This is a genomic window from Priestia sp. VA7 (assembly GCF_055710015.1).
The window spans coordinates 848604-963549 of sequence record NZ_JBVQPN010000003.1; the positions used below are offsets into that span (position 1 = coordinate 848604).

Here is a 114946-nt window from a genome sequence, read left to right on the forward strand (position 1 = left end):
TTTATATGACCGCTTAGCCAACGAACAGTTGTTAAACTATGCTAAAAAAGACGCGGAGCTTATTTTTTGCGGAAAATTACCGGGCAAGCACGGAGTCATCCAAGATCGTATTCACGAACTGCTTGTTGAAAAAGCGCTTCAAGGAAAAGTAGTGACGCGCTTAAAAGGAGGCGATCCTTTTGTGTTTGGCCGCGGAGCAGAGGAAGCTGAAGTACTTGCTACTCAAGGAATTCCTTACGAAGTCGTGCCTGGTATCACGTCAGGAATTGCAGCTCCAGCTTATGCGGGAATTCCAGTTACCCATAGAGATCATGCCACTTCTTTTGCGATTGTAACGGGTCATGGAAGAGAAGAAAAAGGAAAAGATTATTTAAACTGGTCAGCGCTTGCTCAAGGAATAGATACAATTGCGTTTTACATGGGCGTTGGAAATTTATCTCATATATGCAAGCAATTGATGGACCATGGACGAGATAAACATACGCCAGTAGCGCTTGTTCAATGGGGAACAACGAAGTATCAGCGCACCGTAACCGGAACGCTTTCCACAATCGAAGAAATAGCAAAAAAAGCAGAAATTGCTCATCCTGCTATCGTGCTTGTAGGTGAAGTAGTGACAATTAGAGAAAAAATAAAATGGTTCGAAGAAAGAGCGGAAAATATTCTGCTTTAATGTTAAAAGGAGGAGACAATATGACGATTATCTCACAGCTAAAAGAACGAAGAGCGGTACGAGATCATGAAGCACGTGAAGTAGAGCAAGAGAAAATCGAACAGCTGCTTGAAGCAGCGACATGGGCTCCAAATGACCGAATGAGAGAGCCTTGGAGCTTTTATGTGATTCAAGGAGAAGCAAAAAAGAAGTATGAAGAACTGGCTGAAGCTTATTTAAAGGAGCGCTTTCCTACAAAGCCCCATTTAGTAGAAAGTTCGTTAAAAGCAGTAAAAAATACGCCTGTCCATATCGTCGTAACTGCTGACACAGTTGAAGGAGACGACGAAGCCACTGAAGACAACAAATATGCGGTTTCATGCGCGATTCATTCCATGTGGCTAGCAGCTAAAGAACTAGGTCTTGGATTCGTTTGGAGAACAAGAGGCGTTGGTCTTGTTCGAGACGAGAGGCTGTATGAGTTTATCGGCAAGCCTTCAGGTAAAGTCGTAGTAGGAAACGTATTTCTAGGCTATCCAAATGAAGAGTCTCTTATAAAAATGAAAGAGCCTGCTAGAACACCGTTTACAGAAAAAACAACATGGCTGTAAACTGAAATTCGAAGAAAAAGAGGTTTTTAGATTGAAAGACAAACGGGGTCTTACGTTAATTTATACCGGAGACGGTAAAGGAAAAACAACCGCTGCTTTAGGTCTTGCGTTGCGCGCTACGGGACGCGGACAAAAAGTATTAATGATTCAATTTATTAAATCTCCTCAGCGTACATATGGCGAAAAGCTGATGTTTGACAGAATAGGAATTGAAATGATTCAAACAGGAGTCGGCTTCACGTGGACAAAAACACCGCCTGAACATCGTGAAGCTTTGCAAAAAGCTTGGGCGCTAACGAAGGAAAAAGTCTTCTCGAACGAATATGATGTAGTTATTTTAGACGAGTTAAATAATGCACTGGCTATCGAGAAATTTCCTATTGATGATGTGCTACCGCTACACGAAGTAATTGACCTTATTCAAAAGCGCCCTGAGCATATGCATTTGGTCATTACCGGGCGTTCTGCCAAAAAAGAAGTGATGGATGCAGCAGATCTTGTGACGGAAATGAAGCCTCATAAACATTATTATGATGAAGGAATTCCTGCTGTAAAAGGAATTGAATTTTAAAAAGCCCTCAGTGAAGAGGGCTTTTTTTATTGAGCAGGGGCATCTACTTTTTCAGCTTGCCAGTAAAATTGGCTAATGACATCAGACAGTGCTTTTGTTGTATTGGTTAGTTCATCAAAGTTATTATCAACTCCGCCCACTTCAATTAAAATCGCATTTTTAGAAACATCTTGGTTATATACACCGTTACCGCTGGATTTGTTTTTGCCAATAACTCCACGGCTTAACCCAGGATATTTCTTTTCAAGACCTTCATGAAGCGCTTTTGCCATTTTTAAGTTTTGTTCAAAGTTTTGATTCGCTTTCCCTAAAACAAACACAACTTTTGCATACGATTTATTGTTAATCTTAATGGTTGTATTATCTTTTCGAAGCGAATCTCGGTGCAAATCGATAAAGTAAGTTAAATCTCTATTCTCAGTCATCGCCGTTTCAATTACTGTGCGAGACATGGCGTACGATTGGTTGGTGTTCCAGCCTTTTTCTTTTAATTTCTGTCCAATATTGGTTTGATCTACTTCTGCCCCAATTCCCTGAGACTCTAAATCTTTTCCTAGCATATTTGCGACTATATTAATATTGGTTTTACTATCTACAGCTTTATTAGCATCTGGATCACCTTCAAGTCCTAATAGAGGCAAGTAAGATTCCCAGCTGTGCGTATGATAAATATAAAATACCTTTTTTCCGCCAGTTGTATTATTATTTGGAGCATTCGTACCATTGTTTTCTTTAGGTTGCTGAACTTTTGTAGTAGAATTTCTTTCTTTTAGTGTTTCATCTAACGGCGGTGCAGATTCTCTAGGGAAGTTTGTGAAATTTGTGCCTTCACCGGCGATGATAATATTGGAGTCGTAAATACTGAATCCAGGAAGTTCTGAACCAAACAAGCTTCTCGCGTCTTCTGCTCGAATACTTGTTGATAACTCTAGCAGTGTAGAAGAAAGACCTGGAGGCGAGTAGTTTTTATCGAAAGCCGTTGAAAAGTGGTGGTTTTCTTGGCTCATCAAATAATAAAGGCTCTCCGCTTTATGCTTCGATAACGTTTGATAGACAATAGAAGAATTGAACTGTTCTTTAAATGCTGAGTAACTCACTAGAACAATGATAGATGATGTCATTAAAACAATGGATAAAATAACAAGAACCATCTTATATGTTAACACTACAAAATTGGCGCGATTACTAGATTTCAATGGCGAAATCTCCTCTCTATGTCAGCATCAGGCTAATAGGTATGAAGGACTTTGCTAATCTAGTAATGATTATATGAATGGAGATTTCTAATTATGATAAGCATTTAATAGAGAAAGTAGTCTTCAAAATCAAAAAAAAGAATCACGCGAGATATAATCTCATATTCTCCGTGATTCTTCTTCAAATAGACGTCGGATGGCTTCGCCTTTTGGAGTGAGGCTGAATCCTTTTTTCTCTTTTTTAAGCAGCTGATAGTGTTGTAATTCTTGTAAATACGTAACGATACGCTTGCGCTTCACGGAATTTAATAATCCAAATGCGGGTATTTTATCGAGCTCTTTTTGACGAATACTGTTAGTAGAAACACCTTCTAAAATTTGTACGTAACTCTGCTGAGTTTCCATGTTCTTTAAGGTATCTATAAGTGTTAGTAACCGTAGCATTTGGTTTGAATCAAAAGTTATTTGACCGATTTTTAGCGGAGTCGAAAGCAGATCCTGACGCTGCTTATGAAGTTCATTTTCTATCTTAGCGCTTATTTCTGTCAGTTTCTTTTCTATTTCGTTTGGATCCATACAACATGTAAATTTGTTTGTTTCCTGCAGCAGGGTGACATCTGGAAAATCCCATTGCGAAAACCATTGAATGGAACCAACTTCGTGATTTGCATTCGGTGTTTTTACTTGTAATACCTTTTGAATGAAGGAAAGAAAGGGATCGTTTTCCTGTAAAACTTGTCTTTGATTAAGTTGATAAGTGGTTAGGCTGCACAATTTGTCTTGGATTTCTTTGATGTGCACTTCATGATGCTTTAAAAGACTTTTCCATTTAAAAAAGACCAGTAGTTTTTGAATCACTTCTTCATTTTCATCTATAATCTCTTCGAACTGGCGCTGAGTTGTAGCTAAGCGTTTCGCTGCTAGCACTACATTATACTCATCATCGAGTGAAATGGCATCATTTGTGACATCATATGTTACGGCGAGACCTCTGTTTTCTGAAGTTAAGCGAATGATCTCATTTTCTCCGTGAACAGTTAATACCGTATCTTCCGTATCTGAAAATCCTCTCTCAAAGGCGGCGTAAGAAAGAGATCGAAAAGGTCTCATAATGATTTCAATCCGATTGCGCCAAAAAGCAATTTGCTCAGGGTTTTTCATAATAAAAAGCAAAGGTGATTTTTTTGATTGTTCAATTGCTTCAATCACATCTGCATTTCGATGATAAAGGGAAATGAGCGGATGTTTGAAGAAACACTTATTAATATGTTGAATCCATTCTTCTTTGAAAGAATCATGTATCCTAGCGCAAAACATGTAATCTTTCATAATACTTCCGAGGTAGTTTTCCAACTCATTTTTAGTTAAAACCGTAAAATCTTGAGAATAAAACTCATCATGATGGATAGGAAGGCAGCGATTCTTATTATATTCTTTCCATAGAAATGAAGTTGGTTTCCAAAAGTGAGGATAAACGTCTTCATTTTTATCAATTGCCACAGGAAAACCGCCCCTATGACTTCCAAATAAGAACGTTTGAAAAAGGACTATATCTTCTTGAGATAACTCATTCATTGCTCGCTCAAAGTAGTCATTCAAACGTCCAAGTAGCCCTTTAGTATGTTTACTTCCTACGGACCGAATCGATTTATTTTTGCGTCCGAGCGGAAGGAATGTTAAGTGGCTGTAAGCTGTAAAATCAACAGGCAAATTTTCCGGTAAAGTCATTTGTCTAACTCCTTTCATCTCTTGAGTATTTTACCTATTAAAGAAGAGAAGAAAAAGTTTTAGTGTGTCTTGAATATAAGAGTTATTTTTAAAAATTTTCTGTTAATTGATCTCTAGAAATCAAGAAAAGGGATTCAAAGTAATTTTGAATGGGTATAGTAATAAAAATTTTGACGTATATTATCGAATATATATGAATGTTGTCAAAAAAAACAACACAAGTGATGATTCATCCAAAGGAGGAAGCTTATGGAGAATAAAGGTCCGTTTAAAAAGACGATATCCCTGTTAGATTTAACATTGATTGGATTAGGGGCTATTTTTGGCTCCGCTTGGCTGTTTGCCGTTAGTAATGTCGCTACGCAAGCCGGTCCTGCAGGAAGTTTTTCTTGGGTTATTGGTGGAGTTATTATTTTATTAATAGGCCTTGTATACGCTGAGCTAGGGGCTGCCTTGCCTCGTACAGGAGGAATTATTCGATATCCTGTTTATTCACACGGTCATCTTGTAGGCTATATGATTTCATTTATTACTATTGTAGCGTACACTAGCTTAATCGCTATCGAAGTAACAGCTGTGAGACAGTATGTGGCCTACTGGTTTCCAGGTTTAACAAAATCTGGATCTGATTCACCGACGATATCTGGATGGATTCTACAATTTGTGTTGCTTTGCTTATTCTTTTTACTCAATTACTGGAGTGTAAAAGCATTTGCAAAATCGAATATTATCATTTCTATTTTTAAATATTTTGTACCGCTTACAGTAATCGTAACGCTGGCATTTTATTTTAAGTCAGGAAACTTTACGATGGGAGAGTTTGCTCCCGGGGGGTTTGATGGTATCCAGGCCGCCATTGCCACAGGCGGGGTTATGTTTGCCTACTTAGGCCTTCATCCAATTGTATCTGTAGCTGGAGAGGTGAAAAATCCTCAGCGTAATATTCCAATTGCTCTTGTGATTTGTATCATTCTAGCAGCTCTCATTTATACTGCCCTACAAGTATTATTTATCGGAGCTATTCCATCTGACATGATTAAAGGCGGTTGGTCCGGCATTCAAGATAAATTCTCACTGCCATTTAAAGACATCGCTGTTGTTCTTGGCCTTGGCTGGCTAGCAACACTTGTTATTTTAGACGCTATTTTATCACCGGGTGGTAACGGTAATATTTTTATGAATACAACATCTAGACTTATCTATGCTTGGTCTCGTAACGGTACGCTATTTAAAACGTTTGCTCATGTGGATAAAAAAACAGGGATTCCTCGATCATCTCTATGGCTTTCATTAGGACTTTCGATTTTTTGGACACTGCCATTTCCTTCATGGAATGCACTCGTAAACGTATGCTCTGTTGCGCTTATTCTTTCTTACGCGATTGCACCAATTTCATCAGCGGCCTTTATGGTGAACGCAAAAGGTTTGGAAAAGCCTTTTAAATTAAGAGGAATGAGTATAATTGGTCCATTATCCTTTATTTTTGCTTCCTTTATTGTCTACTGGTCAGGATGGAAGACTATTTCATGGCTGTTAACTTCTCAATTGGTTATGTTTGTTATATATTTGATTTTTGCTAAATATGTGCCTAAAAACGAAGTAAGTCTTCGTCAGCAGATTAAATCAACTTGGTGGTTAGTTGCTTATTATATCATCATGCTCTTTATTTCTTATATTGGTTCGTTCGGCGGAGGAAAGGGTTTGATCGATACGCCTGTAGACTTAATTATCATAGCGGTCGTATCTCTTGGGATTTATTATTGGGCTAAATATACGGGCCTTCCAAAAGCGCTTATTGATTACGATCACCATCCTGAACAGGAAGAAAAAGCACCTGTATAACCTGTAAAGCAGCGATATTCGCTGCTTTTTTCTATGTTATTTGAACATGAAATTCTAAAGTTTGTCGTATAATTTAGTAGGAAAGAAGGAATTAGCACATTATTGTTTAATTAATGTAATGTAACCGTTTTAAATCCAACGCTTGGAGGAAGAGTATGATTGAAAAAATAATAAATTCACTTCGAAAGCGGCTGTGGGAAAACAATAATGTTATAGAAGTGTGTAAAAATGAAGGAGAAGTATACAGAACCACGTGTACTTTTTTTGATGGAGTAAGCAAGAATCAACTGAATGTTTTTGAAGAAGAAATGCATGTATCACTTCCTGAAGACTACAAGCAGTTTTTGCAGCTAACAAATGGGTGTAATTTGTTCATTGATGCTGACAAAAAAATAGCAGGGAATCTTTATAGCTTAGAAGATGTAAAAGAAACAGCTTATAAAAGTCAGAGTCTCTATATGACAATTGGGTCTGTTGGAGAAGAAGAGATTATCATTGACTCCAAAAAATCAGCGCACTCTGCATATATAATAGTAAAAAAGCGGAACGCATCGGTTCAAGATGCACATGTATTACATATGAATTTTCAGAAATGGCTGGATTGTTTTATAGTGAGTCAAGGGAATTGTTTTTGGCACTGGAATGAGCTTTGTAATAAAGTTCATTCAACGGACAAAAAGACGACGGCTCAATAATATTATCTTCTAATAAATAAACGAGCACACTAGTGTGCTCGTTTATTTATTAGAAGGAAGACGTTCCCAACCGTATGCTTCGTCTTCAACTTTAGTTTCTCCAAACTGACTTGTGCGATTCAAGATTTTTTTGCCGCCTAATTTTTTATAAAACTGAACGGCTTTCTTATTTTTCTTCATAGCCCAAATAATCATAGACGTATATTGCTGATCAGCAAATTCTTTTACTGAATGAGAAAATAGAAGATGACCAATTCCTTGGTTTTGCACTTCCTTGCAAACGTATAGCGCGTATATTTCAGCACGGGACAAATGAGGCTTACCTGCTGAAAAGCCGACAATCTTTCCTTGTTCATCGATAGCGAGCAAAATAAAATGAGAAGGCTCGGTAAGAAAAAGGGACCATTTTTCTGTACTTTGTTCATAAGACAAGCTTTTTAAATAAGCATCAGGTACTAACCCTTTGTATGTAATGCGCCAGCTGTCTACGTATAGACGGGCAACAGAAGGGATGTTAGAGGAAGTAGCTTTAATAATTTTCATTAAAAAGTCTCCTTTTTTTAAATATTAAGGCATATATTATAACTTTAAGCCTAAGAATATTATGAAAAATAGATCATAATTTTCCAGTAATTCATAAAATGGTAAAAAAGGTGGTGTTCATTCTCACTCTATCACGGTAAAGTGAGAATATACATTTGTTTTGTTGTTTTAATTTTTGCTATATGTATAATGTCTAACGATCTATTTGTTATTCACCTTTACTAGTCTATCAAATAGTTTTGTTAAAGCCAAAGGGGCATAGGGTAAGTAATGTCAATTCAGCTGCGTTTTATTTTAACGTATATCAGTATTGTGTTTGTCTTTATTATTTTGCTTTTTTTATCGGGCTTTCTCATTTTCTTCTCCATTACTGGAGACGCCGATTTTGTAAGAAAACTGTACAGTCACTCCTATGAGTACAAATTGTTAACGCCAGAAGAAGAAAATGCATTCTTGGATTTAAAGTTATTGAGTGAAGAAAAACCGGAGCAGCTGCTGCGGCCGGAGACGGTTAAAAAATATGAATTTGAAAATATTGATATTGTGATTCAAAAAAACAAGGAGGTTGTATATGCTTCAGAATCCATTAAAGGAGAAAACCTTCGTAAATACTTGCCAAAACATCAAAAAAGTAAAGGAAATCATTCGTATCAGCAGGACATGCTGCGCATAGGCAAGCAGTACTTTACATATATCAACCTTGATTTTCATTTCTCGAATCAAGAAAAAGGAAGCATTTACGTTTTGCGAAAAATCAGCCCTTATGTAGGCATTATTAATCGAATTTTCCCTTTTTTAATCTTTCTACTATTAATTTTAGTCATTGTGATTATTGGATTTTTAAACTATCTTGTTTCAAGAAGCATTATTAAACCCATTCGTGAATTAAAAGAAGCGGCTGAAAAAATAAAACAAGGTGATCTTCACTTTGAGATCTCTGCTAATTCAAAGGATGAAATAGGCGAATTAACGCAAGCTTTTGAAGAAATGAGGCAAAAACTAAAATCTTCTGTTGAACTGCAAATTCAATATGAAGATAATCGAAAGCAGCTGCTTTCAAGTATTTCACACGATTTACGAACTCCTATTACTTCCATTGTAGGATATGTAGAAGGAATTCAAGATGGAGTAGCTAATACGCCAGATAAGCTTTCTAAATATTTGTTAACGATTTCAACAAAAGCAAAAGACATGAATGCGTTAATCGATGAGCTGTTTTTATTTTCTAAATTGGATTTGCACGAAATTCCATTTGTGTTTAAAAAACTTAATATTTCAGCATTTATGGAAAGTTATGTGCAAGAGCTTCAGTTTGAAATGAGTGAACATGATATTGATGTTTTATTTTCTAATGATTCTCTAACGACACTGTATGCAAAGGCAGATGCTGAGCAGCTACGGAGAGTTTTAATAAATTTAACAACCAACAGCATTAAATTTATGGATAAAGAAAAAAGAAGAATCAATATCGTTCTTTCTGCTACCGAAAGTGAACTCATTATTGAAGTAAAAGACAACGGCTCTGGAATTTCACCTGAAGCATTAGCGCATATTTTTGACCGGTTTTATCGAGCAGAACAGTCCCGCAACAGCAATACTGGAGGAAGTGGACTTGGACTAGCCATTGCAAAACAAATTGTTGAACGCCACGGGGGAGACATTTGGGCACTAAGTAAGCTTGGCGAAGGAACAAGTATTTTCTTTTCTTTGCAAAAAATGAATGAAAATGGTGATACACATGAAGAAGATATTATTAATTGAAGATGAAGTAAGTATTGCTGAATTGCAAAGAGATTATTTAGAAATTAACGATTTTGAAATAGACGTTCAATATAGCGGGGATAAGGGATTAGAAAAAGCGTTAAATGAACATTTTGATCTGGTTATTTTGGATATTATGCTCCCTAAAGTGAGCGGATTTGAAGTGTGCAAGCAAATTCGAGCTGCAAAAGATATTCCAATCATTTTAGTTTCAGCTAAAAAAGAAGAAATTGATAAAATTAGAGGGCTCGGGCTAGGTGCAGATGACTATATTACCAAGCCATTCAGCCCTGGGGAGCTGGTCGCAAGAGTCAAAGCGCATTTAGCGAGATATGAAAGACTCTCTGATAAGCAGGAAAAGCGTATGATTCGCATTCATGGCTTAGCGATTGACACGCTCGCTAGAAGAGTATTTGTGAATGACAAAGAAGTGTTTTTTACAGCGAAGGAATTCGATTTGCTGAAGTTTATCGTTTCTCATCCAAATCAAGTATTAAGTAAAGAACATCTATTTGAAAAAATTTGGGGATTTGATTCTTCAGGAGATATTTCAACCGTAACAGTTCACATTCGAAAACTAAGAGAAAAGTTAGAAGAAAATCCAGCAGATCCTCAGTACCTAGAAACGGTTTGGGGAGCAGGGTACCGGTTTAATATTTAAAAAAAAGAGATCCGAACGATTAATCGTTCGGATCTCTTTTTTATTACGTAGTAACGATTCTATGACGAGCTTTAATCTTACTCACGGGAGGTTCTGAGGAAAATATATTTTTTTCACCGATTTTATCATATAGACCGGTTGACTTTAACATTTCTTTCGGCTGGTGCTGTAAGCCAGAAATAACGACTTGGCTATGCGAATCTTTCAAACGTTCGACCACCTTCGATAGTAAAGCTTCTCCAGATGTATCAATAAAGGAGACTTGGCTCATTCGAAGCAATAAAACTTTCGGTTTCGCTTCAGCGATCTTATCAAAGGAATCTTCTAATACTTCAGCTGATCCAAAGAAAAGAGATCCTTGCATGGTATATTCCATCAAATCAGATTTGTGAGCGTTTTCAGATGTTTCCGCTAAAACCTTTGAAATCTTCAGTGATCCGCTCATTCGTTTCACAAACATAACAATAGCTAAAAGTAGACCCACGCCTACACCTGTTGTTAAATCGATTGAAACTGTTAATAAAAACGTAGCTACCAGTACAAATGAATCAGCTGACTTGGTTTTTAAAATATGCGCAAATTCTTTACGCTCACTCATATTCCAAGCCACAAACATTAAAATAGGTGCCATACTTGCCAGCGGAATGTTTGATGCATAAGGAGCTAGCATCACAAGGACCAATAAAACAACTAAGCCGTGTATGACTCCTGATAACGGAGAAGCTGCGCCGTTTTTGATATTGGTAGCTGTTCTGGCAATGGCACCAGTTGCTGGAATTCCGCCAAATAGAGAGGTAGCAATATTAGCAATTCCTTGGCCCACAAGCTCTTTATTGCTATTATGCTTGGTTTTGGCCATATTATCAGCAACAACAGCTGATAGTAACGATTCAATACCGCCAAGCATTGCAATTACGCAGGCAGCCGGAAATAGCATCACGATGTTATCCCATGTTAAATCTGGGAAGCTAAAAGATGGTAGTTTACTCGGAATGGCACCGTAAGTAGAGCCAATCGTTGCCACTTTTCCTGGGAACAGCGTAATGGCTACAAGTGTGGAGACAAGAAGACCTAGAAGGGCACCCGGAATTTTAGGTAAAAACTTTGGCGTTGTAATCACGATAGCTAAACAAATAGCGGCTATGATGACGCTGTAAATGTTAATCGTTGCAATTTTTCGTAGGATTTCAATCATATTTAAATGAAATTCCTCATGCTTTGCAATTCCTTTTAATCCTAAAAAGTTAGCGATCTGACCTGAGAAAATAATAATCGCAATTCCTGCTGTAAATCCAATCGTCACAGGGCGCGGAATAAACTTTATAAATTTCCCTAGCTTAAATACTCCGAGAAGCGTAATCATAATTCCAGCCATAAAGCCGGCAATAATGAGGTTCTCATAACCATACTGCATGACAACTCCAAGCAGCACCGGAACAAATGCACCCGTTGGACCTGCAATTTGAAATTTCGATCCGCCTAATATTGAAACCATAATCCCTGCGATAATGGTTGTATAAATCCCGTATTCAGGTCTTACACCAGAAGCGATAGCAAAGGCCATTGCTAAAGGAATAGCAACGACCCCAACCACCAAACCGGCGATAATGTCTTTTTGTAAATGCCCTGCTGAATAGCCTTGAAATCGGTTATCTTTTAGCATTCGATAAAATCCTCCTTCATGAGCTTACGGTTTCAGCTCGGTCTTGGGAATAGCCGTTTACAACGACGTCAAGTTTTCCTGTTGAAGGATGAATGACCATTCCAGAAACAAGAACGTCTTTTGGTAATAAAGGGTGATTTCGAATCATATCCACACTGTTTTCGACACTATCTTCTACACATTCAAACCCAGTCAGCCATGATTCTAAATCAATACCGGCATATTTTAGATTGCGAATTTGTTCCGTGCTAATCCCTCTTTGTTCAGCAGAGGCTAAAATAGCTTCAGCTTTCATGCCTGTCATTCCACATTCATGATGACCGATGACACATACTTCATCAGCTTGCAAAGCGTAGACGGCAACTAATATACTTCTCATGACGCTGCCAAAGGGATGGGAGATAACAGCTCCGGCATTTTTCACTATTTTTGCATCTCCATTTTTTAGCCCCATGGCTTTAGGAAGTAATTCTAACAAACGTGTATCCATACAAGTTAAGATGACTATTTTTTTGTTAGGAAATTTGGATGTTTGAAAAGCCTCAAATTGATTATTTGTTACAAATTTTTCATTAAACTTTAAAACTTCAGATAGACAAGTCATTGTTTTCCTCCTGCGTTATTTATTTTTAACTTATTTTTTAGTCTAAAGATAAAGTTTAAAAACGAACTAAATAAAATATTAAAATTTTCTTAAAATATTCAGAAAAAACTTATAAATAAATCACATTTATATGCGTGAAATTATGTAAGCGCATTCTTTCTTTGTTTTCACGAAAAATAGGAATTATATGTTAAAATGGTACAAAGTTGGAATTGTCTAAAAGAATGGTAGAGAGGAGGAAGACAAAAGTGAAGGCTCTTATAGCAATAGGCCTTATTTTTTGTTGTTTAGTAGGGTGCAGTTCTAATGCCCAAGTCACCAACGACAAAGAAATGGGGGAGAATATTCAGCAATCATTTGAAAAAAAAGGTGTAAGCTCAGTGGATGTATCGAAGTTAAGTGATTTTAAATGGGAAAAAGGATATTTGTTAACAAACAAAAGCAAGAAAGCCGACGTAGAAAAACTTGTAAACGCACCGATCAGTGAAGAGATGATGAAAAAAATATCTGCTGCTAATCAAATGCTTGTGTTTGTACACGAAGGAGAAGTTGTCTGCTATGTAGAACTACCCCAAGATTTCATAGCGCATGATAAAAACCAACTTGAATTTTCATTTTCTCATTCTGAACTAAAATTTAATAAAAAAAGGGAGGGCAAGCCTATAAAAGCAGGAGATAAAATGTTAAGTTCAGAAGATGCTTTAGCTGTAGAATCAATTATGAAACAAATTCAATGGAAAAAAGCTGATTACAGCACCGCTCTTGATCCAGATGTACAGCTTACTTATGAAGGAGTCGTATACAATGTACGATTCACCGCCGAGAGTGCGGAACTTACTTCTAAAAGAAGAGGGATATACGGTAAAGTAACAGGAGAAACAGCACAGCAGCTATATGACATATTGATGTAACCTATTGATTTATCAATAGGTTTTTTGTGCACATATTTTTTAAATTTACATAAAATGTATTGCTGTTATTGACATTAACGTTAACGTTAATCTATAATAGTAATATAAAGTTGACGTTAACGTTAATGTTGAAGGGGGTGAAGGGGAAAGCATGTATTTAATCGATGACGTGACGAAAATGACCGGTTTGACCAAGCGTGCTCTTCGGTATTATGAAGAGATTGGACTCATTTTGCCCCCGCAGCGCACAAAAGGAAATGCACGGATTTATTCCGAAGAAGAGGTAAAAGAACTAAGGAAAGTAGCAGAAGCAAAAGAAGTTCTCGGTTTTTCTTTACGGGAGCTGCAGCAGTTTATGTCGCTCAAAAGAATGATTGAAGAAAGAAGTGAGCAGCAAGGATTATCAGCGAAAGAGATAATTAAAATAGAAAATTTACTGGAAAATCAAATCAAGATGATTGAATTTAAAGTGGTTAAAATGCAGGCATTTAAAACAGAATTAAAAGAAATGCGAGAATCTGCTATGGAAATACATGAAAAAACAAAAACAAAAGGAGAGATGAAAGAGTGGAAGGACAGCATTCAAATAACCGATTAGGTCAAATTATTACGGTAGTAGCTACTTTTTTAGCATTTATGGGAATCGGGGTAGTAGATCCGATTTTACCGGAGATTGCTAAGCAAATTGGAGCTTCTCATTGGCAAGTAGAAATGTTATTTACTTCCTATTTGTTAATGATGGCTATTATGATGATTCCAGCAGGTATCTTAGCATCACGTGTAGGAGACAAGCGTTTGATGGTAACAGGACTTATCATTGTGACGATTTTTGCAGCACTATGCGGGTTGTCTAACAATATTCCTCAGCTTTCCATTTTCCGAGCAGGATGGGGACTTGGTAATTCGTTTTTCTTTGCAACAGCTATGACGCTGCTTATTGCATTATCAGGTGAAGTGAAAAAAGCAGTAGGGTTATATGAAGCTGCGATCGGTTTGGGAATGGCCGGAGGACCGCTTGTAGGAGGCGTGTTAGGAAATGCTTCTTGGAGATTGCCTTTTTTCGGTACAAGTGCTTTAATTTTTATCGCCTTTATTTTAGTATTAACGATTGTTAAACAGCCTGCAAGCACTAAGCCTCGTAAAGCAGCGGGTTTTAAAGACATGGTTAAACTTTATAAATTAAAAACATTTACTCAAGGCGCTGTATCAGGCATGCTTTATTACTATGGATTTTTTACAGTGTTAGCTTATACGCCGCTTATTCTATCGATCGGAGCTCTTCAAATTGGCTTTGTTTTCTTTGGATGGGGGTTATGTTTAGCTTATGGCTCAGCGGTTTTAGCACATCAGTTAGAAAAAAGATATCAGCCAAAACAAGTGTTGCATGTTAGCTTAATTGTTTTTTCACTTATTTTAATTTGTTTATTTGCCTTTGATGCAACATGGTTGCGCATTGTTTTAATCATGGCAGCAGGTCTTGTATCAGGACTTAATAATGCATTATTTACGAGTCATGTAATGGAAGTATCTCCTTATGAACGAGGAATTACATCTGGAGGATATAATTTCTTAAGATGGTTAGGCGCAGCGTTTGCTCCTTTATTATCAGGAGTTATCGGCAATGCCGTAGCGCCTCAAGCTCCTTTTCTCGTAGCAGCGATTCTTGGATTGCTAGCTTTTGTTATTATGGTTATAAAAGTAAAAACAGCTTCTCAAACGAATGAAGCTGTATCTAAATAAAAGTTGAAATAAAAGGCTTTTTCTTGTAAAAAGCCTTTTATTTTGTTTTATGTTATAATAGTAAAAACGTTTTTAATCATAAAAATGAAACTCTTTGTCAACTTGTACGTATACTTTATATGCACATAAATTCTTTTTAGGAGCGTGATGCCCATGGCCACCTGTCAAAATTGTAATCATAAATGGAACTGGAGGACAACCTTTAAACAACTGTTAACATTTAGAAACGTTTTAGAATGCCCACACTGTGACAAACAACAGTATATCTCTGCAAAATCCCAAAAGCGATTATCAATCTACTCATTTGCACCCCTTATTATTTGGCTTATTCTCTCACTATTTGACTTTTCCTTTCCATCCATTGTTGTCGCGGAGCTTATTTTCTTCATAGCAGCGGTTGTTATGATGCCACTTTCTTATGAAGTAAGCAGCGAAGAAGAACCCTTGTGGTAATAAAAAAACCTTCCGTTAAAACGGAAGGTTTTTTTATGCGGCTTTACCGTCTAGCTGTTGTCCGTGATGGCGTTGATAATACACCCACCCAGCATTCAATAGTAGAAGAACACTAGTTGTTAAGAATACGTAAGGAATTCCTTTAGCTCCGGCAATTTGTCCGCCAATGACTGGACCGGCTAAATTCCCAAAATATTGCGCTGTTTGATTATAGCCAAACATTTTACCTGTAATAGAGTCCGGTACAATTTTCTTTAAATAAGAATTAATAGAAGGTAATAATCCTCCCATTGCAAAACCGAGTAAAAAACGAAGTAAGAATAGCTGCCAAGTACTATGCACAAAGGCCTGTAAGCCGCAAATAACCGCTACGATGAGCAGGCATATTTGAAGCACATTTTGAGGACCCACGCGATCGCTGACTTTGCCAAGTTTTGATGCAGCTAAAATATTTGAAATTCCTGTTGCCGCTACGACAAAACCTGAAATAAGGGCAAGGTGATCGGTATGAGTAGACAGTTGTTTTACATACAGTGTAACGATTGGCTGAATAGCCATAACCGCAAGCTGCAGTAAAAAAGTTGTAACAAATACACCAATCACGGCCTTTGAATTTTTAAGAGACAGTAACCCAATGTTAGATTCTTTCGTCGTTTTCGCCGTCTCTTTTTTGTCTTCTTGAATTAAATTTACAATTAAAAAAGACAAAAACATAAATGCACCCGTCACGAAAAAGACGTGGCGTAGCCCGATTGTATCTCCTAAGTAGCCGCCTACTAGCGGTCCTAATAAAGATCCTGATACAGCCCCTGTAGACAACGTACCTAATGCTTTACCGCTGTGCTCTTTAGGTGTTTGAGTCGCTACTAATGTAATGGCTGCAGAGATGAAGCCGGAAACGGCACCCATTAAAAAGCGCAGTCCGACAAGCTGATAGACATTTTGCACAAAACCAATGGAAGTCATAACAACTGCCATACCCAAGCTTGCGCGAAGGAGCATAAGCTTTCGCCCATATTTATCGGCCAAACTCCCCCATAAAGGAGAAACAATAGCCGCCATTAAAAAGGTAGATCCAAAGGCAATACCAGCCCATCTGCTGATGGAGCTTGTATCGTGAACTCCCAGCTTTTCAATATAAAGCGGTAAAAACGGAATAACTAAACTCATCCCGGCTGTGGTGCAAAAAGAACCGAACCAGCAAATGTACAAGTTTCGTTTCCATAATTCCATTCTATTTCCTTCTTTCGTTGTGCCGCATGGCGTGAAAACAACAAAAGAGCGAAACCATACGGCCTGCTCTTTTAGCATACATGCAGCATCTTTTTGTCAGTTTAAATTATACCATATATCAGAAATATTTAAAAATAAAATGATTCACTTAGTGAACTATTAACGTGAAATGAAAACAGAAAGATGTGCTGTGTGTACGCTCGGCTTAGAACGTAAAGTGACCCTTGGTTCACTTATTACCTTATGCTGTGACAGTGGGGATTATGTAAAGAACTTACGCATCACTGAAAAATGCGTAAGATAATCTGTCCAAAATATACGTTATATCCGCAAATGTTGTCTATTTATCAAATAATGTGTAAAACAACCTTAAAAAAAGAGTGGATTTTCTGTTTTTTAACTCTATATTAAAACTATGTTCTCATTATTCATAATGTGCAAAGTGTTTTAAGGGGGAATTCATATTGGAGCAGATGATTAGTACAATAAGTGAAATGATTTGGAGTACGCCGATGCTTTACCTATGTATAGGAGTGGAACTTTTATTTACTATTCTCACTAGATTTGTACAAGTTCGATATTTGAAAGATATGGTTACTTTATTGTTTAATGGAAAAAGTTCTGAATCGGGCGTTTCGTCTTTCCAATCGTTAACACTTGCTTTATCAGGGCGCGTAGGAGTTGGAAATATTGCGGGAGTTGCAACAGCAATTGCATTCGGTGGTCCAAGAGCAGTTTTTTAGATGTAGTTTATTGCTTTTATAGGTTCAGCTAGTGCATTTATTGAATCAACACTTGCTCAAATTTATAAAGTAAAAGATAAAGGAGAATACCGAGGTGGGCTTGCTTATTATATTGAAAAAGGCATGGGGAAGAAGTGGTACGCACTGATTTTCACTTTTGCCGCACTGCTAGCTATGAGTGTACTTGGACCAGGAGTGCAAGCCAATTCAATTACAGCAGGGATAAATAATGCATTTTCAATTCCGCCTTTAACCTCTGGAATTGTACTTGTTGTTATTTTAAGATTAATTATTTTTGGAGGCGTTAAGCGTATTGCTGCCGTGGCACAATATGTTGTTCCGTTTATGGCCATGGGATATGTCCTTGTTTCGTTAGTGATTATCGGATTGAACATTCAAGCTTTACCAGGAGTTATTGCTTTAATCTTTAAAAGTACATTTGCACTTGATTCTACGTTCGGCGGAATTATTGGCATGGCTATAGCGTGGGGAGTCAAGCGAGGTGTATATTCAAATGAAGAGGGTCAAGGTACCGGAGCTCACCCCGCAGGAGCAGCGGAAGTCTCACATCCTGCCAAGCAAGGTTTAGTGCAAGCTTTTTCAGTTTATATTGATACGCTGCTTGTATGCTCTGCTACAGCCTTGATGATTTTAATTACAGGTTCTTACAGCACCCAAGCGCCAGATGGTTCGTTCAATGTGGATCATTTAAAAGGAGTTGAAGCCGGGCCTCAATATACGCAGCAAGCAGTTGAGACGGTGCTTCCTGGATTCGGATCAGGGTTTGTAGCTGTTTCTCTCTTGTTTTTCGCCTTTACTACGATTATGTCACAGTATTATATTGCGGAAACGAACTTAGCTTACGTAATAAAAGGCAAACAAAATAAAATAGTATCCATGTTCCTTAAGGCAGTTCTTTTAGCCACTACTTTATACGGATCTATCCGAACGGCTGAAACTGCATGGGCATTAGCAGACATCGAAGTTGGAATAATGGTTTGGCTCAATTTAATTGCAATTTTGATTTTAGCTAAACCTGCTTTAATAACTTTAAAAGATTATCGCCAGCAGAGAAAACTAGGGATAGACCCTATCTTTTCTCCAAGAAAATTAGGAATTCAAAACGCTGATTATTGGGACGAGGAATATCAGCATGATCAAGATAAGGAAAATGTTTCATAAATCAAAAAAGCCAGCTGAGGTTATCCCGTTGGCTTTTTTGATTTATGAAGAAGCTCTTTTGACCGCTTGAAGATGGTAATGATTCGTTATTTTCGGGTATAATGTGGCGTGAAGCGTCCTCAATTTATTTTCGTTTGAGCATTTATTTATAATAGAAGACATATAAAAGGACGGTGGTATGTAAATGACTAAAAAAGAAAATGAATCCATTTATATTCAGCAGCATTTAGCAAATGAACGAACGTATTTAGCGTGGATTCGAACGTCTATTGCCACACTCGGCATTGGCTTTGTTGCAGGCGGCTTACATTTCAATTCCGGAAAAAAATTAAGTGAAGCAGCCGATACTCTTATTATTGCTGTTATTATCTTTTCTTTAGCTGCAAGTGCAGGTTTGCTTCTCTTCTCAACCTATCATTATTTTTCAACCCGCAAAAAAATTAACAGCCAAACGTATCAATCTTCTCACGCTTTGGTTATTTTTGTTTCAATGATTATGCTGATGCTGATCGGCGCTCTTATGTTTTACTTTTTTAACATAGCGTAAAAAAGTTTAAGAAGTAAGAAAAAAGGGAGATCAGCCCCAAAGAATTTATGGTTTTATGAAAGAAAAAGAAGATCTATTGATATGGTGGTAATGGCAGATGTAATTATAATAATTATCTTCTTTATGAACCGGCTGTATAATTTTACAGGTTAAATTCTTTATTAACCGCGGATAATGGAAAAGGAAAGCTTTATAAGCCGAAACTTATCCAATATATGTTAAACATAAAAATTGAATATGAATTTCACTACAAAGTGAAGCGAAAGTAAAGGAGAACGCTGTTATGATTCAAACATCTAAGACCGTTGCCGCTCGTTTTTTTACGGAGCGTTTCTTTGATCAGGCTGCTCAAACAGCCTACTATTTTTTGTTATCTTTTGTACCGTTTATTATCTTTCTTTTTTCTCTGCTGAGTTTCTTTCCAATTGATACAAACAATTTGCTGATATTTATTGAACCATTTACTCCTAAAAGCGCCTATGCCGTAATTGAACGGTCAATTGAAACAGTTAACAATAGCGGTAAAAAAGTTTTATCTTTTAGTTTATTGGCGACTTTTTGGCTCGCATCTATGGCTATACAATCTTTGGTTCGCTCGTTAAATGACGCGTATCATATTCAAAGAAAACAAACGTTTTTGCGCGGTTTAATCAATGATTTAATTTTAACTTTTGGTTTTATGGTTGTGGTAGCTATTTCATTATTTGTACCAATTATTGAAGAGGTCATTCGACATCTGGTCCTAACAAAAGTCCAAGTTCCTGACATATGGTTTCAAAGCTGGACGACAATTAGATGGGGAATTGGGACATTATTTTTATTAGGCTTTTTTATTCTTTTTTACAAACTGATGCCAAGCGCAAGAGTAACGTGGAAAGATGTACTTCCAGGAGCTGTTTTCTCCACGCTAGGATGGCAAGTTGTATCTACCGGATTTGGATACTATGTCCAGTTTGGAAGCTACTCGCAAATCTATGGTCAGCTTGGAAGTATTATTATTTTAATGGTCTGGTTTTATTTAACGGCCGCTATTTTATTAATTGGCGGTTTAATAAACGGTAATAAGTTCATCAAAGCTCACAAGACAACGTATAGAGACGCGAAAAATGACTAGGGAAACCTGGTCGTTTTTTTTATATTCAGTTTTACAGTTAGAAAGTTTATCAAAAAAATATTGCGGCTAACTATTGAATATCTCGTTGCCTTCCCTTTACACACAACAAAAAAGCAGTAGGAGTTCACGTTGAAATGAGGTGGAAAATTGAATAATTTTAATCTGTTTTTAATCGCAATTATTGGAATTGCAGGACTGATTTGTTCCGGTATGTTAGCACTGATGGTTTATAGGGTTCCTCACCTTTCAAACTGGTTAGAAAAGTGGCGGCATCAGGAGTGGTTTTACTACACAATTTTATCAATAAGCGCATTTTTAGCAGTTATTTTTATTATTTTTCTTTTAACAGGCATATTTAGCAGACCGCCTAAAAAGAATTTAGCAATTGTAACTGGTGAAGGCAAAATAACAATTTCTAAAGCAACAATCGAATCTACAGCTTTACGAGCAATTAGAAGCTTTCAGGGAATACGCTCTCCTGAAGTCCAGGCATCTATTCATTCTCGCAAAGAAAAAGTTAGTCTGTATATCAACTGTTCGTTGTTTGGACGAGATGGACTACCAACACTAGGAAAAGAAATGCAGCTTGAAACAAAACGCGCCGTGGAGGCCTTACTCGAGCTTCCCGTTCACTCGGTCCGTATTGACTTAACAGATACACAAACACGAAAGAAAGAGCGTGTTGTGTGATGAAGGAGGGACATAATGAGTACTCCTGATAAATTGATTCCGTACCGTGGCCGAGTACTTGGTATTCTGGCAGGTTTAGTGTTGGCAATTTTGTTATTAACAATTAGTTTTGGTCCCACGCTGCTAATTGTAGCTTTTATGGGAATTGGTTATGTAATCGGGAAGTGGCGAGACGGTCATTTAGACATAAATGCTTGGGTAGGATTCTTTACTAAAGGAAGATAGAAAATCACTTTAAGGGAGATGTTAGTTATGGCAGTTAATGAAACAAATACACCAGTAAAATCTCAGGAAAATACACATCAAAATACGTTAACATTTGAAGATCAAGTCATTAAAAAAATTGCTGGAATTGCAGCTAATGAAATTAAAGGAATTTTATCAATGAGCGGGTTAACAGATCGCTTCCGCGGCACTGAAGATATCACAAAAGGGATTAACGCTGAAGTAGGAGAAAAGCAAGTTGCCCTTGATTTAAAAGTAATTGTCGAATACGGAAAAATGTTCCAGCTATTTTCTCTGAAATCGTTAATAACGTAAAAAAATCAGTTCACGAGATGACGGGCTTAGAAGTAGTAGAAGTAGTAGAAGTAGTAGAAGTAGTAGAAGTAGTAGAAGTAAATATGCATGTAGAGGACATAATGACTCGCTCTGAATTTGAAGCGAAAACGGATCGAGACAAAGAGCAGGAGTCAAAGCGTGATCTTGAATAAAATATAAAAGGTAAACACTTCCATTCATCATATATTCTTTGTATGATGAATGAGAAGTGTTTTTTTATGGGAGGGAGAATTCTGTGATTTTGGTTAGTTCCTGCTTAGCAGGTCAAGCTTGCAGATATAATGGAAGCAGTGCCTTAGCTAAGGAAATTGAAGCGCTCGTTGAAAATAAAGAGGCGGTGATGATGTGTCCGGAACTGTTAGGTGGATTTCACACGCCTAGAGAACCGGCAGAAATTATAAAAGGAACGGGAATAGACGTAATAAATGGAAATGCGCGAGTTATTGAACGATCGGGAAAAGACGTGACAGATATATACATAGACGGGGCCTATAAGGCACTAAGCATCGCAAAAGAAATAAAAGCTACTGTTATTGTACTAAAAGAAAACAGCCCTTCATGTGGAAGTGAACATATATATAACGGAGCATTTTCAAATGTTAAATTAGCCGGTGAAGGGGTAACGACTGCGTTGCTAAGAAAGCATGGTTTTATCGTCATGTCCGAATCTCAATTTGCAGCTGAAATGCATGGAGACCCATCATAATCAAAAAAAGCGTACACCATGTGTGTACGCTTTTTTATAAAAGCTTATTTACTGTGAAGCGTATCTGCTGTGCTTTCTGTTCGCGTTACCGCATAAAGAGAGCAGAAAAGACCAAGCAAAACAAAAATAGATCCGACCCAGCCGTTATAAATAACAGAGTATTGATTAACGACAATTCCTCCAACATAGGAGCCGATCGCAATTCCTACGTGTGAAATCGCTGCATTGGTGCTGATTAAAATGTCCGACGTGTCGCGTGCACTATGAATAATTAAATTGCTTTGAGCCGGTGAGACCGCCCAGCTGAGCGCACTCCAAATGATCATAAGAAGCAAGAACACAACGAATGGCAAATGAACGCCAAAAGGCATAGCAATCATGCTAACAAAAAAGAGAGCAATCATGGTGATAACAGATGAAGAAGGGTTCCATTTATCAGAAACAGCTCCTCCAAGTCCTCCTCCTGCCACGGCAGCAAGACCGAAAATACCATAAATAATGGTCACCATCCTTGTATTTAATCCTAGTGTTTCTTGTAAAAATGGTGTGAAGTACGCATAAAGCGTTAAATGGCCCGCAAGTACAAATAATGTTGCTAGGTGAATAGCGAGCATTTTTTTATTGCGTAAAGCTTTTACCTGAGTTTTTAACGGTACAATTGGAGCAGGAGCTAGACGCTCCATTGTAAACCAAACGGTAATCATAATAATGGCAGTCAAAATTGCAATCATAACAAATACTTGACGCCAGCCAAGCGCATTTCCAATCAGAATACCAAGAGGAATGCCTAAAACAAGTGAGCCGCTGATTCCCATAAATACGATGCCAATTGCTCTGCCTTGGTATTTAGGTTTTACCATTCTAGAAGCCATTGTGGTAGATAGTACAATGATAAAAGAACCGCTCGCAGCAGCAAGGATACGTCCAATCAGTAGCATATAATAGCCTGAACTGTAGGCTGAAAATACATTGCTCAATAAGAAAATAAATAATGTCCACATATAAACTTTTTTACGCTCTATCTTAGCCGTCACATTTAGTAAAATCGGCGCAGACAAGGCATAAACAAACGAATAAATAGAGATTAAATAACCTGCTTTTGCTAATGATACATGAAATGCATCGGCAATTAAGTCTAAGATGCCTCCTAGAATTAATTCGACCGTTCCAACAACAAAGGAAGCAATCGCAAGTATGTAAACTTTTTTATTCATCAAAAAACCCCCTCTTTAAAAAGTTACAACTAGAATAGTAACCTTTTTTAGAAAGGATTTCAATAGGTAATATTAAAAAGGTTACTAATGAATTAGTAACCTTTTTAATATCGCAGTCGAGTAAGCAGCTCCATGATCTCAGAATCTTGAAGAAGCTGCTCTTGATATTTCTTTGTAATATGGGTAAGTGCAACGTCATGATAAAAGAAATCAGCAAAAACTTTTACAAGCGGCTGCGACATGGTTTTTATTGCTTTCCATGTCTCATGTTCAATGCCGGCAAATAAAAGGTAAGCATCGTCAACAATAATCAACTGCGACGGCTCAAGGTTTTTATGATCATCTATTGGATTTAATGTATGTAAATGTTTGAGGGCAGTCTGCAAGTTTCCTATGGTTAAGACCTCGACGTTTACGCCTTGTTTCTCTTTTTCTTCTAGCAATGAGCGGTAATGTTCTAACTCATCATTCCAGGCGGATAAAATAATAGAAGATTCCGCTTCATGAATCAATTGTTCAATATGGGCAGAAATAGAGGATTTATCTTTTAAACTCCAAACATGGTCATCTGTAAACGTTTTTTTTATTTTATATGTTTTTAATTCATTAATGTCATTTTCAAAATCAGCAGTAAGTTTTTGAATGACGGTTTGAAGGGCTACCGCTGAGTAAAGTTTCTTTTTCCCGGACAATGTATTTACTACAATACCTTTATCAATTAAACGATTAAGCACTTCATAAATTTTTGCTTTTGGAACATGCGAATACGTAACAATCGAACTAGCATCCAGCGGACCATCATTCGCAAGCAGCGCTTCATATACTTGACTTTCATACTGAGAAAAACCAAATTTTTGCAGCATAATTTTCTATTCATCATCCTTTCTTTTTTTAAGTATATCACGGTTTGTAAAAGTATTACTAATTGTATCAGATGCAATAATCTTATTAAACTATCTTCTAAATGACCATTAAAAATAAAATAAGCTATTAAAGAATCTTTATTACAGTAGAAATATTTTTAACCATATACTTTCTATACTAAAACACTCAACATTGGGTAAAGAAAAGAAAGAGGTGAAAAAAATGAAGAAAAATGAAAAACTACTGTTGAAAAAAATGAACATAAAACAGCAAAGAGAAGTGGCTGCTCAGCTTGAAGACGTACTGGATTCCTTACTGTCCCTTGAAGAAAAATTATGCTCAGCACCTGATAATAGCGAGTGGCTCTCTTTACAAGCTCAGCTTGAAAAAAGAGAACATGAGCTGAAATTCAAGCATAAAATGCTGTTCGAAGAATGGACAGCACTATAAAAGACAGGCATTTTGTCTGTCTTTTATTGCATCTAAATTTTCATCACTCGAATAGGGCTAACCATCAAAATAGCTAAAATAATCATAAGGTAAGGGTTTACGTAATAAAACATGCCAAGCAGTGCGATAATTAGAGCGGGAAAAGGAATAGGAAGCCCTATAAAATAACCTATGGTTGGATTTGCACTAAATTTAGCTAATCTTAATGCGCCCATGCTTGGATAAATCATAAAACCGAGTACGGTTAGCCAAGAGAGGGGAGAAAGAGTATGAAATAGCATTGCAGGCGCTACGCCAAAGCTTATAATATCAGCCAAAGAATCTAGCTCTACACCAAACGCACTGTTAACTTTCAGCTTTCTCGCAATTTTGCCGTCAAATAAATCGAAAAAAGCGGCTAGAAAAATAAAAAGAGCAGCTAAGCGTTCGTAGCTATTCATATTAAAAGCTATGGAAAATACGCCGCTTAGCAAATTTCCAATCGTAAAGAGATTCGGAACCCATTTTAACAGTCGAAGAATCAATGTCATACAACCGCCTTTCACAGTGTGTACGATTAGTGTAACTGTTAAATCGTATTATTATGTGAGATGTCAGATAAAAAGAAGGTAGTATTGAAACCTGGCTGTTGTTCCTGTAATATATATGTATCGTATAATACGATAATAACTAAAAATACGATATAAAGGAGCAGGATCATGAAAGTAGAAGAGTTAAACAGTTATTGGACGTCTATTTATTATCATTTGCACTATACGCATCAAGAGAAAATTACACACCAAACAATACGTCTTTTACAGCATATAGATAAATCATCTTCGGTTGGAATAAAAGAAATTGCGGATTATTTACACGTTTCACATAATACGGCATCTGAACACGTAAAGAGAAGTATTGATAAGGGGTATGTATATAAAAATAGAGATATACATGATGAAAGAAAAGTAATTCTGCATTTAACAGAAGCAGGAAAAGACCTGTTAAAACGGAATTCAAGCTTGGATGAAGAAAAAGTATCAGCTATTTTACGCGAAATGACAGCATCTGAAAAACAGCTGATTCAACAGGCTTTTCAGTTATTGAGCGAGCGTGCAAAACATGTATAGTATCATCAAAATTTTAATGTCTGCTCTTATTATTACAGGGGTAACAGAAATGGCCAAAAGATTTCCGACATACGGTGGAATTGTGGCTGCCCTTCCAATTGTGAGCTTACTAAGTATTATATGGTTATCAGTGCAAGGAGAAAAAAAGGAAGTGGTCAGTCAGTTTACACTCGGCGTTCTTTATGGACTGCCAGGCACTATTTTACTACTTGCTGTCGTCTATATTTGCTAAAAAAACTCTCTTCATTTGTTTATGAGTTTATCAATAGGAGTTATGTGTTGGAGCCTGTTTTTAGGCCTTCAAAAGATAGTGGTTAAACTAATTACTACATAAACTATTGGAATTTAACCCAATTTTCTGTAAAATGAAAGTCTAAGTAAAAGATAGGAGCTGAGTAGAGTTGAGTTTAGCAGAGAAAAAGTTAGGAATTGACCGAGTTGTTTTTATCGGCAGAACGTTTGAAGAGTATAGAGCTATGTTTAATTTGAATGAAAAGCATTTAAAAGGAAAAAAAGTGTTAGACTGTGCTAGCGGGGCCTGTTCTTTTACTGCTCATGCCTTGCAGCAAGGTACGGAGGCTACTAGCTGTGATATTGCCTATAAATTTACGGCAGAAGAGCTTGAAAAGAAAGGAAGCCTGGATTTAATTCATACGATGAATCAAATGCAGCACGTACAGGAACAGTATATGTGGAAGTATTTTTCGTCTATTGATGATTTAACTGAACATCGAAAAAGAGCATTAAAAGATTGTATTGCTCATATGAAAAAGAATCCTGAAGCCTATCAGTACGGAGCACTTCCTAATTTGCCGTTTCAAAAGAACGAGTTTGATTTAACGCTTTGTGCAAACTTTTTATTTATGTACAGTGACCGTTTAGATTATACGTTTCATTTAGAGGCTTTAAAAGAACTGATACGCGTTACAAAAGAGGAAGTACGTTTATTTCCTTTAACGAATTTGAGCGGCAAGATTTCTACCTATTTGCCGCAGCTGTTAGAAGAGATTGCGCCTCTAGTAAAGGGAACAGAAATAGCAGACGTCCCGTATGAATTTCAAAAAGGTGCCAATCAAATGCTGAAAATATATGTATAACAAATATAACGAAAGCCGCTTTTAGTTAAAGCGGCTTTTTAACATTCAAACGTTTTTTGGCAGTTTGAGTATGTTTCGTTATGGTTTCAGATCCAAGCGCTTTAGCTAAACCGAACAAAGGCATATTCACGTATACTGATTCATAATTTCCTGCAGGAATGACGTACGTTTCATGATAAATGCCCACTGCATTCGTTTTTGAAACCTGTTTATAAAAAGAATTCCAAGCTTCTAAGTGTTGAGGACCTTTGGCATAGGAGGTCAATTGATCAACTGACTCCCAATATTGAATCAGCGTGAGGGTTCTTAAATTAAAAGATCCTTGCAAAGATAAAAAGCCAAGTTTTTTGTTTGTATACAATTCGCGAATCATAGGAGGCATTGCTTTAAATACAGGGAACCATTTGTGTACGGCTGTCTATTTATTAATGCGCATTCCTATAACAAAGACAACCAACTCCTGAACAGGCTTAGCCATCACACGATTGGAATGAATCATAAATTATGCGCCTCCTCATCATATAATTTATTAATCGTATCTTTGCACCATTCTATCGAAGCACACGTTGTTCGTTTACCGTAGTCTAGGGTAATAAGCCAATACGTTCTGTCGGGAGAAGGGCTGTTAGAAATGCTGTCTTCGATTCCGCAATACATGTGATAACGTTCAGTTAGTTTCTGCTGAGCGTTTTTTAACTGGGAAATTGTGAGTTGCTTTTCTTGCTGACTACTAAAAAAGAGTTTTAACAAAATTTCATTTCTTTCGGAAGGGAGCTGCTTAATAGGTTCACGCAGCCAATCTTGCAGAACTTCTTTTCCTTTAGTTGTTATTACATACTCTTTTTTATCTGGTTTATCAGTTTGAGCAACGGAATTGACCGTTGCTAGTTCATTATTCACAAGCTTTTGTAAAGTGGGATAAATTTGGCCATAACTGATTTTCCAAAAATGATTTAAACTTCGATCCATTAACTGCTTAATTTCATAACCAGTTCTGCATTCCGTGGTAAGAAGTCCTAAAATTGCATATGTTGTTTGATTCTCCTTCATTTATTTTCCTCTCCTATATCTTTTTGATATATATATTACCATAAACAGGATAATATTCAATAAAAAAACGCGAGAGTTATGCACTCTCGCGTCTAAAAAAAGGTTTGTATTGCTGAACCATCATTTGCGAAGCAGCAATAAATAAAAAGATAAAGCCTCCACACATTAGCAACATGACAGCACCTATTCTCCATAAAAGCTTTGGCATCAGCATATCTCCTTTTTTGAAGTTATTACCTATAGTGTAAAGAATAGCTTGCAAAAATTCTAGTCATAACTACATATAATTTTATGACTTTTTTAGACTGACTCTTCCTTTGGATCATCTTCATCAAAAATAGGAACTTCCGTATACGTGTCTTCTTTTTCGAAAGAGGAAGAAGAATTCTATTTTTCCTCTTGTGCAGGCTTCGTTTTACCAGAAGAAATATCTGATTTAGCGTTTTTTAACTCTTCCATGTCTTTTTGGATTTGGTCCGTGAAATCCTTTGGTATAGCTCCGCTTCCGTATGTAGCTCCGATATTTAAAGTACCGCCGAGTTCTTTAATGCCAACTTGGCCAATATTGTTGTTTTGTTCGTATTTATCAAGAAAAAATTTATCAATATGAATAGGCGGGGGAGCATTTTCTAAAAGTGTGCCTTTTTGGTGAATCAATTTTACTTCTTCTTGAAGGGAAGACGTTCGTTTTAGCATGTCCACCTGTACTTCAGTTAAAAGCGACATGCTGCGTTCTAATGCTGAAACTCTGTTATCTAGTTCGGTCATTTTTTCGATATAAGGAGCCATTTGTTTTTCTACAGATTGTTCTACTAACCGAGTTATATCCATATAAGGTACAGCGTCTATCTTTTTATCGCGAGGGGGTTGCATGGAGATCACTTGTTCCAATTGCGCTACTTTTTCCTTTAAAAATTGAAGCTGGTTAGCAATCTCTTTCTTATCTTTTGCATATGCGTGTTCAGCATTTTTATGAGTGCTTCTTTGTGAAGGTGAAGAATCATTGGAGTGCGAGGGCTGAGCCTCCAGCTTTTTTTTGAGTATTATGAGAGAACCAATTTGCGGTTCGAGTTTTAGAAAACGGTTCATGTGAACTTCAAGCGTGTTAATACGCTTGATTTGATGTTTGAAGTCCGCTAGCTCAGTATGAAGCTGTTGGTTAGTCTGTTTGGAGTTGAAAAATCCTTTCATAGACATTTCGCTTCTCCTCATCTTGGGCTTATTTCCGATGTAATAACAATTAGATAAATATAAATGGGTCCAGTTTGGAAATTCACGTTAAATTCTTTGCGTTTATAAATGCTTATGTGAATTATTAAATTTCATTCATAAAACTACTAAGCCTTATTCAATGTGAATACGTTCTTCTTGGAAAAACTGCCTGTGATAAGAAAGAATAAGCAGTCCATTTTCAAATTTCGCACGCAGATGATGCGCATCCGTAGGCTCTGGCAATTCAATAATTCGGTTAAAGTCTCCAGAAGGTCGTTCTTGTACAACCGGCTGTCCTGTGATGAGAGGGTGCGGTGAGCCTTTTAACAAAAGCCGGCTGCCTGAAACAGACACGTGCAAATTTTCTTTTAGATAGCCGGGCAAGTCAGCGATAATAATGATTTCATGTGGGGTAACGTAAATGTCAACAGGTGGAAAAGTACTTTTAGAAGCCTGAGGTGCCTGATATGAATCAGGAGCATTCATATCCATATTTTCTTTCATAAATTCGTTAAAAGCAGTTTGATCAAAAACACCGTTCCAAAAGTCATTTGTTTGATATTTTTTAGCAAATTCCATCCACTGCATAAGTTTATCAAAGTCCATATGGTTTCCTCCTTACCACACATCATAAAAAGATGGAATTTGAATATAGTTTGAAAAGGGGGTGGTTTAAATGGCAGGTGCATCTATAAATATTAATATTTTAATGCTAAAGATAAATTCCTTTGAAAATGCGTCTGCAGTAAATATCGGACAGAATTTACTAGCAGACTGGAATAATTCAGATAAAAAAACACAGGGATTTGGGCAAAATTTTGGTGATGATAGCGGCTTTATAGGAACGAGAAGCTGTGTCGATGATCGAGATCAAATTGACAGCCCATCATCTTTTCAAAAAGTGCCCATTTCATAGAAAAAGCCTAATAAATATAGCCAGTTCAGATGCAGGTTATATTTATTAGGCTTCCGATTGAATGCTAATAGATGAATAGATGAAGATATGCTGCTAGTTGTGCGCAGTAGAGGTAGAGGAGATGAAAAAATTAAATTACGCTATTTTTAACTGAATTTGAATCATTTACATCTGAGTCTATAATCCATGAGAACGGAGTTACGTTCGGAGAAAAATCTCCGTTTGATTCTCCCAGACCTTGATTACGTTTATAAGATACGAACACATCAAGCTGCTGATTAGGTCCTATGCTTAAAACAGATGAATTATCCAAAACGTTCACTTTGAAGGCTTGTAAGTTAATGACCATAGGCGAAAAAATCATATAGTTTCCTCCTTATTTATCATTTTTTGTTGCAAATGCATCTACATAATCATTATCTACAGTTTTGTAAGCAGATCCCGTTGTAAAACATTGATCAGCGTGCTGCTGTCCGAAGGCCTGATTTTTCTTTGATGTGACATATCTTGTAACTTTTGACGTATTTCCAATAGAAATACTGCTTGCTTGATCAGCACTGCGAACGTTCAATTTTCCTAGGTTGATTTTTGTTGAGTCGAATAGCATATTATTCTCCTTTCAAACGACAGTTCTTCTAAGTCTTTAAAAGCTTATTGTAGCTTCTTTGAAAATATGAATAATACATGGATTCATTCAGAGAGCAGAAGTGGTCTACTGTAGCGTATTGTAGTTCTGTGTAAAACGTGAAAAGATTTTAAAACCTCGACAGGAAAAGAAGGGAATAATAAAAATGCACGATATTTTACATGCTGTAAACACATCAACAGTAAAAAGTGTGTTGGCAACGATTGTTCATGTAGAAGGATCCTCATATTTAAAAGAAGGAGCGTCCATGCTGTTCCAAGAAAATGGGGAGAACATTGGGATGTTAAGCGCTGGTTGTGTAGAAGCAGATATTGCTGAGCGCGTAAAAGAGTTGTTCGACACTGAGCACGTATTAACCGTTACGTACAATTTAAAAGAAGAAGGTGATGCAGGATGGGGACAAGGAGCAGGCTGCAATGGAATTCTCTATATTCTTCTAGAACCTGTAACTGTGAGGATGAAGCAAAATCTTTTGCGGGTGAAACGTCATTTAGATAACCGAAATCCTGTTTTGCATATTAAAAAATTAGAAAAAAACTTTATTCAAACAACCTCTTTTTATGTAGAAAAGACGGGCGAAATATTTGGTGGAAATAGCGACGCATCATTTTTTGCAACAGATGATTGGAATGGGAGAAAGAGCGGTATTCAACTTTCAAATTGCTCCTTGCTCACATATGCTCATCTATATAAACCAAAGCCTCGTCTAATTATCTGGGGAGCAGGCGCCGATGCAAAATATTTAGTATCACTTGCTGCCAATACGGGGTTTTCTGTTACCTTATGCGACTGGAGACCGGCTTTATGTAATAAGGAACATTTTCCGCTAGCAGAGGAAATACATATTGGATTTCCAGAGGAAGTAGACAGACAGCTGTCCATACAAAGCGATGATTTTGTTGTGATCATGACGCATAATTTTTATCGCGATCAAGAAATTCTCTCGCTATTAAAATCAAGCCCTGTGAAGTATATAGGAGTTTTAGGATCTAAAAAGCGCACGCTTCGATTATTGAATACTGATATTTCTTCACGCATTCATTCCCCGGTAGGACTTTCTATAGGAGCGGTAGGACCGCAGGAAATTGCCGTTAGTATTCTTGCTGAATTAATTCAAAACCTCCGAATGTATGATGAAAAAAAGGGGTGAAAATGTCCGGATTAAATATTGTTGCTGTTTATCTTGCTGCGGGAGCTAGTAAAAGGATGGGCAGAAATAAGTTGCTGCTGCCTTTAGGTAATGGGTGTTTGGGAAGTAAGGCTTTACGAAAAGTGGTTTCTTCAAAAGTAAATCATACGATAGTAGTAACAAAGAAAGGAGATCAACTTGAGTGGGTTGACCCTATTCTTTTTTCAGAAGCATATCAGAAGAAGTGGAGTCATACTTCTTGTAGTAGCGCTTTAAAAGGTCAGTCTGCGTCTTTAAAATGCGGATTAAAAAAAGCAAAAGAACTAAACGCTGATGCTATTATTGTGCTGTTGGCGGATCAGCCTCTTATAAGTATCGTGCTGATAGATACATTTGTTTCTTTGTTTGAGAATCACTCTTCCGTTCCGTTTATTTCATCTTTTTATCAAGGAATTGCCAGAGCACCGGTTTTATTTTCAAAACAAATGTTTTCAAGCTTGGATAAGCTGCAAGGAGATCAAGGGGCAAGAAAAATCATAAGACAAAGCGGACCTGAAAATGGAATATTGTATGAATGGACCGACGCTTGCCTTTTTATGGATGTTGATACAAAACAAGCGTATGAGCGCATTAAAAAGATATACAAAGAGAAAAGTCGACTGTTTTGATTGATGGAGGTGAAAAGAGTGGAGGTCATTGGAAAAAGCGTTATTCGAAAAGATGCATTGGAAAAAGTAACGGGTACGGCTCGATATACAAATGATTACATATTTAAAGGCTCCCTGCATGCCAAAATAGTAGTCAGCCCTTACGCTCATGCAAGGATTCAAGCAATAGACGTCCAAGCGGCGATTGCTATTCCCGGTGTTCACGCGGTTGTGACGGGTGAGCATTTGCCGTTAACCGGGGAAGGAGTTCGTGACCGGCGACCGCTTGCATTTGAAAAAGTGCGGTATCACGGAGAAGCCGTAGTCCTAGTAGTAGCAGAAACTCCTGCGCTCGCTGAGCGTGCGGCGAGTTCTGTTCATATTCAATATGAGCCGTTGCCTGTCGTACATTCTCCTAGCGCCGCTATTAAGCCTGATTCTCCTTTAGTGCATGAACATATGCACATCTACAAGCATGATGAAACGGTGTATCCAGAGCCCGGCACCAACGTAGCAAACAGAGTTAAAATTCGAAAAGGCAATATAGAAGAAGGTTGGCAAAAAAGTGAGTTAATAGTTGAAGAAACATTTTCTCTATCTCCTTCAGATCACGCGGCAATGGAAACAAGAAGCGCCGCTGCTGAAATCCTTCCAAATGGATTAGTTAAAATTATCACTTCTTCTCAAGCTCCTTTTATGGTGAAAAAATTAATCAGTGAGTACTTTGAAATTGAAGCGGGAAAAGTGATCGTTGAAACACCGCTAGTAGGAGGAGGGTATGGAGGAAAAGCAGCTGTTCAGCTGGAGCTGCTTGCTTATCTAGCTTCAAAAGCTGTGGGTGGAAGGCTGGTTAAAATATTGAACACAAGAGAAGAAGATATGCTTACTTCGCCTGCTCACGTAGGTCTAGATGCCAAAATCAAGCTAGGTTGTTCTAAAGAGGGACTCTTGCAGGCTGCTGACATTCTTTATTTGTTCGACAGCGGTGCTTACGCAGATAAAGGAACGGACTTGAGTAAAGCAGCAGCAGCTGACTGTACGGGACCTTATCGTCTTGAACATATTTTTTGTGATTCATTATGTGTATATACAAATCACCCTTACGCTTCTCCATTTCGAGGATTTAGCCATTCGGAACTATTATTTGCGTTTGAACGCACGATGGACATCCTTGCTAAAAAAGTAGGTATAGATCCTTTGGAGTTTAGAGAAAAAAACGCTATTCTGCCGGGTGATACTACGCCTACGCAAGTACGTTTAACTTCTAGCAGCGTTGGTAACTTACCGGAATGTATTCGTCGCTTGAAGCAGCTAATGAAATGGGAGGAAGGGCAGAGAATAGTTCATGAAAACGGCCTTATTACTGCCAAAGGGATTAGCTGCGTCTGGAAAACCTCCACTATTGAAACAAACGCAGGTTCAGGTGTTATTCTCACATTCAATCCTGATGGAAGCGTGAATTTAATGTCTGGCGTTATTGAATTAGGCACGGGGACCAAAACAGTGCTCGCGCAAATACTGGCTGAAAAATTGCAGATGCCCGTGGAACGTATTCATGTGCGAATGGAAGTAGATACTCAAACGACTCCTGAACATTGGAAAACGGTGGCTAGCAGAGGCACTTTTATGGCAGGAAGAGCGGTTTTAGAAGCGGCTGAAGATGTGATTAACCAATTAAAAAAGATAGCTTCTTGTATATTTCGAGCTTCTGAGGAAGATATCGAAATAAAAAATGAAAAAGTTTTTTTACGGGATGAGCCTGAAACCTCCTTGGCCTTTAAAGAAATTGTATATGGTTATAAATATCCGAACGGAAATGCAATTGGAGGGCAAATCATAGGGAGGGGCAATTATATTTTAAGAGGGATGACCTACTTGGATAAAGAAACGGGAGCTGGGCGTCCCGGTCCTGAATGGACGGTAGCAGCTGAAGGAGTTGAAGTGGAATATAACCCTAGAACGTATAGATATCGTATTGTAAAAGCAGTCTCTGTTATTGACATAGGAACCGTGTTAAACGAGAAAATGGCAAGAGGGCAAGTCATGGGTGCGATGAGTATGGGCCTATCGTTTGCCGGAAGAGAAACATTTTGGTTTGATTCAAATGGTCGTATTTTAAACCCTCAGCTTCGGAAATATCGTCCTCTTCGCTACGGAGAGCATCCGGAGTACGTAGTAGAATTTGTTCATACGCCTCAATTAGATGCGGCCTACGGAGCTAGAGGAGTCGGAGAACACGGGCTGCTTGGTATGCCGGCTTCTTTAGGAAACAGCTTAACGGTGGCAGCAGAAACAGAATTAAACCACCTTCCGCTTATTCCAGAATTAATTTGGAGAATGAAAGAAGGGAATGCTGATGATTTCATTTGACTTTGAATATCATAAACCTGCTACCGTTTCAGAAGCAGTTGCCTTATTTCAAGAGTTAGAGAATCAAGGCAAACAGCCGCGTTATTATGCTGGAGGCACTGAAATTCTGACATTGGGCAGGTTGGGTTTGTTTGCTACCCATGCTGTCATTGATATAAAAAATATACCCGAGTTTCAAAAAGCAGAAGTCGGTAAAGACTGGATGATTTTTGGTGCAGGTGTAACGTTGACTGAACTGGAAGAGAAAAACTTATTTCCTTTATTAAGTAAGTCTGCTAGCGAAGTGGCTGATCACACGGCTCGAAATAAAATAACGCTGGGAGGAAATATTTGTGGGCATATCTTTTATCGAGAAGCCGTATTGCCGCTCCTTTTAGCGGATAGTCAACTCGCAGTGGCAGATCTCAGTGGAATACAGCTCCATTCGATTCACGATCTTTTTCAGCGGCGTTTGCAGCTAAAAAAAGGAGAGCTGCTTGTTCAGGTGTTTGTTGAAACAAGGTATGCTGACCTCCCGTATATGAGTATAAAGGAGCGCCAGCAGTGGGATACAGGATATCCACTAGTTACAGTAGCAGCTTTAAAAACAGAAGAAAACATTCGAGTAGCTTTCAGCGGAGTATGTTCGTTTCCTTTTCGATCAGCTGAAGTAGAAGAAGTGCTAAACCAGAAAGACATTCCATTAGAAGATCGAATTCAAACTGCTCTTAATTATATACCGGCTCCAATTTTAAATGATGGAGAAGGATCGGATCGATATCGCAAATTTGTGATTAAAAATTTATTGATTGATATTTTCAAAGAGCTGGGAGGAACGTAATGTGCTAAGAGATGAAGGGTATAGAATAACAGTTAAGCTAAAGGTTAATGGGGAAGAAAAAATGGTTGATATCCGAACAGCAGATACGCTGCTTTACGTATTAAGAGAAAAGCTGGGCCTTACCGGAGCAAAACCAGGCTGTTTAAATGGAGACTGCGGAGCTTGTACAGTAGGGATAAATCATCGGCCAATGAAATCCTGCCTCATGTTAGCGGCAGAAGCAGAAGAGAAAGATATAATGACTATAGAAGGACTGAAGAGTTCACCTATGCAAAAAGCTTTTATTGAACACTTTGCTTTTCAGTGCGGTTATTGTACATCGGGTTTTATTATGAATGCTCATTTGCTTTCCAAACGCCATCCTTCAGGCAGTGACGATATTATAAAGGAGTGGTTGGCTTCCAATATATGCAGATGTACAGGATATAAAGAAATTGAAGACGCAGTAAAATCTGTTTTACACTTTTCGGAGCGCGAGTGAGAAAAGAAAAAGCAGAATTAGAATAACACTTACACGTGTTTAGAATAGTATGTGCTAAGGGTGTGGAGAATGTGGAATGGAAAAGCGGCTTTGACAAAGAAAGGGAACTTATCTTTGCCATTCAACGAGATCTGGATGTAGTAACAGCCATATTATTATTAACTGGCCAAATAACAATTATAGGAGTATTTGTGACACCCGGAGCTTTTCGTGTTTCAGTAGGCGGCCCTATTACAGGAACCAGTCGCATCGAAGGAAAAGACGGAAATGTGGGAATTAATATTATTATTGATATGATTGATGTGTTTCTTGCGGCTTTGCTGCTTAATAACCAGATCAATGTGTCGGGCGCCTTTATTTCTTCTGGAAGGTTTACCATTAACGTAAGCGGACCTATATATCATTGCCCCTTCATTCATTAAGCCCCTAACGCTTTTCTTTTCTGTCATGTTTCATTAAAATGAACATAAACATGTATGTAGAGAAAAGAATAATGTAGTGTTTCCTAACGTTATAAAATAGCTTACTATACGAAGAAAGCGTCTATAATAAAAGAAATGAACCTTTTGCGTGGTCAGCTGACGATGCTTTTTATTTTTACAAACTGCAGTGAAGGCAGAAAGGAGAGAATTCGATGAGTTTGCGCGAGCGGCTGCTGTATGTAGCGGAACATTATAAACAAATGGGTGGAGATGTACTTGTAAAACATGAAATAGAAAATATGCTTACACGCAGGCTTCCGATTTCTCTTTATCGATTGGAGCATATAAATCGAGAAGAAATGCGTATATCGGGACACCACGCTGAAACATTTCCTTACGTGACCCTTGCGAATAAGAATATAGAGAGTGACGTGATGGTCGCGTATTTATTCAGTGAAGACGGTCAGCGTATTTACTTAGTCATGTTGAGAGGAGACTCAGAAGAAGGAACAGATCTGAAAGACATTCGATTTTTTACTCCTGAACATGCCCGCGTATTGAAAGATAATCATATTGTCATTGGTACAAGCATGGAAGCGAAAAGCTTTGAGGATAGAGTAGCTCTTTACCTTCCTTACAATATAGCAGACTTACCTAGCAATGATCAGCTGCAAGAGGACTTGCATTTACTGTTAAGTATGCATGAACAGTATATAAAAACATACGGAATGAGCAAAGAGATGATGGGGGACAAAGACGCCATCGTCCATATTCATGAGTATATTAGGAAATCTGGATTTACATATGAACGACATGATATAGCCAACGCCTACTTTGCTTTAAAGACCAAACCGTTTATTGTTTTATCAGGAATGAGCGGGACAGGAAAAACAAAGCTTGCTCAGCTCTTAGCAGATAGTATCGGTGCCACGATTGAAAATGGAAGACAAGTGCTCATTCCTGTTCGACCCGATTGGCACGATAGTTCAGATTTATTAGGATATATTGATTTAAGAGGAGATTTTCGCAGAGGATCGTTTCTGTCGATTATGCAGCAAGCCATTCAGCATCCAGCTTACACATATGTTGCCATATTGGATGAAATGAACTTAGCTCGAGTTGAGCATTATTTTAGCGACATTTTAAGCGTGATGGAAAGCAGGAGCTGGTCAAAAGAGAAAATCAAAACGGCTCCGTTATTCCCGGGACATAAGATGTTTCGAGATATTTATTTGCCATCCAATCTTCTCATTATCGGTACAATTAATATGGATGAAACAACTCATGGGTTTAGTCAAAAGTTGTTAGATCGTACCAACACAATTGAGTTAAATAAGATTCAACTAGATTCTTTTGATTTTTTAGATGATAGAGATCCGTCTCAGCACGGCATTCAAAATGTACAAATTCAAAGTCAATATGTTCACTTAAAAGATGCGTATGTTGAACATGCTGAGCTCATTCACGAAGTAACAAATGAATTGCTAACTGTCAACGAGATGCTTATAGAAGTCGATTTGCAAATAGGTTACCGCGTACGCGACGAAATATGCTTTTATTTAATTTACGCGGTGAAAAGCGGAATGTTTACATTTGATCAGGCGTTCGATTTTCAGGTTTTGCAAAAAGTTTTGCCTCGTATTTCAGGAAGCGATGGGTACACATTTGATTTATTAAAAAACCTTTATTATTACTGTACAAATACGCTGTTAGATGATGAATTTGAGACAGCTGTCGTAAATGCAGATGGAATGAGATTTCCTAAAAGCGCACGCAAAATAATGGAGATGATGAGACGTTTTGAAGTATACGGATACACGTCATTTTGGATTAATACCGTACGTTGAAATTGAAACTGACACGTGTACGGTGGTTATAAAAGGGAAAAATAAGAAAAAAATAAAATCTGCAGAAGAAGTGATGTTTTTTTCTTGTACAGGAAAAGGAATTACACATGTAAAAGTATTAAATCAAACAAAAGGCATGATGACCTCAAAACCGCCGCTTGAGCCTTTATTTTTTGAAAATGAAACCTATCAAATTACAGTTGTTTCTAAAAATGAAACAAGCCTGTTTGTTAACCACGATTCAAAAGCAGTTGAACAAAGCTTTCAAAGCGTAGGATTTCCCTACATTTTGACGGGAAATATAAGCTTTCAAAATGAAGTAGGGTATTCTACATTTCATGTTTACAGCGAAAGAGAAAAAGAGCTCTCCTTTACTCTTGAAATTTTCCCCTCAAAGATGAGCTACAAGACAGATTATGTACACATGGTTGATGAAGTGAACGGATATATTCATGATTTGGCATACGATATGCTTCGTAAAACATATATTGAAGCAAAATCTGTTTGGTCTAAGCAAGCAACATGGACGGAATTTTATCATGTTCTCTCTCACTATATGAAACCCTTTCTTCATTCTGTGCGTCAGATTGAAAAGCAGCCATTTCAATCGGTAAAAGTTGAACATGAGCTCATGAGAGGCGATCAAATAAAAAAACAAGATAGCCGTGCTATATCATTTGTCCGAACTCACCCTACCTATCTTGCATCTTCAAGCAGGGGGATTAAAATTAATCGAAATATAAAAGTAGTACCCACAAAAGCGATTGGCACCACGCACGTGTCTACCTATGATAATCTGGAAAATCAAAGTGTAAAATGGATGATGACGCAGCTGTATCATAAGCTAACTGCACTAATTGACAAATTGATAGAAGATAGATATGTAAAAAAAGAAGCCGTATCGGCTCTAGAAACTAATCATGCCGAATTAAAAAGACTGTTAAATAATGCGTTTTGGCAACGGGTGAAGACCCTACAAGCTTCAATTCTTCCTTCTACACTGCGTACGGCACCCCGCTACCGGGAAGCAAGCAGATACTTTATGTTCTTAACGCGAGGATTGGCTCTTAACGGAGAGTTTTACCACCTTTCATTAAAAGATATCGCAACTCTCTATGAATACTGGACGTATGTTAGTCTTTTAAAGAAGTTGCAAACTTACGGCAAGCGGATAGAACAAAACATCATGACAACGACAGAACAAGGGTTGAACGTTAGGATGCAGCCGTCTTATCATCGTTTTCGAGTGGGGAAAGCAGAAGTCACGCTATGGTATCAGAAAGCATACCACCATACTCATACCGTTATTCAAAAGCCTGACTTACTGCTTGAAGTAAAGCAAGGGGAGAAAAAAAGTGTATATCTTTTTGACGCTAAGTATCGTATCAAACCAAATCACGATACGCCTTCACCTAGAGAAGAAGATATTAATACCATGCATCGTTACCGAGATGCTATTGTAGAGGAAAATGGAATAAAACCGGTACAAACAGCGATTGTGCTGTTTCCAGGGAAAGCGGAGGGCTATAAGCAGCATCATTTTTATAAAAGTATTGAATGTGTTGGAGTTGGTGCGCTGCCTTTTTTGCCGGGAGAAGAAGGGTTAGTAGAAGAATTTATTGAAGCTATTTGTACGGTAGAACCACATTTTTTCAGCGCTGAGTAGGTGAATAGATAGAAAGTGAACAAGTCTTTTTTTATGCGTTGACATAGTGTTAAGTTTTTTATGTTTTGATGACATTTCGAGATTTTAGTTGTATTTTCCTGTTGAATTTTCTAGAATAGTAGAGAATAAAACCGTATCGAAAAGAAGTCGTATCATGTGCAGAGAACGTTTCAGGAGGACAACGAAGTGAAAAAGATTCTACTATTCACGTTAGTAGCGCTATTGGCAACTTTTTTTATTGACAGGGTATACAGCGAACGCAACCAAGCGCAACTTCAGCAAACTGTAATTAATGAAATTAAAAAAACAAATCAAAGTAAAGAAGAAGCTTCCATCCTTGATTTTAATGAATTATGTGATTTTAGATGGGACAAAGTATATGTTTTTGGACCGGAAACGACTCGCAGTGAGGTAAATGAAAAGCTGGGCTTCACGTGGTCTGAAGCAAAAGCAAAAGGTATTGGAAAAGATAAAAAAGATAACTTTATTGTCTTTGTAGAAAATAATCAAGTAACGCAATATTTAAAAATACCGGCGTCATATGGAACTATTGTTCCTAAGACTTCTGTTGCAAATGAAAGCTAACGAAGAAATTCGTTAGCTTTTTTATGCTTTCTTTTTTAAGGATGAAGTTTTTTTCTCTGCTGTTGATTTTGTCGGGTGTAAAGTAGAAGGATCTATGCTCACTTTTAACATTTCCATTAAATGTCGAATATCTCGTTCTTCGCTTCCGCTGCCTTTTGTAACTTCGCCTTGATTTATTTTTTGTTGAATGACGTTTTGTAAGGCATCTCGGTAGTTGTTTTTGTAAATAGACGGATTAAAAGAAGTAGATAGCTTATCAATTAATTCCACCGTCACTTGTGTATCGCTTTCATTAATGGAAGAAGTACTGGATAAGTTAGGCACATCTGTGACTGAACGAAGCTCTTCTTCAAAATGCATCGTGTGAAGAACAAGAGATCCGCCCAAGGAACGAATAATTGCCATTTGCTGTTTGGAATATAAAAATACATTCGCAATACCGACTTTATTCGTTATTTCAAGTGCATTTAATAAAGTATAATAAGCTTTTAGGCTTGTTTCCCCAGGAGAAATATAGTAGGGCTTATCAAAAAACAGGGGATCAATGTCATCTAACGATACAAAGTGTAACAATTCAACAGCTTTGTTTGCTGCAAAGGGTTCTTTGACACTGTCAATTTCCTGTTGTGAAAGTACAACAAACTGACCGGTCGCGGTTTCGTATCCTTTAACCAGTTCATCAGATTCTACTTCTCGTCCACACGTTTGGCAATGTTTTTCTTGATGAATAGGTGTATGGCAAACGGAGTGTAGCGTGCGCAGCTTTACATCTTTTTCTTCAATTGCTCCGTGCAGTTTAATAGGGATATCAATTAATCCAAAGCTGATTTTACCTTTCCAAGCAGTATGAAGCATAAACGTTCTCCTTTTACTCTTTTTTAGTAGTGTGCCGTAAAATAAATTAGATATCCCATTGTTTTGAAAAGAAAAATATTCTTAAAAAACTATGTGCTAAATAAACAATTAAATAGTTCCAATAAAACTGCAGAGACAACATCTGCAGCTTTATTGGAACTCGATAGGGACTATTTGCTGATTAGATTTATTTGTCTCATGTTTAGAAATCGTAATTTCAAGGATTTCGTTACTAAATGTAGCGGTAATTTTTTTATTCATCAATGGAAATGGAAAGTCGATTGTACGTTCAACGCTTTCTTCCATTTGTTCTCTTGCAAGCGTTCCTTGCTTTTCATCATGAAATTCTCTAATGCAGTATTTTTTGGCTGTCAGCTGTAAGTGGTCAGCTTGTATCTGAACGATAATATCCTTAGGGTGATACCCTAATAATTCAGCTTCGACAATAAATGATTGTTCTGTTTCAAATAAATCTATACGAACGGAATCATAATCTAAATAACTCATAAAGGGATTTGAAAGCATGACTTCTAATAACTCTTGAAAGCCTTTTACAAACATTTGGTCTGCTGGCAGACGCTTGTTTTTCATTTCTGCGTTCCTCCATTATTTAAAGTGTTTCACTTTACTATCATATGCGCGTTTATGTACTTAGTGAACTCCTGCGCAAAGAATAAGCTTGAAGTACTAGCTGTCTTGTCTACGCATAAAAAAGCAAGCTCTGTAGAGAGCTTGCTGCTGTTTTACATATCATGTCCGCTATTGTGTTTTTGGCGAGAATGCTTACGGTTTTTCACTTTATGAGATCCACTTAGCGGTTCTGGCTGTCCAGAATTGCTTTTTGGCGCATTTCTTCTGATGTCTTTGCTGCTGTTTTTGTTCATAGTTAAAGCCTCCCTTTCATTTATTAGGGTAGGATAGTGACAGGGAATTTATCCGATGAAAAATTCCCCTTTCTAAAAATAGGTTTAACAAAAACAGGAAATGGGAACAGGAAAAAAGCGTCACATATAATGACGCCTTCTCGTTAGATTTCATGGAGTTAAACGATTTTGCTTTTCTAACTAGTGATTAGTATATCCAATAAGAGATTGTTTTATTGATTTTTTTTGCGTTTTTTATTATTTTGTTTCTGTTGTTCCGTTAATGGTTCATTTGAAAACTCTTCATTATAACCCGCTCCTTTTCCTTGAGCGCTAGCCGCGTTAGCTCCAGGAATGACGTGGTTTGACTTGCGTTTAGCCATGTTAAATCACCTCCGTTTCTAGCATGCGTAAAAATCAATGAAATATGAATTATTAGAAAAATAAAAGGAAGATGGAAAAAGGTTATAAGTGAAACTTATGTTAATTAATAACATTCTTTTTATTTACTTATGTATAATATTATATTAAGATAGATGGTGAAGGGAATAGAGGATGGGGTAAGTAAATCCTTTATACATAGAATTTTAAGGGGGTAAAAGCAATGACTAAAAAAGACGTTTTCAACGCTCGTTCGTCATTCGATCTTAATGGCAGCACATATAATTATTACCGCTTACAAGCTTTAGAGGAAGCAGGTTTAGGTAATGTATCTAAGCTGCCGTATTCAATTAAAGTATTATTAGAATCTGTTCTTCGTCAGGTAGATGGCCGTGTTATTACAAAAGAACACGTCGAAAACCTTGCAAAATGGGGAACAAAAGATATTAAAGATATCGATGTTCCTTTCAAACCATCTCGTGTTATTCTTCAAGATTTCACTGGAGTTCCAGCGGTTGTAGACTTAGCGTCACTTCGTAAAGCAATGGCTGATTTAGGAGGAGATCCTGACAAAATCAATCCAGAAATTCCAGTAGACCTCGTTGTCGACCACTCCGTACAAGTTGATAAAGCAGGTACAGCTGACTCATTACGAATTAATATGGACCTCGAGTTTCAACGTAATACAGAGCGCTATAATTTCTTAAGCTGGGCTCAAAAATCATTTAATAACTATCGCGCAGTTCCACCAGCTACAGGTATCGTGCACCAAGTAAATTTAGAATATTTAGCAAACGTTGTTCATGCTGTTGAAGAAGATGGTGAATTTGTAGCTTTCCCTGATTCTCTAGTAGGTACTGACTCTCATACAACGATGATTAATGGTATCGGTGTTTTAGGATGGGGTGTTGGCGGTATTGAAGCGGAAGCAGGTATGCTTGGTCAACCTTCTTATTTCCCAGTTCCTGAAGTAATCGGCGTTAAACTTGTTGGTGAATTACCAAACGGCACTACAGCTACAGACTTAGCGTTAAAAGTTACGCAAGTGCTTCGTCAAAAAGGAGTAGTCGGAAAATTCGTGGAATTCTTCGGTCCTGGCGTAGCAGAACTTCCATTAGCTGACCGTGCAACAATCGCTAATATGGCTCCTGAATACGGTGCAACATGTGGATTCTTCCCAGTTGACGCAGAAGCATTAGCATACATGCGTTTAACAGGAAGAGATGAAAAAGACATTCAGGTTGTCGAACAATATACAAAAGCAAATGGTTTATTCTTCACACCAGAAAATGAAGATCCAATTTTCACTGACGTTGTTGAGATTAACCTTGCTGAGATTGAAGCAAATCTTTCTGGTCCAAAGCGTCCGCAAGATTTAATTCCACTTTCTCAAATGCAAACAGAATTCAAGAAGGCTTTAACAGCTCCTGTTAGCAACCAAAGCTTCGGACTTGATGCTAAAGACGTGGATAAAGAAATTACGTTTAAGCTTGCAGACGGTTCAGAAACAACAATGAAAACAGGTGCCATTGCCATTGCGGCTATCACAAGCTGTACGAACACATCAAATCCTTACGTATTAGTAGCAGCCGGTTTAGTTGCGAAAAAAGCGGTAGAAAAAGGATTGGATGTTCCAGCTTACGTGAAAACTTCTTTAGCACCAGGTTCAAAAGTAGTAACGGCTTACCTGCAAAATTCAGGGCTGCTTCCATACTTAGATAAAATCGGCTTTAACATCGTAGGTTATGGCTGTACGACTTGTATCGGTAACTCTGGTCCATTAGAAGCTGAAATTGAAGCAGCGATTGCAGATAGCGACTTGCTTGTAACGTCTGTTCTTTCAGGAAACCGTAACTTTGAAGGACGTATTCATCCATTAGTAAAAGGTAACTACCTTGCTTCTCCGCCGCTTGTTGTAGCATATGCACTGGCTGGAACAGTAGATGTAGATTTACAAAAAGATCCAATCGGCATTGATACAGACGGCAATGAAGTATTCTTTAGCGACATCTGGCCTTCTCAAGATGAAATTAAAGAAGTTGTTAGCCGTACCGTAACGCCTGAATTATTCCGTAACGAGTATGAGCGTGTATTCGATGATAACGAACGCTGGAATGAAATTAAAACAAGCGAAGATGCGCTTTATACGTGGGAGAATGATTCAACATACATTCAAAACCCACCTTTCTTTGAAGGCTTATCAGAAGAACCAGGTGAAGTAGAGCCGTTAAATGATCTTCGCGTAGTAGCGAAATTTGGTGACTCAGTGACAACGGATCACATTTCACCAGCGGGTTCAATTGCAAAAACATCACCTGCAGGTCTTTACCTTCAAGAAAACGGTGTAGAGCCAAAAGACTTTAACTCATATGGTTCTCGTCGTGGTAACCATGAAGTAATGATGCGCGGTACGTTTGCAAACATCCGCATTAAAAACCAAGTAGCTCCTGGTACAGAAGGCGGCTGGACAACGTACTGGCCAACAAATGACGTAATGAGCATTTATGATGCTTGTATGAAATACAAAGAGCAAGATACAGGTCTTGTTGTACTTGCAGGCAAAGATTACGGCATGGGAAGTTCTCGTGACTGGGCAGCAAAAGGAACAAATCTTTTAGGTATTAAAACAGTAATCGCTGAAAGCTTCGAGCGTATTCACCGTTCAAACCTAGTATTAATGGGTGTTTTACCTCTTCAATTTAAAGATGGTGAAAGCGCGGATACATTAGGTTTAACTGGAAAAGAAACAATTGCAGTAGCAGTTGATGAAACAGTAAAACCACGTGATTTTATAAAAGTAACAGCAACTGATGAAGCTGGAAACAAAAAAGAATTTGAAGTACTGGTTCGTTTCGATAGTGAAGTTGAAATTGATTACTATCGCCACGGTGGTATCCTTCAAATGGTGCTTCGTGATAAATTACAGTCTAAAACACATGCGTAAGTTATAAAGAAAAAGAGCGGTTCTCGTGAGCCGCTCTTTTTTTATGCAAACGCACTGTTTTCGACAAAAAGTGAGAGGGAAATATGCTATATTATAAAAGAAAATGCCCTATAAAAGGATTATTTTAGTAGATATTGCACATATCTATTAGTACATAGATTATCACTTTTTAGAAGAAATAAAGGAGCCGATCATATGGTTAAAAAAATAATTGCGGTCTTGCTTCTAGTAGGCTTTCTTAGCTACGCCCTTTGGCAAGGGCTTTCTCCAAATGAAGCATCCGATAATTCTAACTTAAGCGAATACAAGGATTTAAATATCAAAAAAGGCGATAGTGCTCGTCAGGCTTCGGGTCAAGCTTATGGGTTGGAACCAAAAGATACAGCGCCTCCGTTTACACTGTCAGATACGAGCGGGAAATCCGTTCAATTATCGGATTTTAAAGGAAAAAAAGTCATTTTAAACTTTTGGGCAACATGGTGTCCGCCGTGTCAAAAAGAAATGCCCGATATGCAAGCGTTTTATGAGAAATATGGAAACGATGTACAGCTGCTTGCGGTTAATTTAACTTCGTCGGAAGGCAGTAAACAGGCAGTATCTAAATTTCTTAAAGAAAAACAGTTTACGTTTCGTGTATTATTGGACGACCAAGATAGTGTAGGAAGTAAAAAATATCGAGTCTCCACCATTCCGACATCTTACTTTATAGATGAAGAAGGGAAAATTGTTCAACGAGTGAATGGTCCAATGACGCTTAAACAAATGGAAAACTTTGCTCAACAAGCAGCGAATTAACTTCGCTGCTTGTTTTATTAAACATGAAACTTATTTACTTTGTCATCGTATATATAGATAGGTCAGTAAACATGTCAAACTTTCTTACAACTTTTCAAAAAAGTATGTTTACTTATCTGACAAATTGGTTACAATATAGATAGTTATACAATATCAGTTTCTTTAGATTTTTCAGATTTTTCATAAAAATTACATAAAGTAGGTGTTGTGATCATGAGAAAATTGCGCAAACGTTCATTTGAAGAGTTAGTGCAAGAAAATAAAACGCAGCTGTTAAAAGATCAGTCAGAAATTGAACGCATTGAAATGGAAATTGAAAAGCGGTTAGAAGATCGTATGCTTGAAAGAGCTGAATAACTTTAAAGTAAGTTGGTTAGAGTAACGGTGAGGAGGGGATAAGCATGGGAAATCCTAAAAAACAAAGCAAACCTTTTGTTCCGAATCACATCGGCACTCAACCGAGAGAAGCTGGTGGAAATAACGGAAAACAAATGCAAGATACATCCGGCAAGCATCCTCAAGTTATTCAAACCAAAGGTGAATGAATAAAAAGTCGCTGAATTCAGCGACTTTTTATTATTTGAATTCTACCGTGAATAAATAAACGTAAGGATTGCTCGAAATAAGCTCTTTAACGACTTCTCCATCGTCGGTTGAAAGCGGAGCAACTCGTATGCCACTGCCATCGTCACCAAATAAAGCAGCAACTGGATATGTTTTATTCATTTTTACCGTTTGTTTTTTCTCTAATCCAGTAAAGGAATATCCGTTCATTTTTTTTGGCTTTTCCGCTTCTATTCCTAGGTTTGTATCGTTGCTTCCTACATTAAACATAACTTTATGCGCATCATCATCGATTTTATATGTAATAGCAAACATGTCAAATTCTTTTGAAACAGTCAACCCTCCTGAAAATAAAGGTTCTTTTGCTTTTCCCTTTTCGTAATAAGTAGCTTTTACATAAGCTTCTTTTGCGTCACTAGGAGCTTTCACATCGTATGCAATGATATTGCTTTTGTAGTCCAGGTTTGTCACAGCTAACATTTTTTCTTCATGTTTTGAGTAATGATGAGGCTTCATAAAGGCACTTGCTGTCAATTTTGATGCCAATGAGGTTTGTGACATAAAAAATACGGCAAGCACTGCAATAAAGATGACGCTTAGTAATGTTATCATTCGTTTGGTCATAGCGATTCCCCCTTTGTATGTACGTATTACCATATTATGTATGATTTATATACATATTTTAACTTAATTATAATTATATTATGTAAACTAAAATCATTTTTTTCCACTTATAGAGATGAACAAATCCGGCATACTACAATTGTAACAAAGTTATTTTGAGGAGGAAGATACAATGGCATGGAATAAACCGAATCCAGACGATCGCAGTGATAACGTTGAAAAATTACAAACAATGGTGCAAAATACAATGAAGAACATTGAAGAAGCAGAAGAAGCTGCTGCATGCAGCAATGAAGAAGAACGTCAGCGCATTCAGCAAAAAAATCACAATCGCGAAGTAAGTATCGAAGCAATGCGCAGCGAAATAAAAGATGAGTCAGAAGCTCGTCAAAATGGTTACGAAGGTACGATTTAATAAATAAAGCAACGACAATAAGCAGCTAAAAATAAACGGTTTTAGCTGCTTTCTTTCTATATTTTTTTAGTAAGGTCAATACTAATACAAACTAGCAAAGAGGTTTATGTAGGTGAAAAAGCACGTGAAAAGGAAAGTAGTAAGGATTTTGGTCAGTTTACTTGTCGTCTTGATTATTGTGGGCTCTTATCAAACGCATAAGCCTTTGCCTAAAGGAGTTTCATACGAAAGTAAGCCGCACAAAGTAGAAGATGTATTTCTCTTATCAGACCTAACGTATCAAGACCAGCAGACATCTGTTTCTGAACAACACATTTTTCAAGCAGTTACGAATGCGATTGATGACGCAAAAGCTTTTATTATTATGGATATGTTTCTATTTAACGGCTACTATAACCAAGGCGAAACGTTTCCTCACCTTAGTGATACGCTTGCAAGTAAGCTGATTGAAAAGAAACGAAAACATCCTACTATCGAAATCGTCTTTATTACAGATGAAATCAATACAACCTACGGCTCACATGATTCAAAGTGGTTAGATTCACTGCGGCTAAACGGAACCAAAGTGGTGCAAACCAATTTATCTAAGCTCAGAGACTCCATTCCACTGTATTCTTCAGTATGGAGAACTTTTGTTCAGTGGTTTGGTGAAAAAGGAAACGGATGGATAACAAATCCGTTTGGTACCAATGCGCCTAAAGCGACGGTCCGTGCTTATTTAAAGTTGTTAAATGTAAAAGCTAATCACAGAAAAGTAGTAGCAACAGATCAAAGCGTTATTATCTCCTCTGCCAATCCTCATGATGCAAGTTTTTATAATTCTAACATGGCCTTTGAAGTAAAAGGGAATATTATTGGAGATGTGGTGAAAAGTGAACAAGCGGTGTCAGATTTTTCTTATGGAGGAAAGTTACCTCGGTATAAGAAAAAAGAAAAAGAAAAGGGAGACCTCTATGTTCAGCTGTTAACAGAAGGCAAAATCTATAAGCACGTATTGCATGATTTACGTCATGCTAAAAAAGGCGACGATGTATGGCTTGGCATGTTTTATCTTGGAGATCGAGACGTAATAAAGGCGCTTTTGAAAGCTTCCAAACAAGGCGCAAACGTACGATTAATTTTAGATCCTAATGAGAATGCGTTTGGAAGAAAAAAGTTCGGACTGCCTAACCGTCCAGTAGCAGCAGAACTTGTGAAAAAATCTAAAGGCGATATTAAAGTTCGCTGGTATCATACGGGAAAAGAGCAGTATCATCCCAAAACTTTATTTATTCGAAATAAAAAAAATGCAACTATTATTGCAGGAGCAGCAAATTTCACAAAACGAAATTTGGCTGACTTGAACTTAGAAACGGATATTAAAGTATCAGGACCTTTTAACAAAAAGGTTATGACCGAACTAAACGCTTATTTTGACCGTTTATGGACAAATAAAGACTACACATATACACTTCCTTATAAAAAGTATGAAAATAAAATGACGCGGCTGGAAACACTGATATATCGCATTCAAAATGCGCTTAGTCTTACAACATATTGAGTTACAACCAAACTAGTAGGAGTATATTCTCCTTATATGGTAAGATAAAACAGGAACAGGGCAAGAGGAGGTAAAATCATGTTAGTATCAACGAAAGAAATCGAAGTGCGCTATGCAGAAACCGATCAGATGGGCGTTGTGTATCATGCTAACTATTTAGTATGGATGGAAATAGGTCGAACGCAGTTTATTAGTGATTTAGGTTTTAGCTATGCACAAATGGAAAGAGACGGTGTGCTGTCGCCAGTTATTGATATACAGGCTTCATATAAAAAGCCGCTTCATTATGGCGAGACAGCTGTAGTACATACTTGGGTTGAGAACTATGACGGTCTACGCGTTGTGTACGGCTACGAAATTTTTAATTCAAATGAAGAACTTGCGTTAACAGGAACATCGTCACATGTATGTGTGAAAAAAGAAAACTTTAAGCCCATTTCGATTCGCCGTAATTATCCGGAATGGCATAAAGCCTATGAAGAGGCCAAAAAGCAGGGTTAAGCGCAAGAATAAAAAGCATCGATAAATCGATGCTTTTTTTCTTACGCTTCGTAATGAAAGTCAGGTTCTTTTGTTTCTTCATTATAATTTACGGTCAAATCATGACCATCAAAGTACCAAAGGTCTTCATCTTCTACGAAGAATGTTAAACCGTCAACTTTTGTTTCAACGCCAACGTTTTTAGGAGAATCTGTGTTTACACCTAAAGAAAAACCTTTTTGAACGTTGCTGCATCCGCCGTAGCGAACAAAAAAGCGAATTGTTTCGTTTCCTTCTAGCATCATTTCATCTTTGTACCACGTAGCTGCTGCTTCTGTTACTGTTAATTTCATTAATTATGCTCCTTCCAATACTGCGGATACACTTATTATAGTAGAAAGGTAGATAAATTACCAATATATACGAATCCAGCTAGGAAGGAATGAGATAAAATAAAATAAAACGATTTAATATAGAGGTGAAGGCTTCATTTCTATATTAAATCGTTTCATTCTTTCATTTGAAATCATATTGTTTTCCAATGGTTTCCCAGCAGTGAACGCAGTAGCGGCTTCCTTCTAGCTGTGAATCCATTTTCTTATTTCGTTTGCAAATAGGGCATTTTTTCTTCACATCATTCACCTCCTTATTTTAGTATCAGTATAACTAATAAACAAGAAATGTATTCGCTTACAAATCGGTTATAAAAAAAGAAATAAGAGGAAGCTCCTCTTATTTCTTTTTACCTGACAAAAATGTGACTTTCGGTTCTGTTTTATTAAGAATTCGGGTAATGTTTGCACGGTGTCTGTAAATGACAAAGGCTACAATTAAACCAATAATCATAATAAGCATGTAGTCTTGCTTAAATAGCGTGTAGATAAAGGTTAATACCCCGGTAACCATTGATGACAATGATACATACTTCGTTATGTATAAGCAGATAAAAAAACATAATAGTACGAAAGCAAATAAAAGAGGTTCATAACATAAAATCACTCCGGCGGACGTGGCAACAGCTTTCCCGCCTTTGAATTTCGCGAAAACAGGAAAAATATGACCAATGACAGCAAATAAACCAATGAAGAGAATGTTTTGATTCGTATTAAATAAAAGCGGTAAAGAAGCTGCTAGGGTTCCTTTTAGAATGTCTCCAAGCGTAACGATAATTCCAGCTTTTACGCCCAATGTACGAAAGGAGTTGGTGCCGCCTAAATTGCCGCTTCCATGCTCTCGTATATCGATGCCGTATCCTAGTTTTCCAACAACTAGTCCAAAAGGAATAGAGCCCAAGATATAGGCAAGAATAGGTAATAAATAATTCATGTTTGAAAGCTCCTTTATTTCTATATCGTTTCTATTTTACCATGAGATACTTAAAAAAACATAGCTAGTTTTAGGTGAGAGACAATTATTTTAAAAAAAGAAGACGTTTACAAAAATAGAGAAAACGGGTACTATATGCAGGAAATCAACTGTAAATCGCGAATGTTGTTCAGTACATATTATATAGCTAAGAGAGGTAATAGACATGTCCATTAAAATTCCTTCCCGCCAAGAGCTTGGTAAAATATTAAAAAAAAGCAAGCGCATTGCTGTAGTAGGTTTATCAGATAACCCTCATCGAACGTCTTATATGGTTTCAGAAGCCATGCAGCAGCAAGGTTACGAGATTATTCCGGTGAACCCGACAATAAACTCAGCGCTCGGCGTAAAAGCTGTATCTTCATTAAAAGAAATTGAAGGACATATTGATATCGTTAATGTATTTCGTCGCTCTGAGCATTTGCTTGAAGTTGCAGAAGAGTTTTTAGAAGTAGACGCAGACGTATTTTGGGCACAATCTGGTTTAATTAATGAAGAAGCATATGACCTGCTCGCTAAAAAAGGGTATACTGTAGTTATGGATCGTTGTATAAAAGTTGAGCATGCTTTAACAAAGTAAGATCTATAAGCAGAACAACCAACCCATGCACACTGCTTGCATGGGTTTCACCATGCGTTGAAATAGTAAGAGCGTTTCCGCTACAATAGACGTTAGACAGCTAGCTTTATAATGCTTATAATCCATGAATACACAAGATATTGCTTTTATAATACGGAAATTTGTGCTAAAATCTTGTAAGTACGCAAAAATAGAAACATACGTTCTGTTGATGCGAACACTATAAAATTAAAAGATAGGATACATGATCATTTATTCTTAGACACGAAGCGCAAACGTTTGTGTTTCATACATAATGTAGTAATGTTCGTTGTGATGAAAGGGGTAGTATGAATGGCTCGGAAACAACAATTTAATTATAATGAAGATGCAATTCAAGTACTAGAAGGATTAGATGCCGTTCGTAAACGTCCTGGTATGTATATTGGAAGTACGGATACACGAGGTCTGCATCATTTAGTATATGAAATCGTCGACAACTCTGTCGATGAAGCTCTAGCAGGCTACGGAGAAGAAATTATTGTAACCATTCACAAAGATAATTCAATTTCTGTACAAGATAAAGGTCGAGGTATGCCAACGGGCATGCATAAACTAGGAAAACCAACGCCTGAAGTTATTTTAACCATCTTGCATGCAGGAGGTAAATTCGGACAGGGTGGATATAAAACAAGCGGAGGCTTACACGGAGTAGGTGCATCTGTTGTAAATGCGCTGTCTGAATGGTTGACCGTAACCATTCATCGAGATGGATTTATTTATGAACAGCGTTTTGAAAATGGAGGAAAGCCAGTTACGACGCTAGAAAAAATAGGGAAAACGAAAAAAACGGGAACAACGATTCATTTCAAACCGGATGCCACGATCTTTTCAACAACTGTGTATAATTATGATACGCTGTGTGAACGGCTCCGCGAATCGGCTTTCCTGTTAAAAGGATTCAAAATAGAGTTAATCGATAAAAGACATGATCGTCACGATATCTTTTATTATGAAACAGGTATTCAAGCCTTCGTTTCATATTTAAATGAAGAAAAAGATTCACTTCATCCAGTCGTCTTTTTTGAAGGGATTCATCATAATATTGAAGTTGAATTTGCCTTTCAATTTAATGATGGTTATTCTGAAACCATTTTATCATTTGTTAATAATGTTCGTACCAAAGATGGTGGAACGCATGAGTCCGGTGCAAAAAGCGCTATGACGCGTGCATTTAATGAATATGCTCGTAAAGTAAGCCTGCTAAAAGAAAAAGACAAAAACTTAGAAGGAACGGATATACGAGAAGGCTTAGGAGCCATCGTTTCCGTTAGAATACCTGAAGAGTTGCTTCAGTTTGAAGGTCAAACAAAAGGAAAGTTAGGTACAAGTGAAGCTCGTTCGTCTGTAGATGCAGTTATTTCTGAAAAACTTGCCTATTTCTTAGAAGAAAACCCGGACGTAAGCTCTCTTCTTGTAAAAAAAGCAATCAAAGCTGCTCAAGCGCGTGAAGCAGCACGAAAGGCGAGAGAAGACGCAAGAAACGGGAAGAAACGAAAGCGTCAAGAAACCGTTCTAAGCGGAAAGTTAACGCCTGCGCAATCAAGAAATCCTCAGCGAAACGAACTGTACTTAGTCGAAGGGGATTCCGCTGGAGGTTCAGCAAAACAAGGAAGGGATCGCCGCTTTCAAGCCGTGCTGCCACTGCGAGGGAAGGTTATCAATACCGAAAAAGCTAAGCTTCAAGATATTTTTAAAAACGAAGAAATTAGTACGATCATCCACGCGATAGGCGGAGGAGTAGGAGCAGATTTCACCATCGATGATATTAACTACGATAAAATAGTTATCATGACCGATGCGGATACGGATGGCGCTCATATTCAAGTGCTTCTGCTAACGTTTTTCTACCGCTATATGAAACCGCTTGTGGAAGCAGGAAAAGTATTTATTGCTCTTCCACCGCTCTACAAAGTAAGTAAAGGGTCAGGTAAAAAAGAAGTGGTTGAATATTCATGGAGTGATGAAGAATTGCAGGGTGCTATCGATAAGGTAGGAAGAGGGTATATGATTCAACGCTATAAAGGTCTCGGTGAAATGAACGCAGATCAGCTTTGGGAAACAACAATGAACCCAGAGACGCGTACGCTGATTCGTGTTCGTATTGATGATGCTGCTCGCGCTGATCGTCGTGTAACCACTTTGATGGGCGATAAAGTAGAACCTCGCAGAAAATGGATTGAAAGCAACGTAGCGTTTGGATTAGAAGAAGATCCAAATATTTTAGATAATGAAAATGTATTAACGGTCGCAGAGGAGGACGTACAATGACACAAACAGAACGCTTTTTAGATTTACCTCTTGAGGATGTGCTAGGCGACCGTTTTGGTCGATACAGTAAATATATTATTCAAGAGCGTGCACTTCCGGATGCAAGAGACGGGTTAAAACCCGTTCAGCGCCGTATTTTATATGCAATGCACGTAGATGGAAATACAGCAGAAAAAGGCTTTCGCAAGTCAGCCAAAACTGTAGGGAACGTAATTGGTAACTATCACCCTCATGGTGATTCATCTGTATATGAGGCCATGGTTCGAATGAGTCAAGAATGGAAAGTTAGAAATGTATTAATCGAAATGCATGGAAACAACGGAAGTATTGATGGAGATCCCCCAGCAGCAATGCGTTATACAGAAGCTCGCCTTTCATCGATTGCTGCAGAACTTCTACGAGATATTGACAAACAAACGGTTGAGTTTGTATCTAACTTCGATGATACAAGCAGCGAACCAACTGTGTTACCGGCTATGTTTCCTAATTTGCTAGTGAATGGATCCACGGGTATTTCAGCTGGTTATGCTACAGAACTTCCTCCTCATCATTTAGGTGAAGTAATTGACGCAACGATCATGCGAATTGATAAACCAACGTGTACAATTGAAGAGTTGATGACGGCTATTCAAGGTCCTGATTTTCCTACGGGAGGAATCATTCAAGGGGTAGACGGAATTAAGAAAGCCTACGAGACAGGTAAAGGGAAAATTATTATTCGCGGAAAAACGGAAGTGGAGTCCATTCGCGGCGGAAAACAGCAAATTGTCATTACGGAAATTCCGTTTGAAGTAAACAAAGCCAACCTTGTTAAGAAAATGGATGAGCTTCGTTTAGATAAAAAAGTGGAAGGCATTGCTGAAGTTCGCGATGAAACGGATCGTACCGGTCTGCGCATCGTAGTAGAATTAAAAAAAGATGCAAATGCTCAAGGAGTACTTCACTATCTTTATAAAAATACGGATCTGCAAGTACCTTATAATTTTAACATGGTTGCTATTGCTAAAAAGCGACCAAAGCTTATGAGCTTGGCCAACATTCTTGATGCTTATATTGATCATCAAAGAGAAGTGGTAACAAATCGTTCTAAATACGAACTGCAAAAAGCACGTGAACGTGAACATATTGTAGCGGGATTGATTAAGGCACTGTCGATTTTAGATGAAGTTATTGCGACGATTAGAGCTTCTAAAGATAAGCGCGACGCTAAAAATAATTTAATTGCCAAATATGAATTTACAGAACCTCAAGCAGAGGCGATTGTATCGCTTCAATTATACCGTTTGACAAACACGGACATCACAGCTCTACAAGCGGAAGCTGAAGAGCTAGGTGCTAAAATTAACGAGTTAGAAGAAATCTTACATAGCGAGAAAAAACTTTTTAATGTAATCAAAAAAGAATTACGCCGTGTAAAGAAGCAATACAGTACAGAACGCCGCTCAAAAATTGAAGCGGAAATCGAAGAAATTAAGATTAATCTAGAAGTGATGGTTCCATCTGAAGAAGTGATGGTGACAGTCACAAAAGACGGATACGTAAAACGAACAAGCCTTCGTTCTTACGCCGCGTCTAACGGGCAAGACTTCGGTATGAAAGATACGGACCGAATTTTAGCGAAGTATGAAATTAATACAACTGAAACGCTACTCATCTTCACAAACAAAGGGAATTATTTATATATGCCAGTGCACGAACTTCCTGATATCAGGTGGAAAGACATGGGGCAGCATATCATGAACATTATTCCAATTGATAAAGAAGAGCAAATTGTACGGGCGATACCGGTGAAAGAATTTAAAGAAAACCAGTATCTGCTTTTCTTTACAAAAAATGGCATGGTCAAAAAATCAGAATTACTTCAATATAAAGCACAGCGCTACTCTAAAGCTCTTGTCGCCGTTAATTTAAAAGGCGATGATGAAGTAATCGATGTATATCAAACCGATGGTAAAAAACAAGTGTTTATTGCCACTCGCTCTGGCTACGGACTGCGTTTCCGGGAAGAAGAAATTAATATTGTAGGGACTCGCGCTTCTGGTGTGAAAGGAATTAACTTAAAAGACGATGATTATGTTGTAAGCGGCGTTATCTTCGATGAAGATGAAGCTCTATCAACTGAATTATTTATCGCCACGCAACGAGGAGCTGTGAAAAAGACAAAAATTACTGAGTTTGAAGAATCAGCACGAGCAAAACGAGGGCTAGTGATGGTCCGAGAACTAAAATCTAATCCGCATCAAATTGCAAAAGTAAAAGCAATCTCTAAAGAACATTACATGATAGTAGAATCATCTAAAGGTCAAATCGAGCAGGTTGATCCATCTACAATGCGAGCTAGCGACCGATACAGCAACGGTTCATTCGTATTAGACCAAAGCGAAGCCGGCAATTTAGTTGATGTGTGGCTGGAAGAAAAATAACAAAAAAAGTAGTAAAGTTTTTAACGCTTTACTACTTTTTTTGTTCGATATTTTTAAATTAAACTATGTTCTAAATAAACAATAAGAAACATTTCCCTACTCTTTATTCCAAATAAACATCATGCACCTCCTACACAAGCTTATAAGAAACTTTTGAATGTTCCAGTTATCCTAAACATATATATATAAGAACATCTAGGAGGTGTTATAGATGAACTATTTTATTCATGTAACTCCTAAGACTAAACTTTTTGTACGGGATATTGGAAAAGGGGAACCCGTTCTTTTCCTTCACGGGTGGCCTGTTAACGCTAAAATGTACGAATACCAATTTACAACGTTGCCGGCCTGCGGTATTCGATGTATCGCTCCTGATCTTCGCGGATTCGGAAAGTCAGATGCGCCTTTCACCGGCTATTCTTATAATCAATTAGCAGATGATATTCGCATGTTAGTAGAAAGACTGGAGCTGAAAAATTATACGCTCGTAGGCTTTTCTATGGGGGGAGCCATTGCCATTCGATATATGAGCAGACATTTAGGATATGGCGTGAAGAAGTTAATTTTATTAGGAGCAGCGGCTCCAAGCTTTATTCAAAAAACTGATTTTCCATATGGACTTCCTTCTGAAGAAGTAAATACAATTATTCAAAATACGTATAGAGATCGCCCTAACATGCTTGAAGAGTTTGGCAAAAAGTTTTTTAATCAGCCTACCAGCTCAGCTTTTAAAGGGTGGTTTCAAGATTTAGGTTTAGAGGCATCCGGTCATGGAACAATTAAAACTGCGGTGTCTTTACGAGACGAAGACTTACGGGAAGATTTGAGCCAAATTTTTGCTGAGACATATATATTACACGGAAAAAAAGATCAAATTTGTCCATTTGATCTTGCAAAAGTTATGAATCGTCATATTTCATTTTCTACACTTCTTCCATTTGAAAATAGTGGACACGGTCTTTTTTATGATGAACGTGAGAAAGTAAATGACACTCTTATTGAACTCATCGCTCAAAGCTCAGCCTATAAGTAAGGATATACATTTAAAACCGAATTGGCAGCCAAATAAAAAAAGTAAAAAACCTGCACCTAACGTAATGAAGCGAAGAAGTTTAGGCGTGATAAATTTTCTTGTGAAATGAATGCTGCTGGCAATATTTAAATTCCAAAGAAGGATTCCAAAGATAATAAAGAAACTGTGAAAAAAGACTGATAGCCACGTTTGACTTTGGAGGCTTTCGCTTAAGCTTGACCCAAATACACCAAACCAAAATACAATATTTAAAGGGTTCATAAGAGCAATGAAGAAACCTGTAAAAAACGACTTATCTCTTTTAATAGAGGGTTTATTTACATCTATTGAAAAGGAACGAGAAACAGCTTGTTTCATACTTTGAAAGCCAACAAACGTAAGCATGACAAAACCAGTTGCATAAAGGAAAACAGTAACAGCATGCATCTGAACAAAAGGCGTTAACCCTATTAAAATGAGGAGCATAAATAAAATATCGGCCGTCATGCCTCCCAAACCAACTAGCCAAGAAGCCCAAAATCCTTTTGTCAGCCCTTTTTTAATCATCTCTATATTAATTGGACCTACCGGTGCTGCGAGACTAATACCTAGAATTATTTGTTTTATAGCAATCAAAAACCACTCCACAAACACAGCCTCCTTTCTAACTTGTCCAATAGTAGCTTATATATATATAGATTAGAGTTTTATAATTTAGAATCGGCATTTAGTTAAAAATGCTCATAAACTTTCTTTTCTTTAATACACATGTAACGTTGAGTTCCATAAGGAGGATTTTAATGGCATCAAAAATGCTTTTTCGAGCCAATGAGATTTTAGAGTCAACGCATGTCCCATTTTGGGGAAAAGATGCTTTTCAATATTTCCGAAGCGATATATTGTCAGAAGAAAATCCATTTCCTTGTATATTAGGGGTAGAAGGCTTTAAAAAAGATTTACTGCGGTTTTCATTTGTGACTACTCCTTATAACTACCAAGATATTAGAAATGTAGCGTTGGCACTTAGAGAATACATAGATACGTTCAAGACCATAGGTCGCTATACATCCTTTGTGTTATTCTTTAAGCCTGAACATAAAGAACGATCAATGGAAGAGTACGAAACGATGTTTTGGGATACGCTGACGTTTCTTCATCAAATTGATCAGAAGAAATGGCCGCAGGACATTCCAAAAGATCCAAAAGATCCATTATGGGAATTTTGCTTTCACGGAGAACCTATTTTTGTCGTCTGTAATACGCCTGCTCATTCTTTACGTAAAAGCCGTAAGAGCAGGGGATTTATGATTACATTTCAACCTCGGTGGGTGTTTGAAGGTATGACAGGAGATTCAAAAATAGGGCGGCATATCCAAAAGGTGGTCCGCGATCGGTTAAAAACATATGATGACGTATCTGCTCACCCTGAGTTAGGATGGTATGGACAGCAGGAAAACCGAGAGTGGAAGCAATATTTTTTACATGATGATAACAACTATACTACCGGACAGTGTCCGTTTAAATTAAAAAGGAGTGAACAGCATGGACGTAAAAAAAGCCTCTATTAAAAAAGGAGTTGGCGGAAAGTTTGAAGAAGTAATTAAAGAGCTGCTTCCGGCGTATACCGGATACGTTGAAGTACAGCACGATATTGCTTTTCAAACGCACCCATCTCATACCCATCCAACTGATGAAATTCTTCATATACTTGAAGGATCTATTTACTTTACAGTTGAACATGATACGGTTCTATGTCAGGCAGGAGATCGAATACATTTACCGAAACAAACGGTTCATTCCTCAAAAGCCGGTCCTGATGGGTGCACATACGTTATTTCCATTTTAAAATAAAGACGAAAGAAGATGATGCTTATGCTACGTTCCCGGCCAGTTCTGCTGCTTATCGATGTACAAGAAGGGTTTTATTCACCACAGTGGGGGGAAAGAAACAACCTAGATGCAGAAAAACATATGCTGACGCTACTGCAAGCATGGAGACGCCAAAATTATCCTATCATTCACGTACAGCATGCATCGGAAAATCCAGATTCTCCTTTACACCCAAGTTCGAAGGGATTTCAGTTCAAAGAAGGGTTTGGTCCACAAGAAGACGAATACTTAATTCGCAAACACGTGAACAGCTGCTTCATTGGAACAGAGCTAGACAGTTATTTAAAAGCAAATGGCTATGATACGCTTATCTTAATAGGACTAACTACTAATCACTGCGTCTCTACGACTGCCCGCATGGCTGGAAATCTAGGGTACAGGACGTACATTGTAAACGATGCAACAGCTTGCTTTGATGGTATGTCCTACGATGGAAAAACAAGGCTTCCTGCAGAAGATGTACATACATTCGCATTGTCTTCTTTACATGGGGAGTTTGCAACGGTCGTTTCTACAAAAGAGACACTTCAAGTTCTTCAAACCTTTCAATATGCTCAAAATCATAACTGATGTGCATGCGCACATCGGTTTTTTATGTAGATTATGTTTCTTAAAAGAAGTAAAATAAAGATAATTCTATACTATAAGGAGTTTGTACATATGATCATTCGTTATGCTAAAGAAGAAGATTTACCTATGCTTGTTGAAATTTATAACCAGTCTGTTCAAGCAAGTGCCGCTACTTTTGATTTAACGCCTGTAACAGTAGAGCAAAGAAGGAGCTGGTTTGATAATCATATTAGCAATGAACTCTTTCCGCTTATTGTTGCGGAAAGAGACGGGGTAGTAGCGGGCTATGCTTCGCTTTCTTCTTATCGAGATAAAGAAGCGTATATTCAAACGGTAGAGCTATCGATTTATATTGATAAAAATCAACAGGGGCATGGCATTGGAAAACAGCTTATGAAGCGGATTTTGGAATTGGCTAAAGAACTCAACCATCACGTTGTCATTTCAGGAATTACAAAAGGGAATGATATCAGTGTCAAAATGCATAAGCAATTTAATTTTACATTTTGCGGAGAATTTAAAGAAGTAGGCTGGAAATTCGATCAGTGGCAAGATGTGCTTTTTTATCAGCTTATTTTATAAGATGTATGACACCTTTACACATTGTAACGTTTTAGTTTAATGTGTAAAGGTTATTAAAATAATAAGTCATTTTATTATTTTAATACGAAAGGTGTTAGCTATCATGAATACACATTTTCAATATCAGCATATAAGAGCTATTCCAAAAAGATGGTCCAAAAAAGAACTGCATATCCAGCTGAATAGGATCAAACACAATTCTGAACTATCTACTATAGCAGCAGATCCGCTTTTTCATCTGTTAGAATGTACCCATTCGGGCCTTCAAACTAAGCAAGAAATCATAGACTACATCCAAAGCATTCCTACTCATCAACTTCCATCTTTTGTAACCCATTTAAGCAGGTTAGTTCAGCGTATTTATTATATAGAAGCTGCTGATTACTGTAATCGTCCCCTCAAAGGTTATATGCTTGTTATGAAAAATCAGCCCGCCTATATATCTCTTCATTTTGCTGATCAGATCATATAAAAAAAGCTCTCTATTCAAAAGAATAGAGAGCTTTTTTTATTCGTATTTTTTCACTGTTACTTGGCATTCTTTTAACGGAATAAGTTTTGACTTTTTCGTCCATTTGTATCCTAACCAAACAATTAAGAATAAAGGAAGTCCGATATAAGAAACAAGTACACCGTACCAGTCAATCGAATCACCCATAAACGCCGAATAGTTTTGACCTAAAATAACAACAGCACATAAAATAAAGGCAAAGATAGGACCAAAAGGGAAAAGTTTTGCATGATATGGAAGTTCACTCAAATCATGACCTTGGGCAACAAATGCTCTTCTAAAACGATAGTGGCTGATGGCAATTCCTAACCAAGCAATAAAACCAGACATACCAGAAGCGTTAAGTAACCACGTGTATACCGCACCGTCTCCAAAAAATGAAGCACCAAATGCAAGTGTACCGACAAGTGCCGTTGCAATTAAAGCATTCACCGGAACGCCTCGTTTATTTACTTTTGCTAAGAACCTTGGTGCTTTTCCATCTTTCGCTAAGTTCCACAGCATACGCGTAGAAGCATACATACCTGAGTTACCAGCAGATAAAACGGCTGTTAAAATAACGGCATTGATAGCTGATGCTGCAAACGCCAGACCTGCTCGTTCGAATATTAAAGTAAATGGACTTACTCGCACATCATCACTTGCTAATGAATCGGCTGTGTATGGAATAAGCATCCCAATAACAAAAATAGCTAAAATATAAAATAACAAGATGCGCCAGAAGACTTGTTTAACTGCGCGAGGAACCGTTTTTTCCGGATCTTCACTTTCTCCAGCTGCGACTCCAAGCAACTCTGTTCCTTGAAATGAAAAACCAGCAGCCATAAAAATACCTAAGACAGTAAAGAATCCACCGTGAATGGGTCCATCACCAAGCGTGAAGTTTTTAAACCCTGGTGCTTCATTGTTAAAGATACCAAAAATCATCATAATGCCAATAACTAAAAAGATGATAACCGTTACTACTTTAATTAACGAAAACCAAAATTCAGATTCACCAAATCCTTTTACAGAAAGGTAGTTAAGCCCAAACATAATTAATAAAAACAGGGCACTCCATAAAATAGAAGAAGAGTTTGGGAACCAAAATTTCATAATAAGGGCTCCAGCGGATAATTCAGCTGCAATTGTAATAGCCCAGTTGTACCAATAGTTCCATCCGAGAGCGAAACCAAAGGATGGATCTACAAAACGAGACGCATACGTACTAAACGAACCAGCTTCAGGCATATAAGCTGCGAGCTCCGCTAGGCTGGTCATCAAAAAGTAAACCATGACGCCAATGATAGCGTAAGCTAAAAGCGCTCCCCCAGGTCCTGCTGTGTGAATTGCTCCACCACTTGCTAGGAATAAGCCGGTTCCGATGGCTCCTCCTAATGAAATCATCGTTAAGTGGCGAGATTTCAACCCACGTTTTAATTCTTGTTGCTCTTGCATAGATAAATACTCCTTTCGAATGTACGGAAAGAGACGGGATAACATAAAAAAAGCCCGCAGTATATGTGCGGGCTTTTAAATCTGAAAACCGCGTCAACCTTCCGTGAAGATAGCTCTTCACATCACTCGCATGATGTGACAGTTCTGTTCCTGTTCGGAGACAGCCCCAGCTTAAATCAACCGAGAAGTGATCTAAACTTCGGCAATTTTTCCTTTCAAGCAACATCCTCAATGTTCTCTGCATTTCCGTTACTTTACTATTAAAAACTGCGACCTCTACCTCATCGATTAGGATGAGGGTTTTTTATATTCAATTGACATAAAAGAAGTATAACAAATACTAAAACGATTGTCATTATAAAAAATAGATTCAGAAAATAGAAACATCTTTGAAATCTCTCGAATCTATTTTGTTACATATGGTATAATGAATGTTGTCTTTATACTACATAAATATCCAAACGTACCACAGGGGGAGCCGCCGTGCTGAGAGTGAACAAATTGTTCAGACCCTTAGAACCTGTTAGTTAACGCTAGCGTAGGAATGTGGGAATAGTAGCTTATATTTGCTTACTCCTGTGTAAACCGTTTGATATGAATGATTCAAAAACAGGAGTGAGAAACGTGAATAAAGCATTACCTTTACAGGCTAAAATTGAAATAGCTATTTTTGCAGCATTGGCACTTCTACTTGATCTTTTGCCTTCAATTAAAATTGCAACGGCTGTAAGTATTTCGTTCTCCATGGTGCCTATTTTTATTATGTGCTTTCGCTGGGGAGTAAAAGGCGGAGCTTTATCTGGTCTATTATGGGGGCTTTTGCAATTGGCAACAGGAACGGCTTATATTTTAACAGCGCTGCAAACGTTTATTGAATATATTGTGGCTTTTGCTTTTATAGGTTTTGGAGGTATTTTTTCGCAATCTATTAAAACAAATTTAGCTAACAATAACAGATCAAAAGCTTTTGTTTTGATTGTTTTATCCCTTATTATCGGCAGCTTCGCACGGTATTTCTGGCACTTTATTGCGGGTATTATTTTCTGGGGATCATATGCGCCAAAGGGCATGTCCGCTCTATGGTATTCTTTTTCAATGAACGGGATTTCAATGGTAGGATCACTAATAGCCTGCTTAGTCATTCTTTCACTATTAATTCCATCCGCATCAAGAATGATTGTAACTAAATCACACTCATCATAAGCTAAAAGACTAAATCTACCAAGATTTAGTCTTTTTTGTCATTTGTCACCTTTGTTTACACAAAAGTGTGTCAGGTTTGATAACATAGTTAGTGAAATATTCAAAAAACTGTTTTATGATAATCACCATATTCAAACGAGATAAGGGATTGATAGCATGCTACAGAAATGGATCACGAGCATAGGTTTAGATATCGGAACAAGCACAACAAAGCTGATTGTAAGCAAGCTGTTAATAGCAAATCAACAAAATCAGTTTACGCTGCCAGGCTGTCAAATTATTGATCGTCGCGTAACGTATGCAAGTTCTATCTATACCACCCCTATGCTAAACGATGTTGAAATCGATGTTCAGAGATTAACGGTACTACTAGAACAAGAGTATAAGAACGCAGGAATCTCATTAGATCAAGTGGAGGCAGGTGCTGTGATCATCACAGGAGAAACGGCCAGAAAGCAAAATGCAGAAAGTATCGTTCACTATCTAGCCGAACATGCTGGGGATTTTGTTGTTGCAACAGCCGGCGCTGACTTAGAGGGAATATTAGCAGCAAAAGGATCAGGAGCAATAGACCGTTCTGCTGAAACAAATGCAGTAATTGCCAATATTGATGTAGGAGGAGGCACTGCTAACATCGCTTTATGTCAAAATGGAAAAGTGATAGAAACATTTACACTGCATGTAGGCGGGAGATTAATTCGACTAAATGAAGACGGTCTTGTTACCTACGTTTCGTCTCATTTAACTGAATTTTTGAAAAATAATTCTTTAATACTGCGAGAAGGTGAAAAAGCAACATTTGAAAAGCTCTCGTCTATCTGTCAATTACTAGCTGAAGAAACCGTGAATTATGTAAAAGCGCTGAATCAAAATTCCACGCTTCTCGTTTCTCCTCATACAAGATCTTCTATACACCCCGAAACGATCATGGTTTCAGGAGGAGTAGGAGCAATGATGGAGAAGCAAAAGCCAAAAACAGTGAAAGAAGTGGCCATACACGGAGACGTTGGTCCGCTTCTAGCATATCATTTTCAATCCATCCAAGTATCTCAAGCCGCTGAGACAACGCGCGCTACTGTAATTGGTGCTGGTATGCAAAATACAGAGGTTAGCGGATCAACCGTATATATTGGGTCGAAGCGGCTGCCGCTGAAAAATATTCCGATTATAGAGATACCCGTTCAGCAAGAAGAGACGTGGAATCAGCAGCTGTTTCAAGAAAGAGCTCGAGCGTCATGTATGCAGGCTTCAACTATTTTCAGTGCAGAAGATCCTCCCGCTGCTATTGCTTTATCTCATTTTCCTTACTGCAGCTATAAGATGCTTCAAGAATTAGCAAAAGTAATAAGCACTGAATTTATTGCTTGTTTTAAGGGAGCTAAGTGCCTCGTTGTGCTATGCGAACAAGATATTGCAAAAGCTTTAGGACAAGCACTAGCTAAACAGAGGAAAGAATTAGAAATTATTTGTTTAGATCAAATTGATTTTACGCACGGAGATTACATCGATCTAGGGTTACCAGTAGCTGGAGAAGCGATCTCCGTTTCCGTTAAAACGCTCGCTTTTTCATCGTAATCTACTAAATATACAAGGAGGAAACGATGTTTAAAACTACACGATTATTAGGAGAAACATTTTCATTTTATAGCTTAAAAGAAATCATGGCCAAAGCAAACGAAGAGCGTTCTGGAGATCAGTTAGCAGGAGTTAGCGCTGAGTCAATGAAAGAACGAATGGCAGCAAAGCAAGTCCTAGCTGATATCACACTTGCTGATATCAGAAACTACCCGCTGCTCAGCGCAGATGAAGACAACGTCTCGGCATTAATTGAAAGTCAGATTGATTCATCTGTTTACGATATGATCAAAAATTGGACAGTAGGGGATTTAAGAGAATACATTTTATCCGATCAGCATAGCGGAGAAGACCTTCTTGGACTTAGCAAAGGATTAAGCAGCGAAATGATTGCGGCAGCTACTAAAATTATGTCCAATTTAGATTTAATTCAAGGAGCTGCCAAGATAGAAGTGCAAACTACTTGTCAAACGACTATCGGCCAAAAAGGAGTATTGGCTTCTAGAGCTCAGCCTAATCATCCTTCAGATAACTTAAAGGGAATGAGAGCATCTTTATACGAAGCGTTAAGCTATGGAATTGGAGATGCGGTTATCGGAATTAACCCTGTTATTGATACAACAGATAATATTTACGCACTTTTAAATGAAACAAAAAATATAATCAATGAATGGGCAATCCCTACTCAAAACTGTGTGTTATCACATGTGACGAGTCAGATGAGAGCAATTGAAAAAGGAGCATCTGCTGACTTGATTTTTCAAAGTTTAGCAGGCACAGAAGCCGGTAATGATTCATTTGGCATTTCACTGTCTATGCTTGATGAAGCGACAGCGCTAATTCATGAAAAAGGAACGGCAAACGGTCCAAACCGCTGGTATTTTGAAACAGGACAAGGTTCTGAACTGTCAGCGGAAGCTCACTATAATATTGATCAAGTAACGCTTGAAGCTAGATGCTACGGCTTAGCCCGTCACTATAAACCTTTCTTAGTTAATACGGTTGTTGGATTTATTGGACCTGAATATTTATATAACAGCAAACAAGTTCTACGAGCTGGGTTAGAAGATCATTTCATGGGTAAAATGCACGGCCTGCCTATGGGAGTAGACGTATGTTACACCAACCATATGGATGCTGATCAAAATGATATGGATAATTTAAGTATGCTTCTGGGAACAGCTGGAGTGAACTTTGTCATAGGAGTGCCCATGGCTGATGACTGCATGCTAAACTACCAGTCTCTTAGTTATCATGACATTGCAACGGTACGTAATGTGTTAGGGCGTACCCCAACGCCGTTATTTCAAAAGTGGCTTGAAGATCAGCGTATTATGGACAACGGGCGCTTTACATCTAGAGCCGGAGACCCAACTATTTTTATGAATTTGATTTAAGGAAGGTGCTTACTATGATACCAAAGTCAAATCGCGATCCGCTTGAAACACTTAAACAATTTACCCCTGCCCGCATAGGTGTCGGCCGTACAGGAACAAGGCCGCTAACAAAAGACGTTTTATCTTTTCGCACGGATCATGCTGCAGCCGTAGACTCTGTATATGGAGTAGTTGCAGAAGATATTTTATCCGAGTTTAACCTTTTCTCTGTGAATACACGCGTGGAGTCAAAAGAACATTATTTAAAACGGCCGGATCAAGGAAGGTTATTAGCAGATAACGCTAAGAAAGAAATTTTTAAAAACTGCGTGCGGCAGCCTGATGTACAAGTAGTAGTCTCAGATGGACTGAGTGCCAAGGCAATCGAAGAAAACATAAGCGACGTGTATCCAGCTTTAATTGACTCCCTGCAATCATATGGACTTCATATCGGGACTTCATTTTTTGTAAAAGGGGGACGGGTTGCGTGTATGGATGAAATTGGCGAGATCATAAAGCCAAAAGCACTTGTGCTATTGATTGGAGAGCGACCTGGACTGGTCAGTGCTGAATCAATGAGTGCTTACATGTGCTATGAACCTAGTAAAGGCAAAAAAGAGTCTGATCGTATGGTCATTTCTAATATTCATAAAAGAGGGACGCCTCCTATTGAGGCAGCCGCACATATCGGTACCATGATTGACAAAATGATTAAGCAGCAAACAAGCGGTGTACATCTTATTGTCTAAACATCAAAAGGAGGAGAACGTATGGCGTTACAAAAACAATTAAAACCTATTCATTTATGGGCTATTTCAGTGGGCATGGTTATTTCAGGACAATACTTTGGGTGGAATTACGGGTTTGAACAAGGCGGGATTATTGGGCTTGCAATTGCAACCTTAATTGTAACTTTGTTTTACACAACGTTTATGTTCAGTTATGCAGAGCTTTCAACATCTATCCCGCAAGCTGGTGGACCTTCAGCTTATGCAAGAAGAGCACTTGGACCTTTTGGGGGATATATCGCAGGAATTGCCTGCTTGCTTGAATTTATTTTTGCTCCTCCTGCTATTGCAGTGTCAACAGGAGCATACCTGCATTTTCTTATCCCAGCAGTTAACCCTGTATATGCAACGGTAGGTGCCTTTATTTTCTTTGTTTTATTAAATTTAATCGGGGTAAAAGAAGTAGCGGTGATTGAGCTTACAGCTACCATTGTTGCACTAATTGGTTTATCTATTTTTTATGTAGCTGGTTTGCCTCATGTACAAACATCGAACATTTTTAATGATTATTCATTTATTAACGGGCCAACAGGGGTACTAGCAGCTATTCCATTCGCTGTTTGGTTTTATCTGGCAATAGAAGGAGGAGCAATGGCAGCGGAAGAAGTGGAAAATCCTAAGAAAAACATTCCTAAAGGATTTATTGGAGCGATTATTACTCTAGCAACCGCAACGTTGTTTACACTATTTGTAACAGCAGGACTTGGCGGAGGAAGCGGGAAGCTAGCTGATTATCCACTTCCACAGGCGCTGTCTTCTGTATACGGAAACGGCATTTCAACGGTTGTTGCTATTATTGGATTATTCGGATTAATTGCTAGTTTAAATGGAATCATCATGGGGTTTTCAAGACAAACCTACGCGCTTGCACGAGATGGTTACTTTCCTAAATTTCTTGCCAAAACGAATAAAAAAGGAGTTCCTGTCGGCGGTTTGTTGATTCCAGGAGCAATCGGTGTGATTTGTGCTGGATCTGCCACGTTTGCCAATGCTCTTATTATCTTGTCTGTATTCGGAGCAATGATGATGTACTGCATCAGTTTAGTTTCTCTTTTTATTTTACGCAAAAAAGAACCTAACCTGTCTCGTCCTTTTAAAGTAAATTACCCGGTAGTGCCAAGCGTTGCCTTAGTATTAGGGATTCTGTGCTTATACAGCATTATAAAATACAGTGTTCTTACAACAAATTTAATGCTGTTTGGTGTTTCTCTACCTTTAATGTACGTGATTCTTGGAATTTTCCTTCTTTCAATTATTTACTATGTCTTTTATGGCTCTAGACAGCTCAAAAAAGAAGCAGCCAATTTATGTCAAGAAGCATCCATTAAATAGGAAGAAAAACGGCTCGCTGTAAAGGCAAGCCGTTTTTCTTGTGAAATTAAAGGGTTGAGCGTTTTTTTGTAGAATGATATACTAGGTCTGTTTGTTGGAAGAATATACATACATTTATATTAGATAAAGAAGGGGCAATTATGATGAACAAACGTAATACAATCATTATCACGGTTGTTTCATCTATTCTGTTATCAGCCTGTCAGCAAGAAGAAACATTAAAAGACGGAAATACAATGATAGTAGAAAAAGATGCAAAAAAAGTACTAAACGAACCAAAAACACAGGTAGAAAGCATTCAATCGATTGATTTAAATAAAGAAGCAATGAGCGGGAAATTTATTACAGCCTGGATGACTGATTACTTTTCAGCGTTTGGAAAAGCAGTGGATCAAAACTCTTTTGATGATTTAAAAGCTTTTTTGAAAGCGGACAGTTCTTTTTATAAAGAGCAAAACCTTCTTGTTGAAAATTTCACACGCCAAGGCATCGAGCAGAAGAAGCAAACGTTTCATATTGTCAATTGGTATGAAGAACCTAACCATGTGTTCAAAATACAAACCCACGAGGAAAGCTTATTAAAACAGCCGGGTAAAGATCCTTATACTAAAATTTGTGACCGCCTTTATACAGCCGTTTATCAAAACGATACGTTAAAGTTATCGAGTGTAGAACCATTTGACTTTTCATCTAAACCAAATGCAAGCACTGAAACTCCCACTACACAAACAACAGATTTACACGACTACGATGGAAAATGGACCACTGGCAATGATAACGGATCTCCTATCATTCAATTTCTTGCTACATCAAACTCGGAAGCAACGATTAAAATAAATTCGTACCAGCCACCTAGCAAAATCCGCGTGTCAACCGTTGAACCAAAAAATATTCGCTTCGAAAATAACCAAGCAGCCATTGAATATGAAAATGATGGACAAGGAAACAAAGGAACCATTGTCATTACGCTCAAAGAAAATTCCATTTCATTACTTGCTAAAACAGATCAAAATAAAAAGGCAAAGTGGGGAATTCCAAGCGGTGATTACGTGCTCGATACGTTTGAGAATTAAAGATCATTTTAAAAACAGACTAAATTCGGCATTGAGGAGGACACCTTATGCATAAAAAAAAATGGACGATTGCATTCGTTCTACTGCTGCTAATGGTTTTGACGGCCTGTGAAGAAAAAGAAACAGTTAAGTTATCCAAACCAACCGAACCTTCCTCAGATGAAGTGATCCCAAAAGATCAAGCTAAGTCATCTCTTCCGCCTGATCTTTTATCAGAAAAAAAAGCAGAAAAAACTGCGGTTGAGACGATGAACAAAATTTCAAGTACCTATAAAGAATTAGGCGAAGAGTACGAATGGGAAAATGAATCTAACCCTGCTGATTATGAAACGCTAAAAAAAGCGTTAACGCCATACGCAACTTCATCTTTAATTGCAACAAAGCTAAAAAGTATTTCTACTAATTATTACTGCAAAGAATGCAATATGAGCTTTTTTCCTGATGTAACTCATCTTATTCGATTTGAACTTATTAACAATCACGCTGGACAATTTTCGGTCTCGGCTATTGAGCCAATTAGTAAAGAAGGAAGCGGCGGACTGACCATTTACATGAATTTTAAATACGTTAATAAGCACTGGAAATTAAACGAATGGGATGAAGTTACCTATCATCAAAAATACCTCAACATTACGGCCGATGAATATATCAAATACGTAAAGTCAATTAATCCTTCTAGTGATATTTCGTATCAAGGTGAATCTACCCGCACAAATGAAAAAGGCGAAAAGGAAGAAATCTTCGTTTTCAAAGAGAATAATAAAACGTATGCCATCAGCAAAAATAGTTCTCAGCGAATCGACGATTTTAAAGAAGGTGAAAAAGAAAAAGAAGAGGCGGAAGAAAAAGATTTTAATTTAAAAAACATCCAAAAAGTTGACCAAGAAACAGCGGATATTTTCATTGAACATTATTTACGAGATTTAACAAAGTCCATTAACACGAATAAATTTGAACACGTACAGCCTTATATCCAGCGGGATAGTGTTTTGTGGAATGATCAAAAGCAGCTTGTGAAAATGCTGTACGAAAGAGACATTCGAGAAGAACTCGTTGATTATTCGGTATTAGACGTGGAATCTGTGAGTGAAGAAGAGAACGAAGCGGTCTATACAATTCAAACGAAAGAAGTCATTTCAATTACAACGAACGGTCAAAGTCAGGAAAAAGAGTATTATCGAACCTATACCGTTTCCTACAGCAATAAACAGCTGCACCTGACTAAAATTGAATCACTTTAAAAAACATCACGCAGAGCGTGATGTTTTTTATTTATAGATAAGTTCGCAGGATATCAAGATAATTCTTTCCGATCATCTGCTCTTGGCAGTTTTTCGATCCATCCCTTTTTGATCATTATTCGCCCAAAGGAAGAGATGGTTTTTAAATCCCTTAAAATAGAAGCATCACAATGTCCGGCTACGTCTATTCTCATACTAGTTATCATAGCTGCAGCATAATATGTAGTAGCTAAATGAAACAAAAATCCTGCATGAAATACCATTAGTTTATCAGAAAAAGGGGCTACGTCAGAATTTATAATTTCAGCATCCATCAAGCGTGGAGACTGCAGGTTTTCTTGTTGAAGTAAGGAAGAAAAAATGTTTATATTCTTACTGGCTGTGCGCAAACATTCCTCCATAAAGCTATGGATATCTTTATCTTTCGTTACTTGTTTGAAGCCATTCACAAGCGCTTTAGCTGCGATACTCTTTTTTAAGTTAAAATAAATATTTCCAGCTTCCATATAAGAATTTCAATAGATTTATTATAATGGTCCATCGCATCAATATTGCATTGATAATAATGGTCACGTATATCTTTGTGTGCTGAAACACTCAAAGATATACTATATCCAGCTAATCCATGCATGGTCATTTCGTGTATATATACTAACCAAAAGGTGTCCGTAAACAAAGGAGGAGCATCTAGATTTACACCTTTATCAGTAAAGCCAATCGGTAAATCTAATTTTTCAGCTTTAAAAATATCTCTAAGCACGTGCAAATGTTTTTCAGCCAGTTCTAAAGTAAATTCAAAAAGAGAATAAACCTCAGAATCTTTAACCTTTGCTAACACATATTTACTAATACAAACAGACATGGTGTCTTGGATGTATTGTGCCCATAAACTTGTAATTTCTGATGACGTCAATCTATTTTTCTGATTATCCACATTCGGCACCTCCAATTATTACTTAAACTCCTACTAGTGTTCCTAAAACATTCAAAATCCTTTAATTAACTAACGCAAGATAACTCTTCCTTATCAAGCGTTCATATGATAAAGTAGAGAAATAAGCAGAAAATAGAATTTAGTTTACATATAATGGATTTTTTTATTAAAGTCTTTAAAAACAGGCTTTTTAAATTGAGTTTTGAGAGGTTTTTAAAAACTTTTAATGGCATTTGTTGCGAATTGATAAAAAATCTTTATATTCCATTCTGGATCATTTGAAAGGGATACCTTTGTTTTTAATCATTAGGAGGGGTAAAATGGAAGAATTTGAATTGTCGCCTGTGAAAAATTCGTTTCGCCAGCTAAAAGAGCAGTGGGAAGAGGCAGAGCTATTAGATGAAGATAACAATTTGAATTTGAAGCACGTTTCAGATGAAGAGTTTATTCAGCTCTTTTTTTCAATGCGGATTATCAAAAAATCACTTTCTCCTCATACGATCAGATCTTACAATCAAGACATGAAAACGATTCTGTCTTTTTTCTACGAACGAGAGATTACATTAAAATCGATTGGATTTATGGAAGTCAAATTATTTAATGAAGAAATGATGAATCAATATGCCAATCGCACCGCTGCAAGAAAGCTAGAATTTTTTAGAAGAATGCTAGAGTTTGGACACGTTACTCATTTTTATCCTTCGCTGTATACGACGTGGATTGAAAAACCATCTATTGCAAAAGGACATTACAGCGACAAGGAAAAACAAAATCGCACCGAGTACCGAGAGCTAACCGACCGGGAAGCCCAGGTGATTGTAAATGCGTTAGAATCAGTCGTGCGCATTCGTCAGCATGAAAAGGAATTCAAAGCGCGCAATCGCTTAATGGGAATGCTTTTGTATATGAGTGGAATGCGTTCAAGTGAACTGCTGAGTTTAAATTGGGGAAGCTTCCGCGAAGACTGCCGCGGAAATTTGGTTGTAGATGTGATTGGTAAAGGAAAAAAAGAACGAACGATTCCTGTGTTTGATGATGTGAAAGAAACGCTTTTCACTTACCGGCAAGCGTTAAATGAAAGTACTGAACTAAGTCCTTTTGACACCGACCCGCTTTTTTACTCCATTAAAGAGTACTATCGTACCGGCGAAAGGAAGCGATTATCCTATACAACGTTGTATCGAACGATTAAATCAGCTGTTTATAAAGTAAAAGGAAACGCGTCTATTTCTCCTCATTGGTTTCGTCATACCTTTATTACAAACAGTTTAGCTAATGACGTTCCGCTTGCGGTTGTGAAGCAAGTAGTAGGGCATTCTTCTATTGCTACAACGAACGTTTATCTTGAAAAACTTCAAGAAGATACGGTATACGACGCGTTTCGAAAATCGGGTTATCGCTAATTACTTATAATATTTTTATGTAAACTAAAAAACATATATTTTCATTTTTACTGCTTATGCGTATGAAATAAGTTGTATAAATGAATAAGTTACTTTTCCTACAATATAATGGTAGAAAGTCGATAAAGGAGGGAGCTACCTATGACGGCTAAACATCCGCTTCACTACCATTTCGGAGAAGTAACGGAGCTTTTTCATTACATATACGAAGTTTGTGAAACAGCAGGAATTTATATTGACTGGAGCGGAACAGCCCAAACCGTTCAGCTATATCGAAGCAAAGAATCTTTTTTATCCGGAGAACGCTACATCGGAGCGATTCAGTATGAGGGAAGCAATCAGTTTCAAAAAAGATGGCCTTCTACCGTCAGTTTGAGATTTCGACGTGCGAACTTGTCGTTTATTTTAAAATATTGTTTAGAACAAATTGAAGACTACCGCAAAGACACGAACAAAGAACCCTTCATTAATCCAAATGCAGAATCCATCGCGTTTAAATTTACCTCTTTAACAGATGAAACCAAACAAGTGATTTCAAAAATCAAAGAAGTGCTATGCATCGCCAACTACGTTTAAAACCCCGCAGAATGTTAGCTGTGGGGTTTTGGGTATTTAACGCAGGTCTTCTGCGTCTTGAAGCAATTGTTCGGCGCGGTATTCAAGTTTTTGTAAAGTGTCGGTATAAATCTTTACCTGCTGCTCGTTTAGCTGAGATGTTAATTCGGAAAATACCTGTTCTACAGCAGGCGTCACTTCTGTTTTTAAACGCAGGCCGTCTTCTGTTATTTGAATAAAAAACGAGCGGCGATCTTCTAGGTTTCTAACACGCTGAATCCAATTTTGTTTTTCTAGTAAATCTAAAATTTTAGTCAGCGTCGCTTGATCTTTATCTGCTCGCTCAGCTAATTGCTTCTGTGTACTATATTCAGCTTCTGATACGCGTTTTAAAACGGTCCACTGTTCTGGTGTAATCCCAAAAGGGCGCAAGCGTGCGGCAACTACTCTGCTTAAGCGCTTACTTGTACGAACGGTGGGAATGCCGAACATTTCTTCTAACGATTCCATATAAAACCTCCTGCATATATACAGTGATTATATCAGCTGTTTTTATTTCTGTAAATTTGTTTGTAAAGAGGACGCTTTATAAAAATAAATTTACAGAATAAATTGCAAATACACTAGACTTATTGTGTGTATCCTTGTAATCTAGTGTAAGAATAGTTAAACTTTTTCAAAAACAGTAGGGGGTACACACATCCATGATTAAAGCGGTATTTTTCGACTTAGATGACACGCTACTTTGGGATCAAAAAAGCGTAAAAGAAGCATTCGTTGCAACATGTACATATGCAAGTGAGAAATATAATTTAAAACCTGAAGAACTAGAAGAAGCGGTGCGTAAGGAAGCAAGAGAATTATATGCTTCGTATGAAACCTATGAGTTTACGCAAATGATTGGCATTAATCCATTTGAAGGATTATGGGGAAATTTTTTCGACGATCATGATGAATTCCGCAAAATGAAAGATATTGTTCCTACTTATCGCAAAGAAGCTTGGACTCGAGGTCTTCGTGCCCTAGGAATTCACGATGATGCTTTTGGAGCAGAGCTAGCTGAGCGTTTTCCATTAGAGCGCCGCAAAACACCTTTTGTATACGAAGAAACGTTTGAAGTGCTTGATCAATTAAAAGGAAAGTACAAGCTGCTGCTGTTAACAAACGGTTCACCTGACTTACAAAATACCAAATTGGATATTACATCAGAACTAGTTCCATATTTTGATGAGATTGTGATTTCAGGTGCATTTGGCCGCGGTAAACCTGATCCGTCTATTTTCGACCATGCTTTATCACTTATGGATTTAAAGAAAGATGAAGTGATTATGGTTGGAGATAATTTAATGACAGATATACTGGGTTCTTCTCGCGTTGGAATGAAATCTGTATGGATTAATCGTCACGATAAAGAGCGAAATGAAGTTATTCCTACTTATGAAATTACCCATTTAAGTGAACTGCATTCAATTTTAGATGAACTAAATTCATAATACGAACAAACAAAAAAGAGGCGGAAATCGTCTCTTTTTGTTATAGAGCGGATGTGTTTAAGTTTGAAGAAGCCAAACAAGTTTATTAATTACATACAAAAAAAACGCCTGTCTTTTGTTTTATAGAAAAAGAAGACGTTTCTTATAAAACCATCTTGTTTCTCATAGAAAGAGCAAACGATACTTACTACAACCCCTGAATAAAAAGAAGGAATTTACAAGGGAAGTGGAGCAAACGATAGACACAAAAAGAAAAAGAGAATAGACATAAAGCGCGTTAGTGTAGTCAAGTTCAAAAAGAACGTGTATCATTGTAACTGCTGGTAACAAAAGATAGACATAAAATATAAATAAAAAAGTTATGAGAAAGGAAAAGGTGCGTACATCACGTTAAAGACATATGAATCATAATAATACAAAAACAACTACTGAATTTAGTAATAAAAAAATAAACATGCATTTAAATAGAAAGCTATCAGCGGCTATTATAGCTATGGTTCTTTTCGCTTTGCTTTTTTGTTTTATACCAGGTATAAAAGAGTCAATTCCCAATTTTTCTATTAAAAAAACCAGTCCGCATTTCGTTGATTTATTTCCTTTATACCTGGTATTTTTTACACCCTTCTTTTTAATAATGGGGACTTTAGGCACGGTGATCGTTGATTTATTAGTCAGTGCGTTTGTAAAAGACCGTAGTAAAAAAATTGATTTTATCATGTCATTCATATTCCACGCCATTTTTGGGTTGTTAATGTTTGAATTCGGAATGATAGGCGTCATTCTTATTTTTATTGTTGATCGTATTCTTTTAATCCGTAAAAAAACTACTCTTATTTATATCCACTGGGTTGCTTAGTACTGTCGGCCATTATTGGAACTCTCGTCTACTTCATTTTTACTATCGTTTAATAAAAAAATAACAAAAAAGAGACCCGATTGTTAGACTATACCTAACTTTTTAGGGTCTCTTTTTTGTTTTTTCTTGAAAGTTTGATTTATTTACTATGCTATCGTTTGATAAATCAAAAAGATATTTAAACAAATGACTAATGCAGCTATCACCCAAGCTACAGTAGTTGTTGCTTTATGATTAACCAACCCGCCCATGATTTTTTTGTTGCTTGTAAACATGATAAGAGGAACAAGCGCAAATGCAATTCCGAACGATAAAATAACTTGACTGACAACTAGTGCACTTGTTGGATTTACGCCAAACCCGATAATCAAAAGCGGCGGAATAATTGTAATGAACCGGCGAAGATATAAAGGAATTCTGCGTTTAATAAATCCTTGCATGATGACATCTCCAGACATTGTTCCGACCGAAGAACTTGAAAGTCCTGAAGATAATAATCCGACTCCAAACGCAATAGCTGCAAAGGGACCAATTAAATGTTCAAATTGTGTAAAAGCCACGTCCAAATCTTGCACGTTTAGTCCGTTTTTAAAGAATAGAGCGGCTGCGACAATCAGCATGCTTGCATTAATTGCACCAGCGATAATCATAGCAATCACAATATCAATAAATTCAAAGCGGAAAATCGCTTTTTTCTCCGATTCTGTAGTTCCTACCACGCGGCGCTGCGTAAGAGCTGAGTGCAAATAAATCGCGTGTGGCATAACTGTAGCACCTAAAATCCCAGAAGCTAGCAGCACGCTGTCTGTTCCGTGAAACTGAGGGACAAATAAGCCGTGGACAACACTTGCGCCGTCTGGATGCGCAAGAAACATTTGAGTCCCAAAAGCTAATACCACAATAAAAACCATCGCCGCAATCGCTGCTTCTAGCAGTCGAACACCTCGTCTTTGTAACTCTAAAATAGCAAAAGAACCTACCGCTGCGATAAGTGCAGCTGGGAACAAAGGAATATGAAATAATAAATAAATTCCAAGAGCAGCCCCAATAAATTCTGCTAAATCCGTCGCCATAATGACCAATTCTCCTTGGATCCAAAGTCCAAAAGAAACGAAGGACGGGAAGTGTTCCTGTGCTATCTCGGGTAAATTCAAGCCCGTTGCAATCCCTAATTTAGCTGATAACGATTGAATTAAGACAGCCATTAAGTTAGAAATTAATACAACCCAAAGCAGCATGTATCCGTATTGAGAGCCTGCTGCAATGTTAGTAGCAAAATTACCTGGGTCGATATAAGCAACCGCTGCGATAAAAGCAGGCCCTAAGAAAGGCAATAATCGCTTAATTCCTTTTGTTTTACCCGACAATACGTCTTGAGCACTTAGCTGCATAGCCGATAATGCTTTACTGCCGTTTTGATCTTTCATGTCTAGTGCTCCTTTCTTTGATGAACAATAAATAGCCCAAGCTAATTTTTTTATATGAAGTATAAAATGTTTCCTTAATGCAAATTATATGCTAGCAAAGGTTCCTTTGACAATAAAAAAGTTTAGCAAAAAATATAGATCATCTTCAGCTGTTTTTTATCCCGTTTGGCACAATTCTTTAAATGCACAGCCGTGACAGGAGGCAGGCGTATCTGTTTGAGGGAAATGCTCAAGCGGAAGAGGCTGATTTACCTCTAAGTCTTCCAAAAAATTTTTCATATAATCAATACTTGTATCAACTTGCTGAAGAACAGCTTCAATTTCATGAAGAGTAAGCTGATACGTACGCGCACTGCCTGAAAGCAAGTATTCGTTTCGGACTTTTATCTGATCAACGGAAATATTATATTCGGCTAGCACGTAGAGGGCGTATATCGCCAGTTGAAACAAATCATCTTTTGTTTGTTTACTTGTTTTCCAATCAACAATCGTAAATTCGTCTGTGACTGGATTTTTAAAAAGAGAATGAAAAGGCGCATATACTTTATGATCATACACATTTATAGAACGAAACGACTGATGAGGCTCCACTTCTAAAAAAGGTGAAGATACGATGTCGCCAAACGATCTACTTTGTAAAAAGTGATGTATACAAATGTGTACCCGTTTTTGCATGTCTTTAAGATCTTTTTTAGAAATATAGCCGTTTTCGTAGAATTCTAAAAGCATCTTATACTGAGCAGGCTTATGATACCAAAGCTCTCCATAGTCAGTAGAATCACGCAGTGCGTTATTTAGTAGCTGCTGCGCTTTCTCCGTTAAGTTCTGTTCATCCGGGACAATCTGTGTAGAGGTATAGTCAGAAATGGCCTCTGTAATCACTTGACGAACGGCTTGTCCGGCGTACATAGATAAAGTGGAAACCTTTTTTAGACGATAAGCGCTCTGAGACTGAGCAGAAGCGCTGTCAAGCCATCCGTTATGTGAGACATAATAATGATATGCATACTTTCGTTTGCATTGTGTGACCATTTTATGCCTGGAGTATGACCATGAAAATTCAGGGAAATCAGTGATTTGAAACAAGCTATTCACATCCTTTTTCAAAAACTGCGCATAGGTTGGTCTATTAGTATATTCGTACTTGAGTTAAAATAGACTAAAAATGTAGAGAGTGAATAGCTATGCATGCATATTATTTTGTGGATTCTCGCGAAATATGTATAAATAGAAAAAAACTATTTAAAAATTGATTGCTTTTTTCTGTGGCGGATGTTATATTAATAAAGCGATGAGCTAATTTGTGTAAGTCGAAGGACATGCTTTCGAGCTAAACGTGTGAATGTGGTCACACGGTCCCCGCCACAAACGCATCAAAGACGTCCTGCGTGGACGTCTTTTTCATTTTATAAAAAAGAGAGCGCTATGGCTCTCTTTTTTGTGGGATTATTTTCCGAAAAAGTTAAGGGCTGTTATTTGAATGCTTTCACTATGTTTTTAATACTTCTTTTTATTCCACACATCGTTTCCTGCTTGCAACAAGAGTTTTCTTATCCGATTTTCTCGACCAAACGTAAATATATAAAAACTTACTGTATTTGCACATTTGCCGCATATTGCATTGTTCCTCTTGTAGAGTTAATCGCAATATCAACAACGTACAAACCTTGATTTTCAGGAACCTTAAATTCATTATTTTTGACAAACAGCTTGGTTTTTTCACCGTTATCTCTCCATATATGCACACTCACACTACGAATATAAGCACCGTCTAAGTTCGAAAAATGGAGCTTAACCAATTGTTGCTGCTTCAATGGGATACTTTTTTGCTGCAATATGTATGTATATAAATCATATACATTTATTTCTTTTTTTGTTGTTGAACGGCCGTTTGACCAGTTAATAGAACCTTTGTGAAGGTGATAGGTATGTTCGTTGACCGCAAGCGCAGCTTCAGGTTTGTTTTGATCGTATTCTTCCTCTAGAAAGAAAGCACTGTTCTTAAGTAAAAGTAAGAAGAACACCATAACAGCTCCTAGACCGCTTAAGGCATATACACCACATTTTGTGGGTTGTACTTTCATAATAAATTCCTTTCACAGACCAATAATTAAGGAGGATATGTACATAAAATTTCCACTTTTTCTATTTTAAACGATTACAAGTAAAATTACATTTATTGCTTTCTTTCTTCATAAAAAACAGGATAATAGTCATGTGTTTTCTACAAAAGGTCTCCTTAGATCCAATTCAAACCTACAGAAAAGGAAGATAATTGGAAATTAGAAGAGGGAATCTAAAAAATTTACAGAAGTTGATAAGTGATTTAAAATTATACAGAGGAAAAAAGCATTTCAAAAAAAGGGAGATTAGTAGGTTTTTTATTCTACTTCGGCTTCTTAAAAAGTCGTATTTTTCGTAAGAAACTGTAAAGCTATATTTTATAATGGTGAACCAATACATATACAAACAAAAGGGACACACAAAAAGGGGGATCAGCATGCAAATTAGAGAACTAGAATTACATGATGCTGCAAACTTTGTAGATTTGCTTAAACAAATTGAAGAAGAAAGTAAGTTTATGCTGTTTGAAAGCGGAGAGCGAAAGCTGAGCACAGATCAGCAGGAGAAAAACATCGAAATCTTTAAGCAGCAGCCAAACTCTACGATTATTGTAGCAGAAGAAAACGAGATGCTTGTGGGATATATAGCGGCAACAGGGGGGGAAGCTAACCGAAACGCTCACATCGCTTCTCTAACATTAGGTATTCGAAAGACGTTTCAAAATCAAGGGATTGGGACAGCTTTAATCGGTACACTTGAAGAATGGGCGAGAGAACACCATATTCATCGTCTTGAACTTACAGTCGCTATACAGCATGAAAAGGCTCTTTCTTTATATGACAAAGTAGGATTTGAAATTGAAGGAACAAAAAAACATTCACTGCGAATTGGCGGTTTGTTCATTGATGAGTACTATATGTCTAAATTGCTGAACTAAAAAAGAAACGACGTTTAAAGACGCCGTTTCTTTTTTAGCTTCCTCTATAAATTTGGTATCCCCACGGTGACACAAGCAAAGGGACGTGATAATGTTCTTGTTCAGAAGACAATCCGACTCGAACAGAAACTTGATTTAAAAAGGGCGGATTTGTTGTTTGGACCTCTTGTTTTTTATAATATTCCCCGATATGAAACAGAAGTTCATAATCTCCTGATTCAAACGCTTCAGAAGAGAAGAGCGGAGTTACTAATCTTCCGTCTTCATTTGTAGTACCGTGTGAAATTTTTATTCGTTTACTTTCCGACTGTATATGATAAAAATCAACTTTGACAAAAGCAGCCGGACATCCGTGGGTAAGATCTAAAATATGCGTCGTGATTTTAGTCATGCTCGTTTCTTTATCTCCTTATTTTCAGTGATTTTATCAGTTAAGCGAAAGAAAGCAATTTTATATACTTCTTCTAACGCTGTATCAAACTCCGTTTGCTCGGTATTTAGTAAACGACTTTGCATTGCCTCGTATATATCTTCTTTTTGTTTACCTCGTACTGCCAAAATAAAAGGAAACGGAAACTTCTCCATATACGTTCCATTAAGAGAAGAAAACTGTTCATACTCATCTTGCGTTAAGTTTTGTAAGCCTGCTTTGGTTTGTTCTTCAGTAGAAGCAGATGTCATGGCAATATTTTCACCTAGATTCGGATGAGCTTGCAGCAGCTTCAGCTGTTTTTCTACAGACGCTTGCGCTACAATTTCTTTCATCGTGCCGTGAAGTTGTTCAACGGAAGAGAAAGGGCCTTTAGAATAAGCCTCTTCTGCAACCCAAGGTGAATGCTCAAATATATCACCAACTAGTGAAACAAAATGCTGCTTGCTAAGCTGATTTACATACTGCACAGATACGTTATTCATACTACACCGCCTTTATTTTGTTTCTGAATAATCTGTCTTCTCTAAAGAGACAGAAGGTACTTTTCGTTCAATTGATGTGTTAAAAAAGAGATTTAATAAAATGGCAGCTAAACTTCCCGTAATAACTCCATCGCTTACAATTACGCGCAAAGCATTTGGGAGCTGAGCGAATAAATCAGGTACCACCGTTACACCAAGGCCGAGTGAAAGAGAGCACGCAATAATCAGCAAATTTTCTTGTTTGGACAAATCAACAGCACTTAGCATTTTGATGCCTGATGAAATAACTAAACCAAACAACACGACCATTGCTCCTCCTAAAACAGGGGTGGGAATAATGGTTGTAAAAGCAGCTATTTTCGGAACAAGCCCCAGTAATACGAGAATGAAGCCGGCTACTACCACTACATTTTTGGTTTTTACTTTCGATAATTGAACCAGTCCTACATTCTGAGCGAATGTATTGTAAGGGAAAGCATTAAATAGCCCTCCAAGGACAATGGCGATTCCTTCTGCACGGTAGCCTTTTGTAAAATCCTTTTCCGTTAATTCCCGATCACACAGCTTTCCTAACGCTAAAAATACGCCTGTAGACTCAATAATAATGACCAAGCATACGAGAATCATTGTTAAGATGGGCCCGATTTCAAAAGTGGGCATCCCAAAATAAAAAGGAGTGGGAACGTGCAGCCAAGAAGCTTCATTAAAATTAGTAAAATCAACTTTTCCCATTAATATAGCGGCTATTGTTCCGCCTACAATTCCAATCAACACAGAAAGAGAACGAAGAAAACCGCTGAAAAATCGATTTAAAATTAAAATAAGCGCTAGAACACCAAAAGAAAGAAGAAGATTAGAAAGAGAACCAAAATCTTTGCTTCCCACTCCTCCTGCCATATTTCGGACAGCGGATGGTACAAGTGATAAACCAATCATCGTCACAACCGTTCCGGTGACAACGGGAGGGAAAAATTTAATAATTTTGCCTAAAAAATTTGCTGCCAGTACGATGAAAATACCACCGGCAATAATCGCTCCGTAAACAGCGCTAATTCCATATTGAGTTCCAATTGAAATCATAGGAGTCACCGCTACAAATGAGCTTCCGAGTACAACAGGAAGACCAATACCAAACCACCTGTTCGTCCATGCCTGCAGCAGCGTAGCTAGTCCGCATGTTAGTAAATCAATGGCCACAAGATAGGATAAGTCATGAGCATTTAAATTCAATGCGCGCCCCACCATCAGCGGAACGAGAATGGCACCCGCATACATAGCAAGTACGTGCTGTAATCCCAATGAAGCTAGTCGAAACGGTCGATTTTGGTTATTCACCTAAAAACCTCCTTTAATTATATCACATGTAATGTTAATAAATATTACATTTAGAACGATACATTAATAGTAAAGTGTTTTTTAAGGGATGTCATTAGTCAAGTTGACCAAAAACAGAGGTTTCAATATCTACTTTTTTACAATATATATAGAAGCAGGTAAGCTATTGTGTAAAAAGATGTTACATTTATCTTTTGATACCAGATATTAATATCAAGTGATATAATTTTGTATATATTTTCAAATAATAGAGAGAAGAGGAAACATTTATGTATAATGTCGCGGCTCACACATGTAAATTTTTATTGAAAAGGAGAGGGAAGCTCCACGTAAGGAACAGAGAGTATCTGCCAATGGATACAGGCTTTGTGATCGCTTGTTCGCATAAGGGATGGGTAGACGTTGTAGCGCTTGGTGCGGCTGTTTTGCCTCACCAAATTCATTTTATGGCAAAAAAGGAGCTTTTTAATCATATACTCACTAGTAATGTATTAAAAAAACTCAACGCATTCCCAGTAGATCGTAACAACCCGGGACCCAGCAGCATTAAAATACCTATTAAATTAGCAAAAGAAGGACATATCGTCGGGATTTTCCCTAGCGGCACGCGAACAGAGGAAGACGTTCCCTTAAAAAAAGGAGCAGTCACTATAGCGAGCATGGCAAAGGTTCCTATTGTACCCGCAGTTTACAAAGGACCTGCAAATGTAAAAGAACTATTTTCAAAGGGTCCTCTTGTTATCTCCTTTGGAAAACCTATCTACCTTGGAGAAGATAAACTGACAAAAGATCGCCTTGCCGACGTGTCAAACCATTTAACATCTTCAATTCGTGCGTTAGAGGAAACAGCAAGATAACTTCATAGCGGAGGTGCACCATGAAGGATTGGGTACAGAGAAAGCTAAACGATGTAATTAGTGATGATGTGCAGGCAAAAATGAAAGAAAAGATGGCTGAAAGCGGGGTAACCGTTCCTATATCCGCTTCTATGCTCATGCGAATTTTTCAAAAGCAAATGACAAAGCAAGATCAAATTCAGCAATTTTCTATTTCATTTCAAGACTCCTATATTCACGTGAATGGAATTATTAAAAAATTTCTGGTGAGAATTCCATTTTCCATTGTGCTAGAACCTCTTGAGGCAAAAGAACGTACGCTTCTATTCAAAATCCATGAAATGAAACCTCTTAATCAAAATTGGATCAACTATCGAATTTTTCACAAGCCGCCTGTTACTACGTATGAAGAAAAACAAATTCATATCAATCTCAATGAAATTGATAAAGTGAAGGTCATTCCAGTGGGGAAAATCAAACAATTTTCAATACAAGATGAAAAGCTTCGAGTGAAAATTGGTTTATAAATAGTTGTAAATAAAATGTAGAAATAGTTTTTTTAGAAAGAAAACCTTTTCAATTCAGCACTTAATACTATTAGGTGCTATTTCTTTATAATTTTTATAAAATTTTTAGAATTTTTCGTCTCTAACTATTGTGACACGCTTCCCTAAAGTTGTACAATGTAACTTATATAGAGGTTTAAGCGAAAAACCCGTAAATATAAAGAGCAAGGAGAAACAGCTATGACAACTTATTCAATCGATGTAACACTAAGTCAAACAAAAAAAGAAAAGCCGCAATCTGATCAATTGCAATTCGGGAAAATCTTCACGGACCATATGTTCATTATGGATTATACAGAAAGCCAAGGATGGCACGATGCTCGTATTGTACCTTATCAACCTATCACATTAGATCCGGCATCCATGATCTTTCATTACGGGCAGTCTGTTTTTGAAGGACTAAAAGCATATGTAACAAAAAAAGAGCAAGTATTATTATTTAGACCAGATGAGAACTTCAAACGTTTAAATAAATCAAACGATCGTCTTTGTATTCCTCATGTTGATGAAGACTTAGCGCTAGAAGCGTTAAAACAGCTGATTAAAATTGACCGCGAATGGATTCCTACTGCTGAAGGTACATCACTATACATTCGCCCGTTTGTCATCGCAACAGAGCCTTACTTAGGAGTAGCGCCATCTGACCGCTATCAATTTATCATTATTCTTTCTCCAGTTGGTTCATATTATAAAGAAGGGATTGCCCCTGTAAAAATTGCGGTTGAAAGCGAATTTGTTCGTGCTGTAGCCGGAGGGACAGGGACGGCTAAAACAGGCGGAAACTATGCCTCAAGCTTAAAAGCTCAGCAGCTTTCTGACTCAAAAGGCTATTCACAAGTACTGTGGTTAGACGGAGTTGAACGCAAATACATTGAAGAAGTAGGAAGCATGAATATTTTCTTCAAAATCGATGGAGAAGTAGTAACGCCATCTGTGAACGGAAGCATTTTGGAAGGAATTACGCGTAAATCTATCATTGAGCTGCTAAAACACTGGGATATGCCTGTAACTGAGCGCCGTATTTCTATGGAAGAAATTAAGCAAGCTTATTCCGAAGGCAAACTAGAAGAGGCATTTGGAACAGGTACAGCTGCAGTTATTTCTCCAATTGGCGAACTATTTTGGAATAACGAGAAAATGGTTATCAACGATGGAAACACGGGAGAAGTATCACAAAAACTGTATGACACTCTAACAGGTATTCAAAATGGTACAGTGGAAGATCCATTCGGCTGGGCAGTGGAAGTAGAATAAATTTCGGTAATCGAATATCTTTTTACGTAAAAGAAGCGGGACAGCTCCCGCTTCTTTTTTTGTTTGTTACCAAATAGTCCAAAAGAAACAAGTTATTTTTTGAATATTTAGAACCACTTATATACTTTTATTGTAAAATAAAATATAATTATCCTTATAAAAGTAATACTTTGTCTTTATTGAAATTCACAGCATTATTTATTCGTTATAAGGGGGAGAACAAAATGCTTTTTTTATCACATGATGAAAAAATTAAACAGCTGGCTTCACACTTAGCTGAACGACTCGAAAGAAAATTAAGCCAAGAAACCTCAGATGAACAAATGCACGTGCTCATCGTCTATTTGTTTGCTTCTCATTTAATCGAGCACCGTCCTACGGGTTATTACGTAAGGTCTCAATACCCTGAGCAACTAAAAGATTTATATGAAACTTTACACGTCCCTCAATAAATTATCTCTTCCTCTTTTGTCCTATATCGTGTAGAATTTTAGAAAATATATGATTTTCTAGTTGATGGCAGAGCTAGGATATAGCGTGGTATGGCATTTACCTTTAAATGATTAAGTAATGGCTTTAGAGGTGAATAATGTTAGCGCAAATCAAAGAAATGAGTTTAGATAAAAATCGTCGTAATCCACATTACCGCGTGTTGTTGCAGTCTCCAGACGGGAGTGAACTATTCATTCACTTTAATTATACATACCGATCAAAAACATATTGGTCAAGAGATGTATATTACAACAATGTTCATAAAAAATCTCAGCTTGCATGGTATACCCAAAGCGTAGAGGAAATGACTGCTCAGCAGTTTCTTGAAGAGCTAGGAGCTATCGTAAATGAACATTTCAACTTTACACCGCGACGATAACCAAAAAAGCACCCCTTCATATAGGGTGCTTTTTTTGGTTGTTTTACATAAATAAGGACAGAGTAATGTATATTCTCTTTTTTTGAAATGAAAGGTGGAATGTTCATGGCGCAAATTGTAATGTGGTTGTTTTTTATTGGTCCTTGGCTATTGCTTTTTGCAGTTGATAAAGAGCGAGTAAAGCGGTATATGGCTGTATCACTATTCCGAGTGGTATTGTTAACGATGTTTTTCAAATTGCAGATCGCTTTAACTGGCGGGAAGTGAATAAAACTCTTTTTTTCTTTGTTAAGATGACGCCTTTTCCTTTTGGCATATTTATAATAGGCACACTTTTTATTTTTTATTTTACCTATCCTGGCTTTTGGATGTTTATGATTATCAATGCAGCTTTCGATTTATTTCAGGCATTTGTCATGAGTCCTATCTTTGAAAAGCTAGACATTTATACACTGAAGGAAATGAATCATTTTTTATTATTTGTACTAATAATGGTTATTGCTGTTCTACTTTTTCTTTATCAAAAGTGGCAAGATACTGCGTTTAAGTTATCTATCAAGTGATAGAGAGAGAGCTTGTGTTTTATCGCTAACTTTTATATAATGAGCTTATAAAACCCTCTATTTATATCGGAAATAGAGGTGTTTTTACTATGGAAAAGATACAAAATGGCAAAATATCTGCGGATGAACATCATTTTTCGCAAAAAAATTAAAATAATGTAAAAGTTTATGTTAAAATGGCAATGTTGCGTGAACGAATTAACTAACTTTACGCAAGAATGCTATTTACATACGTAAGAAGGAGAGAGATTTAAGATGGCAAAGACGTTAATTTTTGGACATAAAAATCCTGACACAGATACAATCTGTTCTGCAATTGCATACGCTGATTTAAAGAATAAATTAGGTGTAGAAGCTGAACCAGTTCGATTAGGCGATATTAACGGCGAAACGCAATTTGCTCTTGAAAAGTTCAACGCTGAACTACCACGTTTCGTTGATGAAGTATCTAAAGAAACAAATGAAGTTATTTTAGTGGACCACAACGAACGCCAGCAAAGTGCAAACGATATTGATCAAGTTCGTGTGCTTGAAGTAATTGATCATCACCGTATTGCTAACTTTGAAACAGCAGATCCTTTATACTATCGTGCAGAGCCAGTTGGATGTACGGCAACGATCTTAAACAAGATGTATAAAGAAAACGGCGTAGAAATCGAATCTAACATCGCAGGTCTTATGCTATCAGCTATCATTTCTGATTCTTTATTATTCAAATCACCAACTTGCACAGACCAAGACGTTGCAGCTGCTAAAGAATTAGCGGAAATTGCAGGCGTAGATGCAGAAGAATACGGATTAGCAATGCTAAAAGCTGGAGCTGACTTAGGCGATAAAACAGCTTCACAATTAATTTCATTAGATGCTAAAGAATTCAGCATGGGCACAAGCAAAGTTGAAATTGCACAGGTGAATGCAATTGACGTAAACGACGTTTTAGTGCGCAAAGTTGAATTGGAAGAAGCGATTACTAAAACAATCGAAGAAAAAGGATTACAATTATTCCTTTTAGTTGTTACAGATATTTTAAACAGCAACTCTACTGCATTAGCATTAGGTTCTGCTGCTTCAAAAGTAGAAGAAGCATACAACGTAACGCTTGAAAACAATACAGCTGTCTTAGAAGGCGTTGTATCACGTAAAAAACAAGTAGTACCTGTATTAACATCTGTATTTGCTTAATAAAAAAAAGGTTCGTGTTTAGACACGAACCTTTTTTTTGTCCATTTGCACGTCAAGCCAATTTAGTATATCTTCTATCACTTCATCTTTATTTAATTCATTAAGCAACTCATGACGGCACTGTGTAAAAAAGCGGTAGCTTACATCCTGCAATCCGGCTTTTTTTAAGTCGTTATATACTTTGAGTACACCTTTTGTATAGCTGCCTACTGGATCATGTTCTCCAGATATTAAATAAACAGGCAGGCTTGATGGGACTAGCTTTATATTAGCTAAGTTAGAGATTTGTTTGATTCCTGTTAATAAGTCATAGAAAAATCCCGCTGTGAAAACTCCTCCGCAATAAGGGTCATTTACATATAAATCTACAGCTTCATTATCTTGACTTAACCAATCAAAAGGTGTCCGAGCAGGATGAAATGATTTATTGTATTGTCCAAAAGAGAGCTTATCAAGCAAAGGGCTAGGAGATCGTAACCCTTTTCTCTTTATCTCTATTTGCGCAGCTAATATGCCGCCCTGCAGTGAAAGGGAAGGAATGCTGCCAGTACCTGAGAGTATCACACCATGAATGTGCTCTGTATTCAATTGAATATATCTTCTCGTTAGAAAAGACCCCATGCTGTGACCGAAAAGAAAGATTGGTAAGCCGGAGTGTTCCGTTGAAATGTGCTTAGTCAGAGCAATCACGTCGTAGACTACTGTATCAAAACCATTTTCTTCAGCAAAAAAACGCTTGTCTTCATCTTTTAAAGCTGTTTGACCGTGACCTCGGTGATCATTTCCATATACGATGTAGCCATGTTGAGTTAATACATTAGCAAAGTATTCGTAGCGTCCAATATGTTCGGCCATCCCATGGGCTATTTGGACAACGCCTTTTGCAGAATTGTTTTCAAGATCCCATTTTTGTGCGAATATTTCTTTTTCCTGATGACCTCTGTAGTAAAAGGATTGTTTCATGCTCAGCACCCACCTTCTGCTTTCCTGTAAAATAAGGGATATATGTATATATTATACTAATTTATGCAGGTGATTTTACTATTTTAAAATAAAAAATGATTATTTTGTCATAAACCTTTACAAACCTTTGTGTGATTTGTTAAATTAGTATTTATATTAAAAATTATTAAATAATTTAAAAAGATTTAGTTTTTAATAGGTTAGATGAATACGGAGGGAATTATTGTGGCAGAATTAAGAAGTAACATGATCAAAAAAGGATTCGACAGAGCACCGCACCGCAGCCTACTGCGTGCAGCTGGTGTAAAAGAAGAGGATTTCGGCAAACCGTTTATTGCGGTTGTCAATTCATATATTGATATTGTACCAGGTCATGTTCACTTACAAGAGTTTGGTAAAATCGTAAAAGATGCGATTCGCGAAGCTGGTGGCGTACCTTTTGAAATGAACACTATCGGTGTAGATGACGGTATTGCGATGGGACATATCGGTATGCGTTATTCATTACCAAGTCGTGAAATCATTGCTGACTCAGTTGAAACGGTAGTATCTGCTCACTGGTTTGATGGAATGGTATGTATTCCAAACTGTGATAAAATCACGCCTGGGATGTTAATGGCTTCATTACGTCTGAATATTCCGACAGTTTTTGTTAGCGGCGGACCAATGAAGGCTGGCGTAACGAGCGACGGTCGTAAGATTTCTCTTTCTTCAGTATTTGAAGGCGTAGGAGCTCATCAAGCTGGTAAACTTGATGATAAAGGATTACTTGAATTAGAACAATTTGGCTGTCCGACATGCGGATCTTGTTCAGGAATGTTTACAGCGAACTCAATGAACTGCTTAGCTGAAGCGTTAGGACTTGCTTTACCTGGAAATGGTACAATCTTAGCAGTTGCTCCTGAACGTAGAGAATTTGTTAAAAAATCAGCTAAACAGCTTATGGAATTAATTAAATTAGATTTAAAACCACGTGATATCGTAACAGAAAAAGCAATCGATAACGCATTTGCTTTAGACATGGCGTTAGGTGGTTCTACAAATACAGTTCTTCATACGCTAGCTCTTGCGAATGAAGCTGAAATTGATTATCCGTTAGAGCGTATTAATGAAGTAGCGGAACGCGTGCCTCACCTGGCAAAACTCGCTCCGGCTTCGGATGTATTTATTGAGGACTTACATGAAGCAGGAGGCGTATCGGCTGCTTTAAACGAGCTATCTAAAAAAGAAGGAGCTCTTCATTTAGATACGATGACGGTTACTGGAAAAACGCTAGGAGAAAACATTGCCGGATGCGATGTAAAAGACTATAACGTTATCCATCCAATCGATAAGCCGTTCACCGAAAAAGGCGGACTTGCTGTATTGTTTGGTAACTTAGCTCCAGACGGCGCAATCATTAAAACAGGCGGTGTTCAAGACGGCATTACTCGCCACGAAGGACCAGCAATTGTATTTGAGTCTCAAGACGAGGCGCTGCACGGTATTGCTAACGGAAAAGTAAAAGAAGGACATGTTGTAGTCATCCGCTATGAAGGACCAAAAGGCGGACCGGGAATGCCTGAAATGCTAGCTCCAACTTCTCAAATTATGGGAATGGGACTAGGCGCAAAAGTAGCGCTATTAACGGACGGACGCTTCTCTGGGGCTTCCCGTGGATTATCAATTGGCCACGCGTCTCCAGAAGCTGCTGAAGGCGGACCGCTAGCATTTGTAGAAGATGGCGACCACATCGTGATTGACATTGAGGATCGTTCGATGAACGTTCAAGTTTCTCCAGATGTTTGGGAAGAACGAAAAGCAAACTGGAAAGGCTTTGAGCCGAAAGTGAAAAAAGGCTATCTTGCAAGATATTCTAAACTTGTAACTTCTGCTAGCACAGGTGGAATTATGAAAATCTAATAGCACAAAAAAGGCTCTCTGCTGAGAGCCTTTTTCTTTATTAAAGTAACTGTGCAAAGAAGCATTTTTAACAAGAAAATTCTTTTTTCATGATAACGTGTGGGATACCGTCTTCCATAAAGACATCTGAAACCGTCTTATAGCCTAATTTATGATAAAAAGGTTCAGCCTGAACTTGACCGTGAAGCTTAGCTTGAGTTAATCCTTCTTTTTTCGCTGCTTCTTCTAAGCTGGCCACCACTTCTTTTCCGAGCCCGTATTTTCTAAATTCCTTTAATACGCATATCCGCTCTATTTTGGCGTAATCGTCTACTATGCGGAATCTACCAGAAGCTGCCGGTTCATTGTTATAGTAAATCAACATATGTTTTGCCGTTTTCTCATGTTCATCAAATTCATCTTTTAATGGCACGCCTTGTTCTTCAACAAACACTGTTTTACGTATATGAAATACTTCTTCAAGCTGCTCTTTTGTTGTAATTTGCTTAATTTTCATCGAAAATCCTTCCTTTGCTGCGAATTTATGATTCTTTTTTGTATAATAAAGATATCTGATATAAAAGAGTATAAAGGAAAAACAAAATGTTGTAAATGCAACAAAAAAACAACTAATGAACATATTACACAAATTTGTGTTCATTGCTCAATATTTAAACGACCTCAGCAATAGTAAAATCAACTGAAACATGTTAAAAAGCAAAGAAAAGGGATTATGAAGCGCCATGGCTCTACATAACTTGTAAAAAGAGAAATATTCACAATAGTAGTAGGATGAAAAAGGGGAATGTATCATGCAAATAACCTTAGTGTATAAAGATAAGCAATCGAATAAATTTTGGAAAGTTGAAAGAAGAGACAGCAAGTTAATCATTCACTTTGGAAAAGTTGATACAGCCGGTCGCATGCAAATAAAAGAGTTTGCTTCCGCAGAAGCTTGTGAAGTGGAAGCTGAAAAGCTGATTCGTGCAAAATTGAAGAAAGGGTATAAGCCTTTAACTTGTTCAATGCAAGTAATGAAAGACAGTACGATGTCAGAGACCCTCTTTTGGGAACTGATAAAAAAGGCGAAGACAAAATTAGATGTCGACGAGCAAATGGAATGGCTCCGCTCCACGCTAGCGAAGCGTTCTGAAAAGGACATTTTTCGCTTTGATCAGCTATTAAATCAGCATTTTGATCAATCCTATACTTCTTCATTGTGGGCAGCAGCTTATATTGTAATGGGCGGTTGTTCAGATGATTGTTTTGATTATTTTAGAGCGTGGCTTTTATATCAGGGAAAAGACATATATTATAAAGCGATTGAATCTCCTGAGACGATGATTTCTGTACTTAAACCACTAGAAGCAGAAGGCTATGCTCCTCAATTAGAAGAATTACTTTCTGTAGCATGTGAAGCTTACGAAGAAAAGACAGGTTTAGATAACGACTATTATTATGATAAATATGACCAGTTTGATCCAGTGTGGTACGATGAGCAAGATTTGGATCTTGATTGGGATGAAGATGATGAGGATGGTTTACAGATGCGATTCCCTGTGCTTTGGAGCCGCTATTGGAACAATCATCTCGAATATTAAAAAGAGGAGATGAAAACCTTTAAACAGATTTTCATCTCCTCTTTTTTTATTTTGATAGAGTACGTGACGGGGCAGCCGAAGACAGTTTTGTTTTTTTGTTTAGCATACTGTTCATAATCATTCCAATTACGATTATCGTCATACCAGCTAACGCAATCCCTGTTGGCATACGGCCATTTAATAAAAACACTTCGCCAAGCACGGTAAAAATCATGCTGCCTGATTGAGTTGCTTCAACCGCTCCAAGCAAACCTAAATTTTCTTTTGCCAAGTCTGTTGCGTAAAAGAACGTCATCGTAGCAATTACACCTGAACTCATTGCTAAGATAAAGGCTTGAGAAAATTGAGGAGCTGTTGGCATACCAGTTGTATAAAATCCATATATCGCATAGATGATACTTAGCGGTATACTGCCGATAGCCATACCTAAAACACGTTGAAATGTATCTAATTTCCCTTTGCAAACTTCCATCATTTTTCGATTTCCAAGCGGATATAAAAAAGCAGCCATGACGACAGGGAGAAAACCCAACACAAACTGCGAAAGCGTGATGTTTTCAGCTTCTTTAACTTGCATGAGAATCACACCCGCTAAAATAAACGTTGAAATACCAAGCGTTTTGAGTGGAATGCTTCCTCTTACTTTTTTGTTTCCGTCTGCAGTTTGAATAGTTACATAGAAAAGGGGAGAAATGAGCGCACCTGCCAAGATCGTTACTTGCCACGTTCCAGCTATGAGCCATGACGGTCCAAAAAGCGAAGAAAAACTTAATAATGAATAAAATCCAATTCCTGCAAGAGTTCCCCAACCTAACCAAGCGAAAGGATGTTTTTTCATTTCCATCCATAATGGTGTAAACTTCTTTTGTACAAGTACTAAAATGAGTAAAATAGGTAGTGCTAATAAAAAACGAAGAGATGCTGTCCAAGCCCAGCTTGTTCCAGATACATTCATGGCACGATTCACAATAAATGTAGCAGAAAAGAACATGGACGAGAGAAGCCCCCATAAAATTGCTTTCATACTTTTTCCTCCTAATTAATAAAAATACCTAAATATATATTATAGTATACTTAGATATAAAAAAAGTGTACCATAATATACAAAAGAAAGGAAGGTAAAAATGCATTCAGAAGAAATGATGAAAAAGGTAGGCAACGAGCTTAGAAAAATAAGAACACAGCGAGAATTCACACTCGATGAATTAGCAGATAGGACGGGAGTCAGCAAACTCACGTTAGGGAAAATTGAAAGAGGGGAGACTAATCCAACCCTAGGAGTAATGTGGAAAATAACAACAGGTTTAAATATCCCTTTAACTAAATTAGTGTCAGTACAACCTTCAGTGGCTGTATCTAAGTGCGGAGAAGGTTTTTCTCTCAAAGGACCGGACGAAGCGTGGAAAGTAGAATTTATTTTTCAAAATCAAATAGATTCAACTATTGAAATGTACCGAGCCTTTCTTTCTCCTCTCGCTACATACTGTCCTGAACCTCATCATAAAGGGTTAATTGAAGTAGCCACGGTAATGGAAGGAAGAATCGAAATGAAAATAGAAGAAGAGCTATACGAGCTAAAACAATTTGACTCTATAAAATTTGAAGGAAGTCATGTACACTCATACAAAAATCTTGAAGAACGTCCAGCTGTTCTGCATTTACTGCTAAAATATGAGGAGTAAAACAGCAGAGCCGCAGTAAAACGAACCATAAAAAATGATTCGTTTTACTGCGGCTCTAATAGCTGTTTATTCATCAGCTTGTTTTGATAGCTAATATATTTTTTTACTCTAATGATAATTAATGAATATTCTTCAATCAAACGGTGGATAGATTGAACCATACACTCTGGATAATGATGTTTTTTCTGTAAATACAATTTATACTTCCGAATTTGCCTTTCGAAATATAAAATAACTTGTTCAGGTGTTTTTACCAGTAACGATTGCATATATTCATTTACTTGCGTTTCAAGAAACGAATAACGATTCGTGATAAAAAATGTCTTCATCTTATTTTCCTCCCTATAGGTTAGTGGTACAAAAAAGAAACCCTTGTGCTAGGATTTCTTTTTTTGCTTTTTATTTGAATCAGCTGTGCGCAACTTTTAGGCACTGATACTTGAAATCGAAGACTCTCTATATTTTTTTATTTTGCATTTTATATATGTAGGCGTTTCGCTGAAAAGATTTGCTACGTGTGTAATAGCTCCATAATAGGTTTTAGCATCCATCATTTCTTTATTCACAATATAGTCATACAGGGATGATTCAATATCATCAACGAAAGCTAAAATGTGACGCTTTTCGAATAGGAGTTGATAAAGTTCATTAATTAAGTAGGGGCTTTGATCAAATTTGTCTTGAAGCTGCTCTACTCGGTACTTTGTCATAGGCACTTCACACAAGATAATGTATCGTAACTCTTCTAAAAATAATTTATTCATCTTTCTCACATCCCTATTCTGTTAATAATTATATAATAGCACTATGCCTTCATATTTGGAAGCGTTTTCAACATATTAATTTTAATATTTTTCTCTTCTCATTTCCTTTCGTTTTTTCTTTTCTTACGTGAATTATCTGTATTATAGTTCGTTTTACGTAAAGACTCTAGCTAATTGTTAAACTACCTGACATACTTTTTGAATTTTTTATTATTGATGTCAAAAACTCTTACATACCTAAGCGAAAACACCTTAAAAATAACGGTCTATTAGCCGGAATCGTCTTTAATTGTGATAAAATAAAAAATGGAAAATACATCATATAGGAGAGAGGCTATGGAAAAAGATCATATTTCAGAGCTTAAGATTTTAAAAGACATTGCCGAGATTTTAAATGAAGGCACTAATTTACATACAATGCTTCACGATGCTCTTTTAAAACTGCTGCAAATAACAGATTTACAAACAGGATGGATCTTTTTTATTGATGAAAATGGAAAACATGAGATGATTGCCGCTCAGCATTTGCCGTCAGCTTTATTAAATAAAACCGCTCAGCCTATGTGTAACGGAAGCTGCTGGTGTGTTGATCGGTATATGGATGGCCGGCTTCAAAAAGCATCTAATATTATGGAGTGCAAAAGACTTGAAGATTCCGTCATTTATGAGTGGGGAGATACACACGACATTACCCATCACGCAACGGTTCCTTTACAAGCAGGGGATGAACGCTTTGGATTATTAAATGTAGCTGCCCCTCATAAAATTCATTTTGAACAGCGAGAGCTTGATTTATTAGGATCCGTCGCTCTTCAAATTGGCACGGCTATCAAGCGGATTAAGCTGACTCAATCTCAGCAGGAAGTAAAACTTATTGAAGAAAGAAACAGGCTGGCAAAAGACCTTCACGATTCTGTTAATCAGCTGTTGTTTTCAATTAATGTCACAGCCAAAGCCGGAAGCAGCCTAGCGAAAGATGTGCAGTTAAAAGAGACTTTTTCCTTAATCCAAGAAACTGCTCAGCATGCTCAAGTGGAAATGAAAGCTTTAATTTGGCAGCTTCGTCCTCAAGGATTAGAAAACGGCATTGTCAGTGCGTTAAAAAGCTATGGTCAAATGCTAGGGCTTAACATAGAAGAACAAATTAAAGGAGTGTCCGTTTTGCCTGCTGTGATTGAAGAGACACTGTGGAGAGTCGGACAAGAAGCTTTTAATAATTGCCGAAAGCATGCGGGTACGGCAGAGGTACATTTAAACGTAAATATAAGCAAAGAACAGGTAATTATGAAAATTCAAGATAGCGGCAATGGATTTATATATAGCCCTTCAGCAGAGTTGCCGACGCTTGGGTTAAAAACCATGCAGGAGCGAATAAACAGATTAAATGGGAATCTATCTGTTACAAGCAGTATAGGAAACGGAACGGTTGTGGAAGTATCTATTCCTCTTTCATAACGGAAAGGAGCGCACATGAAAATAAAGATTTTAATCGCAGATGATCACCATGTCGTCCGAAAAGGACTTGTCTTTTTCTTACAAACGCAGCCTGATTTAGAAGTTGTAGGAGAAGCTTCTAACGGAGAGGAAGCTTTAAAGCTAGCGACATCTCTAGAGCCTCATATTGTGTTAATGGATTTATCAATGCCGGTTCTAGATGGAATCGAAGCAACAAAAGAACTAAAAAAACAAGCGCCGCATATACAAGTCATGATTCTAACAAGCTTTTCAGATCAAGATCACGTGATACCGGCATTAGAAGCAGGAGCTTCAGGCTATCAGCTAAAAGAAAGCGATCCAGATGAACTTGTAGCCGCAATTCGAAAGCTAATGAACGGAGAAAATCAGCTTCATCCCAAAGTCACTACGCACTTGCTAACACGGTTAACCAAAAGCAGCGAAAAGAAAGTCAATTTTATTGACCACTTAACGAAACGAGAAAAAGACGTATTAAAAGAAATTGCAAAAGGTAAAAGCAACAAAGAAATTGGGGCTTCCTTACATATTACAGAAAAAACAGTAAAAACACATGTGTCTAATATTTTATCGAAGCTCGGTGTTCAAGACCGCACGCAAGCTGCTCTATATGCTGTGCAGCACGGCATTTCCTAACCTACGACTTTAGTCGTAGGTTTTTCTCTGTGCTTCTCCGTCTATATTGGTAGCTTTCTTTCTACCAATAGCATGACGAAAAAAAGTTCAATCATCCCTATACTATATATAATCAAACGACAGAGGAGTAGATAAGCATGAACATACTTATTATCAACGGAAGTCCCAGAGAAACAGGCCGAACAACACAAGTGACGAGAGAGATTCACAAAAGCTATCAAAGTTCTTTTTTAGATTTAAGCCAATTATCACTTCCTATCTTCACAGGTGAACCTCATCAGTATGAAACAGAAGAAGTACAAGAGCTGATTAAAAAAATAGAAAAAGGGGATGGTATTTTACTTGCGACGCCCGAGTACCACGGAGCTATGAGCGGAGCGTTAAAAAACGCGTTTGACTTCTTAAACAGTGCGTATTTTGTGCATAAGCCCGTAGCACTTTTAGCAGTATCAGGAGGAGGAAAAGGAGGCATTAATGCTTTAAATAACCTTAGAACCGTTACACGCGCCTTGTGTGCGAATGTTCTATCTAAGCAGTTGGTATTAGACCCTGCAGACATCCTGGAAAAAGGGACTTTACGAAAAAACGCAGCTGACGGAATTCATGAATTAGTTAATGAGCTGACTATGTATACACAAGTGTCTAAGCAAATTTTAGAAGCTAAGCAAAATGTTTGATGAAGGCGCTTTATAAGGACCGTCGCTTTCAAGCCGTAGTAGCTGCGAATGTTTTATCTTCTATTGGTTCCGGTATTACGATGCTTGCCATTCCTTTACTGTTAGTTGCATCTCCAGATGGAAATAAACTATTTGGCGTGATTATGCTGATGATGACGGTGATTAGCTTTGTGGCTACTCCGTATATAGGTGTTCTTATTGATCGAATGTCACGAAAGAAAATGTTGTTAACCGTAGAATTGATAGGTTTTATCACGGTCATGCTATTTGTGATCGTTGGTTTTATGACAGACTATTCAACCATTCACTACATCATTTTGTACGGAACCGGAAACCTTTACTACACGTTTTTTTATCCAACGATTTTTGCATTAAATCAAGAAGTTTTTTCAAAAGATGCGTTTCAATCATTAAACAGTATTATGGAAATACAAGGCCAGCTATCGAGTATGCTTGCAGGCGCTCTGGCCAGTCTAGTCATTACTTGTTGGTCACTTCAATGGATTTTAATAGTCGATGCAGCTACGTATATAGCTGCATTCCTTTTTCTATTGAGTATTCCATATAAACAAAGCAGGGAACGAAGCGATAAAAAACACACTGCGATGAAAGAGGGATTAGCATTTATAAAAGAAAATCGCTCGGTATCTATTTTTTTACTGCTTTCTTTTATGCCTTTCGTTGCTGTAATGATGACGAACTATTTGTTTCCTATTTATCTGACTCAAGAATTAAACGCAAGTCCAGCAGCATATGGGATTGAGAGTGCCGTATATGGTTTCGGAGCATTAACCGCAGGGATATTCATCGTATCTATTATGAAAAGAACAGGCACTGAGCTAGCCATTATGCTTAATATAAGCCTCTTTGCACTCGGAATATCTATCATCTTCTTTATGAAGCTTCTGCCCATTTACTTTTCTATTGTATTTTTCCTTGCTTTTGCAAATGCAGGTACAAGAGTAGCTCGAAATACGTTTATGATGCAGAAAATACCGAATACTATCGTGGGAAGAGTGGACAGCTGTTTTCGCTTTATTACGTTAGGAATTCGTATTTTATTGATTTTCTTCTTTACGTACGTTACGACTAATGATCATATAGGACTTGCTTTTTCAGGACTTAGCCTGCTTTTATTATCATCCGCCGGAGCAGGCTGGATACTCTACAAAAGAAAACAGCGAAAACAGTCTGCACTGCTTAAGAGTGTTTTATAATGTCTGTTGCATGTTATAATAGAGGAATTGACAAATAATGTTCAACGTTTATGACGTTGGACATTATTTGTTCTGAATAGAAATTAAACAGCAACAGCATTGACTGTTATGCGATTGGAAGATTGTGAAGCGATGATAAATAAAACATTAAACAAAGAACAATTAAAAGATTCGTACTCAAGCAGAACGTACTATAGAGGACACACGTATTACAAGCAGGGGCGTGTGCTTGATTTGGAATACAACGAACAGACCACTACGTGGACAGCATCCGTTCGAGGTGCGGAAATGTATACCGTAATGGTTGAACAAAAAGGAAATTCTTTTTATTCATTCTGCGATTGTCCTGCTTATCACGAGTTTTCAGAATGCAAACACGAAGTAGCTGTTTTATTAACCATTTGCGATGAGCGCGCAAAGCCGCAGCCAATCAAAACAAAGCCTTTTCGCCAAAGCAAAGAATACGAAAATGTAAATCATTTTATCGACTTATTTTCGAGCTATCAGCAAACCATAAGCGACCATAAGAAATATGCAGATAAAGATCCGTTGAAAGTAGAATTTATTTGTAAGTCTTACTCAGAAGAATTTTTACGTTCAGAAGGAATGTACGTAGCGCTTGAAATGAAAGTGGGCGTCGACCGGACGTATGTAGTAAAAAACATTCAAGAATTTTTAACAGACGCTAAAGAATTCCAAACTCACGAATTTACCAAGCGCTTCGAATATGACCCGGCGGAACATTTTTTTATAGAAGAAGATAAGAAAATCATTGAGCTGCTGATGGATATTATGACAAATGAATCATTTTATAAACATTCTTATTCTATGTATCGTTCGTCTGCAAATAACAGAGAACTAATCATTCCCTCCATCATAGCCAAAGAGTTATTTCAATTGCTCAAAGATCGGAACTTTACATTTATTCATGACGGGCACTCATATGAAAATATTATCTTTGCTGAAAGCTCAGCTCCTTTTTCGTTTCAGTTAAATAAGCACCCGGCAGCTGGATTTGAACTCGACTTTACGGAGCTTCATCAAGCTTCGTTTTTTGATCGATACGGGTGGCTATTTTTAAAGGGGACGTTTTATGAGCTATCTCAAGATCAGCGTATGCTTCTTGAAGGGCTTCGAAAAACGGCGCCTTTGAAGCCAGTCGTACCTATAGCAGAAGAGCAGATGGGAAATTTTTTATCTCACGTCGTTCCAGGACTAAAAAAAGTGGGGAAAGTGGATATCGCAAAAGAAGTATCCCATCAGATTATTGCACCTGAACTAAAAGCAAAAGTATTTATTGACCAGGAAGATGAACAGCTGTTTGTGACGCTTCGGTACCATTATGGAGAGATTTCAATTAATCCATTTTCACCTCAACCTGAAAAGTACGATAAAATCTTAATACGAGATTTAGAAAAAGAAGACCGCGTGATGGATTTAATTGAAACAGCTCCTTTAAACATTTATAAAAACCAGCTGTATTTAAATCAAGATGAATCATCTTTATATGATTTTTTGTTTCATATTGTTCCAAAGCTTGATGAAATAGCGGATGTGTATATTACGGATGAGATGAAAGATTATGCTTATACGGATTTTTCTGCGCCAGTAACAACGGTTGACATCAAAAACAGCAATGGATTATTAGAAATTAATTTTGATTTAGGAGGCATTAATCATCAGACCGTTCAAGATGTTTTAAAATCTGTTTTAGAAAAGAAAAGCTATCATCGTCTAGATAACGGTGCGTTTATTCCTCTTGAAAACGAAGGCTTTGAGCATATTCAAAATCTGTTTCGTGAGCTGAACGTAACCGAGAAAGACTTAAAGGATAACTCATTGCAAGTACCTTTATACAGAGGAATGCAAGTGGAAGAGATTATGAGTGCGGGTGATAAATCAGCGGCTAAGTTCGGCTCAGCATTTAAAAGGTTACTTACACAGCTCAAATCTCCAGAGGAAATGGATTGGGAAGTACCGGAATCCTTGCAGGCATCATTGCGTGATTATCAGTACAATGGGTTTAAGTGGTTTAAATCTCTGGCTCACTACTCTTTAGGAGGCGTTCTGGCTGATGATATGGGGCTTGGAAAAACGCTTCAAAGCATTGCCTATATCCTATCTGAAAAAGAGCTTGATGAAGATAGCAGTGCCTTTTTAATTGTTGTGCCGGCTTCCTTGATTTATAACTGGCGCAACGAATTGGAGAAATTTGCACCGAATTTAACGGTTCAAACCATTACAGGAACGCCGAGCGAGCGTGAGGAGAAGCTAAAACGCACAGCTGACGTATGGATTACATCTTACCCAACACTGCGTCAAGATATCGATTTGTATCAGCATCTTCATTTTCATGCTTTAATTCTAGATGAGGCTCAAAGTATTAAAAATCATACAACGAAAACGGCAGTAGCTGTTAGGACTATTTCAGCTGAAAAACGTTTTGCGCTGAGCGGTACGCCTATTGAAAACTCACTTGATGAGCTTTGGTCAATTTTCCAGACCATTCTTCCGGGTTTATTTCCAGGGCTTCGCAAGTTTAAGAACATGTCATCGGAGCAGGTCAGTCGAATTGTAAGACCATTTTTACTGCGACGAGTAAAAAAGGATGTATTAAAAGAACTGCCTGATAAAATTGAAACAACTCATTTATCTGAGCTCACTAAAGAACAAAAAGAGTTATATGTAGGCTATTTAGAACAATTAAAATCATCTTTAGCCGGTGAAGATTTTAATAAAAACCGAATGAAGATCTTGGCGGGATTAACAAGACTGCGCCAGATTTGCTGTCATCCATCCCTATTCGTTGAAAATTACGAAGGGTATTCAAGCAAATTAGAGCAGCTGCTTGAGATTACAAGAAATGCGGTTGCCAACGGAAAACGTTTGTTAATCTTTTCTCAGTTTACAAGCATGCTTCACATTATTCGAGAAGAGCTTCACAAAGAAAACCTTTCGTACTTTTACTTAGACGGTCAAACGCCATCAAAAGAACGAGTGGAAATGGCGGATCGATTTAATAATGGAGAACAAGACATTTTCTTAATCTCGTTAAAAGCCGGAGGCACGGGCTTAAATTTAACGGGAGCAGATACAGTTATTTTATATGACTTATGGTGGAACCCAGCGATTGAAGAACAAGCGGCAGGCCGTGCACACCGCATTGGGCAAAAAAATGTTGTGCAGGTCATCAAGCTTATTTCTCAAGGGACTATCGAAGAAAAAATTTACGGCTTGCAGCAAAAGAAAAAAGAACTCATCGAACAGGTTATTCAGCCGGGAGAAACAATGCTTTCTAGTTTGACAGAAGAAGAACTTCGAGAACTGCTTAGTATGTAGCAAAGGGTGTGTAAGGAATGAAAAAATGGGCGTTTGTATCAGATTTTGATGGAACAATTTCAAAAAAAGATTTTTATTGGATTGTGATTGAAAAGTATTTTCCAGAAGGTGAAGAACTTTTCCACCGATGGAAAGCAGGAGAAATGAAAGATATTGATTTTTTATCTACTGTTTTTCAATCCATTCACCAAGAAGAACCGAAAATTTTAGAAGACGTAGCGAATATTCCAATTGATGAATACGTGCCCGCTTTTATTAAAGCTGTTCAGAAAAACGGCGGAGATTTTTATATTTTAAGCGCTGGAACAACGTACTATATTAAACCGATTTTAGATAAATACGGTGTTGAAAAAGTGGAAGTTTATTCAAATGAAGGATATTTCCATCAAAACAACGTTCACTTGCGTCTAGACCCTGCTCACAGATGGCATTCAGAACGCTACGGCATCGATAAATCATCTGTTATTCAAGAACTAAAAGAGACATACGAAACGATTTATTTTGCTGGAGACAGCGAGCCGGATTCGCATCCAGCAAAATATGCAGACGTCACATTTGCAAAAGATTCTTTGCAAGATTTACTGCGCGGACAAAACGTTCCGTTTGTTCCGATTGAAACATTTAAAGATATTGAGCAATATTTGATGAAACATAATGTAATAAAAAAGGCATAAAAACAGCGGTATTATTTGATTACTTCAAATAATACCGCTGTTCCTATTCCGCCTCCGCTTCCTAAAGCCGCTATGACATATCGCACGTCACGGCGCTTGCTTTCATAAAAAAGACGCGTAGCTAAAATAGCTCCTGATGCTCCGTATGGGTGTCCTAGATTCAATGCTCCTCCGCGAATATTCACTTTCTCTTCTCGTATTCCCAGTTCTTGCATGCAAGCGACAACTTTAACAGCAAATGCTTCATTGATTTCAAATAAGTCAATATCATCTATCGTAAGAGAATTTCGCTTCAAGATATTTTTAATCGCAGAAACTGGTGCAATAGCAGGGTAAAGAGGTGACACTCCTGAAATATCAGCGTCAATAAAACGCAAAACGGGCTGAAAGCCTAAGGACCGTGCTTTTTGCTCTTCCATCACAAGTGTAATGCAGGCTCCGTCGTTAATTCCACAGCTGTTTGCTGCAGTGACGGTGCCTTCTTTTTTTAAAAAGACGGGGCTGGCTTTTTGCAGCAGCTTTGTTAGGTTTCGTTTTTTCATAAATGCTTCATCGTGCATCACGTTTGGAAGAGGAAGCGTTTCTTCTTCAAACAACCTTTTTTCAAAAGCCTCCCAGCTTCTTTCATGACTTAAAAGAGCATATCTGTTCTGCTGATCTTTAGATATATTGTATCGCTGAGCTACGTTTTCTGCTGCGATTCCCATGTCAGGGTCACCAATTTTATCAGGAGAAAAACGTGCTCTTTTTTCAAAAGGAGAAGTACTTGTACTTTCAACGCCTCCAGCTAAATAACACGTTCCAGCGCCTGCTTTTATCAAATAGCTCGCCATTCGAATCGCTTCTAAGCCAGCTCCGCACTGACGATCAATGGTCATTCCCGGGATAGAAAAAGGGAGGTCTGCTTCTAAAGCGGATAGCCTAGCTGCGTTTCCTCCTGGACCTACAACATTCCCTAAAATAATGTCATCAATTTCATGTTCAATTCCAGCGCTAAGGTGTTTTAATAAAGGAGCCGTTAGCTCTTGAACATGAAAATCTTTCAGTATACCGTTTTCTTTTCCAATGACCGTACGCTTCGCTTTTACAATTGCTGCTTGATAGATAAGTCATCACTTCCTTACATAGAAGCTGTATTGGAACGACCAGTTACGGTTACTACTTTTCGGACTTTTGTAATTAAATAAGCTGCTATGATTGCTTTTATGCAGTCACCTGGAATATAGACTAAACTTAATTGAAGAGATTTCCAGAACGGTATGTGAAGTAGCATCGCTTGTACAGGAATGCCAAAAGCGTAAACTAGCAAAATTCCAAACAGGACATTTGTTATGAATACCTTTGTAAACGCAAGGGTTTTCAACTTGGATAGTGTCCATCCTATAAAGAAAGCTGCAAATATATAGCTGATTAAATAGCCAGCGCTTGGACTAAAAAATACGCTCATACCACCGCGCCCTCCAGAAAGTAAAGGGACTCCTACAGCTACTAAACATAAAAAAATAAATTGGCTTAATGCGCCTAACCTAGCCCCAAGAATACCTCCTGCCAGCATAACCCCCATCGTTTGAAGAGTAATAGGAACGGGAGTAAATGATAGAAAAATAGGAGGAACAAGCCCTAGCGCTCCCATTACAGCCGTAAATAATGCAACGTACGTCATATCTTTTGTTTTCATCGCAAACCTCCGTTGTGTATGATAAAACATGACTATCTTATCTTATTAAACTTAAATTAGTCAACTTTATTTTTATATAAGTTTACATTTTTCTTTTCTCAAATCTACATTTACGGTACACTAAAAGTAAAATAAAAAGGGAGTTTACGCAGTAATGAAGCGAATTGAAGAACTAATTTTTAATCAGTGCCAAAAAACGCCTGATGGACTGGCACTATCGGATTCTATTAATAAGCTAAGCTACAGTCAAATGTGGGATTGTGTATGCAAAGCCGAAAAACAGCTGCAAGAAAAAGGGATGGAAAAAGGAGAGCTCGTTGCGTTAAGCATGCCAAACAATGTAGAAGCTATTGTGTCATTTTTAGCGATTTTAAAAGCCGGTGGAATTGTAATGCTTTTACATAATGAGTTAACAGAGGCTGAAGTGGATACTTATTTTTCTATTCAATCCCCGAATTGGCTATGGAAAACATCTTCTTTAACTAGAATAAGAGAAGAGAAAACGATGCTGCCCTTACGGCAAGTAAATGAACTATCCGATCTATTTTTATTTGGATTTACCTCTGGGTCAACAGGGAGACCAAAAGGGTTTGTAAAATCGCATTATTCTTGGTCTTCATCCTTTCAAGAATGGTCGGATATATTTTCTTTAGAGCAACATGACAAAGTGCTTGTTCCTTTACATATCTCGTATTCCGCCCAGCTTTACCCGGTTTTGCATGCGCTTTGCAGCGGCATGCACGCTATCATGCTAGAAGTGTTTACACCTTCAGCTGTTTTTAACAAGGAAGCTAGCTGTATGTCCATTACACCCGCATTAATTTCTCCGTTACTTCGTTATGTACAAAGCAGACCAAATGAAAAACGACTTTTACCAAAGACCGTGATTTCAGTAGGCAATAAATTATCACCTTCCGTTCGAAAGAAATTTTCACGAGCGTTTCCTGTTGCCTCTCTTTATGAATATTACGGATCTTCTGAAATGGGATTTGTTACGGTGCTTTCACCACATACAGCTGAAACGATGCCTCATACAGTAGGCTATCCTGTTGACAGCGTAGACGTTTTAATCCTGAACGAGCGTGGAAAAGAAGTTGAAAAAGGAGATAAAGGAACACTATTTGTGAAAACAACTCAAGCATTTGAAGGGTTTGTTAAGGACAGCGAAGAAACGAACCGCTCGTTTTTTAACGGATATGTTACATCGCACGATATTGCGGTTCAGCTTCAAAACGGAAGCATTACCATCGTAGGGAGAGATAAAAATGTAATTAAAAGCAGCGGAAGCTTAGTATATGCTGAAGAAATTGAAGAGCTACTTTTACAAATACCGGGCGTTAGCGAAGCAGCCGTTTTTAGCGTAGTAGATGCTGAACGTTCAGAAGTAGTAGGTGCAGCAATTGTTTTAGAGAACATTTCTCTTTCTGAAGTAAGACAAGCGCTGACAAAACAAGTATCTGCTTATAAAATCCCGCGCGTATGGAGAGTTTTAACGTCCTTTCCGCGAATGAAAAATGGTAAAATTGATAAAGCAACGATATACAGCTACTTTACAGAGAAAGAAGGGAAGACATATGATCTCATTTGAACCCGTTACAGCTGACACGATATATATTGTATCAGAGATTATCAATTCAAACGAAGCTTATAACGTGTTAGAAAACGGTAAAAAAGAGCGGAGTGAAGAAGAGCTTTTTAAAGAATATATGAATGAAAAAACGGACAGTTATTTTATAAAAGCCGACGATACATACGTAGGGGTTATTGATTACATGAAACAAAATCCTAACGATGATCATCCGTGGATTGGAGCTTTTATTATTCATAGCGCCTATCACAATTTCAGTTTCGGAACGCAGGCGTATCTAGCGTTTGAAGAGAAACTAAAAGAAGAGGGGCTTTCCGTTCTACGTCTAGGGGTTCTGTCTCAAAATCCTAGAGCTAAACTGTTTTGGGAGCGCCTTGGTTTTACACAGTATGCCACTAAGCCGCTGCATCATAATCGAGTTAACTGCTTGGAAAAAGAGTTGTAAAGAAAATCCGTGAGTTTATCTACGGATTTTCTTTACTGGGCATTAAATGGTCGAAAGAAAAAAATATAGTAACCACTTTATTATTATCAGAGCCTTATGCGCCTGTTGAAGACAACGTAAGCCTTCTATTCGAAGCAACTTGAAGTAACCGAACTGATTGTCATAGAAATTTATGTCTTTAATGCGTTCGTTGTCTATGAAATTGTAACAATTCCTTATATATAAGTAACTTTAGCTGTTTAGTATATGAATAAAAAGTGCACTTTTTATTCATATACTTTGCTAATGCACTTGAAAAGAACGTTGAGAAATCAAGGAGGTATAAAAAGCTGAGTAAAAAAGAAACAAGGCCTGATCTAGCTCCCAAGATGGTTCTTTTTTGCCGTGTGTTCTAAAGAGGTATTATGTAAACTATACTTGTATATGGTATACAGCTTTTTCTGTTTCTTGAAAGGTAGTTGTAAAGTGATGATCCAATCCATCATGAGTAGTTTGCTTAACATAGTCAGTAACTATACATAACAAAAAAGAAAGTCTACTGGGGATCTCAGTAGACTTTTTTTAGTTCATTTATAAAACCCCGAAGTTAATTTTACTTCTTGTTATAAGAATATGTACGTTTGTTCTCTTTATAACCTGTACCTATATATAAAACCAGTGGAAAAAGTGGTTCTTTCATTGGCTTTATACGAGGTGTATTTATTTAATGCATTATAGCATCGTAGATAGTTTACGCACATTCATTTTGTATTATAAATACTGGTTCTTAACTACTGCTGATTTTCATATACTATAGAACTCGGAAAAGCTAATCTTCTTTTGGGACTAAACCTTCAAAAGTAGAGGGAAAGCACCCTGACTATTTAAAATATAGTCAGGGTGCTTTCGTTTTGGTAATTCTTATTGAAAACAGAAAAAAACTACTGGCTCATCAGGGACCAATAGCTTTTTTCGTGACGCAATTAGAAGTTAGTCGTGATGATTTTATACATCTTGAGTAGTTTGCTCAAGTTATCAATAATGTATGTATCAAAACGAAAAAACCACCTGATTTGTCAGAGGTGGATTTCCTTTAGAAATTCTACATATAGCTAGTTTGCTCAAAATACTATTAATTATCCGTCTGTATAAGAACTGAGTATAAATTACTTTTAATAGGAGTTCCGAAAAAATGTTATATGTTTACTAAGGTTGTATACATAATTCATTAGAAAAACAGAAAAACCTATCTCTTTCCAGTCAAAAGAGATAGGTTTTTTCCGTTACGTAATTGGGTTTCATGAGTGATGCCTCATTGCATCTTGAGTAGTTTGCTTAAAATATGAAATTTTACTCATTACTGTACTCTTGTAGCATGAAATTTTTAGATACAGTCTATAAGCTTAATGTCATTACAGAATAGGATTTCGTGATGGGGGGACTTTATTTAATAAAGGAAGGAGGGAATACAATGAAAAAGAAATGTTCTGTTTTATTATGTACGTTAGCTTTAGCTATGATGACTTTCGGCTTACCTGTTAATGCTGAAAATAATAACGTAGATAGAGCAAATTATAATGATGACTTAAATTATAATAATGACGTAAACACTCGAAATGTCACTACAGCAACTGATACGGATGATAATAATGATTCACCTTGGGAATTGCTTGGATTATTAGGACTAGTTGGTCTTTTTGGTCTTAAAAGAAGAGATGATCGTGAAGAAAAAGTTCGTTAATATCTATTTTTTTGAATGAGTAGAGATAAATAGCTGTGATGAGAGCCACAATTTATAATCTCTCCAACAATTCCAAAAAAACTACCTATAGGGTAGTTTTTTTGGGTTTAATAACAAGGGTATAGTGGACGATGCCCTTTTAAACATCTTGGTTAGTTTGCTTGAAATATGGAATTATATTCTTTGATTAATTAATTTTTCAATAGAAGTAGAAGAATAATAAAACAAAATTTGGAGACGTTAAACACGTGCATAGCAAGGAAGGTGGCACACTATCATGAATTTTGTAAGGAGGATAACAATGGGTATTTTAAGTGGAAATCCTACAGATGAACCGATGCATTATGGGGAGGTATTTGGAACGTGGTCGTATGTTTCTACCTCAAAAGGGTTAGTGTCTGGCTATCAAACATTTCTAAATCATGTAGGTGACAAGGATCTACATAAATTGGTACAAGAGACAATCGAACAGTGCCAGCAAGAAATAAAAAGCATTGAAACATTGTTAAAAGAAAATGGAGTAGGCTTACCGCCAACCCCACCTGAACGACCTGAAGCTTGTTTAGATGATATCCCAGTGGGTGCACGTGTTCAAGATCCAGAAGTAGCTGCAGCAATTTCAATGAATATAGCTGCTGGTCTAGTTACGTGTAGTCAATTGATTGGACAATCTATTCGTGAAGATATTGCAGCCATGTTTGCACAAATTCATATGCAAAAAGTAGCTCTTGGTGGAAAGTTCTTAAGACTTAATAAAGAAAAAGGTTGGTTAATTCCACCTCCTCTTCATAAGTCTAAAAAAACTGATTGTTAATGATTAGCTTTCTATAAAATACAGTAAGGTGTCTCTTAGCAAATAGGGATACCTTTTTATTTTCGATAAAATCCATTATATTAAGTAAAAATGAATACCGTATACAGCCTGAAAAAGCGAAAAACCACTGTTTCCGTCAGTGATTTTTCTGGTTATCAATATGTGCTATACATACTTTGATGCCTTCCGGCGTCTTGAGTAGTTTGCTCAAAAGATTTATTTATATAAGCTTTATTTCTTAAAATTAATCACAATTATAATCACATTTGCAACAGCAATCGCAACAACAATCTATTTTTTCTCTACATAATTCAAATTCATGTTGGCAAATAAAAAGTGCCTGTTGTAAAGTAGCAATTTCTTGTTGAGCTACAGTAAGTGCCTGCTGTAAAGCAGCAATTTGTTGTTGAGCAGCAGCAAGTGCTTGTTGACATGTAATATCGGATGAACATGGGATAGGTGGAGCTAATAAAAAGGGAGTAAATTCAATTATGGTCGGTGGGTTTCCGTTTAATAGAATAGCATCACCGGAACCTGGTCCGTCTCCGGAAGGCCCGTCTGGAGAACCCCATCAGTTGTTGGTAGCATCTAAATCTCTTGGCGATACAACATATGCTCCTGTCCCGATATTAAGTCCTGCAATATTATTGCCTTGTATATTGTTATTCTTTGTACGGATATTGCTATTAGAACCAAATCCAATGTCCTGAACACTGATTCCATTAGAAATACTGTTTTGTAGGATATGGTTGTAAATTTCAGTTCGGTCAGTTCCGCCTCCAAAGAAAATAGAGCTCCCTTACGTGTTTGTTACAGTATTACAAGCTATTTCAACATTGGTGGTATCGAATAAAGCTATGGAGTTATCTGTGAGAACTTCATTTCTTGTAATAACAATATCGGTGGCCGTCGGGCCAATCATATTGATAGATGCATTGGCATGTGGTCCGGTAAAACGGTTACTATCAATCAAAATATTTTGAATTCCCTGATCAGAATAGATTCCATTTCCAGTTGCAGTGCCAGGTTGATTGTTATTATTAAAAAGATTTTGTCTAATTTGTGTTTCAGTTACTCCATTGGAAAGGAGGAAATTAGATGGAGAAATTCTTTAAAGATGCTTTAAAGGTATCAATAGCCTCTTTAGTCATATCGATAACTTTATATATAGTTATAATTGCATTTTTTCTTTTATCAGTTGTTACAGCAAATATTTTTGGTACTGTGATTAAGATTATTGTGCCTATTTTAATTTTAGTTACAATACTCGGGTTTATTTATTCTTTCTTTATCAAAGGTAAACAGAAAATCCCTTTTTTAACATTACATTTTGTTTCCTTATGTGTTCTTTCGTTTGGTATCTATCTCGCTGTCAGTTTTCAAGGGTTTGCGCCTTGATAAATATTTACATAAAAAAAGAACCCTTCGCTCATATAGGCAAAGGGTTTTCAAATTTATCGGAATAGGGGGAATACGTTATTAGTCTGGCCAGATTTGTAGATTCATATACATATAACTTTAAAAATAAATATTTTGACCGAATCTGTTTTTAGAAGATAACCTTTTTAAAACCTTTTCTTAAGTTAAGTAAATATTAAATCATTTTATGTATTGTTAAGATTTTAGTGTTTACACTTAATGACGACAAATACGAAGTTTTTCTTCAAAATAAATAGTAGTTAAAAGGTTTTATCATTCAATTAATGATACACATTCTCCATATGTCCTTCTTTTTACTATCTATAAAATGACTTCATCTTTCTCCTTGGCTAATATAATCATTAAACGTAGCATTCTTTATTACAATTTGACCTCCACATTCATCCGCCAATTGTTTAGCAGACTCTTCATCAATGGGAAATGCTAACGATTCATCATTAGTAAATTCGTAACTGGATACCTCTTTCTTTTTTACGTTCTTATACGAATGATATACGTAATATAATGTACCTACCTTTATAAAATAGTATGGATACTCCCTGTTAGGCAACTTACTTCCCTCCATTTCTGCACCCTTCAATTACTTTATAAGTCACTATTACTATCTTACTTGGACTTACAAAGGTAAAATCCTTCTACGCCAAAGGGTTTTCTTTTACATGTCTTCCGGAGAGCTCTATTATATTAACTAACTTTGCTCGTCTTATAAAAGACTTCTTTGAGAGGAATCTAATTATCTTATAACGAATTACTAAAAAGATTTTATATAAAGAAAAGGAGGAATTTATTTGAATGTAAAAATTAAAGAATACGAATTGCCCCATGCAGATTCAGGACCTTATGGGATTACTTCAGGAAGAGATGGCGCACTTTGGTTTACTCAACACAAAACCAATCGAATTGGGCGAATGACTATAAAGGGTAAGGTGGAGCATTTTAATATCCCTACTATTAATGCCGGGGCACTATCCATTATTTCTACGACTCAGGGTGACATTTGGTTTACGGAAAATAAAGCTAATAAAATTGGAAAACTAACAATAACAGGAGAGATTATGGAATATGTCCTACCAAACCCAGATTCAGCACCTTTTGGAATAACTGAAGGGCATCACGGAGACATTTGGTTCACAGAAATGAATGGAAATAGAATAGGACGAATTTTACCATCAGGCGAAACAATCGAGTATGACCTACCGCATCCTGCTTCCTACCCTTCTTTTATTGTGGCAGGTTCTGATCATGCTTTATGGTTTACTCTAAATCAAAGTAATCAAATAGGGCGTATTACGTTAGAAGGAGAAGTAACTACCTATCAGTTACCTACAGCACAAGCTGGGCCTGTAGGGATTACGAATGGGCCGGATGAGGCACTTTGGTTTGTAGAAATTAACGGCAATAAGATTGGTAGAATTACCACTTCCGGAGTTATAAATGAGTATGCTATTCCTACCCCGAATGCTCGTCCACATGCAATTGTAACAGGTCCCGATGATGCTTTATGGTTTACTGAATGGGGAAGCAATCAAATAGGGCGTATTACAGTGAATGGGAAAATTACGGAATATCCTATACCTACAAAAAATGCGGAACCACATGGTATTGCAGTCGGATCTGATCATGCCTTATGGTTCGCAGAGGAATGTAATAAGTTAGGTCGATTGAGTTTTGTCCAAAATCCATGAGAGGCAGTGAATATTTATGGAATCGAATAAAACAAACGGCCCAGATCCTACAGAGAAATATCCGATTAAAGGAAATGATGTTGTACAATTCATAAAAAATACAATTACTAGGCCAAATATTATTGTAGGTGATTATTCTTATTACGATGCAATAAAGGGAGATTCCTTTGAGGATCAAGTATTGTATCATTATGAGTTCTTTGGTGATCGACTTGTTATAGGGAAGTTTTGTGCTATCGCCCCCGGCGTAACATTTATTATGAATGGAGCGAATCATAGGATGGATGGCTTCTCAGCTTATCCGTTCAATATCTTTGGGCAAGGTTGGGAAAAACATACCCCAACGCTAGATCAATTGCCGTTTAAGGGAGATACGATAATTGGAAATGATGTCTGGATTGGAATGGACACGGTGATTATGCCCGGAATTAATATAAGTGACGGTGCCATTGTAGCAGCCAAGTCAGTTATTACAAAGGATGTGGAACCCTATACGATTGTTGGAGGAAATCCTGCACAGAAGATCAAAGAACGTTTCCCAAAACAAATTATTAATAAATTATTAGAAATTAAATGGTGGGATTTAACTATCGATATTATTTCTGCACATATTGATGTAATAGTTAATGGAGACATAGACAAGCTAGAAAAATTGAAAAATTAAAATTAAGAAAGGACAATTATATATAATTTCTATTAGGTTAACTAAAAATGTGTAGGGTACACGAATGAAAAAACACGAAGGTCTTTTGATAAATAGAGAGAATTATACCATGAGGAGGAGATTGAATTGAAGCTGCTACAAATTAGGCTATTAGTTAAGGATTTTAAAAAAAGTGTTGAATTCTATAAAGATTTACTCAGAATTCCAATAAGTTGGTATGAAGAAGAAATGGAGTATGCACTTTTCAATAATGGGGAAACGAAAATTGAGCTTTTATCTCAGAAGGCCATGACAGAAGTAATTGGAAAGGAAAACAAGTCTTCAGATGGAGAATCCACATCAAATTTTTTGCTTCAATTTGAAGTAGAAGACGTTGATAAGACCTATGATTATCTGAGAAAAAATGGGATTGAATTTGTTACTGAACCACACGATCGTAAAGAATGGAGATCACGTATTGCACATTTTCGGGATCCAGATAATAATCTTATTGAAATATATAAAATACTGTAATTAATCAGGAAATTTTTATACTCATTGTAGCTCTGTTTTGATTTATTCGAACGGAGTTATTTGTGCTATTACCGATAAGGTACATTATGGTAACTAGATATCTATCCTTATAAGGAATAGATTTATTCTTAAGCAAAGAATTTAATTGTTGGATATCCCTATAAAAGCATTATAATGGAATTTGGACCAATAATAGTTATATGGAGGAATAAAAGTGAAATTAAGGATTTTAGTAGGGATGCTATTAATTGTCATGGCAGTAGCCGGATGTACAAATGATAATATGAGTGATAGCACAAAGGAAAAACAGAACGAAGAAAAGAAACAAGACATTAAAGTAGTAGAAGAAAAGTCGTATAAGTATGATGGTAAATTTACTTATTCTGCGATTATCAAAAATGAAAGTAAAAAAACTCTAAACATTAATGACTTGAAGATAAATTATATCAACAAAAAAGATCAAGTCGATAAAAATAATATTGAAGCCTCAGTTCAAGTAGCTCCGTATATTTTAAAACCAGGTGAGAAGGCATATATTTCAGCAGAAGCTCTTACTGATCTTACTAAGTTTAAGAATTATGATGTTAAAATGACGCTGCCTAACGTAAAGCCTGCAAATGATGTATTAAAATTAGAAGTAAAT

The 114946-nt window shown here is 37.3% G+C and carries 125 protein-coding genes, 3 pseudogenes and 2 riboswitches (2 of these 130 only partly in view); of the genes and pseudogenes, 86 read left to right on the forward strand and 42 right to left on the reverse strand.

All coding sequences use genetic code 11. The features are described from left to right. The 3 genes in view from cobA to cobO are tightly spaced (at most 31 nt apart) and all read left to right on the forward strand, a layout consistent with a single transcriptional unit that may run on beyond the window. Window positions 1-673, forward strand: partial view of a uroporphyrinogen-III C-methyltransferase gene (gene cobA / locus AC0C45_RS17145; RefSeq protein ID WP_047933577.1) — the 3' portion only. It extends 98 nt beyond the left edge of the window; 673 of the gene's 771 nt are visible here — the last part of the coding sequence; the start codon falls outside the window, past its left edge; it ends in the stop codon at window positions 671-673. A 20-nt stretch (window positions 674-693) separates the two neighbouring features. After that, a complete protein-coding gene (locus AC0C45_RS17150) occupies window positions 694-1263 on the forward strand; it encodes a nitroreductase family protein (protein ID WP_047933579.1) in 570 nt (189 codons plus the stop codon). A 31-nt stretch (window positions 1264-1294) separates the two neighbouring features. After that, window positions 1295-1834, forward strand: coding sequence for a cob(I)yrinic acid a,c-diamide adenosyltransferase (gene cobO, locus AC0C45_RS17155; protein WP_013057304.1), 540 nt, complete (start codon window positions 1295-1297; stop codon window positions 1832-1834). 26 nt (window positions 1835-1860) lie between these two features. Here cobO and spoIIP read toward each other — a convergent pair whose 3' ends face one another. Both spoIIP and AC0C45_RS17165 read right to left on the reverse strand, forming a co-directional pair. After that, a complete protein-coding gene (gene spoIIP / locus AC0C45_RS17160) occupies window positions 1861-3030 on the reverse strand; it encodes a stage II sporulation protein P (protein ID WP_237892359.1) in 1170 nt (389 codons plus the stop codon). A gap of 159 nt (window positions 3031-3189) precedes the next feature. After that, entirely contained in the window at window positions 3190-4758 is a 1569-nt protein-coding gene (locus AC0C45_RS17165) for an RQC-minor-2 family DNA-binding protein (protein ID WP_472928344.1), read from the reverse strand. 249 nt (window positions 4759-5007) lie between these two features. Here AC0C45_RS17165 and AC0C45_RS17170 point away from each other — a divergent pair, with 249 nt between their 5' ends. Together AC0C45_RS17170 and AC0C45_RS17175 are read left to right on the forward strand one after the other, a co-directional pair. Continuing rightward, the gene (locus AC0C45_RS17170; RefSeq protein WP_472928346.1) at window positions 5008-6600 is read left to right on the forward strand and encodes an APC family permease; all 1593 of its coding nucleotides are present in this window, start codon (window positions 5008-5010) and stop codon (window positions 6598-6600) included. Window positions 6601-6755: 155 nt separating this feature from the next. Further along, window positions 6756-7295, forward strand: coding sequence for an SMI1/KNR4 family protein (locus AC0C45_RS17175; protein WP_237892358.1), 540 nt, complete (start codon window positions 6756-6758; stop codon window positions 7293-7295). A 42-nt stretch (window positions 7296-7337) separates the two neighbouring features. On the opposite strand, the gene AC0C45_RS17180 is transcribed toward AC0C45_RS17175, so the two are convergent. Next, on the reverse strand, window positions 7338-7838 hold the full coding sequence (locus AC0C45_RS17180; RefSeq protein ID WP_016764355.1) for a GNAT family N-acetyltransferase: 501 nt from the start codon (window positions 7836-7838) through the stop codon (window positions 7338-7340). Between the two features lie 270 nt (window positions 7839-8108). Here AC0C45_RS17180 and AC0C45_RS17185 point away from each other — a divergent pair, with 270 nt between their 5' ends. Beyond that, on the forward strand, window positions 8109-9599 hold the full coding sequence (locus tag AC0C45_RS17185) for a sensor histidine kinase (protein ID WP_237892357.1): 1491 nt from the start codon (window positions 8109-8111) through the stop codon (window positions 9597-9599). Beyond that, window positions 9577-10260: a response regulator transcription factor gene (locus AC0C45_RS17190; protein WP_013057296.1), complete on the forward strand. Its 684-nt coding sequence runs from the start codon at window positions 9577-9579 to the stop codon at window positions 10258-10260. The genes AC0C45_RS17185 and AC0C45_RS17190 overlap by 23 nt, the downstream gene beginning before the upstream one ends. A 43-nt stretch (window positions 10261-10303) precedes the next feature. Here AC0C45_RS17190 and AC0C45_RS17195 read toward each other — a convergent pair whose 3' ends face one another. Together AC0C45_RS17195 and AC0C45_RS17200 are read right to left on the reverse strand one after the other, a co-directional pair. Then, the gene (locus AC0C45_RS17195) at window positions 10304-11923 is read right to left on the reverse strand and encodes a SulP family inorganic anion transporter (protein ID WP_047933585.1); all 1620 of its coding nucleotides are present in this window, start codon (window positions 11921-11923) and stop codon (window positions 10304-10306) included. A 16-nt stretch (window positions 11924-11939) separates the two neighbouring features. Further along, on the reverse strand, window positions 11940-12527 hold the full coding sequence (locus AC0C45_RS17200) for a beta-class carbonic anhydrase (protein ID WP_013057294.1): 588 nt from the start codon (window positions 12525-12527) through the stop codon (window positions 11940-11942). Between the two features lie 248 nt (window positions 12528-12775). Between AC0C45_RS17200 and AC0C45_RS17205 the strand changes: the two genes are divergently transcribed. From AC0C45_RS17205 to AC0C45_RS17220, 4 genes are all read left to right on the forward strand, one after another. After that, entirely contained in the window at window positions 12776-13438 is a 663-nt protein-coding gene (locus AC0C45_RS17205) for a hypothetical protein (RefSeq protein WP_095380257.1), read from the forward strand. 151 nt (window positions 13439-13589) lie between these two features. Further along, the gene (locus tag AC0C45_RS17210; RefSeq protein ID WP_472928351.1) at window positions 13590-14036 is read left to right on the forward strand and encodes a MerR family transcriptional regulator; all 447 of its coding nucleotides are present in this window, start codon (window positions 13590-13592) and stop codon (window positions 14034-14036) included. Further along, window positions 14006-15178: an MFS transporter gene (locus tag AC0C45_RS17215; protein ID WP_257062410.1), complete on the forward strand. Its 1173-nt coding sequence runs from the start codon at window positions 14006-14008 to the stop codon at window positions 15176-15178. The genes AC0C45_RS17210 and AC0C45_RS17215 overlap by 31 nt, the downstream gene beginning before the upstream one ends. A 153-nt stretch (window positions 15179-15331) precedes the next feature. Then, the gene (locus tag AC0C45_RS17220) at window positions 15332-15631 is read left to right on the forward strand and encodes a TIGR04104 family putative zinc finger protein (RefSeq protein ID WP_016764349.1); all 300 of its coding nucleotides are present in this window, start codon (window positions 15332-15334) and stop codon (window positions 15629-15631) included. Window positions 15632-15664: 33 nt separating this feature from the next. Here AC0C45_RS17220 and AC0C45_RS17225 read toward each other — a convergent pair whose 3' ends face one another. After that, window positions 15665-16864 (reverse strand): multidrug efflux MFS transporter, encoded by a 1200-nt coding sequence (locus tag AC0C45_RS17225; RefSeq protein WP_047934035.1) that lies wholly within the window; start codon window positions 16862-16864, stop codon window positions 15665-15667. A 473-nt stretch (window positions 16865-17337) separates the two neighbouring features. Here AC0C45_RS17225 and AC0C45_RS17230 point away from each other — a divergent pair. From AC0C45_RS17230 to AC0C45_RS17265, 8 genes and pseudogenes are all read left to right on the forward strand, one after another. Beyond that, window positions 17338-18789: pseudogene (locus tag AC0C45_RS17230) on the forward strand (alanine/glycine:cation symporter family protein). A gap of 184 nt (window positions 18790-18973) precedes the next feature. Further along, a complete protein-coding gene (locus AC0C45_RS17235; RefSeq protein WP_016764347.1) occupies window positions 18974-19336 on the forward strand; it encodes a YidH family protein in 363 nt (120 codons plus the stop codon). Between the two features lie 283 nt (window positions 19337-19619). Continuing rightward, on the forward strand, window positions 19620-20450 hold the full coding sequence (locus AC0C45_RS17240) for a YihY/virulence factor BrkB family protein (RefSeq protein WP_472928354.1): 831 nt from the start codon (window positions 19620-19622) through the stop codon (window positions 20448-20450). A 147-nt stretch (window positions 20451-20597) separates the two neighbouring features. After that, window positions 20598-21140, forward strand: a complete 543-nt coding sequence (amaP, locus tag AC0C45_RS17245) for an alkaline shock response membrane anchor protein AmaP (RefSeq protein WP_047934024.1) — start codon at window positions 20598-20600, stop codon at window positions 21138-21140. A 15-nt stretch (window positions 21141-21155) separates the two neighbouring features. Continuing rightward, window positions 21156-21365: a DUF2273 domain-containing protein gene (locus AC0C45_RS17250; protein WP_237892354.1), complete on the forward strand. Its 210-nt coding sequence runs from the start codon at window positions 21156-21158 to the stop codon at window positions 21363-21365. 27 nt (window positions 21366-21392) lie between these two features. After that, entirely contained in the window at window positions 21393-21680 is a 288-nt protein-coding gene (locus AC0C45_RS17255) for an Asp23/Gls24 family envelope stress response protein (RefSeq protein WP_257062417.1), read from the forward strand. Window positions 21681-21697: 17 nt separating this feature from the next. Continuing rightward, complete coding sequence (locus tag AC0C45_RS17260; protein WP_472928357.1) at window positions 21698-21853, forward strand: hypothetical protein; 156 nt, start codon at window positions 21698-21700, stop codon at window positions 21851-21853. 83 nt (window positions 21854-21936) lie between these two features. Next, window positions 21937-22407 (forward strand): 2-thiouracil desulfurase family protein, encoded by a 471-nt coding sequence (locus tag AC0C45_RS17265; protein ID WP_016764342.1) that lies wholly within the window; start codon window positions 21937-21939, stop codon window positions 22405-22407. A gap of 44 nt (window positions 22408-22451) precedes the next feature. On the opposite strand, the gene AC0C45_RS17270 is transcribed toward AC0C45_RS17265, so the two are convergent. Then, window positions 22452-23621 (reverse strand): MFS transporter, encoded by a 1170-nt coding sequence (locus AC0C45_RS17270; protein WP_257062423.1) that lies wholly within the window; start codon window positions 23619-23621, stop codon window positions 22452-22454. Window positions 23622-23725: 104 nt separating this feature from the next. Then, window positions 23726-24484, reverse strand: a complete 759-nt coding sequence (locus AC0C45_RS17275; protein ID WP_016764340.1) for a TrmB family transcriptional regulator — start codon at window positions 24482-24484, stop codon at window positions 23726-23728. 223 nt (window positions 24485-24707) lie between these two features. Between AC0C45_RS17275 and AC0C45_RS17280 the strand changes: the two genes are divergently transcribed. Further along, complete coding sequence (locus AC0C45_RS17280; protein WP_034651602.1) at window positions 24708-24935, forward strand: hypothetical protein; 228 nt, start codon at window positions 24708-24710, stop codon at window positions 24933-24935. A gap of 32 nt (window positions 24936-24967) precedes the next feature. On the opposite strand, the gene pssA is transcribed toward AC0C45_RS17280, so the two are convergent. Then, window positions 24968-25459, reverse strand: a complete 492-nt coding sequence (gene pssA, locus AC0C45_RS17285; RefSeq protein WP_257062565.1) for a CDP-diacylglycerol--serine O-phosphatidyltransferase — start codon at window positions 25457-25459, stop codon at window positions 24968-24970. 174 nt (window positions 25460-25633) lie between these two features. On the opposite strand from pssA, the gene AC0C45_RS17290 reads away from it, so the two are divergent. From AC0C45_RS17290 to AC0C45_RS17300, 3 genes and pseudogenes are all read left to right on the forward strand, one after another. Continuing rightward, complete coding sequence (locus AC0C45_RS17290; RefSeq protein ID WP_016764337.1) at window positions 25634-26041, forward strand: MarR family winged helix-turn-helix transcriptional regulator; 408 nt, start codon at window positions 25634-25636, stop codon at window positions 26039-26041. Then, window positions 26034-26375 (forward strand): annotated as a pseudogene (locus AC0C45_RS17295) (DUF3147 family protein). The gene AC0C45_RS17290 and the pseudogene AC0C45_RS17295 overlap by 8 nt, the downstream one beginning before the upstream one ends. 67 nt (window positions 26376-26442) lie before the next feature. Continuing rightward, window positions 26443-27138 (forward strand): SAM-dependent methyltransferase, encoded by a 696-nt coding sequence (locus AC0C45_RS17300; protein WP_257062427.1) that lies wholly within the window; start codon window positions 26443-26445, stop codon window positions 27136-27138. A gap of 25 nt (window positions 27139-27163) precedes the next feature. Here the strand turns inward: AC0C45_RS17300 and AC0C45_RS17305 are convergent. The 5 genes and pseudogenes from AC0C45_RS17305 to AC0C45_RS17325 all read right to left on the reverse strand — a co-directional run bounded on the left by AC0C45_RS17305 (window position 27164) and on the right by AC0C45_RS17325 (window position 30006). After that, window positions 27164-27637 (reverse strand): annotated as a pseudogene (locus AC0C45_RS17305) (DUF4188 domain-containing protein). Then, a complete protein-coding gene (locus tag AC0C45_RS17310) occupies window positions 27634-28188 on the reverse strand; it encodes a PadR family transcriptional regulator (protein WP_016764331.1) in 555 nt (184 codons plus the stop codon). The pseudogene AC0C45_RS17305 and the gene AC0C45_RS17310 overlap by 4 nt, the downstream one beginning before the upstream one ends. A gap of 76 nt (window positions 28189-28264) precedes the next feature. Further along, window positions 28265-28396, reverse strand: a complete 132-nt coding sequence (locus tag AC0C45_RS17315) for a hypothetical protein (protein ID WP_013057274.1) — start codon at window positions 28394-28396, stop codon at window positions 28265-28267. Between the two features lie 179 nt (window positions 28397-28575). Then, the gene (locus AC0C45_RS17320; protein WP_257062429.1) at window positions 28576-29385 is read right to left on the reverse strand and encodes a hypothetical protein; all 810 of its coding nucleotides are present in this window, start codon (window positions 29383-29385) and stop codon (window positions 28576-28578) included. Between the two features lie 147 nt (window positions 29386-29532). Next, window positions 29533-30006, reverse strand: coding sequence for an Hsp20/alpha crystallin family protein (locus AC0C45_RS17325; RefSeq protein ID WP_043982850.1), 474 nt, complete (start codon window positions 30004-30006; stop codon window positions 29533-29535). Window positions 30007-30076: 70 nt separating this feature from the next. Between AC0C45_RS17325 and AC0C45_RS17330 the strand changes: the two genes are divergently transcribed. Then, window positions 30077-30316, forward strand: coding sequence for a hypothetical protein (locus AC0C45_RS17330; protein WP_013057271.1), 240 nt, complete (start codon window positions 30077-30079; stop codon window positions 30314-30316). Between the two features lie 130 nt (window positions 30317-30446). Here AC0C45_RS17330 and AC0C45_RS17335 read toward each other — a convergent pair whose 3' ends face one another. Together AC0C45_RS17335 and AC0C45_RS17340 are read right to left on the reverse strand one after the other, a co-directional pair. Beyond that, window positions 30447-30680, reverse strand: a complete 234-nt coding sequence (locus tag AC0C45_RS17335; RefSeq protein WP_013057270.1) for a hypothetical protein — start codon at window positions 30678-30680, stop codon at window positions 30447-30449. A 12-nt stretch (window positions 30681-30692) separates the two neighbouring features. Then, entirely contained in the window at window positions 30693-30923 is a 231-nt protein-coding gene (locus AC0C45_RS17340) for a hypothetical protein (RefSeq protein ID WP_237892343.1), read from the reverse strand. Between the two features lie 184 nt (window positions 30924-31107). Between AC0C45_RS17340 and AC0C45_RS17345 the strand changes: the two genes are divergently transcribed. The 9 genes from AC0C45_RS17345 (at window position 31108) to AC0C45_RS17385 (ending at window position 40929) form a co-directional block, all read left to right on the forward strand. Then, on the forward strand, window positions 31108-32112 hold the full coding sequence (locus tag AC0C45_RS17345) for an XdhC family protein (RefSeq protein ID WP_237892342.1): 1005 nt from the start codon (window positions 31108-31110) through the stop codon (window positions 32110-32112). Window positions 32113-32114: 2 nt separating this feature from the next. After that, window positions 32115-32759: an NTP transferase domain-containing protein gene (locus tag AC0C45_RS17350; protein ID WP_216876166.1), complete on the forward strand. Its 645-nt coding sequence runs from the start codon at window positions 32115-32117 to the stop codon at window positions 32757-32759. Between the two features lie 18 nt (window positions 32760-32777). After that, a complete protein-coding gene (locus AC0C45_RS17355) occupies window positions 32778-35108 on the forward strand; it encodes a xanthine dehydrogenase family protein molybdopterin-binding subunit (protein ID WP_257062435.1) in 2331 nt (776 codons plus the stop codon). Then, complete coding sequence (locus AC0C45_RS17360; protein WP_237892339.1) at window positions 35095-35928, forward strand: FAD binding domain-containing protein; 834 nt, start codon at window positions 35095-35097, stop codon at window positions 35926-35928. The genes AC0C45_RS17355 and AC0C45_RS17360 overlap by 14 nt, the downstream gene beginning before the upstream one ends. A gap of 1 nt (window position 35929) precedes the next feature. Beyond that, a complete protein-coding gene (locus AC0C45_RS17365) occupies window positions 35930-36409 on the forward strand; it encodes a (2Fe-2S)-binding protein (protein WP_257062437.1) in 480 nt (159 codons plus the stop codon). Window positions 36410-36480: 71 nt separating this feature from the next. Then, window positions 36481-36831: a hypothetical protein gene (locus tag AC0C45_RS17370; protein ID WP_237892338.1), complete on the forward strand. Its 351-nt coding sequence runs from the start codon at window positions 36481-36483 to the stop codon at window positions 36829-36831. Window positions 36832-37043: 212 nt separating this feature from the next. Beyond that, window positions 37044-38678 carry an MrcB family domain-containing protein gene (locus AC0C45_RS17375; RefSeq protein WP_016764319.1) on the forward strand — a complete coding sequence of 545 codons (1635 nt, stop codon included), beginning with the start codon at window positions 37044-37046 and terminating at the stop codon, window positions 38676-38678. Continuing rightward, window positions 38632-40344, forward strand: a complete 1713-nt coding sequence (locus tag AC0C45_RS17380; protein WP_472928365.1) for a DUF2357 domain-containing protein — start codon at window positions 38632-38634, stop codon at window positions 40342-40344. Before AC0C45_RS17375 ends, AC0C45_RS17380 begins: the two co-directional genes overlap by 47 nt. Before the next feature lie 186 nt (window positions 40345-40530). Continuing rightward, a complete protein-coding gene (locus tag AC0C45_RS17385) occupies window positions 40531-40929 on the forward strand; it encodes a hypothetical protein (RefSeq protein ID WP_013057259.1) in 399 nt (132 codons plus the stop codon). 21 nt (window positions 40930-40950) lie between these two features. Here the strand turns inward: AC0C45_RS17385 and ku are convergent, their stop codons facing one another. From ku to sspO, 4 genes are all read right to left on the reverse strand, one after another. Continuing rightward, complete coding sequence (gene ku, locus AC0C45_RS17390; RefSeq protein WP_237892334.1) at window positions 40951-41784, reverse strand: non-homologous end joining protein Ku; 834 nt, start codon at window positions 41782-41784, stop codon at window positions 40951-40953. A gap of 150 nt (window positions 41785-41934) precedes the next feature. Continuing rightward, complete coding sequence (locus tag AC0C45_RS17395) at window positions 41935-42375, reverse strand: Hsp20/alpha crystallin family protein (protein WP_034651639.1); 441 nt, start codon at window positions 42373-42375, stop codon at window positions 41935-41937. A 152-nt stretch (window positions 42376-42527) separates the two neighbouring features. Further along, window positions 42528-42668, reverse strand: a complete 141-nt coding sequence (locus AC0C45_RS17400) for a small acid-soluble spore protein P (RefSeq protein ID WP_013057256.1) — start codon at window positions 42666-42668, stop codon at window positions 42528-42530. A 212-nt stretch (window positions 42669-42880) separates the two neighbouring features. Continuing rightward, complete coding sequence (gene sspO, locus AC0C45_RS17405) at window positions 42881-43030, reverse strand: small acid-soluble spore protein O (RefSeq protein ID WP_013083371.1); 150 nt, start codon at window positions 43028-43030, stop codon at window positions 42881-42883. Window positions 43031-43251: 221 nt separating this feature from the next. Here sspO and acnA point away from each other — a divergent pair, with 221 nt between their 5' ends. The 4 genes from acnA (at window position 43252) to AC0C45_RS17425 (ending at window position 47312) form a co-directional block, all read left to right on the forward strand. After that, window positions 43252-45972: an aconitate hydratase AcnA gene (gene acnA, locus AC0C45_RS17410; RefSeq protein ID WP_013083370.1), complete on the forward strand. Its 2721-nt coding sequence runs from the start codon at window positions 43252-43254 to the stop codon at window positions 45970-45972. 195 nt (window positions 45973-46167) lie between these two features. Next, a complete protein-coding gene (locus AC0C45_RS17415; RefSeq protein WP_013057253.1) occupies window positions 46168-46767 on the forward strand; it encodes a TlpA disulfide reductase family protein in 600 nt (199 codons plus the stop codon). A 213-nt stretch (window positions 46768-46980) separates the two neighbouring features. Continuing rightward, a complete protein-coding gene (locus AC0C45_RS17420; RefSeq protein WP_013057252.1) occupies window positions 46981-47124 on the forward strand; it encodes an FbpB family small basic protein in 144 nt (47 codons plus the stop codon). A gap of 44 nt (window positions 47125-47168) precedes the next feature. After that, window positions 47169-47312 (forward strand): acid-soluble spore protein N, encoded by a 144-nt coding sequence (locus tag AC0C45_RS17425; RefSeq protein ID WP_013057251.1) that lies wholly within the window; start codon window positions 47169-47171, stop codon window positions 47310-47312. 31 nt (window positions 47313-47343) lie between these two features. Here the strand turns inward: AC0C45_RS17425 and AC0C45_RS17430 are convergent, their stop codons facing one another. Next, the gene (locus AC0C45_RS17430; RefSeq protein ID WP_034651643.1) at window positions 47344-47955 is read right to left on the reverse strand and encodes a hypothetical protein; all 612 of its coding nucleotides are present in this window, start codon (window positions 47953-47955) and stop codon (window positions 47344-47346) included. Between the two features lie 172 nt (window positions 47956-48127). Between AC0C45_RS17430 and tlp the strand changes: the two genes are divergently transcribed. The 3 genes from tlp (at window position 48128) to AC0C45_RS17445 (ending at window position 50411) form a co-directional block, all read left to right on the forward strand. After that, entirely contained in the window at window positions 48128-48370 is a 243-nt protein-coding gene (tlp, locus tag AC0C45_RS17435) for a small acid-soluble spore protein Tlp (protein ID WP_013083367.1), read from the forward strand. A 112-nt stretch (window positions 48371-48482) separates the two neighbouring features. After that, complete coding sequence (locus tag AC0C45_RS17440) at window positions 48483-49910, forward strand: phospholipase D family protein (RefSeq protein WP_472928372.1); 1428 nt, start codon at window positions 48483-48485, stop codon at window positions 49908-49910. 78 nt (window positions 49911-49988) lie between these two features. Next, on the forward strand, window positions 49989-50411 hold the full coding sequence (locus AC0C45_RS17445) for an acyl-CoA thioesterase (protein ID WP_013083365.1): 423 nt from the start codon (window positions 49989-49991) through the stop codon (window positions 50409-50411). A gap of 41 nt (window positions 50412-50452) precedes the next feature. Here AC0C45_RS17445 and AC0C45_RS17450 read toward each other — a convergent pair whose 3' ends face one another. Both AC0C45_RS17450 and plsY read right to left on the reverse strand, forming a co-directional pair. Continuing rightward, the gene (locus AC0C45_RS17450; RefSeq protein WP_013057245.1) at window positions 50453-50743 is read right to left on the reverse strand and encodes a HesB/YadR/YfhF family protein; all 291 of its coding nucleotides are present in this window, start codon (window positions 50741-50743) and stop codon (window positions 50453-50455) included. Window positions 50744-51122: 379 nt separating this feature from the next. Next, complete coding sequence (plsY, locus tag AC0C45_RS17455) at window positions 51123-51716, reverse strand: glycerol-3-phosphate 1-O-acyltransferase PlsY (RefSeq protein WP_013083364.1); 594 nt, start codon at window positions 51714-51716, stop codon at window positions 51123-51125. A gap of 205 nt (window positions 51717-51921) precedes the next feature. On the opposite strand from plsY, the gene AC0C45_RS17460 reads away from it, so the two are divergent. From AC0C45_RS17460 to AC0C45_RS17475, 4 genes are all read left to right on the forward strand, one after another. Further along, entirely contained in the window at window positions 51922-52335 is a 414-nt protein-coding gene (locus AC0C45_RS17460; RefSeq protein WP_013057242.1) for a CoA-binding protein, read from the forward strand. Between the two features lie 333 nt (window positions 52336-52668). Continuing rightward, window positions 52669-54645 carry a DNA topoisomerase IV subunit B gene (gene parE, locus AC0C45_RS17465; protein WP_013083363.1) on the forward strand — a complete coding sequence of 659 codons (1977 nt, stop codon included), beginning with the start codon at window positions 52669-52671 and terminating at the stop codon, window positions 54643-54645. Beyond that, entirely contained in the window at window positions 54642-57068 is a 2427-nt protein-coding gene (parC, locus tag AC0C45_RS17470) for a DNA topoisomerase IV subunit A (protein WP_280168487.1), read from the forward strand. The genes parE and parC overlap by 4 nt, the downstream gene beginning before the upstream one ends. A 211-nt stretch (window positions 57069-57279) precedes the next feature. Then, entirely contained in the window at window positions 57280-58101 is an 822-nt protein-coding gene (locus AC0C45_RS17475; RefSeq protein WP_016764310.1) for an alpha/beta fold hydrolase, read from the forward strand. On the opposite strand, the gene AC0C45_RS17480 is transcribed toward AC0C45_RS17475, so the two are convergent. Beyond that, window positions 58087-58728 carry a LysE family transporter gene (locus AC0C45_RS17480; RefSeq protein WP_016764309.1) on the reverse strand — a complete coding sequence of 214 codons (642 nt, stop codon included), beginning with the start codon at window positions 58726-58728 and terminating at the stop codon, window positions 58087-58089. The genes AC0C45_RS17475 and AC0C45_RS17480 overlap by 15 nt on opposite strands. Window positions 58729-58880: 152 nt before the next feature. On the opposite strand from AC0C45_RS17480, the gene AC0C45_RS17485 reads away from it, so the two are divergent. The 5 genes from AC0C45_RS17485 to AC0C45_RS17505 all read left to right on the forward strand — a co-directional run bounded on the left by AC0C45_RS17485 (window position 58881) and on the right by AC0C45_RS17505 (window position 61594). After that, window positions 58881-59648 (forward strand): YqcI/YcgG family protein, encoded by a 768-nt coding sequence (locus AC0C45_RS17485; protein WP_016764308.1) that lies wholly within the window; start codon window positions 58881-58883, stop codon window positions 59646-59648. Beyond that, window positions 59623-59931 (forward strand): cupin domain-containing protein, encoded by a 309-nt coding sequence (locus tag AC0C45_RS17490; protein ID WP_034651653.1) that lies wholly within the window; start codon window positions 59623-59625, stop codon window positions 59929-59931. Before AC0C45_RS17485 ends, AC0C45_RS17490 begins: the two co-directional genes overlap by 26 nt. Window positions 59932-59952: 21 nt before the next feature. Beyond that, entirely contained in the window at window positions 59953-60540 is a 588-nt protein-coding gene (locus tag AC0C45_RS17495) for a cysteine hydrolase family protein (RefSeq protein WP_237892328.1), read from the forward strand. A 90-nt stretch (window positions 60541-60630) separates the two neighbouring features. Further along, a complete protein-coding gene (locus AC0C45_RS17500) occupies window positions 60631-61122 on the forward strand; it encodes a GNAT family N-acetyltransferase (protein ID WP_016764305.1) in 492 nt (163 codons plus the stop codon). Between the two features lie 103 nt (window positions 61123-61225). Then, window positions 61226-61594 carry a hypothetical protein gene (locus AC0C45_RS17505; protein ID WP_047932039.1) on the forward strand — a complete coding sequence of 123 codons (369 nt, stop codon included), beginning with the start codon at window positions 61226-61228 and terminating at the stop codon, window positions 61592-61594. 36 nt (window positions 61595-61630) lie between these two features. On the opposite strand, the gene AC0C45_RS17510 is transcribed toward AC0C45_RS17505, so the two are convergent. Further along, window positions 61631-63070, reverse strand: coding sequence for an amino acid permease (locus AC0C45_RS17510; protein ID WP_013057233.1), 1440 nt, complete (start codon window positions 63068-63070; stop codon window positions 61631-61633). 102 nt (window positions 63071-63172) lie between these two features. Next, window positions 63173-63357: riboswitch (Lysine riboswitch) on the reverse strand. Between the two features lie 174 nt (window positions 63358-63531). Further along, window positions 63532-63632, forward strand: a riboswitch (TPP riboswitch). 32 nt (window positions 63633-63664) lie between these two features. Between AC0C45_RS17510 and thiT the strand changes: the two genes are divergently transcribed. The 7 genes from thiT (at window position 63665) to AC0C45_RS17545 (ending at window position 71658) form a co-directional block, all read left to right on the forward strand. Further along, window positions 63665-64273, forward strand: a complete 609-nt coding sequence (gene thiT, locus AC0C45_RS17515; protein ID WP_047932071.1) for an energy-coupled thiamine transporter ThiT — start codon at window positions 63665-63667, stop codon at window positions 64271-64273. Between the two features lie 156 nt (window positions 64274-64429). Further along, window positions 64430-65848, forward strand: coding sequence for an ethanolamine ammonia-lyase reactivating factor EutA (locus AC0C45_RS17520; RefSeq protein WP_047932040.1), 1419 nt, complete (start codon window positions 64430-64432; stop codon window positions 65846-65848). 26 nt (window positions 65849-65874) lie between these two features. Then, complete coding sequence (locus tag AC0C45_RS17525; RefSeq protein WP_237892324.1) at window positions 65875-67245, forward strand: ethanolamine ammonia-lyase subunit EutB; 1371 nt, start codon at window positions 65875-65877, stop codon at window positions 67243-67245. A 14-nt stretch (window positions 67246-67259) separates the two neighbouring features. Further along, entirely contained in the window at window positions 67260-67973 is a 714-nt protein-coding gene (eutC, locus tag AC0C45_RS17530) for an ethanolamine ammonia-lyase subunit EutC (RefSeq protein ID WP_237892322.1), read from the forward strand. 21 nt (window positions 67974-67994) lie between these two features. Continuing rightward, a complete protein-coding gene (gene eat, locus AC0C45_RS17535) occupies window positions 67995-69344 on the forward strand; it encodes an ethanolamine permease (RefSeq protein ID WP_472928380.1) in 1350 nt (449 codons plus the stop codon). Window positions 69345-69484: 140 nt separating this feature from the next. Next, entirely contained in the window at window positions 69485-70417 is a 933-nt protein-coding gene (locus tag AC0C45_RS17540) for a TcaA NTF2-like domain-containing protein (protein ID WP_472928382.1), read from the forward strand. 47 nt (window positions 70418-70464) lie between these two features. Continuing rightward, window positions 70465-71658 carry a TcaA NTF2-like domain-containing protein gene (locus tag AC0C45_RS17545; protein WP_047932043.1) on the forward strand — a complete coding sequence of 398 codons (1194 nt, stop codon included), beginning with the start codon at window positions 70465-70467 and terminating at the stop codon, window positions 71656-71658. Between the two features lie 53 nt (window positions 71659-71711). Here the strand turns inward: AC0C45_RS17545 and AC0C45_RS17550 are convergent, their stop codons facing one another. Both AC0C45_RS17550 and AC0C45_RS17555 read right to left on the reverse strand, forming a co-directional pair. Beyond that, a complete protein-coding gene (locus AC0C45_RS17550) occupies window positions 71712-72164 on the reverse strand; it encodes a DUF3231 family protein (protein ID WP_237892318.1) in 453 nt (150 codons plus the stop codon). Further along, complete coding sequence (locus AC0C45_RS17555) at window positions 72134-72592, reverse strand: DUF3231 family protein (protein WP_280168486.1); 459 nt, start codon at window positions 72590-72592, stop codon at window positions 72134-72136. Before AC0C45_RS17555 ends, AC0C45_RS17550 begins: the two co-directional genes overlap by 31 nt. 320 nt (window positions 72593-72912) lie before the next feature. On the opposite strand from AC0C45_RS17555, the gene AC0C45_RS17560 reads away from it, so the two are divergent. Both AC0C45_RS17560 and AC0C45_RS17565 read left to right on the forward strand, forming a co-directional pair. After that, the gene (locus tag AC0C45_RS17560; protein ID WP_472928385.1) at window positions 72913-73995 is read left to right on the forward strand and encodes a tyrosine-type recombinase/integrase; all 1083 of its coding nucleotides are present in this window, start codon (window positions 72913-72915) and stop codon (window positions 73993-73995) included. Between the two features lie 141 nt (window positions 73996-74136). Beyond that, window positions 74137-74571, forward strand: a complete 435-nt coding sequence (locus AC0C45_RS17565; protein ID WP_013083346.1) for a hypothetical protein — start codon at window positions 74137-74139, stop codon at window positions 74569-74571. Window positions 74572-74607: 36 nt separating this feature from the next. Here the strand turns inward: AC0C45_RS17565 and AC0C45_RS17570 are convergent, their stop codons facing one another. Next, window positions 74608-75060: a MarR family winged helix-turn-helix transcriptional regulator gene (locus AC0C45_RS17570; RefSeq protein ID WP_237892314.1), complete on the reverse strand. Its 453-nt coding sequence runs from the start codon at window positions 75058-75060 to the stop codon at window positions 74608-74610. 194 nt (window positions 75061-75254) lie between these two features. Here AC0C45_RS17570 and AC0C45_RS17575 point away from each other — a divergent pair, with 194 nt between their 5' ends. Together AC0C45_RS17575 and AC0C45_RS17580 are read left to right on the forward strand one after the other, a co-directional pair. Beyond that, window positions 75255-76043, forward strand: coding sequence for an HAD family hydrolase (locus AC0C45_RS17575; RefSeq protein WP_237892313.1), 789 nt, complete (start codon window positions 75255-75257; stop codon window positions 76041-76043). A gap of 400 nt (window positions 76044-76443) precedes the next feature. Continuing rightward, window positions 76444-76899, forward strand: coding sequence for a hypothetical protein (locus AC0C45_RS17580; RefSeq protein ID WP_280168484.1), 456 nt, complete (start codon window positions 76444-76446; stop codon window positions 76897-76899). 146 nt (window positions 76900-77045) lie between these two features. On the opposite strand, the gene AC0C45_RS17585 is transcribed toward AC0C45_RS17580, so the two are convergent. The 3 genes from AC0C45_RS17585 to AC0C45_RS17595 form a co-directional block, all read right to left on the reverse strand. Continuing rightward, window positions 77046-78326 carry an Nramp family divalent metal transporter gene (locus tag AC0C45_RS17585; protein ID WP_013057219.1) on the reverse strand — a complete coding sequence of 427 codons (1281 nt, stop codon included), beginning with the start codon at window positions 78324-78326 and terminating at the stop codon, window positions 77046-77048. A gap of 156 nt (window positions 78327-78482) precedes the next feature. Further along, on the reverse strand, window positions 78483-79412 hold the full coding sequence (locus tag AC0C45_RS17590; protein ID WP_472928388.1) for a PD-(D/E)XK nuclease family protein: 930 nt from the start codon (window positions 79410-79412) through the stop codon (window positions 78483-78485). A gap of 503 nt (window positions 79413-79915) precedes the next feature. Then, window positions 79916-80410: a hypothetical protein gene (locus AC0C45_RS17595; RefSeq protein WP_237892312.1), complete on the reverse strand. Its 495-nt coding sequence runs from the start codon at window positions 80408-80410 to the stop codon at window positions 79916-79918. Window positions 80411-80826: 416 nt separating this feature from the next. Between AC0C45_RS17595 and AC0C45_RS17600 the strand changes: the two genes are divergently transcribed. Beyond that, complete coding sequence (locus tag AC0C45_RS17600) at window positions 80827-81327, forward strand: GNAT family N-acetyltransferase (RefSeq protein ID WP_237892311.1); 501 nt, start codon at window positions 80827-80829, stop codon at window positions 81325-81327. A gap of 34 nt (window positions 81328-81361) precedes the next feature. Here AC0C45_RS17600 and uraH read toward each other — a convergent pair whose 3' ends face one another. The 3 genes from uraH to AC0C45_RS17615 are packed head-to-tail and all read right to left on the reverse strand — an operon-like array spanning window position 81362 to window position 83577. Next, window positions 81362-81718 carry a hydroxyisourate hydrolase gene (gene uraH, locus AC0C45_RS17605; RefSeq protein ID WP_013057215.1) on the reverse strand — a complete coding sequence of 119 codons (357 nt, stop codon included), beginning with the start codon at window positions 81716-81718 and terminating at the stop codon, window positions 81362-81364. Next, window positions 81715-82242: a 2-oxo-4-hydroxy-4-carboxy-5-ureidoimidazoline decarboxylase gene (gene uraD / locus AC0C45_RS17610; protein WP_171777183.1), complete on the reverse strand. Its 528-nt coding sequence runs from the start codon at window positions 82240-82242 to the stop codon at window positions 81715-81717. The genes uraH and uraD overlap by 4 nt, the downstream gene beginning before the upstream one ends. Before the next feature lie 12 nt (window positions 82243-82254). Then, on the reverse strand, window positions 82255-83577 hold the full coding sequence (locus AC0C45_RS17615) for a nucleobase:cation symporter-2 family protein (protein ID WP_257062475.1): 1323 nt from the start codon (window positions 83575-83577) through the stop codon (window positions 82255-82257). A gap of 269 nt (window positions 83578-83846) precedes the next feature. Between AC0C45_RS17615 and AC0C45_RS17620 the strand changes: the two genes are divergently transcribed. From AC0C45_RS17620 to AC0C45_RS17650, 7 genes are all read left to right on the forward strand, one after another. After that, the gene (locus AC0C45_RS17620; RefSeq protein WP_047932051.1) at window positions 83847-84434 is read left to right on the forward strand and encodes a lysophospholipid acyltransferase family protein; all 588 of its coding nucleotides are present in this window, start codon (window positions 83847-83849) and stop codon (window positions 84432-84434) included. A 20-nt stretch (window positions 84435-84454) separates the two neighbouring features. Next, window positions 84455-84940: a hypothetical protein gene (locus tag AC0C45_RS17625; RefSeq protein WP_013057211.1), complete on the forward strand. Its 486-nt coding sequence runs from the start codon at window positions 84455-84457 to the stop codon at window positions 84938-84940. Between the two features lie 219 nt (window positions 84941-85159). Continuing rightward, the gene (locus tag AC0C45_RS17630; protein ID WP_013083335.1) at window positions 85160-86233 is read left to right on the forward strand and encodes a branched-chain amino acid aminotransferase; all 1074 of its coding nucleotides are present in this window, start codon (window positions 85160-85162) and stop codon (window positions 86231-86233) included. A 224-nt stretch (window positions 86234-86457) separates the two neighbouring features. Next, complete coding sequence (locus tag AC0C45_RS17635; RefSeq protein ID WP_237892309.1) at window positions 86458-86685, forward strand: hypothetical protein; 228 nt, start codon at window positions 86458-86460, stop codon at window positions 86683-86685. A 137-nt stretch (window positions 86686-86822) separates the two neighbouring features. Then, on the forward strand, window positions 86823-87104 hold the full coding sequence (locus tag AC0C45_RS17640; RefSeq protein WP_034651696.1) for a hypothetical protein: 282 nt from the start codon (window positions 86823-86825) through the stop codon (window positions 87102-87104). A 105-nt stretch (window positions 87105-87209) separates the two neighbouring features. Continuing rightward, window positions 87210-87371, forward strand: coding sequence for a hypothetical protein (locus AC0C45_RS17645; protein WP_233335212.1), 162 nt, complete (start codon window positions 87210-87212; stop codon window positions 87369-87371). Window positions 87372-87922: 551 nt separating this feature from the next. Beyond that, entirely contained in the window at window positions 87923-88849 is a 927-nt protein-coding gene (locus AC0C45_RS17650) for a manganese-dependent inorganic pyrophosphatase (protein WP_013083332.1), read from the forward strand. An 18-nt stretch (window positions 88850-88867) separates the two neighbouring features. Here the strand turns inward: AC0C45_RS17650 and AC0C45_RS17655 are convergent, their stop codons facing one another. Continuing rightward, the gene (locus tag AC0C45_RS17655) at window positions 88868-89812 is read right to left on the reverse strand and encodes an alpha/beta hydrolase (RefSeq protein ID WP_047932053.1); all 945 of its coding nucleotides are present in this window, start codon (window positions 89810-89812) and stop codon (window positions 88868-88870) included. Between the two features lie 225 nt (window positions 89813-90037). On the opposite strand from AC0C45_RS17655, the gene ilvD reads away from it, so the two are divergent. Beyond that, window positions 90038-91714, forward strand: coding sequence for a dihydroxy-acid dehydratase (gene ilvD / locus AC0C45_RS17660; RefSeq protein WP_047932054.1), 1677 nt, complete (start codon window positions 90038-90040; stop codon window positions 91712-91714). A gap of 67 nt (window positions 91715-91781) precedes the next feature. Here ilvD and AC0C45_RS17665 read toward each other — a convergent pair whose 3' ends face one another. Beyond that, the gene (locus AC0C45_RS17665) at window positions 91782-92210 is read right to left on the reverse strand and encodes a GNAT family N-acetyltransferase (protein WP_034651700.1); all 429 of its coding nucleotides are present in this window, start codon (window positions 92208-92210) and stop codon (window positions 91782-91784) included. A gap of 295 nt (window positions 92211-92505) precedes the next feature. Between AC0C45_RS17665 and AC0C45_RS17670 the strand changes: the two genes are divergently transcribed. Beyond that, window positions 92506-93294: a DUF4240 domain-containing protein gene (locus AC0C45_RS17670; RefSeq protein WP_237892308.1), complete on the forward strand. Its 789-nt coding sequence runs from the start codon at window positions 92506-92508 to the stop codon at window positions 93292-93294. Between the two features lie 46 nt (window positions 93295-93340). Here the strand turns inward: AC0C45_RS17670 and AC0C45_RS17675 are convergent, their stop codons facing one another. Beyond that, window positions 93341-94318, reverse strand: coding sequence for a DMT family transporter (locus AC0C45_RS17675; protein ID WP_047932056.1), 978 nt, complete (start codon window positions 94316-94318; stop codon window positions 93341-93343). Window positions 94319-94418: 100 nt separating this feature from the next. Between AC0C45_RS17675 and AC0C45_RS17680 the strand changes: the two genes are divergently transcribed. Further along, window positions 94419-94976, forward strand: a complete 558-nt coding sequence (locus AC0C45_RS17680; RefSeq protein WP_016764277.1) for a helix-turn-helix domain-containing protein — start codon at window positions 94419-94421, stop codon at window positions 94974-94976. 44 nt (window positions 94977-95020) lie between these two features. Here AC0C45_RS17680 and AC0C45_RS17685 read toward each other — a convergent pair whose 3' ends face one another. Beyond that, window positions 95021-95305: a hypothetical protein gene (locus AC0C45_RS17685; protein WP_013083325.1), complete on the reverse strand. Its 285-nt coding sequence runs from the start codon at window positions 95303-95305 to the stop codon at window positions 95021-95023. A gap of 96 nt (window positions 95306-95401) precedes the next feature. Beyond that, window positions 95402-95740, reverse strand: a complete 339-nt coding sequence (locus tag AC0C45_RS17690) for a hypothetical protein (RefSeq protein ID WP_013083324.1) — start codon at window positions 95738-95740, stop codon at window positions 95402-95404. A 336-nt stretch (window positions 95741-96076) separates the two neighbouring features. Between AC0C45_RS17690 and AC0C45_RS17695 the strand changes: the two genes are divergently transcribed. The 6 genes from AC0C45_RS17695 to AC0C45_RS17720 all read left to right on the forward strand — a co-directional run bounded on the left by AC0C45_RS17695 (window position 96077) and on the right by AC0C45_RS17720 (window position 103756). Then, window positions 96077-97195, forward strand: coding sequence for a GAF domain-containing sensor histidine kinase (locus AC0C45_RS17695; RefSeq protein ID WP_472928396.1), 1119 nt, complete (start codon window positions 96077-96079; stop codon window positions 97193-97195). A gap of 15 nt (window positions 97196-97210) precedes the next feature. Further along, a complete protein-coding gene (locus AC0C45_RS17700) occupies window positions 97211-97849 on the forward strand; it encodes a response regulator (protein WP_016764274.1) in 639 nt (212 codons plus the stop codon). A gap of 137 nt (window positions 97850-97986) precedes the next feature. Beyond that, a complete protein-coding gene (locus AC0C45_RS17705; RefSeq protein WP_280168481.1) occupies window positions 97987-98526 on the forward strand; it encodes an NADPH-dependent FMN reductase in 540 nt (179 codons plus the stop codon). Continuing rightward, window positions 98526-99743, forward strand: a complete 1218-nt coding sequence (locus tag AC0C45_RS17710) for an MFS transporter (protein ID WP_280168480.1) — start codon at window positions 98526-98528, stop codon at window positions 99741-99743. The genes AC0C45_RS17705 and AC0C45_RS17710 overlap by 1 nt, the downstream gene beginning before the upstream one ends. A gap of 132 nt (window positions 99744-99875) precedes the next feature. Next, a complete protein-coding gene (locus tag AC0C45_RS17715; RefSeq protein WP_237892307.1) occupies window positions 99876-103082 on the forward strand; it encodes a DEAD/DEAH box helicase in 3207 nt (1068 codons plus the stop codon). A gap of 17 nt (window positions 103083-103099) precedes the next feature. After that, window positions 103100-103756: an MtnX-like HAD-IB family phosphatase gene (locus tag AC0C45_RS17720; protein WP_171777186.1), complete on the forward strand. Its 657-nt coding sequence runs from the start codon at window positions 103100-103102 to the stop codon at window positions 103754-103756. 11 nt (window positions 103757-103767) lie between these two features. Here the strand turns inward: AC0C45_RS17720 and AC0C45_RS17725 are convergent, their stop codons facing one another. Further along, window positions 103768-104862 (reverse strand): acetyl-CoA C-acyltransferase, encoded by a 1095-nt coding sequence (locus tag AC0C45_RS17725; protein WP_171777836.1) that lies wholly within the window; start codon window positions 104860-104862, stop codon window positions 103768-103770. 14 nt (window positions 104863-104876) lie between these two features. Further along, window positions 104877-105434 carry a biotin transporter BioY gene (locus AC0C45_RS17730; RefSeq protein ID WP_016764268.1) on the reverse strand — a complete coding sequence of 186 codons (558 nt, stop codon included), beginning with the start codon at window positions 105432-105434 and terminating at the stop codon, window positions 104877-104879. Window positions 105435-105588: 154 nt separating this feature from the next. Here AC0C45_RS17730 and AC0C45_RS17735 point away from each other — a divergent pair, with 154 nt between their 5' ends. The 5 genes from AC0C45_RS17735 (at window position 105589) to AC0C45_RS17755 (ending at window position 111399) form a co-directional block, all read left to right on the forward strand. Next, complete coding sequence (locus AC0C45_RS17735) at window positions 105589-107022, forward strand: class I adenylate-forming enzyme family protein (RefSeq protein ID WP_047932062.1); 1434 nt, start codon at window positions 105589-105591, stop codon at window positions 107020-107022. Further along, window positions 107009-107467: a GNAT family N-acetyltransferase gene (locus AC0C45_RS17740; RefSeq protein ID WP_472928401.1), complete on the forward strand. Its 459-nt coding sequence runs from the start codon at window positions 107009-107011 to the stop codon at window positions 107465-107467. Before AC0C45_RS17735 ends, AC0C45_RS17740 begins: the two co-directional genes overlap by 14 nt. 1450 nt (window positions 107468-108917) lie before the next feature. Next, complete coding sequence (locus AC0C45_RS17745) at window positions 108918-109187, forward strand: WGxxGxxG family protein (RefSeq protein ID WP_034651735.1); 270 nt, start codon at window positions 108918-108920, stop codon at window positions 109185-109187. A gap of 301 nt (window positions 109188-109488) precedes the next feature. Further along, the gene (locus tag AC0C45_RS17750; RefSeq protein WP_034651738.1) at window positions 109489-110001 is read left to right on the forward strand and encodes a DUF3231 family protein; all 513 of its coding nucleotides are present in this window, start codon (window positions 109489-109491) and stop codon (window positions 109999-110001) included. Window positions 110002-111099: 1098 nt separating this feature from the next. After that, the gene (locus AC0C45_RS17755) at window positions 111100-111399 is read left to right on the forward strand and encodes a hypothetical protein (RefSeq protein ID WP_171777188.1); all 300 of its coding nucleotides are present in this window, start codon (window positions 111100-111102) and stop codon (window positions 111397-111399) included. Window positions 111400-111754: 355 nt separating this feature from the next. Here AC0C45_RS17755 and AC0C45_RS17760 read toward each other — a convergent pair whose 3' ends face one another. Beyond that, a complete protein-coding gene (locus AC0C45_RS17760) occupies window positions 111755-112006 on the reverse strand; it encodes a hypothetical protein (protein ID WP_034656604.1) in 252 nt (83 codons plus the stop codon). Between the two features lie 223 nt (window positions 112007-112229). Here AC0C45_RS17760 and AC0C45_RS17765 point away from each other — a divergent pair, with 223 nt between their 5' ends. From AC0C45_RS17765 to AC0C45_RS17780, 4 genes are all read left to right on the forward strand, one after another. Next, on the forward strand, window positions 112230-113126 hold the full coding sequence (locus AC0C45_RS17765; protein WP_171777189.1) for a Vgb family protein: 897 nt from the start codon (window positions 112230-112232) through the stop codon (window positions 113124-113126). A 16-nt stretch (window positions 113127-113142) separates the two neighbouring features. Beyond that, window positions 113143-113790 carry a Vat family streptogramin A O-acetyltransferase gene (locus AC0C45_RS17770; RefSeq protein ID WP_171777190.1) on the forward strand — a complete coding sequence of 216 codons (648 nt, stop codon included), beginning with the start codon at window positions 113143-113145 and terminating at the stop codon, window positions 113788-113790. A 126-nt stretch (window positions 113791-113916) separates the two neighbouring features. Continuing rightward, window positions 113917-114303, forward strand: coding sequence for a VOC family protein (locus tag AC0C45_RS17775; protein ID WP_237892304.1), 387 nt, complete (start codon window positions 113917-113919; stop codon window positions 114301-114303). 214 nt (window positions 114304-114517) lie between these two features. Further along, window positions 114518-114946, forward strand: the 5' portion of a protein-coding gene (locus tag AC0C45_RS17780) for a hypothetical protein (RefSeq protein WP_047932068.1). 285 nt of this gene lie beyond the right edge of the window; the window shows 429 of its 714 coding nt (coding positions 1-429); the start codon lies at window positions 114518-114520; the stop codon falls past the right edge of the window.

Coding starts and splice junctions, on each gene's coding strand:
- AC0C45_RS17150 (WP_047933579.1), top strand. CDS start 694: ATGACGATTATCTCACAGCTAAAAGAACGAAGAGCGGTACGAGATCAT.
- AC0C45_RS17165 (WP_472928344.1), bottom strand. CDS start 4,758: ATGACTTTACCGGAAAATTTGCCTGTTGATTTTACAGCTTACAGCCAC.
- AC0C45_RS17170 (WP_472928346.1), top strand. CDS start 5,008: ATGGAGAATAAAGGTCCGTTTAAAAAGACGATATCCCTGTTAGATTTA.
- AC0C45_RS17175 (WP_237892358.1), top strand. CDS start 6,756: ATGATTGAAAAAATAATAAATTCACTTCGAAAGCGGCTGTGGGAAAAC.
- AC0C45_RS17180 (WP_016764355.1), bottom strand. CDS start 7,838: ATGAAAATTATTAAAGCTACTTCCTCTAACATCCCTTCTGTTGCCCGT.
- AC0C45_RS17185 (WP_237892357.1), top strand. CDS start 8,109: ATGTCAATTCAGCTGCGTTTTATTTTAACGTATATCAGTATTGTGTTT.
- AC0C45_RS17190 (WP_013057296.1), top strand. CDS start 9,577: ATGAAGAAGATATTATTAATTGAAGATGAAGTAAGTATTGCTGAATTG.
- AC0C45_RS17195 (WP_047933585.1), bottom strand. CDS start 11,923: ATGCTAAAAGATAACCGATTTCAAGGCTATTCAGCAGGGCATTTACAA.
- AC0C45_RS17200 (WP_013057294.1), bottom strand. CDS start 12,527: ATGACTTGTCTATCTGAAGTTTTAAAGTTTAATGAAAAATTTGTAACA.
- AC0C45_RS17210 (WP_472928351.1), top strand. CDS start 13,590: ATGTATTTAATCGATGACGTGACGAAAATGACCGGTTTGACCAAGCGT.
- AC0C45_RS17220 (WP_016764349.1), top strand. CDS start 15,332: ATGGCCACCTGTCAAAATTGTAATCATAAATGGAACTGGAGGACAACC.
- AC0C45_RS17225 (WP_047934035.1), bottom strand. CDS start 16,864: ATGGAATTATGGAAACGAAACTTGTACATTTGCTGGTTCGGTTCTTTT.
- AC0C45_RS17235 (WP_016764347.1), top strand. CDS start 18,974: ATGACTAAAAAAGAAAATGAATCCATTTATATTCAGCAGCATTTAGCA.
- AC0C45_RS17240 (WP_472928354.1), top strand. CDS start 19,620: ATGATTCAAACATCTAAGACCGTTGCCGCTCGTTTTTTTACGGAGCGT.
- AC0C45_RS17250 (WP_237892354.1), top strand. CDS start 21,156: ATGAGTACTCCTGATAAATTGATTCCGTACCGTGGCCGAGTACTTGGT.
- AC0C45_RS17255 (WP_257062417.1), top strand. CDS start 21,393: ATGGCAGTTAATGAAACAAATACACCAGTAAAATCTCAGGAAAATACA.
- AC0C45_RS17260 (WP_472928357.1), top strand. CDS start 21,698: ATGACGGGCTTAGAAGTAGTAGAAGTAGTAGAAGTAGTAGAAGTAGTA.
- AC0C45_RS17270 (WP_257062423.1), bottom strand. CDS start 23,621: ATGAATAAAAAAGTTTACATACTTGCGATTGCTTCCTTTGTTGTTGGA.
- AC0C45_RS17275 (WP_016764340.1), bottom strand. CDS start 24,484: ATGCTGCAAAAATTTGGTTTTTCTCAGTATGAAAGTCAAGTATATGAA.
- AC0C45_RS17280 (WP_034651602.1), top strand. CDS start 24,708: ATGAAGAAAAATGAAAAACTACTGTTGAAAAAAATGAACATAAAACAG.
- AC0C45_RS17290 (WP_016764337.1), top strand. CDS start 25,634: ATGAAAGTAGAAGAGTTAAACAGTTATTGGACGTCTATTTATTATCAT.
- AC0C45_RS17310 (WP_016764331.1), bottom strand. CDS start 28,188: ATGAAGGAGAATCAAACAACATATGCAATTTTAGGACTTCTTACCACG.
- AC0C45_RS17315 (WP_013057274.1), bottom strand. CDS start 28,396: ATGCCAAAGCTTTTATGGAGAATAGGTGCTGTCATGTTGCTAATGTGT.
- AC0C45_RS17320 (WP_257062429.1), bottom strand. CDS start 29,385: ATGTCTATGAAAGGATTTTTCAACTCCAAACAGACTAACCAACAGCTT.
- AC0C45_RS17325 (WP_043982850.1), bottom strand. CDS start 30,006: ATGGACTTTGATAAACTTATGCAGTGGATGGAATTTGCTAAAAAATAT.
- AC0C45_RS17330 (WP_013057271.1), top strand. CDS start 30,077: ATGGCAGGTGCATCTATAAATATTAATATTTTAATGCTAAAGATAAAT.
- AC0C45_RS17335 (WP_013057270.1), bottom strand. CDS start 30,680: ATGATTTTTTCGCCTATGGTCATTAACTTACAAGCCTTCAAAGTGAAC.
- AC0C45_RS17340 (WP_237892343.1), bottom strand. CDS start 30,923: ATGCTATTCGACTCAACAAAAATCAACCTAGGAAAATTGAACGTTCGC.
- AC0C45_RS17345 (WP_237892342.1), top strand. CDS start 31,108: ATGCACGATATTTTACATGCTGTAAACACATCAACAGTAAAAAGTGTG.
- AC0C45_RS17350 (WP_216876166.1), top strand. CDS start 32,115: ATGTCCGGATTAAATATTGTTGCTGTTTATCTTGCTGCGGGAGCTAGT.
- AC0C45_RS17360 (WP_237892339.1), top strand. CDS start 35,095: ATGATTTCATTTGACTTTGAATATCATAAACCTGCTACCGTTTCAGAA.
- AC0C45_RS17375 (WP_016764319.1), top strand. CDS start 37,044: ATGAGTTTGCGCGAGCGGCTGCTGTATGTAGCGGAACATTATAAACAA.
- ku (WP_237892334.1), bottom strand. CDS start 41,784: ATGCTTCATACTGCTTGGAAAGGTAAAATCAGCTTTGGATTAATTGAT.
- AC0C45_RS17395 (WP_034651639.1), bottom strand. CDS start 42,375: ATGAAAAACAAGCGTCTGCCAGCAGACCAAATGTTTGTAAAAGGCTTT.
- AC0C45_RS17400 (WP_013057256.1), bottom strand. CDS start 42,668: ATGAACAAAAACAGCAGCAAAGACATCAGAAGAAATGCGCCAAAAAGC.
- sspO (WP_013083371.1), bottom strand. CDS start 43,030: ATGGCTAAACGCAAGTCAAACCACGTCATTCCTGGAGCTAACGCGGCT.
- acnA (WP_013083370.1), top strand. CDS start 43,252: ATGACTAAAAAAGACGTTTTCAACGCTCGTTCGTCATTCGATCTTAAT.
- AC0C45_RS17415 (WP_013057253.1), top strand. CDS start 46,168: ATGGTTAAAAAAATAATTGCGGTCTTGCTTCTAGTAGGCTTTCTTAGC.
- AC0C45_RS17420 (WP_013057252.1), top strand. CDS start 46,981: ATGAGAAAATTGCGCAAACGTTCATTTGAAGAGTTAGTGCAAGAAAAT.
- AC0C45_RS17425 (WP_013057251.1), top strand. CDS start 47,169: ATGGGAAATCCTAAAAAACAAAGCAAACCTTTTGTTCCGAATCACATC.
- AC0C45_RS17430 (WP_034651643.1), bottom strand. CDS start 47,955: ATGACCAAACGAATGATAACATTACTAAGCGTCATCTTTATTGCAGTG.
- tlp (WP_013083367.1), top strand. CDS start 48,128: ATGGCATGGAATAAACCGAATCCAGACGATCGCAGTGATAACGTTGAA.
- AC0C45_RS17445 (WP_013083365.1), top strand. CDS start 49,989: ATGTTAGTATCAACGAAAGAAATCGAAGTGCGCTATGCAGAAACCGAT.
- AC0C45_RS17450 (WP_013057245.1), bottom strand. CDS start 50,743: ATGAAATTAACAGTAACAGAAGCAGCAGCTACGTGGTACAAAGATGAA.
- plsY (WP_013083364.1), bottom strand. CDS start 51,716: ATGAATTATTTATTACCTATTCTTGCCTATATCTTGGGCTCTATTCCT.
- AC0C45_RS17460 (WP_013057242.1), top strand. CDS start 51,922: ATGTCCATTAAAATTCCTTCCCGCCAAGAGCTTGGTAAAATATTAAAA.
- parE (WP_013083363.1), top strand. CDS start 52,669: ATGGCTCGGAAACAACAATTTAATTATAATGAAGATGCAATTCAAGTA.
- parC (WP_280168487.1), top strand. CDS start 54,642: ATGACACAAACAGAACGCTTTTTAGATTTACCTCTTGAGGATGTGCTA.
- AC0C45_RS17475 (WP_016764310.1), top strand. CDS start 57,280: ATGAACTATTTTATTCATGTAACTCCTAAGACTAAACTTTTTGTACGG.
- AC0C45_RS17485 (WP_016764308.1), top strand. CDS start 58,881: ATGGCATCAAAAATGCTTTTTCGAGCCAATGAGATTTTAGAGTCAACG.
- AC0C45_RS17490 (WP_034651653.1), top strand. CDS start 59,623: ATGGACGTAAAAAAAGCCTCTATTAAAAAAGGAGTTGGCGGAAAGTTT.
- AC0C45_RS17495 (WP_237892328.1), top strand. CDS start 59,953: ATGCTACGTTCCCGGCCAGTTCTGCTGCTTATCGATGTACAAGAAGGG.
- AC0C45_RS17500 (WP_016764305.1), top strand. CDS start 60,631: ATGATCATTCGTTATGCTAAAGAAGAAGATTTACCTATGCTTGTTGAA.
- AC0C45_RS17505 (WP_047932039.1), top strand. CDS start 61,226: ATGAATACACATTTTCAATATCAGCATATAAGAGCTATTCCAAAAAGA.
- AC0C45_RS17510 (WP_013057233.1), bottom strand. CDS start 63,070: ATGCAAGAGCAACAAGAATTAAAACGTGGGTTGAAATCTCGCCACTTA.
- thiT (WP_047932071.1), top strand. CDS start 63,665: ATGAATGATTCAAAAACAGGAGTGAGAAACGTGAATAAAGCATTACCT.
- AC0C45_RS17520 (WP_047932040.1), top strand. CDS start 64,430: ATGCTACAGAAATGGATCACGAGCATAGGTTTAGATATCGGAACAAGC.
- AC0C45_RS17525 (WP_237892324.1), top strand. CDS start 65,875: ATGTTTAAAACTACACGATTATTAGGAGAAACATTTTCATTTTATAGC.
- eutC (WP_237892322.1), top strand. CDS start 67,260: ATGATACCAAAGTCAAATCGCGATCCGCTTGAAACACTTAAACAATTT.
- eat (WP_472928380.1), top strand. CDS start 67,995: ATGGCGTTACAAAAACAATTAAAACCTATTCATTTATGGGCTATTTCA.
- AC0C45_RS17540 (WP_472928382.1), top strand. CDS start 69,485: ATGATGAACAAACGTAATACAATCATTATCACGGTTGTTTCATCTATT.
- AC0C45_RS17545 (WP_047932043.1), top strand. CDS start 70,465: ATGCATAAAAAAAAATGGACGATTGCATTCGTTCTACTGCTGCTAATG.
- AC0C45_RS17550 (WP_237892318.1), bottom strand. CDS start 72,164: ATGGAAGCTGGAAATATTTATTTTAACTTAAAAAAGAGTATCGCAGCT.
- AC0C45_RS17560 (WP_472928385.1), top strand. CDS start 72,913: ATGGAAGAATTTGAATTGTCGCCTGTGAAAAATTCGTTTCGCCAGCTA.
- AC0C45_RS17565 (WP_013083346.1), top strand. CDS start 74,137: ATGACGGCTAAACATCCGCTTCACTACCATTTCGGAGAAGTAACGGAG.
- AC0C45_RS17570 (WP_237892314.1), bottom strand. CDS start 75,060: ATGGAATCGTTAGAAGAAATGTTCGGCATTCCCACCGTTCGTACAAGT.
- AC0C45_RS17575 (WP_237892313.1), top strand. CDS start 75,255: ATGATTAAAGCGGTATTTTTCGACTTAGATGACACGCTACTTTGGGAT.
- AC0C45_RS17580 (WP_280168484.1), top strand. CDS start 76,444: ATGAATCATAATAATACAAAAACAACTACTGAATTTAGTAATAAAAAA.
- AC0C45_RS17585 (WP_013057219.1), bottom strand. CDS start 78,326: ATGAAAGATCAAAACGGCAGTAAAGCATTATCGGCTATGCAGCTAAGT.
- AC0C45_RS17595 (WP_237892312.1), bottom strand. CDS start 80,410: ATGAAAGTACAACCCACAAAATGTGGTGTATATGCCTTAAGCGGTCTA.
- AC0C45_RS17600 (WP_237892311.1), top strand. CDS start 80,827: ATGCAAATTAGAGAACTAGAATTACATGATGCTGCAAACTTTGTAGAT.
- uraH (WP_013057215.1), bottom strand. CDS start 81,718: ATGACTAAAATCACGACGCATATTTTAGATCTTACCCACGGATGTCCG.
- uraD (WP_171777183.1), bottom strand. CDS start 82,242: ATGAATAACGTATCTGTGCAGTATGTAAATCAGCTTAGCAAGCAGCAT.
- AC0C45_RS17620 (WP_047932051.1), top strand. CDS start 83,847: ATGTATAATGTCGCGGCTCACACATGTAAATTTTTATTGAAAAGGAGA.
- AC0C45_RS17625 (WP_013057211.1), top strand. CDS start 84,455: ATGAAGGATTGGGTACAGAGAAAGCTAAACGATGTAATTAGTGATGAT.
- AC0C45_RS17630 (WP_013083335.1), top strand. CDS start 85,160: ATGACAACTTATTCAATCGATGTAACACTAAGTCAAACAAAAAAAGAA.
- AC0C45_RS17635 (WP_237892309.1), top strand. CDS start 86,458: ATGCTTTTTTTATCACATGATGAAAAAATTAAACAGCTGGCTTCACAC.
- AC0C45_RS17640 (WP_034651696.1), top strand. CDS start 86,823: ATGTTAGCGCAAATCAAAGAAATGAGTTTAGATAAAAATCGTCGTAAT.
- AC0C45_RS17645 (WP_233335212.1), top strand. CDS start 87,210: ATGGCGCAAATTGTAATGTGGTTGTTTTTTATTGGTCCTTGGCTATTG.
- AC0C45_RS17650 (WP_013083332.1), top strand. CDS start 87,923: ATGGCAAAGACGTTAATTTTTGGACATAAAAATCCTGACACAGATACA.
- AC0C45_RS17655 (WP_047932053.1), bottom strand. CDS start 89,812: ATGAAACAATCCTTTTACTACAGAGGTCATCAGGAAAAAGAAATATTC.
- AC0C45_RS17665 (WP_034651700.1), bottom strand. CDS start 92,210: ATGAAAATTAAGCAAATTACAACAAAAGAGCAGCTTGAAGAAGTATTT.
- AC0C45_RS17670 (WP_237892308.1), top strand. CDS start 92,506: ATGCAAATAACCTTAGTGTATAAAGATAAGCAATCGAATAAATTTTGG.
- AC0C45_RS17675 (WP_047932056.1), bottom strand. CDS start 94,318: ATGAAAGCAATTTTATGGGGGCTTCTCTCGTCCATGTTCTTTTCTGCT.
- AC0C45_RS17680 (WP_016764277.1), top strand. CDS start 94,419: ATGCATTCAGAAGAAATGATGAAAAAGGTAGGCAACGAGCTTAGAAAA.
- AC0C45_RS17685 (WP_013083325.1), bottom strand. CDS start 95,305: ATGAAGACATTTTTTATCACGAATCGTTATTCGTTTCTTGAAACGCAA.
- AC0C45_RS17690 (WP_013083324.1), bottom strand. CDS start 95,740: ATGAATAAATTATTTTTAGAAGAGTTACGATACATTATCTTGTGTGAA.
- AC0C45_RS17695 (WP_472928396.1), top strand. CDS start 96,077: ATGGAAAAAGATCATATTTCAGAGCTTAAGATTTTAAAAGACATTGCC.
- AC0C45_RS17700 (WP_016764274.1), top strand. CDS start 97,211: ATGAAAATAAAGATTTTAATCGCAGATGATCACCATGTCGTCCGAAAA.
- AC0C45_RS17705 (WP_280168481.1), top strand. CDS start 97,987: ATGAACATACTTATTATCAACGGAAGTCCCAGAGAAACAGGCCGAACA.
- AC0C45_RS17710 (WP_280168480.1), top strand. CDS start 98,526: ATGAAGGCGCTTTATAAGGACCGTCGCTTTCAAGCCGTAGTAGCTGCG.
- AC0C45_RS17715 (WP_237892307.1), top strand. CDS start 99,876: ATGATAAATAAAACATTAAACAAAGAACAATTAAAAGATTCGTACTCA.
- AC0C45_RS17720 (WP_171777186.1), top strand. CDS start 103,100: ATGAAAAAATGGGCGTTTGTATCAGATTTTGATGGAACAATTTCAAAA.
- AC0C45_RS17730 (WP_016764268.1), bottom strand. CDS start 105,434: ATGAAAACAAAAGATATGACGTACGTTGCATTATTTACGGCTGTAATG.
- AC0C45_RS17735 (WP_047932062.1), top strand. CDS start 105,589: ATGAAGCGAATTGAAGAACTAATTTTTAATCAGTGCCAAAAAACGCCT.
- AC0C45_RS17740 (WP_472928401.1), top strand. CDS start 107,009: ATGATCTCATTTGAACCCGTTACAGCTGACACGATATATATTGTATCA.
- AC0C45_RS17745 (WP_034651735.1), top strand. CDS start 108,918: ATGAAAAAGAAATGTTCTGTTTTATTATGTACGTTAGCTTTAGCTATG.
- AC0C45_RS17750 (WP_034651738.1), top strand. CDS start 109,489: ATGGGTATTTTAAGTGGAAATCCTACAGATGAACCGATGCATTATGGG.
- AC0C45_RS17755 (WP_171777188.1), top strand. CDS start 111,100: ATGGAGAAATTCTTTAAAGATGCTTTAAAGGTATCAATAGCCTCTTTA.
- AC0C45_RS17760 (WP_034656604.1), bottom strand. CDS start 112,006: ATGGAGGGAAGTAAGTTGCCTAACAGGGAGTATCCATACTATTTTATA.
- AC0C45_RS17770 (WP_171777190.1), top strand. CDS start 113,143: ATGGAATCGAATAAAACAAACGGCCCAGATCCTACAGAGAAATATCCG.